Here is a 115,343-nt window from a genome sequence, read left to right on the forward strand (position 1 = left end):
GATGAACTGGAAGCCCGACGCCTGCGCTACGGCCTCGCGACGCTGTGCGTCGGCGGCGGCATGGGCATCGCCACCATCATCGAACGCCTCTGACCCCAAGGAATCCTGTCATGACCCAAGCCATTCGTTACGAAAAAGGCCAGGACGGCATCGTCCTCCTGACCATCGACATGCCGGGCCAGAGCGCCAACACCATGAACGCGGTGTACCGCGAGGCCATGGCCGAAAGCGTCGCCCGATTGCAGGCGGAAAAAGATGAGATCGCCGGGGTGATCATCACGTCGGCCAAGAAGACCTTCTTCGCTGGCGGCGACCTGAATGAACTGATCAAGGTCGGCAAGCCCGAAGCCAAGGCCTTCTATGACATGGTGCTGACCCTCAAGGGCCAGTTGCGCACCCTGGAAACCCTCGGCAAACCGGTGGTCGCGGCGATCAACGGCGCGGCGCTCGGCGGCGGCTGGGAAATCTGCCTGGCCTGCCACCACCGGGTGGCGCTGGACGATGCGTCGGTGCAACTCGGTTTGCCGGAAGTGACCCTCGGCCTGTTGCCGGGCGGCGGTGGCGTGGTGCGGATGGTGCGCATGCTCGGTATCGAGAAGGCTTTGCCGTATCTGCTTGAAGGCAAGAAAGTCCGTCCGCAGCAGGCATTGCAGGCGGGTCTGATCGATGAGCTGGCGGCGCATCGCGATGAGCTGCTGGCCAAGGCCCGGGCCTGGATTCTGGCCAATCCTGCGGCGGTGCAGCGTTGGGATGTGAAGGGCTATCAGATTCCCGGCGGCACGCCCTCCAATCCGAAAGTCGCGCAGATGCTGGCGATTGCGCCGTCGATCCTGCGCACCAAAACCCAGGGCACGTTGCCGGCGCCGGAGAAGATTCTGTGCGCGGCGGTGGAAGGTGCGCAGGTGGATTTCGACACGGCGCACCTGATCGAAACCCGCTACTTCACCGAACTGACCACCGGGCAGATCTCGAAAAACCTGATTGGCACCTTCTGGTTCCAGCTCAATGAAATCAACGCCGGCGGATCGCGGCCTCAGGGTTTTGCACCTTATGTGACGAAGCGCGTGGGCGTACTCGGCGCGGGCATGATGGGCGCCGGGATCGCCCATGTCAGCGCATCGGCCGGGATCGACGTGGTGCTCAAAGACATCAACCTCGCGGCTGCGGAAAAGGGCAAAGCGCATTCGGCGGCATTGCTGGACAAGAAAGTCGCTCGCGGGCAGATGACTGCGCAGCAGCGTGAAGCGGTGCTGGCGCGCATCCATCCGACCGAAAGCGACGCCGATCTGGCAGGTTGCGATCTGATCATTGAGGCGGTATTCGAGGATCGTGATCTCAAGGCCAAGGTCTCGGCAGCAGCACAGCAGGTGGTCGGCGCCGACGCGGTGATTGCTTCCAACACTTCGACCTTGCCAATCACTGGCCTGGCGACCGCAGTGCCGGATCAAGGCAAGTTCATCGGCCTGCACTTCTTCAGCCCGGTGGAAAAGATGCCGCTGGTGGAAATCATCAAAGGCGCGCAAACCAGCGACGAAACCCTCGCACGCGGGTTCGATTTCGTACTGCAAATCAAGAAAACCCCGATTGTGGTCAACGACAGTCGCGGCTTCTTCACGTCGCGAGTATTCGGCACCTTTACCAATGAAGGTATTGCGATGCTGGGTGAGGGCGTGAGTGCGCCGATGATCGAGACCGAAGCCCGCAAGGCCGGGATGCCTGTCGGGCCTCTTGCGATCTCCGACGAAGTTTCCCTCAGCCTGATGAGCCATATCCGTCAGCAAACGGCCAAAGACCTGCAGGCAGAAGGGAAACTGCTGATTGAGCACCCGGCGTTCGCCGTGATTGACTTGCTGCTCAACGAATACAAGCGGCCGGGCAAGGCAGCGGGAGGCGGTTTTTACGAGTACCCCGCAGGTGGGCAAAAACATTTGTGGCCCGAACTGAAGACCCATTTCGAGAAAGCCGATGGGCAGATTTCGCCGAAGGATGTACGTGATCGGTTGCTGTTCGTGCAGGCCATCGAAACCGTGCGCTGTGTGGAGGAGGGCGTGCTGACTTCGACGGCGGACGCCAATGTCGGCTCGATCTTCGGCATCGGTTTTGCGGCATGGACGGGCGGCGCGTTGCAGTTCATCAATCAATATGGCGTGAAGGACTTCGTCGCGCGGGCGCAGTACCTGGCGGAACAGTACGGCGAGCGTTTCGCACCGCCTGCGTTGCTGCTGGAAAAAGCCGCGAAAGGCGAGTTGTTCTAACGGGGCGGGGAGGCATTCCGGGGCTTGCCTTGCCGGGTGGTTTCAAGGCAGGCTCTGGGGTGTGCATTATTCCCATCACGTGTCAGGTATTTTTTATGTCGCTACGCATCTGCATTCTGGAAACCGACATCCTGCGTCCGGAACTGGTCGATGAATATCAGGGTTACGGGCAGATGTTCCAGCGCCTGTTCTCGCAACAGCCGATCGCCGCCGAGTTCACGGTGTACAACGTGATGCAGGGCGACTATCCGAGTGATGACCTGACCTTCGATGCGTATCTGGTTACCGGCAGCAAGGCCGACTCGTTCGGCACCGACCCGTGGATCCAGACCCTCAAGCAATACCTGCTGACCCGCTACGAGCGCGGCGACAAACTGCTCGGCGTGTGCTTCGGCCATCAGCTGCTGGCGCTGTTGCTGGGTGGCAAGAGCGAGCGTGCTACTCAAGGCTGGGGTGTCGGCATTCACAACTACAAACTGGCGGCCAAGGCGCCGTGGATGAGCCCGGTGCGCGAAGAGCTGACGCTGTTGATCAGCCACCAGGATCAGGTGACGGCGTTGCCGGAGAACGCCACGGTGATTGCTTCCAGCGATTTCTGCCCGTTCGCCGCGTACCACATCAACGATCAGGTGCTGTGCTTCCAAGGGCATCCGGAATTCATTCACGACTATTCGCGGGCGCTGCTGGATCTGCGTCAGGAAGCGCTGGGCGAGCAGGTGTACAGCAAGGGTGTGGCCAGCCTGGAACATCAGCACCACGGCACCACCGTGGCGGAATGGATGATGCGCTTCGTGGCGCACAAGCCGACCGCTGCTTGAACCCAGGCGCCCCCGTGTTTTGCACGGGGGCGTTTTTTCTTATAGCCAGCCGGATTTCTTGAAACTCGCCCACAGGCTCACGCAGCCGACCGTGATAAAGCCCAGCACGCCGAAATAGCCGTAGTGCCAGCTCAGCTCCGGCATGTTCTGGAAGTTCATCCCGTAGATCCCCGCCACTGCCGTGGGGAACGCCAGAATCGCCGCCCACGCGGCGAATTTGCGCTGCACCACGCTCTGGCGTGACGCCTCCAGCAGCACGCCGATTTCGATGGTCTGGCTGGCAATGTCGGCCAGGGTGGTCAGGTCTTCCATCTGCCGCGTGACATGGATCTGCACATCACGGAAGTATGGGCGCATGTTCTTGTCGATGAAGGGGAAGCTCAGCTTCTGCAGCTCCTCGCCGATTTCCACCATCGGCGCCGCGTAACGGCGCAAACGCAAGACGTCTCGGCGCAGGCCATGGAGTTTCTGGATGTCGTGTTCATTGAGCGCACTGCACAGCACGTTGCGTTCCAGCTCATCGATCTCGGCGTGGATCGCTTCGCCCACCGGCTGATAGTTCTCGATCACGAAATCCAGCAGCGCATACAGTACGAAATCTTCCCCGTGTTCCAGCAGCAGCGGCCGTGCCTCACAGCGCTGGCGCACTTGGGCGTAGGACGCCGAATGACCGTTGCGGGCGGTGATGATGTAGCCGTTACCGGCGAAGATATGGGTTTCGATGAACTGCAGAATCCCGTGTTCGCGCACCGGCGAGTAGGTGACGATGAACAGCGCGTCGCCAAAGGTTTCCAGCTTCGGCCGGCTGTGTTTTTCGAGAGCGTCTTCGATGGCCAGTTCGTGCAGGTTGAACTGGCGTTGCAGGTTGGACAGTTCCTGGGCGCTCGGCTCTTCGAGGCCGATCCAGACGAAGTGGCCGGTCTTGGCGGCCCAGGCCGCGCCTTCGTCGAGGGAAATATTGGTGACTTTCTTACCAGCGCTGTAAACCGCAGCAGCAACAACTCGACCCATGGTGGTGATTCACTTCTTCTTGGCAGATGGCAGGGGAGACATGGCTTCAGCTTAGCCGTGTCGCTGCTTGAGAGTCAGTGAAATCTGCACAGTTCACCGGGCAAAAGAAAACCCGCACAGGGCGGGCTTCTTTTTCACGCAGCTTGCAGCTGCCGGTCCATCGCATCGATGCATTCGCGCATCTGTTCGCGGCACTGGTTGATGAGCATGGGCATGTCATCCATGGTCAGGCCAGCGGTAGGAATCGCCGGCAACGAGCGTATGAGAACTTTCCCGCTGTGCCAGCGGTTCAGGCGCATGTGCTTGATGTAGCTGCTGACACACACCGGAACGATCGGTACCCCGGCGGCGATGGCCATCTGAAACGCACCTTTCTTGAATGGCAGCAGTTCTTCACCCAGGTTGCGGGTGCCTTCCGGGAAGACCCAGATCGAGGTGTCTTTGTGCTGCAAAGTGTCGGTGGTGGTCAGCATCGACTGACGCGCCTTGTGCGCGTTCCCACGATCGATCAACACGTTGCCCGCCAGCCAGAACAGTTGCCCGAACAGTGGCACCCACTTCAGGCTCTTTTTGCCGATGCACACGGTACGGCGCGGCACCACGTTGCCGAACACGAACAGGTCATAGTTGGACTGATGGTTGGCGATGATCACGCAGCTGTCGGGTTTGTTCATCAACGGCCCGACATCGGCTTTCACCCGCAAACGCAAAATGCACATGGCCGGCAGTGCATAGAGACGGGCGCACAGGCGACTGTTGTCCGGATTGAATGGGCGGCACAGCCCGAGGATCACACCGAGGATTCCCGCCAGAATAAAGTGCAGGCCCATCAACAACATACGAAACACGAACAGCATTTTCAGGCCCATCGGGACAAAAGGTGGCGCAGTGTACGGATGTGCACTGTTTTCGGCAATTGCCGCTATAGAGTCCGGAGATGGGCGATGTTTAAGCGCATGTTTCCGACTTGTTGGTCAGAGGCGTCCTAGAGCTGCCGCAGAGTTTTTAACTGGGCGTGTAAGAAAAAGCCCGACACGACGGTCGGGCTTTTCTGAATCGGTGCAAGCCGGCTATCAGCCCAGATGCTCTTGATCCTGAATGATCGCGTTGTCCAGGGCTTCCAGCAGCGCCTTGCGCACTTTCAACTTGGTGTTCTTGTGCGCGGTCATGTTGATCTTCTTCAACTGACGCGCAGCGGCGAGGGCGGTGCCTTGCAGCTCTTCGGCCGCTACAACCTTGTCGAGGAAACCGGCATCCACTGCGCTTTGCGGATCAAACATCTCACCATTGATCACCGAACGATGGAAGGCCGAGCGACGCAGGCGGTCACGAGCCAGCTCGATACCGGCGTGATGCATGGTCATGCCGATCTGCACTTCGTTCAAACCAATGCTGAACGGGCCGTCGACACCGATCCGGTAGTCGGCGGACAACAGAATGAACGCGCCCTTGGCCACGGCATGGCCCGGGCAAGCAACGATCACCGGGAACGGGTGCGACAGCAGACGACGGGCCAGAGTCGAACCCGCAGTCACCAGAGACACGGCTTCTTTAGGGCCGGCGGTCATTACTTTCAGGTCGTAGCCGCCAGAGAGAATGCCCGGCTGGCCAGTGATGATCACCACGGCACGATCCGCCACCGCCTGATCCAGCGCCGCGTTGAAGGCCGCGATCACGTCCGGGGAAATGGCGTTGACCTTGCCGTTGCTCAGGGTCAGGGTCGCGATACCGTCTTCGAGGTGGTAGGCAATCAGGTCGCTCATGGCGCAATTCCTTATAAGAAAGATGGGCAGACGTTACCCACCGTCGCCGGTCAGGTAAAGCACTGTGACTGACCCGCCAGTCACCGTTTACCGGCCGATACGCTGCAACGCGCCCGGTGCCTGACGCCTGCGCGCCTATATAGAAGGACCGCGTTTACCCGAGATTGGCCGGATCGCCATGGACTCTCGATGGCGGTCGCGGCTTTTTCGCTTAACCGCATGAAAATTCTGAAAAAAAGTTTGCCATCAGAAAAGCTTTCGACTACATTAGCGCGCCTCGACAGACAGAACATGTTTGAAGAGATACGGTGAAGTGTCCGAGTGGCTTAAGGAGCACGCCTGGAAAGTGTGTATACAGGAAACTGTATCGAGAGTTCGAATCTCTCCTTCACCGCCAAATTCGATGTAAACAAAACCCCTGGTTTCGAAAGAAGCCAGGGGTTTTGTGCATTCTGGCGTCTGGTTTTTGGTCACAGAGATTGCTTCGGCTTCCCTTTGCCAGGGCATTACAATCGCGGTTTTATCCGGTATGTAAAAGGACGACCTCCATGATCATTTCCACCACCCACTCCATCGAAGGCCGGCAGATTACGGCGTATCTGGACATCGTCAGTGCCGAGTCGGTGCAGGGCGTGAATGTGATTCGCGATATGTTCGCGGGCATGCGCGACTTTTTCGGTGGGCGTTCGCAGACGCTGGAGCGGGCATTGAAGGAGGCACGTATCCAGGCGACTGACGAGATCAAGGAACGTGCGCGGGCTTTGCAGGCGGATGCGGTGGTCGGGGTGGATTTCGAGATCAGCATGCCGGCAGGGAAGGGTGGCATGGTGGTGGTGTTTGCGACCGGTACGGCGGTCAAGTTGCGCTGAGGCTAGTGAGCCCATTCAACGGAATGGGCTCTGTGCTGATAATCAGCCCTGCGGTTTGAGCAGGATGGTGCCTTTCGAATCGTAGGTCAGCGGCGTGTCGATCGCGACGAGAGGCGGCGTATCGCCGGGTTGAACTGGCTGAACGGGGTCCGGGTGGTAGATCACGCCAGGCTGCAACGGACTCGGTCCGGTCGGCTGCTTGATGACGATTTCACCCGAAGCGATCTTTTCCTTGAGTTTCTCCGCCCCGGCCTTGCCGGCGGCGATCTGTTCATCCGTGAGTTTTACAACAGGCAGTGTCGGGAATCCTTTGATTTCCATGTTCTCTCCTTGAGATTCATTGCGTAGGAAAAAGGGCAGCGGCCGGTCGCCGCAAATCTTTAGCCGCATGGGACCAACGGTTCCCCAATGTGTTTAATTTCCGTAGGCCATTCGTCGGGCTCCGGGTGATCTGAACCACAAGTCCAGGAATGACCGGCTAGTCTCAAAAGCCTTGGAGGTCGATATTTTTTCAGGCAAAAGGGTTTGCCAGTGTCGGCCCGCATTTGAGAAGGGGAGCAAAGATGACTGATCCGTACATCGAAGACGACGGGGCTGAATTTTCATTCAACAATTGCGTGCGCTGCGGCCAGACGGAGTATCAGGCCGGGTTTGGCGAGGATCCGGTGCAGACCGGCAAGATCAAGTCCACGGCACCCAAGGGCCCGAAGGCGAAGTTTCTGCCCAAGGTCACCACCCGCTCCAGAAAGTGAGTTCTATCCCGCAGAGCCCCGTCATTGAACGGGGTTTTTTATGCCTGCCTGGTGGAGAAGCGTCCTACATTGATTGAAGCTTTTGTCCGGTTTTTTCACAAACTTTTCACACCCGCCTGAGTAGGGTGAAGCCATCCGTTAGAAAGCAAGTCTCCAGCCCGTCTCCCCAGCGGGCTTTTTTTTGTCCGTTATAAAACCTTTTCCATATCCGCTGTCCAATCGGCGCCAAGTGCGCTGCAACGCTGGACATTGCCGCGACAACAGCATTCAATCTGCGCCCTTTTTTCTTCCTTCTGTTGAGGTTTTCGTCATGCGTTTAACTCTGCCTGCTCTGGTTCTGGGGCTTCTGGTTGCTCAAGGTGCAATGGCTGGTGACGGTACCGCCGCACTGGGTGGCGGTCTCGGCGGCGCGCTGGGTAACGTGGTTGGCCAGAAAATGGGCGGCAGCACCGGTGCAGCGATTGGTGCTGGTGTAGCGGGTGCGGCCGGCAGTGCACTGGCTGCCAAAAAAGGTGCTCGTACCAAAGCAGCCATCGGCGGCGGCGTCGGTGCGGCGGGCGGTTCGGTCATCGGCAACAGCCTGGGTGGCAGAACGGGCGCCACTATCGGTGCTGGCCTGGGCGGCGCAGCCGGTGGTGCGGTGGGCAGCAACCTGTCCAAGGGTCACAAACGTCACTGATTGCCAACGCATGTCTGAAAAGGCCCGGTTTGATGCCGGGCCTTTTCGTTGCTGAACGTTTTTCCCGAAATCCCCTCCAATGCCACATAGCCCCCTCCGCGGGCGTACCGTCCCGATCCGGGACTTGTGAGGTCTGTATGCGCTTGACATTATCCGCATTGGTTTTGGGATTATTGGTGGCCCAAGGCGCCATGGCCGCTGGTGATGGCACAGCCGCCGTGGGTGGCGGATTGGGTGGCGCGCTGGGCAACGTGGTTGGCGGCCAACTCGGCGGCAGCACCGGTGCTGCGGTGGGCGCTGGTGTTGGTGGTGCAGCCGGCAGTGCCGTCGGAGCGAACAAACGCAACCGCACGGAAGCCGCCATTGGCGGTGGCCTCGGTGCCGCTGGCGGTTCAGTGATCGGCAACAGCCTCGGCGGCTCCACCGGTTCGACCATCGGCGCAGGGCTGGGCGGCGCAGCGGGTGGTGCGGTCGGCAACAACCTGGGTGACGATGGCGGCAAGTCGCACTCCGGCGGTGGTCACAAGCACAAGAACAAACACAAGAACCGTCATCGTTGAGTGATCGGTTCTACGGAAACCCGGCTTTATGCCGGGTTTTTTGCGCCTGCGCGTCATGCGCTGGAACGATTAGCGGCCATACTTTTCGAACGTTTACACATTTGAGATTAATGAGGTGCGCCATGACCCCCGAAACCGAAGGCAAGGAAGAAAAAGGCCCCAGCGGATTGCCGTTTATCAATGATCCGGGGAATGAAGATCCGGGGTCGTTGATGGATGATGCGACGGTTCCGCTTATGGAGGGTGAGGAAGAGCTTGAGTATGAGGATTTTGATGATGATGAGTGAACGGGCACTCCCTTCATTGAGCTTGGTGCACACCTAAATGAGACTTCAATATTTTCTCCACCAATATTCGCGTCCTGTCCGTTTAGATAGCATCTTGAATGGGTGTGAGGGAGGCGAGTTTGGATTGGTTTTAAGGGCCTGAGTCAACAGGCCCTTTTTTGTGGTGTCGCCTAATCTGCATCTCTCGAGTCAGCCAATATATAAAGATTACTTATGGCTGACATTTTTTTGATTTTTTTCAGCTTTACATATTCTATGAATTCTTTTTCAACAATTTTTTCATCGCAATATTTTTTATGCTTGGATGGTCTATCGCAAGCGAAGTTGTATAGGCGCCAAATATCAAATCCATTGATTTCACCGTTAGGGCCATAGTCAAAGTCTACGGTTTCTTTCGGTAAGTGGATAAAGCATCCTATTCCATGTAATTCATACTTAACGCCTCCAGTGACTGTTCCGCATCGCTCTATTGCCTTTGTATGCCAGAGCCTTCGAATATCTCGGGTGCCAAATTCACGCTCAAATACCAAGGTGCCAGACTCCACTGTGGAGATGAAGTCATTTATCAGGATTTCCAAAGCTTCATTTTGATCACTCATCTTCTCCTCCGGTGCTCCAATCTGTCTAAACCTACATTATTTGCTGAGTCTAATACGTCCTCAATGCTTTTTAGAGAGCCGTTGTATGTGTTGAGATCGGTTATGAGTCTAATTGTCACGTTGGTCGCAGTTTGCCGTGCAGCCGCTGCACGATGGTGTCCGTCCAGTATGTATAGGCTGCCGTCATGTTCTATAACGTCAATGGGATATGCTGAGTTGTAACCGTCACGCATTTTATTTTTAAAGTTGTCAACTTTCTTGGTTGAGGTTTTTCCCTCTATTGTATGTACTCGCTTCAAAATTTTTGGATCTATATTTTGAGCAATCTCCGGTAGATTCGGTTCCCCCTGATCAACCTTAACCCCATTACTTTCATCTGGAACCGGACACCCCGGCTTATTCGGCGGCGGACAATTGGACGTCAACCCCAACGGATCCACCCACCCCGTCGGATTCGGCACGTACCGGTACTGATTCAACCCACCCGCCAGCTTCACCGGATCCGGCGTCAGGTACCGTCCCACGTCCGGGTCGTAATACCGGTGCCGGTTGTAATGCAGCCCGCTTTCGTCATCGAAATATTGCCCCTGAAAGCGCAGCGGCTGGTTCAGGTAGTCCTCGGTTGCCAGCTCCAGCGAGGTGACCTTGCCGTAGGCGCTGTATTTGGCGGACCAGACGATCTCGCCGCTGTAGTCGGTCAACTCCTGCGGGGTGCCGAGGTGGTCGAGTTGGTAGTAGAACGGGCAGGCGCGTTTCGGGCCTTTGCCGTCGAGCATCGCCAGCGGGCGGAAGGTGCCGGGTTCGTAGATGAAGCTGCGGTGTTGTTCCTTGCTGCTTTCGGCGATCAGGTGGTCGCCTTGCCAGAAAAACTCGGTGGTCTGGCCGTTGACGGTTTTGCGGATGCGCCGGCCGAAGGCGTCGTACTGGTAGGTGGCGCTGCTGCCGTCGGGACGGGTCAGGCCGATCAGGCGGTGCTGGCTGTCGTAGCGGTATGCAGTGACAAGTTGTTGCGCGCGGCCGCGGCGTTCGCGGATCAGGTTGCCGAAGGCGTCGTAGTCGTAATGACGGTCGCCCTGCATCAGCAGGCGATTGCCCTTGATCTGTGCCGGCCCCGGACGGTCCTGCATCAGCAGGTTGCCGGCCGGGTCGTGGGCGAAGTTTTCCGGCAGGTCGTCGCGGGTGTGGCGCACGCTGGCCAGACGGTCGAGGGCGTCGTAGTAATAGCTACGTTGACCGTGACGGCTGTCGGCGATAGATGCGAGGTTGCCATTGACCGCGTAACTGTAGTGGCGCAGGTACAGCGCTCGGTCATGTTGATGAACAGAATGAACCCGCAACCGGCCCTGTTCGTCGTAGGCATATTCGCTGAGCAGCAGGCCTTGCTGGCGTTGCTGTTCGCGGCCGTTCTGGTAGACGTGGCGGGTCAGCAAGGCGCCGTTGAGGTCGATCGCGGTCAGCGCGCCGCCCTTGGCGTAGTGGTAGTCGAGCTTGCTGTTGTCCGGCAGACGCATGCGAGTGAGTTGGCCGCAGGCGTCGTAGGTGTAACGCAAGGTGCCCCAGCCCTGATGCTCGCGCACCAGCCGGTCCTGCAGGTCGTATTCGAAAGCCAGCGGGTGATCCTGGCCGTCATCCACGCCGACCAGCCGACCGAGGCGGTCATAGCGGTAGGTGACCTCGACCCCGTCCGGCAGGGTCTTGAGCAGCAATCGCCCGGCGCTGTCGCGCTGGTAAGTGGTGACCAACGTCGAGCCGTCGTCGCCGAACTCGGTCTTTTCCAGCAGGTGGCCGTTGCGGTCGTAGGCATACGCCGTACGCCGGCCATCGAAGCCGGTTTCCTGTCGGATCAGTCCGGTGGGCGTGTAGTCCAGCCGGTACTTTTCGCCCGACTCGTTCTCGATTTCCGTCAGCAGCAGCTGCGCATGGTCGTAGCGGTACTGCAGCCGCGTGCCGTCGGGGTTGATCCGGCGGCTGACCAAATGCAGGTCGTCGTCATATTCGTAGCGGGTGATGCGCCCCAGCTCATCGCGTTCGGCGGTGATCTGGCCGTAGGCGCTGTAGGACCAGGCGCGGGTGGCGCCATTCGGCGAGGTGGTCTGGATCAGCCGGCCAACGGCGTCCCACGCGTGGCGAGTGACCGCACCGTGTTCGTCCTGCGCAGTAATCCGCCGCCCCTGAAGATCGTAGGAAAACTTCCGAACCCCACCGTCCGGCAAGCTCTCCTCGACCAACTGGCCCAGGTCATTCCACATGAACACATGCCGACCACTGTCCGGATAACGGACCGACAGCAACCGCCCCTGCGGGTCGTAGTGGTAATGGGTGACGTGGCCATCCGGGTCGACCGCTTCGGTGATATCACCCTGGGCATTGCGCCGGTACGTCCACACCGCATCGCCACGCGAACGGCTGTGCAGGAAACCGTTGCGGTATTCGTAGGACGTCGGCGCATCGTCCGGCGGAATCAGCGCGATCAGCCGCCCGGCGTCGTCATAGCGGTATTCGGTGACCGCGCCCAGCGCATCCTGCTCGGCAATCAGCCGGCCCTGCGCGTCGTAGGCCTTGAGCTGTTCGCCACCATCGGCGGCGACCTGACGCACCAGCCGCGCCGTATCGTCGTGGACGTAGGTTTCTTCAGTGCCGTCGACGTACTGCACCGTGACACTGCCGGCGTCATCCCAGACGTAACGCGTATCCATCTGCGAAAACGACGCCCAGTGCCGCACGCAACGCGCTGCCTTGCCGGCACGCTCCCACGCCCAGTAAAAACTCGCACCGCCGGCCAGTTGCCGTTGCAGGATGACGTGCTGGTCGTCGTAGTCGTAACGCTCAGTCTCGCCGACGGCGTTCGACGCCTCGATCAATCGATGGCGGGCATCAAAGCGGTAGCTGGCCAGCGTTTGCTCGGTGCGCCAGACCGCATCGCGCCAAACCTGATAATCGACCGCAACCAGATGCGCTCGCTCATAGCGCAGCAACAAGGAACGGCCAGCCCCGTTGTCCAGGCGCTGAATCCGGTCGGAAAGATCCCGATGCACGGTCAGACGATTGCCATACGCATCGCTGACAGCCGTCAGACGCCCAACCCGAAAGTGATAAAACCGCGCCGCGTCCCCCGCCAGCGCAACGATCAACTCCTCCGGCTCATCCCCGAGAAAGATCGCCGCCCGCGACAAGCTGTTGTGAATGGCCGGCCGCTCGACATTCGGCAACGGAAACCGCGTGCGCCGGTTCTCATGGTCGACCCAGACCACCGAAGCGCCATCAATCTCCAGCCGATGCGCCAGCGAGTGACTCCAGCCAAACCCCAGCCCGACGTCGATCTCGGCCGCACTGCTGCGATACAAACGGCTGAACTCAAATGGCAACAACCCATCGAGCACACCGTCAGTCAGGGTCAGCAGTTCCTCACCGGTGACCATCGACACCGGGCAGCCATTGGTGCAGGTCCTCGGTGCACAATCGGCACTGTCACCGTTGGGATTTTTCGCCTGATCCGAAACATCATCCCGAGGCTCATGCCGTTCCATTCGTGTCATGCCGTGGGGCTTGTCGCGGGCAATGGCCGCCGGATTGGGCACCGTCAGTACCAGCGAATCGGCCGTACGAATTTCCAGCGGAATGGCCGGTGTCGGCCGCAATGGCGCCTGCCGCGCATTGACCATCAACGGTTTCAAAGCGCTCGCATGGCGGGTCAGGTCAGGCGCCGAGGTCAGCTCTGCCAGCCGCAACGCCGATGCCGCCAGCCATTCCCGCGCACGGGGTGACTTGATCTTGCCCAATACCTGGGTGCTCAACCGCAGCGGCACGCCCATGCCACCCGACACGCACATCAGCAGAAAACTGACCAGCAGCTCAGCGCGAACCTCAGCCACCACCTCGGCCAGATACTGCGGCGGCAACATCTTCAGCCAACTGGTAAAGGCCGCCAGATAAATGAACAGCAACGGCTCATCGCCGAGCATCAGCAGGCCATTGGCGATGGCCTCGCTGGACGCCTCGAGCAAGGCATCCAGTTCAGCGCTGGACAGGTACTGCAGAAGCTTTTCGCTGTTGGCCTGCAAGTCTGCAAGCAGGGCAAACAGCTGCTTCACGTCGTCCCAGACGCCATTCAGGGCGGATTCGAAACCGTGCCAGTCAGCCTGTTGCAGCTGCCCGTAACGCTCGGTGAAGCCGGCGCTGGAAAACTCTGTCCACTGCGGTTGAAACCCTTTCCATTCCTCACGTAACCAGCCTTCCAGACCATCGATGAGGCCTTGATACGAGGCGTATAACGTCCGGATATGCGCAGTGGAAACATCGGGAAAGAAGGTGATGCGATAACGCTGGCCCCGGTCGCAATCGTCGACCTTGAGAATGCCGCTGGGGCCGATGGTGTAATGCAGCGGTTCGCCGAAAACCGGAACACCGTCGACATCGGAAATGATCGGTTCAAGGATCACCGGCGTGTCGCCGATCGGCACAAACCGTGCGGCTTCGAACATGTGCACCAGCGTCAGGGGGCCGGTGGCGGGGCACATGACCACGGAGGAACTGATGGGTCTGCGGCTGCCAACCGGTGCACTGAGCCGGACATCGTTGCCGACCTTGAACACCTGCTCGACACCCAGCGCGGTGCCCGTCCAGAACTGCTCGGCCCAGGCGTCATAGTTGTTGAGACAGAGGCGAAATTCCTGAAACAGCTTTTCGACATCGGGCTGATCAGGGTTCAGCGCAGCGACCACCAGCAAACCGATGCTGTTGTTCAATTTCAGGAGTGGATCAGGTGGAAGCATTGGCAGTCACTCGCGCGCATCGGGGGAATGGCGCGAAACTTTGCGGGGGATCGAACAGGAAAGAAGTCAGCCGAGTAGGCGATGTCTGTAGGGCGATTCTCTAAATGTGCGGGAGGGCGTTCGGCGGACAACCGACATTGCCCGTTGCTCAACCTCGGCTGCGCTCGTTATGCTGCTGAACCCTTTAATCAGATCCGAGCAGCGGCGCTATCCACGCCGCTCGGGATGTCTTTGATAACGGATCCGATGATGAATGCACCGCTGAAGGCGTTTGGCCCGATCAAGGCCGTGATTTTCGACATGGACGGTTTGCTGCTGGACACCGAGGGCATCTACACCGAGGTCACCTCACTGATTGCCGCGCGTTACGGGCGTACCTTCGACTGGAGCATCAAGCAGAACATCATTGGTCGCGGCGCTGGCGATCTGGCGCGCTACGTGGTTGAGGCGCTGGACCTGCCGATCACCGCCGAAGAGTTTCTGGTGATCCGCGAGCCGCTGATGCGCGAGCGCTTTCCCACCGCGCAGGCGATGCCGGGTGCCGAGGAACTGATCCGTCACCTTAAGGCGCACAACATTCCGATTGCGGTCGGTACCAGCTCATCGCGTCAGTCGTTCGGTCAGAAAACCACCTTGCACCGCGACTGGTTCGCGCTGTTCGACTTCATCGTCACCGCTGACGACCCGGAAGTCGGCGCAGCCAAACCGGCACCGGACATCTTCCTTACCGCAGCGCGTCGCCTGGGTGTAGCGCCGGAAGATTGCCTGGTGTTCGAAGATTCGCCATTCGGCGTGACAGCCGCGAAAGCAGCCGGCATGACCGCTATCGCCATTCCCGATGCCGCCATGGCCGATGAAAAATATGCACACGCCGACGGGATTCTTCGCACGTTGAAAGCGTTCACGCCGAGTGCATGCGGATTGCCGGCGCTCGACTGGGCCTGATCAAACCGCCGACATAAAAACGCCGCCCCTCTGTCAAAGGAGGGGCGGCGTTTTTCGTTATCGACTATCTGATCAATCAGGCGCCGAAACCACCGTCGATGGTCAGGCTGGCACCGGTGATGTAACCGGCCTCCGGGCTGGCGAGGTAGGCCACGAAGCTGGCGATTTCCTCGGCTTTACCGTAGCGACCCACCGCCATCAGCGGGATCAGGCTGTCGGCGAACTCGCCATGAGCCGGGTTCATGTCGGTATCGACCGGGCCTGGCTGAACATTGTTGATGGTGATGCCGCGTGGGCCGAGGTCGCGGGCCAGGCCTTTGGTCAGGCCGACCAGTGCGGATTTGCTCATCGCATACACGCCGCCACCGGCGAAGGGCATGCGGTCGGCGTTGGTGCTGCCGATGTTGATGATGCGCGAGCCTTCGCCCATGTGCTTGGCGGCTTCTTGGCTGGCGATGAACACGCTGCGCACGTTGATTGCCAGGGTCTGGTCGAAGTCTTCCAGTTTGAAGTCTTCCAGCGGCGCGACGGCCAGCACACCGGCGTTGTTGACCAGGATGTCGAGGCGGCCAAAGGTTTCGACAGTGGCGTTCACCGCGTTGCGGATGGCACCGGCGTCGGCGCTGTCAGCCTTGATCGCCAGGGCTTTGCCGCCGGTGGCGGTGATGCTGTTTTGCAGTTCTTCAGCCTTGGCGGCCGAGCTGACGTAGGTAAAGGCAACCGCGGCGCCTTCAGCGGCCAGGCGTTTGACGATGGCGGCACCGATGCCGCGAGAGCCGCCTTGAATCAGAGCGACTTTACCGCTGAGGTGTTGAGTGGTCATGTTCGATCTCCAGAAGTTTCAAGGCAGGCTGCCTTGGTGTGGTGTCGAGTATCTGCCCCTCGCCAATAGGCGGGTAGACCGTGGTTGCTATAGTCTGTGTAAACCAAAAGTTTAGAGTGGCGGCCATGGAAACCTTCAGCAGTATCGAATGCTTCGTGCGCAGCGCCGAAGTCGGCAGCTTTGCCGAGGCCGCGCGACGCCTGAGCCTGACACCGGCCGCCGTGGGCAAAAGCGTGGCGAAACTGGAAGCGCGCCTCGGCGTGAGGCTGTTCCAGCGTAGCACCCGTCGGTTGACCCTGACGGAAGCGGGGCAGTTGTTTCTGAGTGAGGTCAGCGGCAGTCTCACCACCATCCAGAACGCCGTGAACAATCTGGCCAGCGCCGGTGGCCAACCGGCGGGCACGCTGAAAGTCAGCATGGGCACGGTGTTCGGCCGCTTGTACATCGTGCCGTTGCTGGGAGAATTTTTGAGAAGGTTTCCGGCGATCAACCCGGACTGGCACTTCGATAACCGCCAGGTCGATCTGATCGGCCAAGGTTTCGACGCAGCGATTGGCGGTGGTTTCGAGCTGCCCCAAGGCGTGGTCGCCCGCAGGCTGACGCCGGCGCATCGGGTGTTGGTGGCCTCGAAGGATTATCTGGATCGGTACGCACCGATCAGCGAACCGGACGACCTCACACTGCACGACGGCATCCTGATCCGCTCACCGCAAACCGGTCGCGTGCGCTCCTGGCAGTTGACTCACCGCACGCAACAACACAGCCCGCTGACGCTCAAGGCACGAATGACCATGAGCGATTCCGAAGCCGCCTGCGCCACGGCGGCGCAGGGGATGGGGATTGCACTGGTGAGCATGCCATTCGCGGTCGGCTACCTTGAGGCGGGGACTTTGCAGCGGGTCCTGCCGGACTGGTACGTCGACGACGGGAACATCTCCATTTATTACGCCGAACACAAACTGTTGCCGGGCAAGACCCGTGCGTTCGTCGATTTTGTTATCGAGCAGTTTTCAACCCTGGGTCTCGCCGAACGCTTCAACGCGCAAAACGTGCTGGCCAGCCGATGATGGTTTTTGGCCGTGGCGTCGCATACGTGCGCACCTTGGAGGTCGACAAACCCAGCCGTACCAGCGATTCAGCGATGGTCACGGCCGCCGTGACGCCATCCACCACCGGCACCCCTGTGCGCTGACGGATCTGCTCGTCGAGCCCGGCCATGCCGCCGCAACCCAGGCAGATCACTTCGGCTTTATCTTGAGTCACCGCCAGTTCCGCCTGATGCACGATCGCTTCCAGCGCCCGTTGCGGCTCGTGTTCCAGCTCCAGAACCGCCAGGCCACTGGCGCGCACCGAGGCGCAGCGATCCCACAGGCCGGAAAGTTTCAGCCGATCCTCAATCAACGGCACGGTGCGATCCAGCGTGGTCACCACCGAATAGGCGTGGCCGAGGTACATCGCGGTGCTGGCGGCCGCGTCGGTGATGTCCACCACCGGCACGTTGAGCAACTCCTGCAAACCTTCACGACCGTGCTCGCCGTAGCCGGCCTGGATCACCGCGTCGAACGGCTGGTCGTAGGACATCACCCGGTCCATCACGGCGATGGCCGCCAGATAACTTTCGAAATTGCCCTCGACTGAATCGGCGCCGAAGTATGGCGTCAGGCCGACAATCTCGGTGCCGGGGGAAGCGACAGCCTGCGCCGAACGAGCGATGGCCTGAGTGATGGATTCGGTGGTGTTGACGTTGACCACGAGAATGCGCATGGGAAGTCCTTATTACGGTTGGTTCTGCGGCCCCGCGAGGGGCCGCCAAAAGATTCAGTGGCTGACGTTGTCGACGGCGATGGCTTCACCGTCGACATCGGCGTAGTGCGGCTGGCGTTTGGCGATGATCAGGTAGAGCATCCCGGCAATGCCGGCGCCGATCAGCCAGGAGAAGGGCGAAACGCTGTGGAAGCCCGGCACCAATGCCAGAACGATGGCGATCAACGCCGCCGGAATAAACGCCGCAACGGCCCGCAGATTGACCCCGCGGCTGTAGTAATACGCGCCGTTCGGGTGTTCGCTGTACAGCTGCGGCACGTGGATCCGGCCTTTGCGGATCAGCCAGTAGTCGACCATGATCACGCCATACAACGGGCCGAGCAGGGCGCCGAGGCCGGACAGGAAGTACACGATCACCAGCGGGCTGTTGTAGAGATTCCACGGCAGGATCAGCACCGCAATCGTCGCGCTGATCAATCCGGCGCGGCGGAAGGTCAGGTATTTCGGCGCCAGGTTGCTGAGCACGAAGGCCGGGGCGACGAAGTTGGCCATGATGTTCACTGCCACGGTGACGATCAGGAACGCCAGGCAACCGAGTACCAGAAAGAACGTGTTGGGAATCGACGCGATGATCTCGGTCGGGCTTTCGATGATCCGGCCGTTGATCTGAAATTGCGCACCGCACAGCAGGACAGTGATCCCGGCGAACACCAGAATATTCACCGGCAGGCCCCAGAAATTTCCGACCTTGATGGTTTTGCGGCACGGTGAAGAGCGAGCGAAATCGCAGAAGTTGAGGATCAGCGTCCCGTAAATCGCCAGCCACAAGGCGCCGCCGGCAAAGATGTTGCGCCACATCTCGGCGCCGGTCAGCGGCTCGCGGATCGACCAGGCGATGGTCGCGTTGGCCTGGGTGTACATCCACGCGGCGAGGCAGGCGACGGTCAGCAGAATCACCGGCCCGGCGAAGGCTTCGTAGCGGCGCACCATTTCCATGCCGTAGGCCAGAATCGCCAGTTGCACGAACCAGATCGCCACGAAACACACCCAGCCCAGGCTCGACAGGCCGAGGATCGAGTTGTGATCGTAGTCGGCGAAACCGGGATGGATCGCCGTGAGCAGCACGCGAAACACCACTGACGCCAGGTACGTCTGAATCCCGAACCAGGCGATGGCGATCACCGCCCGGATCAATGCAGGAATCTGTGCCCCATGAATGCCGAAACTGATCCGGCTGATCACCGGAAACGGCACGCCGGTTTTCTGCCCCATATAGCCGGACAGGTTCATGAAGAAATACACCAGCGCCGCGCCGATCCCCAGCGACAGCAAAATCTGCCAGCCGCCCAGGCCCAGGGCATACAGACCGATGGCAAACGAGTAATTGGCGATGTTGTGCACATCGTTGGTCCACAGGGCAAAGATGCTGTATTTGCCCCAACGCCGTCCTTCGACCTTGGTCGGTGCGAGGTCACTATTGTGCAGGCGTGGACTCAATTGCAGCGGTTCGGCGATCCCGTCACCGGGCACGCTGTGGTCGAGGGATGAAGAGGCGGGCAGATTCAGCGCGATGTTGTTATTGGAGAGACTCGTACGCATTCCGGCAGGCTCCTGATGTTCGGGCCACGATGACTGTGCATGAGCGTTCGGGCTCGGCAGATCTTCGTCGCGGCGGTGAAACATCACTGGTTTCGGGGCATCTGCAGCCTGTACGGGATAGGGCGCTTCAGGCTTGCGGATCGAAAGTGTGGGTTCATGTTCTGCAGTTTTGTATACAAAACATGTATGCACTAAAGCCAGATCTGTGCCAGCCAGCGATCTATGAAAGCGGTCGTTGATTTCGAAAAGTTATTGAGGTTCGCTAAGTTGCTGAAATTCAGGCGATATAAATTGACCGTTCGAACAGGTATTTATTTTTCGGGAGGGTTTTTAGCGGGCGTCGGGAGGGAGTGTTGCTGGAGCTTGATGTAACTTTTCAGGGCGTAGAAACGAAAAGTGCACACATAAATGGCACCGATGGTGACAATCCTGTGTACACATTTTTCAGAACGGGTAGAGAACACTGTCGGAGCTGATTAGCTCCCACAGTGCATCGGGGACCTTATGCCTTGCTGATGATGTTCCCGGCATGCAACCCGCATTCTTTCTGGGTCGCTTCTTCCCACCACCAACGGCCTTCACGTTCGTGCTGGTTCGGCAGGACAGGGCGGGTGCACGGTTCGCAGCCGATGCTGATGAAACCGCGTTCATGCAGGCTGTTGTACGGCAGCTCCAGCATGCGGATGTAGCCCCAGATTTCCTCGCTGGTCATCTGCGCCAGCGGGTTGAACTTGTACAGGGTGCGCTCCGGGGTGGAGAACGCTGTATCGATTTCCATCACCGCCACGGCACTGCGGGTGCCTGGGCTCTGGTCGCGGCGCTGGCCGGTGGCCCAGGCTTTGACGCCGGACAACTTGCGGCGCAGCGGCTCGATCTTGCGGATCCCGCAGCATTCGCCGTGACCGTCCTTGTAGAAGCTGAACAGGCCTTTTTCCTTCACGAACGGTTCAAGTTTCGTGTAGTCCGGTGAGACCAGTTCGATGTCGATCTTGTAGTGCTCGCGCACCTGATCGATGAAACGGTAGGTTTCCGGATGCAGGCGGCCGGTGTCGAGACTGAACACCTTGACGTTCTTGTTCAGCTTCCAGGCCATGTCCACCAGCACCACATCCTCGGCGCCACTGAAAGATATCCACAGGTCATCGCCGAACTCGGCGAACGCGAGTTTGAGGATGTCCTGCGCGGATTTGTTGGCATAGGTCGTGGCGAGTTCCACGACGTCGAACGTTGGGCTCATCAGGGCGGCTTCCTACAGGTCGGTGGCGCTGGGCGCTCTATATGGCGGCGATGGTAACAAAAAGCAACGCGCGCCGGGGCGGCCTCTGCGTTGCGCGCTCCAGGTCGAGCCGCTAGAGTTCGGGCTCGCTCGGCTCAATAAACATTACAAATGGAGTGTCCTGTGGAAATTGCCTGTCTTGATCTTGAAGGGGTGCTGGTACCGGAAATCTGGATCGCCTTCGCCGAAAAAACCGGAATCGAATCGCTCAAGGCCACCACCCGGGACATTCCCGACTACGACGTGCTGATGAAGCAGCGCCTGCGTATCCTCGACGAGCATGGCCTGAAACTTTCGGACATTCAGGAAGTGATCGCCACGCTCAAGCCGCTGGACGGCGCGGTGGAATTCGTTGACTGGCTGCGCGAGCGTTTCCAGGTGGTGATTCTGTCGGACACCTTCTACGAGTTTTCCCAGCCGCTGATGCGTCAGCTGGGCTTTCCGACCTTGCTCTGCCACCGACTTATTACCGATGACAGCGGTCGGGTGACGAGCTACCAGTTGCGTCAGAAAGATCCGAAACGTCAGTCGGTCCTGGCCTTCAAGAGCCTGTATTACCGGGTGATTGCGGCGGGGGATTCCTACAACGACACCAGCATGCTCGGCGAAGCGGATGCGGGGATTCTGTTCCATGCGCCGGACAACGTTATTCGCGAGTTTCCGCAGTTTCCGGCGGTGCATACGTTTGCCGAGTTGAAGCAGGAATTCCTCAAAGCCTCGAACCGCGACTTATCCCTTTAGCCACCTGATGATCGTTCCCACGCGGACGGTTCGACGCCTCGACGTGGGAACGATCAACGGTTAAAGGTTTTGCAGGGTTTCGAGCAGGACTCTGACCTTGGTGATCGATTCCTGATACTCCGCCAGCCAGTCCGAATCGGCGACGATCCCGCCACCGCCCCAGCAGCACACCTGTCCATCCTTCACCAGCAGACTGCGGATCGCGATAGAGCTGTCCATCTCGCCGCGCACGTCCAGGTACAGCAACGAACCGCAATACAAGCCGCGTCGGGTCGGCTCCAGTTCGTCGATGATCTGCATCGCACGAATCTTCGGTGCGCCGGTGATCGAGCCGCCGGGGAAACTGCCGGCAATCAGGTCCAGGGCGTCGCGATCCGCCGCCAGTTCACCGGTTACGCTGCTGACCAGGTGATGCACGTTCGGATAGCTTTCCAGGCTGAACAACTCCGGCACCCGCACCGAGCCGATGCGGCAGGTGCGGCCCAGGTCGTTGCGCAGCAGGTCGACAATCATCAGGTTTTCCGCACGATCCTTGGGGCTGGCCAGCAGTTCGGCGGCGTTCGCCGCGTCCTCGGTCGGGTTCGCGCCACGGGGACGGGTGCCCTTGATCGGGCGGGTTTCCACCTGACGCTGGCTGACTTTGACGAAACGCTCGGGCGACAGGCTCAGCACTGCATTGCCGTCGGGCAGGCTCTGGAACCCGGAAAACGGCGTCGGGCAGGCCTCGCGCAATTTGCAGTAGGCCAGCCATGGATCGCCCTGGCACGGCGCGCGGAAACGCTGGGCGAAATTGACCTGATAGCAGTCGCCGGCCTGGATGTAATGCTGGATGCGTTCGAACGCCTGACGGTATTCATCTGCCGAGAGATCGGCTGCCATCGGGCTGTTCAGCTTGAAAGGCGTCAGTGCGGTGCTCACCGGTTGGCTGAACACATCGATCAGTCGTTGTTTCTCGCTGGCGCTGACCGAGGGGTGAAACACCAGTTGGCTGGTGGCCGATTGGTGGTCGCTGATCAGTGCCCAGTCGTACAGACCAAAACGCGCATCGGGCAATTGCAGATCATCCCGGGCCTGACTCGGCAGGTTTTCCAGATGCCGGCCGAAGTCGTAGCTCAGGTAACCGATCAGGCCACCGGCGAAAGGCAATTCGTACCCATCGGGCAATTGCGCGTCGCCCAACCGGGTCAGATTATCCCGCAGACGTTGCAGGAAATCGTCGCCGCGCTCGTCCGGCAAAACCGCCAGCTGTTCCAGCGGCCAGGCGCTGAGCAGGTCATAACGGCCACGGTCGGCACTCGGGCGGCCACTGTCGAGCAGCACGGCGCCGGGCGCATGGCGGATGGCCGCGAAATAGTCGGCGGGGTTGGCGCGGTAGGGCAGCGGGTGTACGGAACAGGTCAACATGGGCGGGGCAGATCGGCCATCGAGGCGGGGTGGGGATTGTAGTCCCCTCCGGGAATTGCTCCTAGAGGGGATGTCGGGGATTGGCAGATTGGCGGCAGGTAGTGCGACTCATCCCTCGACCGCCGGAATATGCCCAAACAACTCCTGAGCAAACGCCACCCGCTCTTCAACCGATTCAGTCACACCACGCGCCTTGAGTTCTTCCAGATGCGCTTCCACCGCATGGGTGCGCAACGTCAGCCCGCAGTCGTTGGCAATCTGGATATTCAGCCCCGGCCGCGCATTCAGCTCCAGAATCAGCGGGCCTTTCTCCTGGTCCAGCACCATGTCCACGCCGATGTAACCCAGGCCACACAGCTCATAACAACCGGCCGCGAGCTTCATGAAACCGTCCCAGTAGGGCAGTTGCACGCCGTCCACCGCGTTGGTGGTGTCCGGGTGTTTGGTGATGATGTTGTTCAGCCAGGTGCCGCGCAAAGTCAGGCCGGTGGCCAGGTCGACACCGACGCCGATGGCGCCCTGGTGCAGGTTGGCCTTGCCGCCGGACTGGCGGGTCGGCAAACGCAGCATCGCCATCACCGGGTAACCCATCAGCACGATGATGCGGATGTCCGGCACGCCTTCGTAGCTGATGCTCTTGAAGATCTGGTCCGGGGTCACCCGATATTCGATCAGCGCCCGGTCGCGGTGCCCGCCCAGCGAATACAGGCCGGTGAGGATGCTGGAGATATGATGCTCCAGCTCTTCGTGGGCAAGGATCTTGCCCGACACCGTGCGATAGCGGCCCTCGAAACGGTCGGCGATGACGATGATGCCGTCACCGCCGGCGCCCTGGGCCGGCTTGATCACGAAGTCGTTGCGCCCGCCGATGATCTCGCCGAGCTTGTCGATTTCCTTCTCCGTGGAAATCACGCCATACAGTTCCGGCACATGAATGCCGGCCTCGATCGCGCGTTCCTTGGTGATGATCTTGTCATCGACGATCGGGTACAGGCTGCGCTTGTTGTACTTGAGCACGTAGTCCGCGTTACGCCGATTGATGCCCATGATGCCCCGGGCTTCCAGGGCCTTCCAGGTCTTCCAGAAACCGAACATCAGGCGTCAGCCTTCTTCAGGAAAGCCTTGAAACGCACCAGTTCAGTCAGGCGATAACCGCGATAGCGACCCATGGCCAGCATGAAGCCCACCAGAATCAGCAGGATCGCCGGGAAGGTGAACACGAAGTACACCAGCTCCGGAACGGTCATGATCAGGTGCGCCAGGGACGCCGCGAACAGCGTGCCGATCGCCACTTTCATGGCATGGCTGGCACCGCGTTCTTCCCAGGTGATCGACAGGCGTTCGATGGTCATGGTCAGAATCACCATCGGGAACAGCGCCACCGACAGACCGCGCTCCAGACCGAGTTTGTGACTGAACAGGCTGATCGCCGCGATCAGCACCACCACGAACGTCAGCACCACCGACAGGCGCGGCAGCATTTGCAGCTTCAGGTGTTCCAGATACGAGCGCAGCGATAACCCGAGCGCGGTGATCACAGTAAACAGCAGGATGCCGAAACCCAGTTGCGTCTCGCGGAAGGCCAAGGCGATCAGCACCGGCGTGAACGTGCCGAGGGTCTGCAGGCCGATCAGGTTGCGCAGGATCAGGATCACCAGCACGCCGATCGGGATCATCACCATGATCATGAAGGTTTGCTGGGTTTGCAGCGGCAGGCCGTACAGCGAGTATTCGAGGAAGTTGGCGTCGGTGTTTTCGTCGGTCAGCTTGGCCAGACGAATCGCGTTCATCTCGCTGTTGTTCAGGCTGAAGGTCACGTTGGCTTTCTTGCCGCCGTCGACGGTGATCAGGTTCTCATCACCGCTCCACCACAGCAGGCGGTCGGTCGGCAGGCCTTGCTCGCCGGTTTCCGGGTTGAAATACAGCCAGTCGGTGCCGTTGAAGCTGCGCAGCCACAGTTCCGGGGTTTGCGGTTGATCGGCGACGAGGCGGATGGTGTGGACTTTTTCCACCGGTACGTGGGCAATGGACAGCAGCAGCTCGACGATCTTGGCTTTGTGCGGCGTCGACGGATCGCCGGCCAGCAGCAGTTTCACGTTGTCGTCGTTGACGTTGTTGACGCGTTTGATCGCCTCGCCAATGAAGGTCTCGACGTCGGCCGAGTGCTGGCGGATCGGGGCGAGCAGGGCTTCGGCGGCGATCTTTTCCGGGCCTTCGATGGCCATGCTGTCGCGGAAGGTCGGGCCTTTGATCTTGGTTTTCTCGGCGGTGTAACGCTTGGTCAGCACAAGACGGTAATAAAGGGTCTGGTTACCCTTGGCCCGGCGTGCCGACCAGGTGACCTTGCGATTGCCGTCGACGCGGTTGACCGCCACCCCGTAGTTGTTGGAGATAAAGCTTTCATTGAGGCTGACGTAATCGCGGCTCAGGGGCGGCACGAACATCTGGATCTTCACCGGATCCTTGGTGCTGGCGACGAACTCGACCTTGGCGTCGATGTTCCACAGGTCGTCGGTGGCGTCTTCGGTCACCGGGATGCCGAGCACGAAAATCTGATAGGCCGTAACCGAAACGCCCAGCAACACCAGGATGGTGATCAGGACTTTCAGGTGGAAGGTTAGAGAACGCATGGAAATTACTCGGCGGTATGAGCGGCGATGGCGCAGGCGGGTTTGCCGGCAGCGTATTTAAGACTGGGATCGACCAGCGCATCGAAGCGTTTCAGCGCCTCGGAGCCGATCAAAAGCGGGTATTGGAACGCACTACGGTCGGTCAGGTTCACTTCGATGCTGCGCATTGCCGAACCCATGCAGATGTCCAGCTCGATCACCGGGCGGGCGGTGTACTTCTTGCCTTCTTCCGGGTCGTAGTCGCCGGCGCGGCGCTTGATCTTGCTGACCCGGGCCAGAGGCCGTTCGATCGGGTGCGAATGCGCGGCGTCGATGGCCAGGTAGAAACGTACCCAGGACTCGCCGTTGCGTTTGAAGCGTTTGATGTCGCGGGCACTCAGGGAGGCGGTTTTCGCCCCGGTGTCGAGTTTCGCCGCCACTTCCAGGTTGATCCCGTCGAGGGCAGCGTATTCGTTGAGGCCGTACACGGTCTTTTCCCCCGCCGCGGCGAGGCCGGGCAGGCAAAACAGTGCAAAGAATGTGGGGAAGGGCTTGAGTCTCATAAATCCTGGCGAGCAGCGTTCCGTTCTCGGTTCAGGGCCATGGCATCAGGAAATCCTGTCTGGTCATCGCCTTCGTGTGCCTATCAGCTTTTTATGACAAGCCGTGCAAATGACTCGCAAATGCGGGCGGCATTCTAGCACGGTGGTTTTATGGCGCCAGCGCCGGGGCCGGTCTATAACCCTTGGGGCTGACACGCAGGCTTATTAGACGATTGTCGACAATCTCTATTTATCCTTTGACTGATGCGGGCTGATTCGCTAGTTTTTGCCGCATTGGATTTGAAGGTGTCGACAATATGCTGGATCAACTCGATCCCCCGGTGATCAGCGGCGACGATTCCGAGACGCTCTCGGAAAACGTCTTCCGACGCATCCAGGCGGCCATCGTCAAAGGCGAGATCGCCCCGGGCAGCAAGATCTCCGAGCCGGAACTGGCGCGCACCTACGGCATCAGCCGCGGGCCGCTGCGCGAGGCGATCCATCGTCTGGAAGGCCAGCGCCTGCTGGTGCGCGTACCGCACGTCGGTGCCCGGGTGGTGTCGCTGAGCCACGCCGAATTGCTCGAACTCTACGAAATCCGCGAATCCCTCGAAGGCATGGCCTGCCGTCTGGCGGCCGAACGCATGAGCGTCGAAGAAATCGACGAACTGCGCCGGGTGCTGGAAACCCACGAACGCGATGCAGCGTTCCAGGCCGGCGTCGGCTACTACCAGCAGGAAGGCGATTTCGACTTTCACTACCGGATCATCCAGGGCAGCGGCAACCGCACCCTTACGCAAATGCTCTGCGGCGAGCTCTATCAACTGGTGCGCATGTACCGCATCCAGTTTTCCACCACGCCCAATCGCCCGCGCCAGGCCTTTGCCGAACACCACCGGATTCTCGATGCCATCGCCGACCGTGACGGCGAGCTCGCGGAATTGTTGATGCGCCGTCACATCGGCGCCTCGAAACGCAACATCGCCCGTCATTACCAGGACGGCGCCGACCACAAGACAGCCACTGAACGAGGTGAGTCATGAGTTCCAACAAGAGCACTCCAGGCCAGCGTTTCCGCGATGCGGTCGCCAGCGAACATCCGCTGCAAGTGGTCGGGGCGATCAATGCCAACCACGCGCTGCTGGCCAAGCGCGCCGGTTTCAAGGCGATCTACCTGTCGGGTGGCGGGGTGGCTGCCGGCTCCCTCGGCGTGCCGGACCTGGGCATCACCGGCCTGGATGACGTGCTGACCGACGTGCGCCGTATCACCGACGTCTGCGACCTGCCGCTGCTGGTGGACGTGGACACCGGTTTCGGCGCCTCGGCGTTCAACGTGGCCCGCACCGTCAAGTCGATGATCAAGTTCGGCGCAGCAGCGATTCACATCGAAGACCAGGTCGGCGCCAAGCGCTGCGGCCACCGTCCGAACAAAGAGATCGTGACCCAGCAGGAAATGGTCGACCGCATCAAGGCCGCCGTCGATGCCCGCACCGACGACAGCTTCGTGATCATGGCCCGCACCGACGCCCTGGCCGTTGAAGGTCTGGAATCGGCACTGGATCGCGCCGCTGCGTGCATCGAGGCCGGCGCCGACATGATCTTCCCGGAAGCCATCACTGAACTCGATATGTACAAACTGTTCGCCAGCCGTGTGAAGGCGCCGATCCTGGCCAACATCACCGAATTCGGCTCGACGCCGCTGTACACCACCGAACAACTGGCAGGCGCCGACGTGTCGCTGGTGCTGTACCCGCTGTCGGCGTTCCGCGCGATGAACAAGGCGGCGGAAAACGTCTACACCGCGATCCGCCGCGACGGTACTCAGCAGAATGTCATCGACACCATGCAGACTCGCATGGAGCTTTACGATCGCATCGATTACCACACCTTCGAGCAGAAGCTCGACGCGTTGTTTGCGGCGAAGAAGTAAGCCGCAACCGTACTCCCTAATAAATTCAAGATTGGAGACAACAATGGCCGAAGCAAAAGTACTCAGTGGCGCCGGGCTCCGGGGCCAGGTCGCCGGGCAAACCGCACTGTCCACCGTGGGCCAGGCCGGTGCCGGGCTGACCTATCGCGGCTACGACGTGCGCGAACTGGCAGCCGACGCACAATTTGAAGAAGTGGCGTACCTGCTGCTCTACGGAGAGCTGCCGACCAAGGCGCAACTCGCCGACTATCAAGGCAAACTCAGCAAGCTGCGCGACCTGCCGCAAGCGCTGAAAGAAGTGCTGGAACGCATCCCCGCCGACGCCCACCCGATGGACGTGATGCGCACCGGTTGCTCGTTCCTGGGCAATATCGAGCCGGAAAAAGACTTCTCCGAGCAACGCGACAAGACCGACCGTCTGCTGGCCGCCTTTCCGGCGATCATGTGCTACTGGTATCGCTTCAGCCACGACGGCAAACGCATCAATTGCGTGACGGACGAGCAGTCCATCGGCGGCCACTTCCTGCACCTGCTGCACGACAAGAAGCCGAGCGAACTGCACGTCAAGGTGATGAACGTCTCGCTGATCCTCTACGCCGAGCACGAATTCAACGCCTCGACCTTCACCGCTCGGGTGTGCGCTTCGACCCTGTCCGATCTGTATTCCTGCGTCACGGCGGCCATCGGTTCCTTGCGCGGCCCGCTGCACGGTGGCGCCAACGAAGCGGCGATGGAAATGATCGAGCGCTTCTCGTCGCCGGAAGAGGCGATCAAGGGCACCCTCGGCATGCTCGAGCGCAAGGACAAGATCATGGGCTTCGGCCACGCGATCTATAAGGACAGCGATCCGCGCAACGAGGTGATCAAGGGCTGGTCGAAAAAACTCGCCGACGAAGTGGGCGACAAGGTGTTGTTCGCGGTTTCCGAAGCCATCGACAAGACCATGTGGGAACAGAAAAAACTGTTCCCCAACGCCGACTTCTACCATGCCTCGGCGTACCACTTCATGGGCATCCCGACCAAGCTGTTCACCCCGATCTTCGTCTGCTCGCGCCTGACCGGCTGGGCGGCGCACGTATTCGAACAGCGTGCCAACAACCGCATCATCCGTCCAAGCGCCGAGTACACCGGCGTCGAACAGCGCAAGTTCGTGCCAATCGAACAGCGCTGACCGGGGAGGGCGCCGGCACAGGCGCCCCCTCTTTGAAACTACCGTGACCGAGTCCTGACCGATGAACACAGAATTTCGCAAGAACCTGCCCGGCACGCCGCTGGACTTTTTCGACGTCCGCGCGGCTGTCGATGCGATCCAGCCCGGCAGCTACGACACCCTGCCGTACACCTCTCGCGTGCTGGCGGAAAACCTCGTGCGTCGCTGCGACCCGGCCACGCTCACCGATTCCCTGAAACAACTGATCGAGCGCAAACGCGACCTCGACTTCCCGTGGTTCCCGGCCCGCGTGGTGTGCCACGACATTCTTGGCCAGACCGCACTGGTGGATCTGGCCGGCCTGCGCGACGCGATTGCCCAACAGGGCGGCGACCCGGCGCAGGTCAACCCGGTGGTGCCGACACAACTGATCGTCGACCACTCGCTGGCGGTGGAAGCGGGCGGCTTTGACAAGCAGGCCTTTGAGAAGAACCGCGCCATCGAAGACCGGCGAAACGAAGACCGCTTCCACTTCATCAACTGGACCAAGAAGGCCTTCAAGAACGTCGACGTGATCCCGCCGGGCAACGGCATCATGCACCAGATCAACCTGGAGAAAATGTCGCCGGTGATTCAGGTGCGCGACGGCGTGGCGTTCCCGGATACCTGCGTCGGCACCGACAGCCATACCCCGCACGTCGATGCGCTGGGCGTGATTGCCATCGGCGTCGGTGGTCTCGAAGCTGAAAGCGTGATGCTCGGCCGCGCATCGTGGATGCGCCTGCCGGAAAGCGTCGGCGTCGAGCTGACCGGCAATCTGCAACCGGGCATCACCGCCACCGACATGGTGCTGGCGCTGACCGAATACCTGCGCAAACAGAAAGTGGTCGGCGCGTGGCTGGAGTTCTTCGGCGAAGGTGCTTCGGCACTGACCCTCGGCGACCGCGCGACCATTTCCAACATGGCCCCGGAATACGGCGCCACGGCGGCGATGTTCTACATCGACCAGCAGACCATCGACTACCTGAAACTCACTGGTCGCGAAGACCAGCAAGTGCAGCTCGTCGAGCAATACGCCAGGCAGATCGGTCTGTGGGCCGACAGCCTGAAAGGTGCGCAATACGAGCGTGGCCTGACCTTCGATCTGTCTTCGGTGGTGCGCAACATGGCCGGCCCGAGCAACCCGCACGCTCGCGTGGCGGTGTCGGATCTGGCCGCCAAAGGCATCGCCGGCCAGTGGGAGGACGTGCCGGGGCAAATGCCTGACGGCGCGGTGATCATCGCCGCCATCACCAGTTGCACCAACACCAGCAACCCACGCAACGTGATCGCCGCCGGCCTGCTGGCGCGCAACGCCAACAAGCTTGGGCTGACCCGCAAGCCGTGGGTCAAGTCGTCGCTGGCACCGGGTTCGAAAACCGTGGCGCTGTACCTCGATGAAGCAGGGCTGACCACGGAGCTGGAGCAGCTCGGTTTCGGCGTCGTCGCCTTCGCCTGCACCACCTGCAACGGCATGTCCGGCGCGCTGGATCCGGTGATCCAGCAGGAAATCATCGACCGCGACCTGTACGCTACCGCTGTGCTGTCCGGTAACCGTAACTTCGACGGGCGGATTCACCCGTACGCCAAGCAGGCTTTCCTCGCTTCGCCGCCGCTGGTGGTGGCCTACGCGATTGCCGGCACCATCCGCTTCGATATCGAGAAAGATGTGCTGGGCGTGGTCGACGGCAAGGAAATCCGTCTGAAAGACATCTGGCCGAGCGACGAAGAAATCGACGCGGTGGTGAAATCCTCGGTCAAGCCCGAGCAGTTCCGTCAGGTCTACATCCCGATGTTCGCCATCCATGAAGACACCGGCCCCAAAGTTGCGCCGCTGTACGACTGGCGCGAAATGAGCACCTACATCCGCCGTCCGCCTTACTGGGAAGGCGCGCTGGCCGGGGCGCGCCCGCTCAAGGGCATGCGCCCGCTGGCGGTGCTGCCGGACAACATCACCACCGATCACCTGTCGCCGTCGAACGCGATCATGCTCGACAGCGCCGCCGGCGAATACCTGGCGAAAATGGGCCTGCCGGAAGAGGACTTCAACTCTTACGCGACCCACCGTGGCGACCACCTGACCGCACAGCGCGCGACGTTTGCCAACCCGAAACTGTTCAACGAAATGGTCGTGGAAAACGGCAAGGTCAAGCAGGGTTCGCTGGCCCGTGTCGAGCCGGAAGGCCAAGTGATGCGCATGTGGGAAGCCATCGAAACCTACATGGAACGCAAGCAGCCGCTGATCATCATCGCCGGCGCCGACTACGGCCAGGGTTCGTCCCGCGACTGGGCGGCCAAAGGCGTGCGTCTGGCGGGTGTGGAAGCGATTGCCGCCGAAGGTTTCGAGCGCATTCACCGCACCAACCTGGTGGGCATGGGCGTGTTGCCGCTGGAGTTCAAACCGGGCACCGACCGCAAGACCCTGGGTATCGATGGCAGCGAAACCTACGACGTGATCGGCGAGCGCACGCCGCGTGCCGACCTGACGCTGGTGATCCATCGCAAGAACGGCGAACGCGTTGATGTGCCGGTGACCTGCCGTCTGGATACCGCTGAAGAAGTGTCGATCTACGAGGCCGGCGGCGTGTTGCAGCGCTTTGCCCAGGACTTCCTCGAAGAGTCGGCGGTTGCCGTTTAAATCAACTGATGTGGGCATGGGACTTCAAGTCCCATGTCTTCGTTAAGGAGCACCATGGCTCACGCACCGCAAATAAAAATCCCCGCCACCTACATGCGTGGTGGCACCAGCAAAGGCGTGTTTTTCAGCCTCAAGGATCTGCCCGAAGCCGCGCAGATTCCCGGCCCGGCCCGCGATGCGCTGCTGCTGCGGGTCATCGGCAGCCCCGACCCGTACGACAAGCAGATCGACGGCATGGGCGGCGCAACGTCCAGCACCAGCAAAACCGTCATCCTGTCGAAAAGCATCAAGGCCGATCACGACGTCGATTACCTGTTCGGTCAGGTGTCGATCGACAAGCCGTTCGTGGACTGGAGCGGCAACTGCGGCAACCTGTCGGCGGCGGTCGGTTCGTTCGCCATCAGCAACGGCCTGGTGGACGCCAGCCGCATTCCTCACAACGGCGTGGCGGTGGTTCGCGTGTGGCAGGCCAACATCGGCAAGACCATCATTGCCCACGTGCCGATCACCAATGGCGAAGTCCAGGAAACCGGTGATTTCGAGCTCGACGGCGTAACCTTCCCGGCCGCCGAAGTCCAGGTCGAATTCATGGACCCGGCGGCGGAAGAAGAGGGCGGCGGTGGCTCGATGTTCCCCACCGGCAACCTGATCGACGAGCTGGAAGTGCCGGGTGTCGGCACGTTCAAGGCGACCATGATCAACGCGGGTATCCCGACGATCTTCGTCAACGCCGAAGACATCGGCTACACCGGCACCGAACTGCAAAGCGCGATCAACAGCGATCCGAAGGCTTTGCAGATGTTTGAGACGATTCGCGCCTACGGTGCTTTGCGCATGGGGCTGATTTCCAGTTTGGATGAAGCGGCCAAGCGTCAGCACACGCCGAAAGTGGCGTTTGTCGCCAAACCTGCGGATTACGTCGCGTCCAGCGGCAAGGCCATTGGCGCCGGGGATGTGGATCTGCTGGTGCGGGCGTTGTCGATGGGCAAGCTGCACCACGCAATGATGGGGACGGCGGCGGTGGCGATTGGCACTGCAGCAGCTATCTCCGGCACCTTGGTGAATCTGGCGGCGGGTGGTGTTGAGCGCAATGCTGTGCGGTTCGGGCATCCGTCCGGGACGTTGCGTGTTGGCGCAGAAGCTAGCCTGGAAAACGGTGAGTGGGTGGTGAAGAAGGCGATCATGAGCCGTAGTGCGCGCGTCCTGATGGAAGGTTACGTCCGCGTCCCTGGCGACTCTTTCTGACCCAGCGCAGCAGCAAATGTGGGAGCGGGCTTGCTCGCGAAGGCGGTGTATCAGGCAACATCAACGCTGGATATGCCGGCCCATTCGCGGGCAAGTCGAATCGTCGCACCGCCGCTCCCACAGGTTCTGTATTTCAACAATAAGAATGGTTTAAAACCAAGACTCAGCCTGAACCGAGGTCCCATCAACGAACCACTTTCAAGAGTGAATCGAACATGAGCGCCAACGTCGACCTGAACAACCGCCCCGACTACGACCGTGTCCTGCAGGACATCGCCGATTACGTCCTCACCTACAAAATCGAATCCACCGAAGCCCTCGACACCGCCCGTAACTGCCTGATGGACACCTTGGGCTGCGGCCTGCTGGCCCTGCGTTTCCCCGAATGCACCAAGCACCTTGGCCCAATCGTCGAAGGCACCGTCGTCCCATTCGGCGCCCGAGTCCCTGGCACCTCTTATCGCCTCGACCCGGTAAAAGCGGCGTGGGACATCGGCTGCATCGTGCGCTGGCTCGATTACAACGACACCTGGCTCGCCGCTGAATGGGGCCATCCGTCGGACAACCTCGGCGGGATTCTCGCGGTGGCCGATCACTTGTCGCAAAAGCGTCTGGCCAATGGTGAAGCGCCGCTCACCGTGCGCGATGTGCTCGAAGCCATGATCATGGCCCACGAAATCCAGGGCGTGATCGCCCTGGAAAACTCCTTCAATCGTGTAGGCCTCGACCACGTCATTCTGGTGAAAGTCGCCTCGACCGCTGTGACCGCCAAACTGATGGGCGCCAACCGCGAGCAGCTGTTATCGGCGCTGTCCCACGCGTTTGCCGACGGTCAGGCGTTGCGCACTTACCGCCATGCGCCGAACGCCGGTTCGCGAAAATCCTGGGCGGCGGGGGATGCGTCGAGCCGAGGCGTGCGGCTGGCGGATATCGCGATGCGCGGCGAAATGGGCATTCCCGGCGTCTTGAGTGCCAAGCAGTGGGGCTTTTACGACGTTCTGTTCAGCCACACCAACAACGATCTGGCGCTCAAGCCTGAAGACAAACGCGCCTTCAGCTTCTCCCGGCCGTTCGGCAGTTACGTGATGGAAAACGTGCTGTTCAAGATCAGCTTCCCCGCCGAATTCCACGCGCAGACCGCCTGCGAAGCCGCTGTGACCCTGCATCCGCAGGTGCGCAATCGTCTGCATGAGATCGACCGGATTGTCATCACCACGCATGAGTCGGCGATTCGCATCATTTCCAAGGTCGGGCCGCTGGCCAACGCCGCTGATCGCGATCACTGCCTCCAGTACATGACCGCCGTGCCGCTGGCGTTCGGCAATCTGGTGGCTGAGCAGTACGAGGATGATTTCCACAAAGCCCATCCGGTCATCGATGTGCTGCGCGAAAAAATGGTCATCGTCGAAGATCCGCTTTTCACCCGCCAATACCTGGAGGCCGACAAGCGCTCGATCGCCAATGCGGTGCAGGTGTTTTTCAAGGACGGTTCGAGCACGGAAAACGTGGTGGTGGAGTACCCGATCGGCCATCGCCGGCGTCGCGCTGAGGGCATTCCGTTGCTGGAGGACAAATTCCGGACAAATCTGGCGACCCGCTTCACCGGACAGCGCAGCGGGGAGATTCTTGCGCTGTGCAAGGATCAGGCGCGGCTTGAAGCCACGCCGGTGAACCGGTTTGTCGATTTGTTTGTGATCTGAGGGACCGCGTTATCGTTCTTCGCGGGCAAGCCACGCTCCCACAGGGTTTTGTATCGGATGCAATTATTGCAAACGCCACGACACCTGTAGGAGCCGGGCTTGCCCGCGAAGGCGTCAGATCAGACACCGCAGAGCTATTTGAAGCGCCGCTCCACGCCTTTTTCCACGAGAATCTTCGCGGAAATTTCTTCCACCGAAAAATGCGTGGAGTTGATGTTCGGGATGTTCTCGCGGCGGAACAGGTTTTCCACCTCGCGCACTTCGAACTCGCACTGGGCGTAGCTCGAATAACGGCTGTTGGGCTTGCGTTCGTTGCGGATCGCGGTGAGGCGGTCCGGGTCGATGGTCAGGCCGAACAGCTTGTGCTGGTGGGCGCGCAGGGCGGCCGGCAGTTGCAGGCGTTCCATGTCGTCCTCGGTCAGCGGATAGTTGGCCGCACGGATGCCGAACTGCATCGCCATGTACAGACACGTCGGCGTCTTACCACAACGCGACACGCCCACTAGTATCAGGTCGGCCTTGTCGTAATAGTGGGTGCGGGCGCCGTCGTCGTTGTCCAGAGCGAAGTTCACCGCTTCGATGCGCTCCATGTAATTGGAGTTGTGACCGATGGAGTGGGACTTGCCGACGGTGTAGGAAGAATGCTCGGTCAGTTCCTGTTCGAGCGGGGCGAGGAACGTCGAGAAGATGTCGATCATGAAACCATTGGAGGTTGCGAGAATCTCACGGATGTCCTGATTGACGATGGTGTCGAAGATGATCGGCCGGAAACCGTCGGTTTCAGCGGCTTTGTTGATTTGTTGTACCATGGCCCGCGCTTTTTCAACGCTGTCGATGTAGGGGCGCGTGAATTTGCTGAAGGTAATGTTTTCGAACTGCGCCAGAAGGCTTTGACCCAGGGTTTCGGCGGTGATGCCGGTGCCATCGGAGATAAAGAAAGCAGATCGTTTCATTTGCACCTTGGGCCTTAAGCTAATGAGCATTTCTGGATATGATAGGCACGATTTGTCGGCCGCCATTGGCCCGCATTCTCACTTATTTTCCAGGTCCAGGCCATACAGCCGGCCAACGCTCCCCCGAGCCGCCGGTTTCTGAGCTTTTCCAACACAGTTAGTGGAGAGATCACCTTGGTAGAGTACGTAGTTTCCCTCGATAAGCTCGGCAAACACGATGTTGAGCATGTGGGGGGCAAGAACGCATCCCTGGGCGAGATGATCAGTAACCTGGCCGGTGCCGGTGTTTCGGTCCCCGGCGGCTTCGCCACCACGGCGCAAGCCTATCGCGACTTCCTGGAACTGAGCGGTCTGAACGATCAGATCCACAAGGCCCTCGATGCGCTGGACGTCGATGACGTCAATGCCCTGGCCAAGACCGGCGCCCAGATCCGCCAATGGATCATGGAAGCCGAATTCCCTGAAAAACTGAACACCGAGATCCGCACCGCGTTCGCCGCACTGTCGGCCGGTAATCCTGACGTGGCCGTGGCCGTGCGTTCCTCCGCCACCGCCGAAGACCTGCCGGACGCTTCGTTCGCTGGTCAGCAGGAAACCTTCCTGAACATCCGTGGCGTGGAAAACGTCATTCGCGCGGCCAAGGAAGTGTTCGCTTCCCTGTTCAACGACCGTGCCATTTCCTACCGCGTACACCAGGGCTTCGACCACAAGCTGGTCGCCCTGTCGGCTGGCGTGCAGCGCATGGTGCGTTCGGAAACCGGCACCGCCGGCGTGATGTTCACCCTCGATACCGAATCCGGCTTCCGTGACGTGGTGTTCATCACCGGCGCCTACGGTTTGGGCGAAACCGTTGTACAAGGCGCGGTGAACCCGGACGAATTCTATGTCCACAAGGGCACCCTGGAAGCCGGTCGCCCGGCGATCCTGCGGCGCAACCTGGGCAGCAAGGCCATCAAGATGATCTACGGCGACGAGGCCAAGGCCGGTCGTTCCGTGAAAACCGTTGATGTCGACAAGGCCGACCGCGCGCGTTTCTGCCTGACCGACGCTGAAGTCAGCGAGCTGGCCAAGCAGGCGATGATCATCGAGAAGCACTATGGCTGCCCGATGGACATCGAGTGGGCCAAGGACGGTGACGACGGCAAGCTGTACATCGTGCAGGCCCGTCCCGAAACCGTGAAGAGCCGCACCCAGGCCAACGTCATGGAACGTTACCTGCTGAAGGAAACCGGCACCGTGCTGGTGGAAGGTCGTGCCATCGGCCAGCGCATCGGCGCCGGCAAGGTGCGGATCATCAAGGACGTGTCCGAGATGGACAAGGTCCAGCCCGGCGACGTGCTGGTCTCCGACATGACCGACCCGGACTGGGAACCGGTCATGAAGCGCGCCAGCGCCATCGTCACCAACCGTGGCGGCCGTACCTGCCACGCGGCGATCATCGCCCGTGAGCTGGGTATCCCTGCGGTCGTCGGTTGCGGCAACGCCACCCAACTGCTGAAGGACGGCCAGGGCGTGACCGTGTCCTGCGCCGAAGGCGACACCGGTTACATCTTCGAAGGCGAACTGGGTTTCGACATCAAGAAGAACTCCGTCGACGCCATGCCGGAGCTGCCGTTCAAGATCATGATGAACGTCGGCAACCCGGACCGCGCCTTCGACTTCGCGCAGCTGCCGAACGCTGGTGTGGGTCTGGCCCGTCTGGAATTCATCATCAACCGCATGATCGGCGTGCACCCGAAAGCGCTGTTGAACTACGACGGCCTGCCGCAGGACATCAAGGAAAGCGTCGACAAGCGCATCGCCGGTTACGACGATCCGGTCGGCTTCTATGTCGAGAAACTGGTTGAAGGCATCAGCACCCTGGCCGCTGCGTTCGCTCCGAAGAAAGTCATCGTGCGTCTGTCGGACTTCAAGTCCAACGAGTACGCCAACCTGATCGGCGGCAAACTCTACGAGCCGGAAGAAGAAAACCCGATGCTGGGTTTCCGTGGCGCTTCGCGTTACATCAGCGAATCGTTCCGTGACTGCTTCGAACTCGAGTGCCGTGCGCTGAAACGCGTGCGCAACGAGATGGGCCTGACCAACGTCGAAATCATGGTGCCGTTCGTCCGTACCCTCGGCGAAGCCAGCCAGGTGGTTGATCTGCTTGCCGAAAACGGCCTGGCCCGTGGCGACAACGGCCTGCGCGTGATCATGATGTGCGAACTGCCATCCAACGCGATCCTGGCTGAAGAATTCCTCGAATTCTTCGACGGTTTCTCGATCGGCTCCAACGACCTGACCCAGCTGACGCTGGGCCTGGACCGTGACTCCGGGATCATTGCGCACCTGTTCGACGAGCGTAATCCGGCGGTCAAGAAGCTGTTGGCCAACGCGATTGCCGCGTGCAACAAGGCCGGCAAATACATCGGCATCTGCGGTCAGGGTCCTTCGGACCACCCGGACCTGGCCAAGTGGCTGATGGAGCAGGGCATCGAAAGCGTGTCGCTGAACCCGGACACCGTGCTGGAAACCTGGTTCTTCCTTGCCGAAGGCCAGGCGGCGGAATAAGCCGTAAATGAAGCCTCGGCCCGATGAACCGGGTCGGGGCTTTAAGATTGAATCAGGGCGAGCTCTCCGGATGCCGCCCTTTTTTGTGCAAGAGCATTATGCAAAGCAGCAGCAACCTATTTCCTGTCGCCCTGATCAGCGCCGAGCGACGCGGTGATCTGAGCGAAGACGTTTATCGTTTGAAACCGGGCAACAGCCCTGACTGGTCCGTGGAAATCGCGGTGACCCGCCTCGGCATGGCCGATGAGCCGGCGTCGCGCGGCGTGCCAGTGATCTTGCTGCACGGCAGTTTTTCCAATCGGCGCTTCTGGTTCTCGCCGAAGGGCCTGGGCCTGGGCGCGTATCTGACGCGTCTGGGCTTCGATGTGTGGATCCCGGAAATGCGCGGTCACGGTCTGTCCCAGCGCAACGAGGACTACCGCCGCAACCGCGTCGCCGACTATGCCCGTTACGATCTGCCGGCGATTGCCGCGTTCGTCCGTGAGCAGAGCGGGCAGATTCCGCACTGGATCGGCCACTCGCTGGGTGGCATCACGTTGGCGGCCGCGCTGGGCGGCGAATACCTCGGTGAGCCGGCGGTGGCGTCGGCGGCGTTTTTCGGCACGCAGGTCAGCCGCACGTACTGGCCGCTGAAGATTCCGCCGGTGGAGTGGAGCGGGCGCTTCATTCTCAAGCGTTTTGCCCAGTTGTCCGGCTCGCGACTCAAGCGCGGCCCCGAGGACGAGCCGATCGGCCTGGCGCTGGAAAGCATGCGCTGGTACGGACTGTTCGGGCGTTTCGGCGACAAGGACAAGGATTGGTGGGCAGGTCTTGCCGACGTGCAGGTCCCAGTGCTGGCGGTAAGCGCGGCGGGGGATCATCAGGATCCTGCCTGGGCCTGCCGGAAACTGTTCGAACAGATTGGCTCCGAGCACAAGCAGTTCATCAACCTGGGCCGTGAGCAGGGTTTCAACGATCAGTTCGGGCATGTCGAGATGCTGGTCAGCAAAGCGGCACAGGCCGAGGTCTGGCCGCTGGTGGCGCGTTGGTTGGCGGATCAGCACGCGCCATTGCTTGGCGAGAAGCCGGATCTGGCGGCAGCGGTCTGAACGCGGCGCCCTGAAAAGGGCATTTCGTTCGCGTCGGCTTGCGGCTAAGATATGACGCATTGGACGGTTCTGGTCATATTTAGTGACTGTTTCGCTATTACGTTTCAGCCTGTGTTCAGGTTCGTTCAGCGACCATGACATGGGCTAAGGTAAACAGCGACCGTTGGGACTCGTTTCAAAAGAGTGCGACATTCTTGCTCGTCTTCCTTGTTACAGGAGTTATTCGATGAACCATTACCTTACGCCTGACCTGTGCGACGCCTATCCGGAGCTGGTTCAGGTGCTGGAACCGATGTTCAGCAATTTCGGCGGCCGTGATTCGTTCGGCGGCGAAATCGTGACCATCAAATGCTTCGAAGACAACTCGCTGGTCAAGGAGCAAGCCGAGCTCAAGGGCAACGGCAAGGTGCTGGTGGTCGATGGTGGTGGTTCCCTGCGCTGCGCGCTATTGGGCGACATGATCGCCGAGAAAGCCGCGAAAAACGGTTGGGAAGGGCTGGTGATCTACGGCTGCATCCGTGATGTGGACGTCATCGCCCAGACCGATCTCGGCGTTCAGGCCTTGGCCAGCCATCCGAAAAAGACTGAAAAACGCGGTCTCGGCGACCTCAACGTCCCGGTGACGTTTGCGGGTGTCACTTTCCATCCTGGCCAGTACATCTATGCGGACAACAATGGCGTGATCATCTCGCCAAGTCCGCTGAAAATGCCTGAATAAATCGCGGTAACCACAGGGGTGAGGATGTTCGAGGAAGAAAACGCGCAATGGGGGCTGGTGCATGCCCTGGTGCTGGACGGTAAAGGCGGTGCGCGTTCGATAGCCCGGACTGATCTCGACGATCTGCGGCTGCAGGCTCATGAAAGCCTGTGGCTGCACTGGGATCGCAGTCACCCGCAGACCCAGACCTGGCTGCGCAAATCCAGTGGGCTCAACGAGTTCACCTGCGATTTGCTGCTGGAAGAAAACACTCGCCCACGCCTGTTGCCGCTGCCGGACTCCGAGCTGCTGCTGTTTTTGCGCGGGGTCAATCTCAACCCCGGTGCCGAGCCGGAAGACATGGTGTCGGTGCGGATTTTCGCTTCGGCCCAGCGGGTGATTTCCCTGCGCTTGCGCCCATTGCGCGCCACCGACGAGTTGCTGGTGATGCTTGGCGAGGGTAAAGGACCGAAAACCTCGTCAGAACTAATGCTTTATCTGGCGCAATTCCTCACCAACAAGGTGCAGGATCTGGTGACTTGCCTCTCCGAAGTGGTCGATGAAGAGGAAGAAAAACTGGATGCCGACGAACGGTATACCCCCGAGCATGGCGCCATTTTGCACATCCGTCGCAGGGCTGCCGGACTGAAGCGTTTTCTGGCACCGCAGCGGGATATTTTCGGACAGCTGACGCGGATAAAACTGCCGTGGTTCGTCGATGACGATGCCGACTACTGGAACGAATTGAACAACAGCCTGACCCGTTATCTCGAAGAGCTCGAATTGACCCGAGAGCGCGTGGGGCTTGTGCTGGAGGCCGAAGACCGGCGTTTGAGCGTGCACATGAATCGCACGATGTATCGTTTCGGCATCATCACCTGCATCTTCTTGCCGATGAGTTTTATTACCGGTCTGCTGGGCATCAATGTCGGTGGCATTCCGTTCGCGAGCAGCCCTTATGGTTTCCTGATCGCCTGTCTGACGGTGCTCGCCCTGGCGTTCGGACAATGGTGGTTGTTCCGCCGTTTGCGCTGGGTATGAAGATGCGCCATGTGACCCGACCAAATTTGCCCGCGTCTTTCACAGACATCACGAGAGGTGCGTATGCACGATCCGTTTGAACAGTCTTTGCGCGACATGCTCAACGCCTCGCCGTCCAGCCGCGACGACGATGCCTGCCTGGGCCGCGTACTCAAAACCGCCAACCGCCAGGTTGGCGCCGGCGATCTGTTCAGCCTGCTGGGCCGCTGGCTGCCCGCGCTGATGATCGCCCTGAATAACGGCTCGGCCCATGTCGCGCCGGTCTCCCGTCTCCGTAAACCTACCGCTCGCACTGCTGATAAGGCTGATTGAATATGGAACTTGATCTCTGGACTCAGAGCCTCGTCACTGCAATGACTGCGTTGTGGACCAAAGTCGCTAACTTCATTCCTAACCTGTTCGGCGCACTGGTTGTGCTGCTCTTGGGTTTCGTCGTGGCCAAGCTGCTGGACACCTTGCTGTCCAAACTGCTGGCCAAACTGGGCCTCGATCGCCTGATGGGCGGCACCGGTCTGACCAAATTGATGTCCCGCGCGGGGCTGCAAGTGCCGATCTCCACGTTGATCGGCAAAATCGTTTACTGGTTCGTTCTGCTGATTTTTCTGGTTTCGGCAGCAGAATCCCTTGGACTTGAGCGAGTTTCAGCTACGCTTGACATGCTGGCGCTGTATTTGCCGAAAGTATTCGGTGCCGCGCTGGTGTTGCTGGTGGGTGTCCTGCTTGCGCAATTGGCCAATGGCCTGGTTCGCGGGGCGGCAGAAGGCGTAGGCCTGGACTACGCTTCAGGACTTGGGCGAATTGCCCAGGGCCTGGTGATCATCATCAGCATTTCGGTCGCAATCAGTCAGTTGGAGGTCAAGACCGACCTGCTGAACCATGTGATCGTCATCGTATTGATTACCGTTGGTCTGGCGGTTGCGCTGGCCATGGGTTTGGGAAGCCGGGAAATTGCCGGTCAGATTCTTGCGGGAATCTATGTGCGTGAGTTGTATCAGGTTGGGCAACAAGTGCGTATTGGCGAGGTCGAAGGCCAGATCGAAGAGATCGGCACGGTTAAGACCACATTGCTGACCGATGAGGGTGAGCTAGTCTCTCTCTCCAATCGGATCCTGCTGGAACAGCATGTGAGTAGCCGCTAACCCGGCAAACCCTGCTAATGTATGCCGCCGCAAAATGCCAGCTGTCGCTGGCTGCGGTGGACATTGACCTGACTGTCGGCACGACTGTTTTGAATAAAGCCCAAACGCTATCCACGCGCTACGATCCCCGCGAGCTCTCTGATGAGGAGTTGGTCGCGCGCTCGCATACCGAGCTTTTTCACGTGACGCGCGCCTACGAAGAACTGATGCGGCGTTACCAGCGGACATTATTTAACGTGTGCGCACGATATCTTGGGAACGATCGCGATGCAGACGATGTCTGTCAGGAAGTGATGTTGAAGGTGCTGTATGGCCTGAAGAACTTCGAGGGGAAATCGAAGTTCAAGACATGGCTATACAGCATCACCTACAACGAATGCATCACACAGTATCGGAAGGAACGGCGAAAGCGTCGCTTGATGGACGCTTTGAGTCTTGACCCCCTCGAGGAAGCGTCCGAAGAAAAGGCGCCGAAACCCGAGGAGAAGGGCGGACTGGATCGCTGGCTGGTGTATGTGAACCCGATCGACAGGGAAATTCTGGTGCTACGATTTGTCGCAGAGCTGGAGTTTCAGGAGATCGCAGACATCATGCACATGGGTTTGAGTGCGACAAAAATGCGTTACAAACGCGCTCTTGATAAATTGCGTGAGAAATTTGCAGGCATTGCTGAAACTTAGTTCGGCGCAAATATCTCTTACGTGTAGGCAAGTTCTGATAGACTTGCCGCCGAGTTGTCCCCCGGTTTGCGGGACTGCTTCACAATCACCAGATGGGGATTTAACGGATGAAACTGAAAAACACCTTGGGCTTGGCCATTGGTTCTTTGATTGCCGCCACTTCTTTCGGCGCTCTGGCACAAGGCCAAGGCGCAGTTGAAATCGAAGGCTTCGCAAAGAAAGAACAATTCGACAGCGCTCGTAACTTCAAGAACAACGGCAACCTGTTCGGCGGTTCGATCGGTTACTTCCTGACCGACGACGTTGAACTGCGTCTGGGCTACGACGAAGTGCACAACGTGCGTGCCGACGATGGCAAGAACGTCAAGGGCGCCAACACCGCTCTGGACGCTCTGTACCACTTCAACAACCCAGGCGACATGCTGCGTCCATACGTTTCGGCCGGTTTCTCTGACCAGAGCATCGACCAGAACGGTTCGAACGGTCGTAACCGTTCCACCTTCGCCAACCTGGGCGCTGGTGCCAAGCTGTACTTCACCGACAACTTCTACGCCCGTGCTGGCGTTGAAGCTCAGTACAACATCGACCAGGGCGACACCGAGTGGGCTCCTAGCGTCGGTATCGGTGTGAACTTCGGTGGCGGCTCCAAGCCAGCTGCTGCTCCAGTTCCAGCACCAGCTGAAGTCTGCTCCGACAGCGACAACGACGGCGTGTGCGACAACGTTGACAAGTGCCCGGACACCCCAGCCAACGTAACTGTTGACGCTGATGGCTGCCCGGCAGTTGCTGAAGTTGTTCGTGTTGAGCTGGACGTGAAGTTCGACTTCGACAAGTCGGTTGTTAAGCCAAACAGCTACGGCGACATCAAAAACCTGGCTGACTTCATGAAGCAGTACCCATCCACCACCACTACTGTTGAAGGTCACACTGACTCCGTCGGTCCTGACGCTTACAACCAGAAACTGTCCGAGCGTCGTGCAAACGCCGTTAAGCAAGTTCTGACCAACCAGTACGGTGTTGAATCGTCCCGCGTTCAGTCGATCGGCTACGGCGAATCCCGCCCAGTTGCTGACAACAAAACTGAAGCTGGCCGCGCTGTTAACCGTCGCGTAGAAGCGCAGGTTGAAGCTCAAGCTAAGTAATTAGCTGCCGCTACGAGAAAAGCCCGGCTCAGGCCGGGCTTTTCTTTGCCTGCGATTTGGTGAAACCGGGGATTGTCAGGCCAGTCGGTCGGCTGCCCAGCCAATCGAATCCATCTGGGTCGCCGCCGCTGCGACGGCGCCTATGACCAGAATCGCAGGACTCCTGAGCTGGAAACCAAGGGCATCGTCCTCCATCCCTGTCAGATCACTGCGGCATTCGCGTTGTTCTGGCAACGAGGCATTCTCGATCATCGCCACTGGTGTATCCGCCGCCATACCGCCCGCCAGCAGTTGCTCGCGAATCTCGCCGAGCTTCGCCACCCCCATGTAAATCACCAGCGTCGTGCCGCCCTGCGCCAAGGCCCGCCAGTTCAACTGGCTGTCGTCCTGAGTGTGGGCCGTGACCAGCGTCACACCCCGGGCCACGCCGCGCAACGTCAGCGGGATATCACACTGGGTCGCGCCGGCCAGTCCGGCGGTGATGCCATTGACCAGTTCCACTTCGACCCCGCGCTCACGCAACCACTGCGCTTCCTCACCCCCGCGCCCGAAAATGCACGGATCGCCGCCCTTGAGCCGCACCACGCATTTGCCCTGACGGGCGTAACGCAACATCAGCCGATGGATGAACGCCTGAGGCGTCGAACGACAGCCGCCGCGTTTACCGACGGCAATGATCCGCGCAGCAGGGCAGTGTTCAAGTACCGCCTCATTGACCAGATCGTCGATCAGCACCACCTCGGCTTCGCGCAAGGCCCGCACCGCTTTGAGCGTCAGCAATTCAGGATCACCGGGACCCGCGCCCACCAGCCAGACTTTCGCGTTCATGGTGTTTTCCTCTTCAGATGACGGCGACCGGACGCACTTCGGCGGCCAGCAAACGCTTGATTTCCGGGACGCAGGAGCCGCATTGCGTGCCGCACCCCAATGTATTTTTCAAACCCTGCAGATCCAGGCCATCACGGATACCGGCGCAGACCGCGCTGTGGCTGACGTTCTTGCAGTTGCACAGGGTCTTGTCCGCCACAGTCTGCACGCCGGCATTGCCCGGCGGCGCACTCATCGGTGCCAGCAGCCAGCGCCGCAGTTGTTCGTCGGCGCGGCCTTCGAGCCACAGACCTTGCAACCAGTGCTGGGCGAGGGTTTCACCGGCAAGGCGGATCGCGGTGATTCGCCCGTTTTCGATGCGTACCCGTTTGCCAATGGCGCGGCGAGGATCGTCATACGCCAGCACCGGCCCATCGATCAGGGCCAGGCACTGGTCGATTTCACCCAGCAATTGCGGTTCTGGCGCCACGGCGCTGGCTGCGCGTATCAGCAGCGCAGGCCGTTCACGTCCGACAAGGCTGAGACTCGCGTAGGAAAACGCCTCACAGAGTGGTCGAAGCGCCTCGAAATGCCGTTGAACATCGCCCTCGATCAGTGCGAACAATTGCCATGGCAAGTCCACCGTTTCCAGCCGCACACCGCTGTGCTTGAGTTCCGGTTGTTTCGACAAAGGATCGAAGGCGGGCAGGGTCAGGCTGTTCACGCCGCCCTTGAGGAAACGATCGCCCCAGTGCATCGGCAGGAACGCCTGGCCCGGACGCACGCTGTCATCACTGGCGACCGCCACGATCACTGCACCCCGACGACTTTTCAGATTCACCAGATCCCCCGGTTGCAAGCGGTGGCGGCGCAATTCGTCCGGATGCAGACTCAACACTGCTTCGCTGACATGACCGAATAACTGCGCCGCCGTGCCGGTGCGGCTCATACCGTGCCATTGATCACGCAGGCGGCCAGTGATCAGGGTCAGTGGAAAGCGCGCGTCGCGTTGTTCTTTGGCGGCGCGATAGGGATCGGCAACGAACTGTGCGCGCCCGTTCGGCGTAGGAAAGATACCGTCGCCATACAGCCGGGCTGTACCTTGGCGGGCGCCAGCGGGGAAGGGCCATTGCTGTGGCCCCAGCTCATCAATCAACCGATGGCTGATCCCGGACAAATCCAGATCGCGTCCCTGGGTCAGTTGTTTGTACTCGTCAAAAAGCTGCGCCGGTTGCTCGAACGCAAACAGACCTGGCTGTTGCGGGCGCAGACGTTTCTCCAGGCGTTGTGCGAAATCAACGGTAATCGCCCAGTCCGGACGCGCTTCACCCGGTGCGGCAATGGCCTGACGGACGTGGGAAATCCGCCGCTCGGAGTTGGTCACCGAGCCTTCTTTCTCGCCCCAACTGGCCGCCGGCAACAGTAGATCGGCAAACGCCGCGGTTTCGGTGGTGCGAAACGCCTCCTGCAACACCACGAACGGACAAGTCTCCAGCGCCGCGCGGACGGCGTTCTGGTCAGGCATCGATTGTGCGGGGTTGGTGCAGGCAATCCACAACGCCTTGATCTTGCCGCTGCGCACTTGTTCAAACAGTTCGATGGCGCTGAGACCGGTATTTTCCGGCAGCTTATCCACACCCCAATACGCCGCGACTTCTGCGCGGTGCTCTGGATTGGCGACTTCACGATGGCCTGGCAACAGGTTGGAAAGACTGCCGGTTTCGCGCCCGCCCATGGCATTTGGCTGACCGGTCAGGGAGAAAGGTCCTGCACCCGGCCGGCCGATTTGTCCGGTGGCCAAGTGCAGATTGATCAGCGCGCTGTTCTTGGCGCTGCCAGCGGTGGACTGGTTCAGGCCCATGCACCACAGCGACAGAAAACTCGGCGCGGTACCGATCCATTCGGCGCATTGCTGCAGCTGCTCGACACTGATCCCGCACAACTGCGAAACCATCGCCGGCGTGTAGTCGCGCACCAGGCTTTTCAGCTCGGGGAGGCCTTCGGTGTGGGCCTTGATGAAGTCGCGGTCGATCCAGTCTTCCCACAACAGCAGATGCAAAATCCCATGGAACAACGCGACATCGGTGCCCGGCAGAATCGCCAGATGCAGGTCCGCCAGATCGCAAGTGTCGGTGCGCCGTGGATCAATGACGACGACTTTCATCTGCGGGCGGTGGGATTTGGCTTCTTCGAGGCGGCGAAAAAGGACTGGATGGGCGTAGGCCATGTTACTGCCGACGATCACCACGCAATCGCTCAACTCCAGGTCTTCGTAGCTGCACGGTGGTGCGTCGGCGCCGAGGCTGCGCTTGTAGCCGACCACCGCCGAAGACATGCACAGCCGCGAATTGCTGTCGATGTTATTGGTGCCGACCAGCGCCCGCGCCAGTTTGTTGAAGGCGTAGTAGTCCTCGGTCAGCAACTGCCCGGAGATATAGAACGCCACGCTGTCCGGGCCGTGTTCGGCGATGGTGTCGGCGAACACGTTGGTGGCGTGATCCAGCGCGGTGTCCCAGTCGCAACGACTGCGCGCCAGGCCTTTGCCCAAGCGCAATTCCGGATACAACGCCCGGGCCGCCAGATCGCCGGTCAGGTGCAGGGTCGAGCCTTTGCTGCACAGTTTGCCGAAGTTGGCCGGGTGCGCCGGATCGCCGCTGACGCCGAGGATGCGCTCGCCGTCATGCTCGATCAGCACGCCGCAGCCGACCCCGCAATAGCAGCAGGTCGAGGCGGTCGTCTGGCGGTTCATCAGACGGCGTCCCGCAGGGCCAGTTGCACGCGGCCGTTTTCCACTCGGGCCGGGTGATGGTGCGCGCAGCCGACGTCCGGGGCCTGGGCTTCGCCGGACTGCAGGTCGATCTGCCAGTTGTGCAGCGGGCAGGCGACACGTTTGCCGTAGATCAGGCCTTGGGACAACGGGCCGCCCTTGTGCGGGCAGCGGTCATCGAGTGCGAAAACTTCGTCGTCGCTTGTGCGAAAGATCGCGATGTCACCTTTGGGCCCGGCGATGATCCGCGAACCGAGGGCGTTGATCTCTTCCAGGGCACAGATATCGAGCCAGTTCATGCCGGCACCTCCAGGTTTTTCACGGGAATCACGTCGAATTCTTTTTTCAGTTGCGGCTGGGCGAGGCGCTCTTTCCACGGATCCTGTTCGAACGACAGGGAGAATTGCAGGCGCTCGTTCAGGGCCTTGCGGCGCTCGGGATCTTCCAGCACAGCTTTCTTGATGTGCTCCATGCCGACCCGTTGCAGGTAGTGCACGGTGCGTTCGAGGTAGAAGGCTTCTTCGCGGTACAGCTGCAGGAACGCGCCGTTGTACTCGCGCACTTCCTCGGCGGTCTTGAGCTTGACGAAGAACTCGGCGACTTCGGTCTTGATCCCGCCGTTGCCACCGATGTACATCTCCCAGCCGGAATCGACGCCGATGATGCCTACGTCCTTGATCCCCGCTTCCGAACAGTTGCGTGGGCATCCGGAGACCGCCAGCTTCACTTTGTGCGGCGACCACATGTTGAACAGGTCATGTTCGAGGTCGATGCCCAACTGGGTCGAATTCTGCGTGCCGAAGCGGCAGAACTCGCTGCCGACGCAGGTTTTCACGGTGCGGATGGATTTGCCGTAGGCGTGGCCGGACGGCATGTCGAGGTCTTTCCATACACCGGGCAGGTCCTGTTTCTTGATTCCCAAAAGGTCGATGCGCTGGCCGCCGGTGACCTTGACCATCGGCACCTGATATTTGTCCGCCACGTCGGCGATCCGCCGCAGTTCCGACGGGTTGGTCACGCCGCCCCACATCCGTGGCACCACCGAGTAGGTGCCATCCTTCTGGATGTTGGCGTGGGCCCGTTCGTTGATCAGGCGCGACTGCGGATCGTCCTTGGCTTCGCCGGGCCAGGTTGAAATCAGGTAATAGTTGAGGGCCGGACGGCAGGTGGCGCAGCCGTTCGGGGTGCGCCAGTTGAGGTAGCTCATGGTGCCGGCGATGGTCAGCAGGTGCTGCTCGCGAATGGCCTGGCGAATCTGGCCATGGTTGAGATCGCTGCAACCGCAGATGGCTTTTTCGCTTTTCGGTTTGACGTCCGCCGCGCCGCCGACGGTGTTGATCAGGATCTGCTCGACCAGACCGGCGCAGGAGCCGCAGGAGCTGGCGGCCTTGGTGTGTTTCTTCACTTCGTCGACGCTGAACAGGCCATGTTCCTGAATCGCCTTGACGATGCTGCCCTTGCACACGCCGTTGCAGCCGCAGACTTCGGCGTTGTCGGCCATGCTCATGGCTTTGTCCTGGCCTTGATGTCCTACATCGCCGAGTGCGTTTTCTCCGAACATGAGGTGATCGCGGATCTCGCCAATGGCGTGATTCTCACGAATTTGCCGGAAATACCAACCACCATCTGCCGTATCGCCGTACAGACAGGCGCCGACCAGCACGTCATCCTTGATCACCAGTTTTTTGTACACCCCGCCGATCGGGTCGGAGAGGGTGATGGTCTCGGTGCCTTCGCCGCCCATGAAGTCGCCGGCGGAAAACAGGTCGATGCCGGTGACTTTCAGTTTGGTCGACGTCACCGAGCCCTGATAACGGGCGAAACCCAGTTGGGCCAAGTGGTTGGCGCAAACCTTGGCCTGTTCGAACAGCGGCGCCACCAGGCCGTAGGCAATGCCACGATGGCTGGCGCATTCACCGATGGCATAGATGCGCGGGTCGTAGGTTTGCAGGGTGTCGTTGACCAGAATCCCGCGATTGCACGGGATGCCGGCCTTTTCCGCGAGTTCGGTGTTGGGGCGAATGCCGGCAGCCATGACCACCAGATCGGCGGGAATGATGTCGCCGTTCTTGAACTGCACCGAGCCGACCCGACCATTACCGGCGTCGTGCAGGGCCTGGGTCTGTTCGCACAGGCGAAAGTGCAGGCCACGGGCCTCGAGGGCGGTTTGCAGGAGCTGGCCGCTGGTCTTGTCCAGTTGCCGCTCCAGCAGCCATTCACCGAGGTGCACCACGGTGACGTGCATGCCGCGCAGCATCAGGCCGTTGGCCGCTTCGAGGCCGAGCAGGCCGCCGCCGATCACCACGGCGTGCTTGTGGGTTTTTGCGGTGTCGATCATCGCCTGGGTGTCGGCGATGTCGCGGTAACCGATCACGCCCTGCAAGGTGTTGCCGGGGATCGGCAGGATGAACGGGGTCGAGCCGGTGGCGATCAGCAGGCGATCGTATTCGGCCTCGGTGCCGTCTTCGGCGATCACCCGGCGTTTGACCCGGTCGATCTCCACCACTTTGCGGTTGAGCAGCAGTTTGATGCCGTTTTCCAGGTACCAGTCGAGGTCGTTGAGCACGATCTCTTCGAAGGTCTGCTCGCCGGCCAATACCGGCGACAGCAGGATGCGGTTGTAGTTGGTGTGCGGTTCGGCGCCGAAGACCGTGATGTCGTACAGCTCGTTGCTCAGCTTGAGCAGTTCTTCCAGGGTGCGGACCCCGGCCATGCCATTGCCGATCATCACCAGTTTGAGTTTTTTCATCAGGTTCTCCGGGAGCATCGGGCTTGCCTCTTGTGGGCAGTCAGGCCTTGCTCGACAAAAATGGCGCAAACAAAAAAGGCGTCCCGCCAGTTACCTAGCGAGGACGCCTTTGTCCTTGTCCCGTTCTCTCGGGAAGCCTGGCCTTCGTCGTTGAAGGTCGGGCTTTATGTCAGTTGAAAACGTTAATGCAGTGGTTGTGCCAAGTCGCGCTGAGCCGCGAATTCACTGGGGTAATGCTGGAATTGGCCAGGTGTTCATTGTGTTTTTTGCACTGAATGGAAGCGGCACGCCCGTTAATGGAGCGCCGCATTCGCCATGAAACAACAGAAACAGCAGCACCAGATTGCCCAGCAGCGCCAGTAATGCCAGTGTCCGCCAGACCTTCAGCGGCTCGCGTTCCAGCAAGGGGCGAGGGCGTACATTCAGGCTGCGGCGCTCACCTTGCTCCAGCATCAGCAACCATTCCTCGGCGGTTTCATAGCGTTGCAAGGGATCAGCCGCCACAGCGCGTTCCAGACACTGCGCCAGCCACTCCGGCAGATCCGGGCGATAGCGACCGGCACTCACCGGCACCCCGAAACGCGGGCGCTGGAACGCTTCGATCTCACCGTAGGGAAAATGCCCGGTGAGCAAGAAATACAGAGTCACGCCCACCGCATACAGATCCTGTTGTGCGCCGGGTGCGGCGCCCTGAAAGGCTTCCGGTGCGATGTAGCTCGGGGTTCCGGGCAAGGTCGACGGTGTGTCCTGCGACAGACCGGGGCAATACGCCAGACCGAAATCCAGCAGGCGCAACTCGCCGTCGTCCCCCAGGTGCAGGTTTTCCGGTTTGATGTCGCGGTGCAGGATCTGCCGTCGATGCAGCAGGCCGACGGCCCGCAGCAGGCGTTCGGCCAGATCCTGCCACTGGGCCAGTGGCAGCGGGCCGCTTTGTTCGAACAACTGCGCCAGGGTGGTTCCCGAATATTCACGCATCACGTAGTACAAATGCTGACGCTGACCGGCGCTATGGACTTCAGGGAAATGCCGCCCGGCGACGCGTTTGAGAAACCATTCCTCCGCCAGCAAGGCCTGACCGGCCTGAGCATCGTCTGCCAGTGGTGCAGGCAAGGTCTTCAACAGCCACGCCTGACCCTGACCATCGAGCACGCGATACAGCAGCGATTGCTGGCTCTGACTTATAACCTCTTGAACCCGCCAGCCTTCAAAGGCCTGAGCCGGTTTCAGCGGCGGGGGCAGGGGCCATTGCTGCAAATGAATCAACGCATCGCCAAGGCTGGCCTCGCCAACCGCATCCACCCGCACCAACAGCGCACTGGCATTGTCCTGACTGCCGGCCAGATGCGCAGCGTTGACCAGCGTTTGCGCGGCACTGTGCAGGTCCGGTTGATCGCGCAGAATCCCGGCGATGGCGGTATCGCCAAGCGCGGCCCACACGCCGTCACTGAGCAGCACGAAACATTCGCCGTCACGCAGTTCGCCGTCGAGAAAGTCCAGCACCAGATGCTGATCCAGCCCCAGTGCGCGCTTGAGCACATGCTGCATGCCCGGTTGATCCCAGACGTGATCCTCGCTGATTCGCTGCAAGGTTTCGGCGTGCCAGCGATAAACCCGGCAATCGCCGACGTGCGCCAGGGTAAAGCGCCGGCCGCGCATGACCAGCGCACTGACCGTGGTGAGCAGCGGCTGACCGCCACCATTGGCCTGCAACCAGCGGTTTTGTGCGAGCAGCAGACGATCGAGGGCCTGGGCCACGCTCCAGGTTTCCGGGGTGGCGTAGTAGTCCAGCGCCAGCGCCTGCAAGGTCGAACGCGCGGCCAGACCACCGTCGGCGCACTGGCTGACGCCGTCGGCGATGGCGAACAGGAAACCCTTGCTGGCGGCCAGCGCCGGGGCCGGAGTCACCAGGCGCAAGGCGTCCTGGTTTTCCGCGCGGGGACCGGTGGCGCTGGCTTCGGCAAAGCTCAGTTGCAGAGCCATTCGGGCCTCAGACCCGGGCAGCGGTCACGGCCGCCGAACCCCAGGTGGTTCTCCAGCGACGTTTGACCCCATGCAGGCCGAACCACGCCAGCACGCCAAGGCTGGCGAACAACCACAGCGCCAGTTGATAGCTGCCGGTGCTCTGTTTGATCGCGCCCATGCCTGCCGCCAGGGCAAAGCCGCCGATGCCGCCGGCCATGCCGATCAGCCCGGTCATCACGCCGATTTCACGCCGAAAGCGCTGTGGCACCAGTTGGAACACCGCGCCATTACCCGCGCCGAGACCGAGCATGGTGCAGACGAACAGGGCCAGCGCCGCGTAGGAACTCGGCAGGTTGAAGCCGACCGCCGCGATGCAGACTACGGCCACTGTGTACATCGCCAGCAGGGTGCGAATTCCGCCGAACCGGTCCGCCAGCGCGCCACCCAGCGGTCGCATCAGGCTGCCGCCGAACACGCAGGCGGCGGTGTAGTAACCGGCGGTCACCGGGCTGAGGCCGTATTGATCGTTGAAGTAGCCGGGCAGGGCGCTGGCCAGGCCGATGAAGCCGCCGAAGGTGACGCTGTAGAAAAACATGAACCACCAGCTGTCGCGGTCGCCCAGGGCCTTGAAGTAGTCGGCCATGGATTTGGCTTTTGGTCGCTCGGGAGCGTTTTTTGCCAGCCAGGCGAACAGCACCAAAGTCAGGAGCAGTGGAATCAGGGCGAAACCGAACACATTGCTCCAGCCGAACGCCGCCGCCAGTACCGGGGCGATCAGCGCGGCGAACACGGTCCCGGAATTGCCGGCCCCGGCGATGCCCATCGCCTTGCCCTGATGCTCCGGCGGATACCATTGCGACGCCAGCGGCAGGGCCACGGCGAACGACGCTCCGGCCATGCCGAGGAACAGGCCGAGCAGCAGAGCCTGTTCGTAACTGTGGATGCCCAGTTTCCAGGCACCGAACAGTGCACAGATCACGATCACCTGGCCGATCAGCCCGGCAGTCTTGGGTGACAGGCGATCGGCAAGCATGCCCATCGCAAAGCGCAGCACCGCGCCGGCCAGAATCGGCGTCGCCACCACGAGGCCGCGCTGTTGAGTGGTCAGGTGCAGGTCGCCAGCAATCTGCACCGCCAGCGGGCCGAGCAGATACCAGACCATGAAGCTCAGGTCGAAATACAGGAAGGCCGCGAACAGGGTCGGGGTGTGGCCGGATTTCCAGAAGCTTTTATTCATCGCGCACCTCAGCTGTTAAGAATCTCGAGAAGGAGTCACAAGCCAGCAAGTGGAGCGCCGCCACGGCCGCACCACCGGCCCCGGGCTGTGGGGCCAAAACGCAAAAACGCCGCTACCCGGATCGCCGAAAAGGGCGAAAAGGGTGAGCGACGTCTTTGTCGTAGGTGGGGCAACCGCCGTTGGTTACCTGTAGGGATTGCTTAGCGAGATTTGTGCCAATAGTCTGAAATCGCGTTACGGCCAATCGCGGGCAAGCCCGCTCCCACAGGTTCCGCATTAATCACAGAGACTGTGTACGACAACGAAACCTGTGGGAGCTGGCTTGCCAGCGATGGGGCCTTTACAGGCCCCACGAAACTTCAGCCAAGCAACTCGCTCATGGCAATGATTTGCTCCGCCACCTGAATCAGTTTCTGCTGGCGGCTCATGGCCTGGCGGCGCATCAGGGTGTAGGCCTCTTCTTCGTTGCAGTCCTTCATTTTCATCAACAGGCCTTTGGCCAGTTCGATGCGTTTGCGCTCGGCCAGTTGCTGGTCGCGGGCCTGTAGCTGGGCGCGCAAGGCCTGATCGCTTTCGAAGCGGGCCATGGCCACGTCGAGAATCGGCTGCAGGCGCTGTGCGTGAATGCCTTCGACGATGTAGGCACTGACCCCGGACTTGATCGCCTGACGCATCACGCCGGGATCATGCTCGTCGGTGAACATCACGATCGGCCGGGGCTGGTCGCGGCTGACCAGCACCACTTGCTCCATCACATCGCGGCTCGGTGACTCGGTATCGATCAGGATCACGTCCGGACGCACCGTTTCGACGCGCGCCGGCAGGTCGATGGTCAGGCCCGACTCGTCGATCACCTCGAAACCGGCCTCGGTCAGCGCGGCTTTCAGGCGTCCGACTTTTTTCGCGGTGTCGTTGATCAGCAGAATGCGCAGCATGTTCGCGGTCTCCTGTCAGCGCTGGGCGAGAAGGGGTGCGCTGTCGCTCAGCGCGTGGAGCTTGAAGCTTCGGGCGTAGGTGGCCGGATCACTACCATCCCAGATTTTGCCGTCGATCAACTGGCTGCTGCGCATGTCCTTGCCCCAGGCTGCAACGCCCACAGCAGTCGCTGCGTCGCGATAGATCTCCAGTTGCTGCACCTGACGGGCGACGGCGAGGTAGTCCGGGTCATCGCGCAGCAAACCCCAGCGGCGGAACTGGGTCATGAACCACATGCCGTCCGACAGGTACGGCAGGTTCACCGCGCCATCGCCGTGAAAGCGCAGGGCGTGCGGGTCTTGCCAGCGATTGCCGAGGCCATCGTCGTAGTCGCCGAGAAAGCGTGGTTCGATGCAGGAGACCGGGGCGTCGAGGTACTCGGCGGCGCTGAGAAGTTGCGCGGTGCTGCGGCGGTTTTCCGGGCTTTCTTCAATGAATCGGCTGGCTTCCAGGATCGCCATCACCAAGGCCCGCGCGGTGTTGGGGTATTGCTCGACGAAGGCGCGGGTGCAGCCGAGGACTTTTTCCGGATGATCGGGCCAGATGGTCTGGCTGGTGGCCAGGGTGAAACCGAGATTCTGCTGCACGGCGCTGGCCGCCCAGGGCTCGCCGACGCATAAACCATCGATGCGACCGGCCTGAAGGTGCGCGACCATTTGCGGCGGCGGCACCACCACGCTGTCGACATCCTGCAACGGATGAATGCCCTGGCTCGCCAGCCAGTAATACAGCCACATGGCATGGGTGCCGGTCGGGAAGGTCTGGGCGAAGGTCAGTTTTGCGCGGGTTTGGTGCACATGATGGTGCAGCGCTTCAGGACCGGTCACGCCCAGGCCCTGCAAGCCGTGGGACAGGTTGAGGCTCTGGCCGTTCTGATTCAGACCCATCAGCACCGCCATGTCGGTTGACGCGACGCCGCCGATGCCCAGATGCACCGCGTAAATCAGACCGTAAAGGCTGTGGGCGGCATCGAGTTCGCCGCTGACCAGATTGTCCCGCAGGTTGGCCCAGGAACTCTGGCGCTTGAGATTCAGGGTCAGGCCGTAAGGCTGGGCAAAGCCCTGAGTGGCGGCGACCACCAGCGAGGCGCAGTCGCTCAGGGCCATGAAGCCCAGGTTGATCGCGCTTTTTTCCGGGGCATCGCTGCCGTTGACCCAGGCCAGCGGCCCGGCGGAGGTTTGAGTCATGAAAGCCACCCTCAAAAAAAACGTCGTCCCAGGCTTTGCCCGCGCAAAACCGAGAGACGACGCCATTGTCCTTGCCTGCACGCCACCATTGGCCTGCCGGCTGATGCCGTGGAAGGTGCAAGGCATATGCCATGCGCACGGATTTACCCGTGCGCCTCGCGCGGCGGGGGGATGCCCGGCTATAATCGCCGCCTCTTTTCGCCGTCCGAGTCATAGCCGCCCATGTACACCCTGGCCCGTCAGCTGTTGTTCAAACTTTCCCCGGAAACCTCCCACGATCTATCGCTGGATCTGATCGGCGCGGGCGGGCGTTTGGGCCTCAACGGCTTGCTGTGCAAGGCCCCGGCGTCGCTGCCGGTGACTGTCATGGGCCTGGAGTTCCCGAACCCTGTGGGTCTGGCGGCCGGTCTGGACAAGAACGGCGCGGCCATCGACGGCTTCGCCCAGCTGGGTTTCGGGTTTGTCGAAATCGGCACCGTGACCCCGCGTCCGCAGCCGGGCAACCCGAAACCACGGATTTTCCGCCTGCCGGAAGCCGAGGCGATCATCAACCGCATGGGGTTCAACAACCTCGGTGTGGATAACCTGCTGGCGCGGGTGGCGGCGGCCAAATACAAAGGCGTGCTGGGGATCAACATCGGCAAGAACTTCGACACTCCGGTCGAGCGCGCAGTGGACGACTACCTGATCTGCCTGGACAAGGTTTACGCCCACGCCAGTTACGTCACGGTCAACGTCAGCTCGCCGAACACCCCGGGCCTGCGCAGCCTGCAGTTCGGCGATTCGCTCAAGCAATTGCTGGCGGACCTGGCCACGCGCCGCGCCGAACTGGCGCTGCGCCACGGCAAGCATGTACCGCTGGCGATCAAGATCGCGCCGGACATGACCGACGAAGAAACCGCGCAAGTCGCCCAGGCACTGATCGAAACCGGGATGGACGCGGTGATCGCCACCAACACCACCCTCAGCCGCGTGGGCGTCGAAGGCATGGAACACGGGGACGAGGCGGGCGGTCTGTCCGGCGCGCCGGTTCGCGAGAAGAGCACCCATACCGTGAAAGTGCTGGCGTCCGAGCTGGGCGGCAAGCTGCCGATCATCGCGGCGGGCGGCATCACCGAAGGCAAGCATGCGGCCGAGAAGATCGCGGCCGGCGCGAGCCTGGTGCAGATCTACTCCGGCTTCATCTATAAGGGCCCGGCGCTGATCCGCGAGTCCGTGGATGCGATCGCCGCCAAGCGCTGATCCTTTGTGGGAGCGAGCAGGTCGAGTCGTCGCACCGTCGCTCCCACAGGTTTTGTGTATGGCATAAATAATGCGGCGGGCATAAAAAAGGGCTCCTCGAAGGAGCCCCTGGGCCGTAGCCCGCCGTCCGGGAAGGACGTGCATGGTGATCAGGTTGTTACGAAATCAGATTGTCGTGTCGGAATAAGTGCCCTGTGTCAGCCGACGGCGTGAAGTTCGTTGAGTCTGTGGATTCCCGCAGTGCCGGTCATACCGTCCCAGTTGTCGCCGCGTCCTTCTCGCCAGCCGTTGATCCAGGCTTGACGTACCGACGGTAGAGTAAATGGGCAAAGCTCACGGGATTTACCACCAACGCCATATTGATATCCGCGCAAAAATGCTCTTTCCAACGGATCACGCTTAAGTCTTCTCATAGGGTGTTTCCCTCACTTGTTGACTGTTTTTGTCGCGTCGACCTCAATTGAGGTCTGGCAGAAAAACTCTGCCGTTGGCGGCTCGCTGCCGGCGTGGCGAGCCAAGGTGTTGACGCCGTTGCGACGTCAACCTGTGTTCAGTTCTAACCAATGAGTCACATCGATGGAATGACCGTTTTGTCATAAGGACGTAACGAAAAAGATGCTATGGCCATAAGTAACCGCGTATTTATCCAGCGTCCATTGGCCAAACCCCGGTATGATCGGCCCCGCGCTGGATGATGAGGTTAATCCTTTAGTGAGAATGACCCACGTTTACGCTGGGCTACTATTCGACGAAGGGTTGCTTTGAGTCATTTTGTTGCTTCAACTTTTTTATCTGTCCCGGCATCTAAGCTCTTTTAACCCGAGCAGCGGGGATGGAACGGCACACCTTCGTGCCACGCGGGCGCTCTTGTAGAAAAGCGCCTGATTGAAAACCGGATCGGCAATGCGTTGCCGGTTCATCAGCCAAAGGCTCTGGAAAAACCATGTCCGACCGTTTCGAACTCTTCCTCACTTGCCCCAAAGGCCTTGAAGGCCTGCTCATCGAGGAAGCCGTCGGGCTTGGCCTTGAAGAGGCCCGCGAACACACCTCCGCCGTGCGTGGCATGGCGACCATGGAAACCGCTTATCGCCTGTGCCTCTGGTCGCGTCTGGCCAACCGGGTGCTGCTGGTCCTTAAGCGCTTCCCGATGAAAAACGCCGAAGACCTGTACCACGGCGTACTCGACGTCGACTGGCAGGACCACATGCTGGCCGACGGCACCCTGGCCGTGGAATTCAGCGGTCATGGCTCAGGCATCGACAACACCCACTTTGGCGCCCTGAAGGTCAAGGACGCCATCGTCGACAAACTGCGCACCCCGCAGGGCGACCGTCCAAGCATCGACAAGCTCAACCCGGATCTGCGCATTCACCTGCGCCTGGATCGCGGCGAAGCGATTCTGTCTCTCGATCTGTCCGGCCACAGCCTGCACCAGCGCGGCTATCGCTTGCAGCAGGGCGCCGCGCCGCTGAAGGAAAACCTCGCAGCCGCCATCCTGATCCGTTCCGGCTGGCCGCGCATCGCCGCCGAAGGTGGCGCGCTGGCGGACCCGATGTGCGGTGTCGGTACGTTCCTGGTCGAAGCCGGCATGATCGCCGCCGATATGGCGCCGAACCTGCGTCGCGAACAGTGGGGCTTTACCGCCTGGCTCGGTCACGTGCCGGCGCTGTGGAAAAAACTGCATGAAGAAGCCGTCGAGCGTGCTGCTGCCGGTCTGGCCAAGCCGCCGCTGTGGATTCGTGGTTATGAAGCCGACCCACGCCTGATTCAGCCGGGCCGCAACAACGTCGAACGCGCCGGCCTGAGCGAGTGGATCAAGATCTATCAGGGCGAAGTCGCGACCTTCGAACCGCGTCCGGACCAGAACCAGAAAGGTCTGGTCATCTGCAACCCGCCGTACGGCGAGCGTCTGGGTGATGAAGCCAGTCTGTTGTACCTCTACCAGAACCTGGGCGAGCGTCTGCGTCAGGCCTGCCTGAACTGGGAAGCGGCGGTGTTTACCGGCGCGCCGGACCTGGGCAAGCGCATGGGCATCCGCAGCCACAAACAGTATTCGTTCTGGAACGGCGCGCTGCCGTGCAAGCTGCTGTTGATCAAGGTCCTGCCGGATCAGTTCGTCACCGGCGAGCGCCGCACCCCGGAGCAGCGTCAGGCCGAGCGCGAGCAAGCCGCCTACGATCAGACGCCGAACGAGCCGCAAGAGCGCAAGTTCAACAAGAACGGTAACCCGATCAAACCGACGCCGGCCCCGGCGCCAGTGGTCGAGCAGCCGCGCCTGAGCGAAGGCGGGCAGATGTTTGCCAACCGTCTGCAGAAGAATCTCAAGGCGATGGGCAAGTGGGTCAAGCGCGAAGGCATCGACTGCTACCGCGTCTACGATGCGGACATGCCGGAATACGCCATGGCCATCGACCTGTACCACGACTGGGTACACGTTCAGGAATATGCCGCGCCGAAGTCGATCGATCCCGAAAAAGCCTCGATCCGCATGTTCGATGCCCTGGCGGCCATCCCGCAGGCGCTGAACATCGACAAGAGCCGCGTGGTGGTCAAGCGCCGCGAGCGTCAGAGCGGCACCAAGCAGTACGAGCGTCAGGCGGCTCAGGGCAAGTTCAATGAAGTGACCGAGGGCGGCGTGAAGTTGCTGGTCAACCTCACCGATTACCTCGACACCGGGCTGTTCCTCGATCACCGGCCGATGCGCATGCGGATTCAGAAAGAGGCGGCCGGCAAGCGCTTCCTCAACCTGTTCTGCTACACCGCGACCGCCAGCGTGCACGCAGCCAAGGGCGGCGCGCGCAGCACCACCAGCGTCGACCTGTCGAAAACCTACCTCGACTGGGCGCGCCGCAACCTGTCGCTCAACGGTTTCTCCGACAAGAACCGTCTGGAGCAGGGCGATGTGATGGCGTGGCTTGAGAACTGCCGTGAAGAGTACGACCTGATCTTCATCGATCCGCCGACCTTCTCCAACTCCAAGCGCATGGAAGGCATCTTCGACGTGCAGCGTGATCAGGTGCAGTTGATCGACCTGGCCATGGCGCGTCTGGCAGCGGGCGGGGTGTTGTATTTCTCCAACAACTTCCGCAAGTTCCAGCTCGAAGACAACCTGGCCGAGCGTTACGCGGTCGAGGAAATCACCGCCAGCACCATCGACCCGGATTTCGCCCGCAACGGCAAGATCCACCGCGCCTGGAAAATCACGGCTCGTTGACACTCTGCAACATTGGATCCACAGAGCCTTGATTTTTAAAGGCTCTTGGATCCGTTCAGAACTAGCCAAATTAGTGGCTAATAGCTATAACTCACACACGGCCGATGGGGTTTTTCCCGCAGATGCTGACGTAGTGAGTGACTTTTATGTCGTTGCACCCCGTGCGCCCGAAGATATTGGGTTTTATCAGCGAAGAAGTCTCGGCCTGGCTGGTCGCGGTGCTGGTATTGCTCGCCGGCGGGATTCTCACGGGGCTGCTCGCCTGGGGCACCCTCAATCAGTTCCACAGCCAGTTGCGCCAGCGCTTTCAGCTACTGGCCAACGAGCGCTACAGCCGCATCGAAGAACGTTTTCAGGATCAGGAGCAACGCCTCGATGGCCTGCGCCGGTTCTTCGCCAACTCCGAATCGGTGTCCCGCGCCGAATTCGACGGCTACACCCACCCTTTATTACTGCGCACCCAGGCCTATTCGTTCGCCCTGCGGGTGAGCGGTGCCGAGCGTGCAGCGTTTGAACAGCGGGCGCGGGATGAAGGCCTGAGCACCTTCAGCGTGCGCGAACTCAATGCCCGCGGCGAGCTGCAACTGGCCTCGGCCCGCGATGAATACGTAGTGGTGTTGTACAGCCAGACCCAGAGCCGGCTTGGCGCGCCGCTGGGTTACGACTTGCTGGCCCAGCCATTGCGCCGCTCGACCCTTGAACGTGCCGACCAGCTTCGCGGCCTGGCGGTCTCGCAGCCGATGCATCTGGTCGGTATCGAGCCGGCTTACGCACGCGGCGTCTTGTTGGTGGCACCGCTGCTGCGCAAAGGGGAGTCCAGATCATATGGCTATGTGATGGCTGTCATCAGCATGCGTCAGCTGCTGGCAGACGGCTTGCCGGATGCACTTCATGACTATCTTTCGGTGCGCATCCTCGATCTGTCCACCAACGATCAGCATGAAGTGTTGTTCGAGTCGACCAATGAACCGGTGCCGAGCGATCTGTCGGCTACGCGGTTGGTGCGCATGGCCGATCACGACTATCAGGTGGATATTCTGCCCAGCGAAGCGTTCATGCAGGCCAACCATTCGGCGGTGGGCAGCGTGGTGGTGCTGGGCGGGTTGCTCAGCCTGCTGTTGAGCGCGCTGCTTTATGTGCTGGTCAGTCAGCGCCAGCGCGCGTTGCGCATGGTCGAGTTGCGTACTCAAGAACTGCATGAACGCGAACAGGAACTGCGCGGCACCCACGGCCAGTTGCGCGGGGTACTCAACGCGGCGACCCAAGTGGCAATCATCGCCACCGACCTGCGCGGCGTGATCAACACGTTCAACCCCGGTGCCGAGCAGATGCTCGGTTATCACAGCAACGAAGTGGTCGGCCACATGACCCTGGAAAACCTGCACTTTCCCCGGGAACTGGTGGCCCGCGCGGCGGAGCTCAGCGCCCGCTATGGCAAAACCATTCCGACCTGCCAGGCGATGCTGGTGGAGGGTGGCGAAGTCGGCGGGCACGAGGCGCGCGAGTGGACGCTGGTGCGCAAGGACGGCAGCCACATTCCAGTGAACATGCTGGCCACACCGGTGCTGGACGAGCAGGGGCTGTGGGTCGGGCACCTGGCGATCTGCATCGACATCACCGAGCGCAAGCGCGTGCACGAAGCGCTGGCCGCACGGGACGTGCTGTTGAAAAAGCTCAGCGCCCACGTGCCCGGCGGGATCTATCAATTCAAGATGGAGTTCGACGGACGCTTCAGTGTGATCTACGCCAGCGACGGCATCCGCGAAATCTACGAGCTGGAGCCGGATGTGCTGCTGCTCAACGCCGAAGCGATCTTCACCCGCATCCACCCGCAGGATGTCAGCCGCGTGCGCAAGTCGATCCGCGCTTCGGCGGACAACCTCAGCCCGTGGCGCGAGGAATACCGCGTGCAATTACCCGGGCGCGGCCTGCGCTGGGTTCGCGGCGAGGCGACGCCGGAGGAATTGCCGGGCGGCGGCGTGCTGTGGCACGGCTATATTTCGGATATTTCCGACCTGAAACGGGTGGAAGAAGAATTGCGCGCGCTGTCGGTGACCGATTCCCTGACCGGCATTCACAACCGGCGCTATTTCCAGGAGCGCCTGACCACCGAGATGGCCCGGGTCGAGCGTGGCGGTGGCGAGTTGTCAGTGATCATGCTCGACATCGACCACTTCAAACGGATCAACGATCAGTACGGTCACGCGGTGGGCGACCGCGTGTTGCAGGCGGTTTGCGAGCGCATCGGTCACCGGCTGCGGCGTACCGACGTATTCTGCCGGTTGGGCGGCGAAGAGTTCATGGTGCTGTGCCCGGACATCGACGGCGATCACGCCCACATGCTGGCCGAGGAGTTATGGCACAGCCTGCGCAGTGCGCCGATCGACGTGGTGGGGGTGGTGACGGCCAGTTTCGGGATTGCCAGCTGGCGACCGGGGGAGGGCGCGGATGCGCTGTTGCTGCGGGCGGATTCCGGGGTGTATGCGGCGAAGCAGGGCGGACGGGATCGGGTCGAGCGGCAGATGAACTAGGCACTGAACATGTGGGAGCCAGCCTGCTGGCGATGGCGGAGTGTCAGTCACTGGATCATTGACTGAACTGACGCTATCGCCAGCAGGCTGGCTCCCACAGTGTTTTGTGGCGTGCTTACAGAACCGAAGCAGTCTGCGGCGTCCGCGGCTGTTTATAGAGATCCAGCAGCACCTGATCCAGCACCGACGATGCGCCGAACGGGGCCTTGTCGTTGAGGATCGCCACCACCGCCCAGGTGTTGCCGTTGACGTCGCGGCTGAAGCCGGCAATCGCCCTTACGGTGTTCAGGGTGCCGGTCTTGACGTGGGCTTCGCCGCGCATCGCGGTGGTCTTCAGGCGTTTGCGCATGGTGCCGTCGGTGCCGGCAATCGGCAGCGAGCTGATGTACTCGGCGGCGTAAGGGCTGTGCCAGGCCGCTTGCAGCATGTTGGCCATTTCCCGGGCGCTGACCCGCTCGGAGCGCGACAGACCTGAACCGTTTTCCATCACCAGATGCGGCGCGGTGATGCCTTTCTTCGCCAGCCACTGACGGACCACACGTTGCGCGGCTTTGGCGTCATCGCCGTCGGCGTCGTTGCGGAATTTCTGGCCCAGGCTCAGGAACAGTTGCTGAGCCATGGTGTTGTTACTGTATTTGTTGATGTCGCGGATGATTTCCGCCAGATCCGGCGAGAACGCACGGGCCAGTACTTTGGCGCTGCTCGGGGTCGGGGCCAGACGATCCTTGCCCTGGATGCTGCCACCCAGTTCCTTCCAGATCGCCCGCACGGCGCCGGCGGTATAGGTCGCGTGGTCGAGCAGCGACAGATAAGTCTGCGAGCTGCAGCCTTCGCCCAACTGGCCGGCCACGGTCACGGTCACGCTGCCATCGGCCTGCGGCACCGGGTTGTAGCGCACGCCGCCGGTGCATTGTTTGGAGTTGAGCGCTTTGACGGTGTTTTCGATGTTGATGCTGGCAATCGGCGGCTCGACCGAGATCAATACCCGGCCGTTGTCATTGCGAGCCACGAAACGCAGAGCCTTGAGGTTGACCAGCAGCGAATCCGGCTTGACCAGGAACGGCTTGTTCTCGTCGTTGCCGTCATCGTTGAATTCCGGCAGTTGCGGCTGCACGAAGAAGCTGCGATCGAGCACCAGATCACCGGTGACCTGGGTCACGCCGTTGGCACGCAGGTCGCGCATCAGCAGCCAGAGTTTTTCCATGTTCAGCTTCGGATCGCCACCACCTTTGAGGTAGAGGTTGCCGTTGAGGATCCCGCCGTTCAGGTCGCCGTCGGTGTAGAACTCGGTTTTCCACTGATGGTTGGGGCCGAGCATTTCCAGTGCCGCGTAAGTGGTGACCAGCTTCATCGTCGAGGCCGGGTTGACCGACACGTCGGCGTTGTACACGGTCGGCGTGCCCGGACCGTCCAGCGGCACCATCACCAGCGACAGGGCGGTGGGCTGCAGCTTGCTGGCCTTGAGGGCTTTTTCGACGTTGGGGGTCAGGGCGGTGTTGATGGTGGCAGCGGAGACGGGCAAGGCCAGCGGCAGAAGAAGACCGGCCAGGAGCAGAGGACGCAACGATTTGATCATATGAAATAAAACCCTACAGCCGAGGGGAAAAAGACGAGGACATGGATGAAAAGGCCCTCAGTGGTCATGAAAGTGTCGGCATTATGCCCCAAGCTGTTACAGCTTGTGCCTTTCGCAAGGGCGCCAATTCGTTATTTTTTTACAGGCGGTCGCACGCACGTCCCAGAGAGTCGGGCAATCGCCGGCTTAAACTGGTAAAGTGCCGGCCGTTATTACTTAAGAGGATTGTTCCAATGGCGACTAACCGTTCCCAGCGTCTGCGCAAAAAACTGTGCGTCGATGAATTTCAAGAGCTGGGTTTCGAACTGAACCTGGGCTTCAAAGAAGACCTGTCCGAAGAAGCCATTGACGCTTTCCTCGAAGCATTCATCAAAGAAGCCATGGAAGCCAACGGTCTGGGCTATGTCGGCGGCGACGACTTCGGTCTGGTTTGCCTGCAGAAGCGCGGCTCGGTCACCGAAGAGCAGCGCGCTGCTGTTGAAGCCTGGCTGAAAACCCGCTCCGAGCTGACCAGCACTGAAATCAGCCCGCTGCTGGACGTCTGGTATCCGGAAAAGCCGATCAACGCGGCCAAGTGATACTGAAAAAACGGCGACCCGAGGGTCGCCGTTTTTTTATGCCTGCTTTTTACTCAGGCCTCAAGCCTTGCGCCAGTTGAGGATCAGCAAGGTCAGCACCCCCGCGACAATCCCCCAGAACGCCGAACCGATGGAAAACAACGTCAGCCCCGACGCCGTAACCATGAACGTGATCAGCGCCGCTTCCCGTTCCTTCACCTCGGTCATGGCGATGCTCAAGCCGTTGATGATCGAACCGAACAGCGCCAGCGCCGCAATCGACAGCACCAGTTCCTTCGGCAGCGCAGCAAACAGCGCCGCCAGCGTGGCGCCGAACACCCCGGCAATCCCGTAGAAAATCCCGCACCACACCGCAGCGGTGTAGCGTTTGTTGCGATCCTCATGGGCATGGGGGCCGGTGCAGATCGCCGCGCTGATGGCCGCCAGGTTGATGCCGTGGGAACCGAACGGCGCCAGCAGCAACGACGCGATGCCGGTGGCGGTGATCAGCGGCGAGGCCGGGACGTTGTAACCGTCGGCCCGCAGCACGGCGATGCCGGGCATGTTTTGCGAGGTCATCGCTACCACAAACAGCGGAATGCCGATGCTGATGGTCGCCGCGAGGGAAAAGTGCGGCGTGGTCCAGACCGGTGTCGCCACTTCCAGATGAAAGCCGCTGAAGTCCAGCAAACCCATGAAGCCCGACAGCGCGGTGCCGATCAGCAGCGCAGCGAGCACCGCATAACGTGGTGACAGGCGTTTGACGATGAGGTAAGTGAAGAACATCCCTAGCACCAGGCCGGTGCGGTGCTGTGCGGCGACGAAGATTTCACTGCCGATCTTGAACAGGATCCCCGCCAGCAGCGCGGCGGCGAGGGAGGCCGGGATCTTTTTCACCAGCCGTTCGAAGCTGCCGGTCAGGCCGCAAATGGTCACCAGCACTGCGCAGGTGATGTAGGCGCCGATGGCTTCGCCGTAGGTGACGCCGCCGAGGCTGGTGATCAACAGCGCCGCGCCGGGCGTCGACCACGCAATGGTAATCGGCGTGCGATAGCGCAGGGACAGACCGATCGAACACACCGCCATGCCGATGGAGATCGCCCAGATCCACGACGAAATCTGCCCGCTGGTCAGGCCCGCCGCCTGCCCGGCCTGGAACATCAGCACCAGCGAACTGGTGTAGCCGGTCATCATCGCGATGAACCCGGCGACGATTGCGGAGGGCGATGTGTCCGCCAGCGGGCGCAGTCGGGTGTGGGTAATTTCGTTCATGACAGCGGCATTCCTTGTTCAAGCCACGGATTTCGGGTTTAGCCTAAACTCAAACGTAACGGAGCGTTGCAATACAGCCGAAGTCGCAAACAGCCGTACAGTCGTGTTGCCACCCTCCATTGTGTACAATCGCGCTGTTTTTTACGCGATACTTGCCAGCGACCCACTGTGCCGTATTACAGTCACGGTCAATTCGCCGCCGTTCTTCCCGACTCGAGTGCCCATGAACGAACAGTTGCAACCCCTCAAGAAACAACCGCGAGCAGGCAAAGCCGGCCGCAGCGGAACCCAGGACGATATTGTCTATGCGCATATCTTCGAGGCCATCCTCGAACAGCGCCTGGCGCCCGGCACAAAGTTGAGCGAAGAAGCGCTGGGGGAAATTTTCGGGGTCAGCCGCACCATCATTCGCCGCGCGCTCTCGCGTCTGGCCCATGAAGGCGTGGTGCTGCTGCGGCCGAACCGTGGCGCGGTCGTCGCCAGCCCGAGCGTTGAAGAGGCGCGTCAGGTGTTCCTCGCCCGACGTCTGGTGGAGCGCGCGATTACCGAGCTGGCGGTGCAACACGCCACCGCCGAGCAGATCGCCGAACTGCGCCAGATGGTCAACGACGAACGCGACAGCTTCTCCCGTGGCGATCGCGGCGCCGGCATCCGTCTCTCCGGCGAATTCCACCTGAAACTGGCGGAAGCGGCGAAGAACGCGCCATTGATCAGCTTCCAGCGCAGCCTGGTTTCGCAAACGTCGCTGATCATTGCCCAGTATGAAAGCGGCAACCGCTCGCACTGCTCCTACGACGAGCACACCCAGTTGATCGACGCCATCGAAGCGCGCAATGGCGAGCTGGCGGTGGATCTGATGATGCATCACATGGATCACATCGACAGCAAGCTCAACCTCGACGAGGAAAGCGCGTCCGACGATCTGCATGCAGTGTTCTCGCATCTGTTGCAGACCAAGAAGCCGGGGCGGCCGGCGGTCAAGCTCTGAGCTGACACCGTGTCTCGCCTATCGCGAGCAGGCTCGCTCCCACAGGGGAATGCATTGCAAATGTGGGAGCGAGCCTGCTCGCGATAGCTGTCCGATAGGCAACAAAAAATCCCCCGGTGTGAACACCACCGGGGGATTTTTTATGCCTTGGGAAAACTCAGCGCTGGTGTACCAGCGCACCCGCCGCATAGGTCTGGGCCACGGTGCGGTCATCGCCCAGGGTCATCAGTACGAACAGCGTCTCGGCAATATTGTTGGCCTGCTTCAGGCGGTAGCTCAGCAGCGGCGTAGCGTTGTAGTCGAGCACCAGGAAGTCGGCGTCGGAGCCCGGTTGCAGGTTGCCGATCCTGTCTTCCAGACGCAGCGCCCGCGCGCCGCCGAGGGTGGCGAGGTACAGCGACTTGAACGGGCTCAGGCGCGCACCTTGCAGCTGCATCACCTTATAGGCTTCGTTCAGGGTTTGCAGCAGCGAGAAACTGGTGCCACCACCGACGTCAGTGCCGAGGCCGACGTTCAGCTTGTGCTTCTCGGCCATCGGCAGGTTGAACAGGCCGCTGCCGAGGAAGAAGTTCGAGGTCGGGCAGAAGGCGACCGCCGAACCGGTCTGCGCCAGGCGCGCGCATTCGTCGTCGCACAGGTGCACGCCGTGGGCAAACACCGAGCGCTCGCCGAGCAATTGATAGTGGTCGTAGACGTCCAGATAGCCCTTGCGCTCCGGGAACAGCTCCTTGACCCACTCGACTTCCTTGAGGTTTTCGCTGATGTGGGTCTGCATGTACAGATCCGGGTATTCACTGAGCAGCTGCCCAGCGAGGGTCAGCTGTTCCGGGGTGCTGGTCGGGGCGAAGCGCGGGGTTACGGCGTAATGCAAACGACCCTTGCCGTGCCAGCGCTCGATCAGCGCCTTGCTGTCGACGTAGCTCGATTCCGGGGTGTCGGTCAGGTAGTCCGGTGCGTTGCGGTCCATCATCACCTTGCCCGCGATCATCCGCAGATCCAGCTTCTCGGCCGCTTCGAAGAACGAGTTCACCGATTGCGGGTGCACGCTGCCGAACACCAGCGCGGTGGTGGTGCCGTTGCGCAACAGTTCCTTGATGAAAATATCCGCCACTTCATCGGCGTGGGCCTTGTCGGCGAACTGGCTCTCGCACGGGAAGGTGTAGGTGTTCAGCCAGTCCAGCAGTTGCTCGCCATAGGCGCCGACCATGCCGGTCTGCGGCAGGTGGATGTGGGTGTCGATGAAGCCCGGAGTGATCAGCGCATCCTTGTGATGGGTGATCTCGATGTCCGCCGGCAGCGTCGGCAGCAGTTCACTGGCGTGGCCGAGGGCGCTGATCTTGCCGTCATCGACCACCAGCAGTCCGTCCTCGAAATACTCGTAGGAGGCTTCGATGCCGACCTCGGCAGGGTCGGCGATGCTGTGCAGGATGGCGGCGCGGTAGGCTTTGCGAGTCAGAGGCATGAGGGTTCTCTAATCAGTTTGAGGCTTTGAGTGTGGCGGCCTGACTGCGGCGCGAAACCGGCAGCAGTTTGGCAATCGGTTCGGCGCTGGCGGTGTGCTGGCCGAAATTGGCGTTATAGGTGGCGATGATTTCGCCGGCGATGGAGATGGCGATTTCCACAGGCAACTTGCCTTTGACTTCGCCGATGCCCATCGGGCAGCGCATGCGTTGCACGACGCTGGCGTCGAAGCCACGGTCACGCAGGCGGTGTTCGAACTTGGCGCGTTTGGTCTTCGAGCCGATCAGGCCGAACCAGGTGAAGTCGTTGCGCTTGAGGATCGCGGCGGTGAGCTCCAGATCCAGCTGATGATTGTGGGTCATGACGATGCAGTAGCTGCCGGCGGGCAGGTCGTCGATTTCATCCACAGGTTCCTCGGCGACGATCTTGCGCACGCCGTGGGGAATCTGCTCGGGGAATTCCTCTTCCCGGGAATCGATCCAGCGTACCCGGCAGGGCAGGCTGGCGAGCAGCGGCACGAGCGCGCGGCCGACATGGCCGGCGCCGAACACGGCGATCTGCGCCTGCACCTGGCCCATCGGTTCGAACAACAGCACCGTGGCGCCGCCGCAGCACTGGCCAAGGCTGGCGCCGAGGCTGAAGCGCTCAAGATGGGTGTCCTGCTTGCCGCTGGCGAGCATCTCGCGGGCGATCTGCATGGCTTTGTATTCCAGGTGCCCGCCACCGATGGTGTCGAAAGTCTGGCGGGCGCTGACGACCATCTTCGAGCCGGCATTGCGCGGCGTCGAGCCGAGTTCTTCGATGATCGTCACCAGAACGCAGGGTTCGCCCTGGTTCTGCAGGTCGGCGAGGGCGTCGATCCAGTTGTACATGTTCACCTCGACATCTGTCGTTGTCTGTTCGGGCCTCTTCGCGAGCAGGCTCGCTCCCACATGGGAATGCATCCAAATGTGGGAGCGAGCCTGCTCGCGATGGCCGCGCCTCGGTCTAGAGCGGAGCCAGCTCGGTTTCAGCTTCGACGGCTTTCACCGCCTTGAGCTGGCGCATCTGCTCGCAGCCCCACAACACCCGCTCCGGGGTCGCCGGCGCGTCGATCTTCGGCTGATGCTTGTAGTCGCCCAGACTGGCCACCGCATCCTTGATCGCGCACCACGCAGCGATGCCGAGCATGAACGGCGGCTCACCCACAGCCTTGGAGTGGAACACCGTGTCTTCCGGGTTCTTGCGGTTTTCCACCAGCTTCACCCGCAGGTCCAGCGGCATGTCCGCCACGGCCGGGATCTTGTAACTGGCCGGGCCGTTGGTCATCAGCTTGCCCTTGTTGTTCCATACCAGTTCTTCCATGGTCAGCCAGCCCATGCCCTGGACGAAGCCGCCCTCGACCTGGCCGATGTCGATGGCCGGGTTCAGCGAGGCGCCGACGTCGTGGAGGATGTCGGTGCGCAGCATCTTGTACTCGCCGGTCAGGGTGTCGACGATCACCTCGCAGCACGCCGCGCCGAAGGCGAAGTAGTAGAACGGCCGGCCACGGGCCTGGCTGCGGTCGTAGTAGATTTTCGGGGTCTTGTAGAACCCGGTGCTCGACAGCGACACCTGATTGAAATACGCCAGCTGGATCAGTGCTTCGAAGGTCAGGATGTGGTCACGCACCCGTACGTGGCCGTTGTGGAATTCCACGTCTTCTTCGCTGACCTTGTAGTGCCGCGCGGCGAATTCGACCAGACGCCGCTTGATTGTCTCGGCAGCGTTCTGCGCCGCTTTGCCGTTCAGGTCGGCGCCACTGGAGGCCGCAGTCGGCGAGGTGTTCGGCACTTTGTCGGTGTTGGTCGCGGTGATCTGCACGCGGTCCATTTCCACCTGGAACACTTCGGCCACGACCTGCGCGACTTTGGTGTTCAGGCCCTGACCCATTTCTGTGCCGCCGTGGTTCAGGTGGATGCTGCCGTCGGTGTAGACGTGCACCAGCGCACCGGCCTGATTGAGGAAGCTGGCAGTGAAGGAAATGCCGAATTTCACCGGGGTCAGCGCCAGGCCTTTTTTCAGGATCGGGCTGTTGGCGTTGTAGCGACGGATCGCTTCGCGACGCTCGGCGTACTGGCTGCTTTCTTCCAGTTCAGCGGTCATCTCCTCGAGCATGTTGTGCTCGACGGTCTGGTAGTAGTGGGTGACGTTGCGCTCGGTCTTGCCGTAGTAGTTGGCCTTGCGCACGGCCAGCGGATCGAGGTTCAGGTGACGGGCGATGGCGTCCATCACTTCTTCGATCGCGACCATCCCTTGCGGGCCGCCGAAACCACGGTACGCGGTGTTCGACGCGGTGTTGGTCTTGCAGCGGTGACCGTTGATGGTCGCATCGCCGAGGTAGTACGAGTTGTCCGAGTGGAACATCGCCCGGTCAACGATCGAGGCCGACAGGTCAGGCGAGCAGCCGCAGTTACCGGCCAGATCCATCGCGATGCCGTGCAGGCGCCCGGTGCTGTCGAAGCCGACGTCGTACTCGACGTAGAACGGGTGACGCTTGCCGGTCATCAGCATGTCTTCGACCCGTGGCAGGCGCATCTTGGTCGGCTGGCCGGTGAGGTGCGCGATCACCGCACACAGGCACGCCGGGCTCGCGGCCTGGGTTTCCTTGCCGCCGAAACCACCGCCCATACGGCGCATGTCGACCACGATCTTGTTCATCGACACGTCGAGGACTTCGGCCACCAGTTTCTGCACTTCGGTGGGGTTCTGGGTCGAGCAGTAAACGATCATGCCGCCGTCTTCGGTTGGCATCACCGAGGAGATCTGGGTCTCCAGATAGAAGTGTTCCTGGCCGCCGATGTGCAGCGTGCCCTGAAGACGATGTTCAGCCGTGGCCAGGGCGCTGGCCGAATCGCCGCGCTGATGGGTGTGGCTGTCGAGCACGAAATGGCGCTTGCGCAGGGCTTCGACCACGTCCAGCACCGGTTCCAGATCTTCGTATTCGATGATTGCGGCCATGGCGGCCTTGCGTGCGGTTTCCAGATCCTTGGCGGCCACGGCCAGCACCGGCTGACCGACGAACTGCACGTCATCGATGGCCAGCAGCGGATCACCCGGCAGCAGCGGGCCGATGTCTTTCAGGCCCGGCACGTCTTCATGGGTGATGGCGATGCGCACGCCTTCGAAGGCGTAGCAGGGCTGGGTGTCGATGCTGATGATTTTCGCGTGGGCGCGATCCGACAGCCGTGCGTAAACGTGCAACTGGTTGGGGAATTCCAGGCGGTCATCGATGTACTGCGCTTCACCGGACACATGCTTGGCGGCGCTGTCGTGTTTGACGCTGCGGCCGACGCCAGAGGTCAGATCCTTGGCGAACAATTCAGCCAGTTCAGCTTGCGTTTTCTCTACGCCGTGATGGTTAGACATAAGCGGTCACCCGAGTCTCGATGTGCGGTGTTTGCAGTTCGATGAAGTATTTGCGCAGCAGGTTCTGCGCGCTGAGCAGGCGGTATTCCTTGCTGGCGCGGAAGTCCGAGAGCGGGGTGAAATCCTCACCCAGCGCGGTGCAGGCGCGTTCGACCACTGCGTTGTTGAACGGCTGACCGAGCAGCACGGCTTCGCAATGAGCGGCGCGTTTCGGGATCGCGGCCATGCCGCCGAAGGCGACGCGGGCGTCGGTGATCACGCCGTTCTCGACGCGCAGATTGAACGCGGCGCAGACGGCAGAAATGTCGTCGTCCAGACGCTTGGAGACCTTATAGGCGCGGAAGCGCTGCTCGGCCGTGGCGCGAGGCACGATGATTTTTTCGATGAACTCGCTTTCCTGACGCGCGGTGACCCGGTAATCGATGAAGTAATCCTCGAGGGCCAGCGTGCGGCGGGTCTCGCCCTTGCACAGCACGATCTGCGCGCCGAGGGCGATCAGCAGCGGTGGCGAGTCACCGATCGGCGAGGCGTTGCCGATGTTGCCGCCGAGGGTGCCCTGGTTGCGGATCTGCAGGGAGGCGAAGCGGTGCAGCAGTTCGCCGAAGTCCGGGTACTCGGCGGTCAACGCTTCGTAGCAGTCGGAGAGGGCAGTGGCAGCGCCGATTTCGATGCGGTCTTCGAAGGTTTCGATGCGCTTCATTTCAGCGACGTTGCCGACGTAGATCATCACCGGCAGGGTGCGGTGGAACTGAGTGACTTCCAGCGCCAGATCGGTGCCGCCGGCCAGCAGTCGGGCCTGTGGATAAGCGTCGTAGAGATCGGCCAGGTCGGCGACGGTCAGCGGCACCAGGCAGCGTTTGTCGCCGCTGTTGAGTTCACCGATCGACGTCGGGGCAATGGCTTTGAGGCGGGCGATGGTTTCCGCTTCCCGGGCGTCGAACTGGTCCGGTTGCTTGGCGCAGCAGGATTGTTCGGCGGCGGCCAGGATCGGCCGGTAGCCGGTGCAGCGGCAGAGGTTGCCGGCCAGCGCTTCGTGGGCCTTGGCCTGATCCGGTGCATCGCTGTTCTTTTGCAGGGCGAACAGCGACATCACGAAACCGGGGGTGCAGAAACCGCACTGCGAACCGTGGCACTCGACCATGGCTTTCTGCACGCTGTGCAGTTCGCCCTTGTGCTTGAGGTCTTCGACGCTGATCAACTGTTTGCCGTGCAGCGACGAAACGAACGTCAGGCACGAGTTGAGGCTGCGATAGCGAATGTGCTCGCGGCCATCGTCATCCGTCTGCAACTCGCCGACCACCACCGTACACGCGCCGCAGTCACCGCTGGCGCAGCCTTCTTTGGTGCCGGATTTACCCACGTGTTCGCGCAGGTAGTTGAGCACAGTCAGGTTCGGGTCCAGGGCGTGCTCGCTACGGAGTTCCTGGTTAAGTAAAAACTGGATCACGGAAGGCCTCGCAGACTCATTATTGTTGTTGAGCGACTTGAGCCGAATTTAGCAGGTCTGACTTTTCGGTCAATGGTTTTCTGACTTAAAGGTCAGGAAAAACCGTTTTGTCGCTCAACCACGTGTCTCTTCAGTATTGACCCTCATTGGATCAAGCGCTTTTTTGCGGGAATCGTGCCAAAAACCGCTGTGCGGGCACTCCGCCATGACCGCGCATTGCGCTACACTGCGCCGCTTGTGCAGATCGAAGAGTTTGAAGGACAACCATGACGTTCAAGGCGCCGGACAGCCTCGCCGAGCAAATCGCTCACCACCTCGCCGAACGGATCATTCGCGGCGAAATGAAGCCGGGAGAGCGCATCCAGGAACAGAAGGTCACGCTGGCGCTGAACGTCAGCCGCGGTTCGGTCCGCGAAGCCTTGCTGATCCTCGAGCGCCGTCACCTGATCGCCATCCTGCCGCGCCGCGGTGCGCACGTCACCGAGCTTACGGCGCACAAGGTGCAGAGCCTGTGCACGCTGATGAGCGAGCTGTACATCCTGCTCGGCAACGCAGTGGCCAATGGCTGGCAGACCCAGGCCGACATGGCGCCGTTCGTGCAGATCCAGCAGCGTCTGACCGCCAGCTACGAGCGTCAGGACATCCGCACCTTCGTCGACGACAGCTTCAACGTCATGCGCGCCGCGTATCCCTTCGCCAACAACCCGTACCTGCAGGAAACCGTCGAGAACCTGCAACCGGCCATGAGCCGTGCGTACTTCCTCGCGCTGGAGCAGCGCAAGGCCGAGATGAGCGAGTTCCTCGAACTGTTCGAACGCTTGCTCGCCGCCGTCCTCGCCCGTGACCTGCCGCAGATCCGCATCGTGCTGACGGCTTACGCCCAGCGCAGCTGCGATCTGGTGGTGTCCGCCCTGACGGTTGCCTGACCTTGCGGCTCAAGTGCATCAAGCTGGCGGGGTTCAAATCCTTCGTCGACCCGACCACGGTGAACTTCCCCAGCAACATGGCGGCGGTCGTCGGGCCGAACGGTTGCGGCAAGTCGAACATCATCGACGCCGTGCGCTGGGTGATGGGCGAAAGCTCGGCCAAGAACCTGCGCGGCGAGTCGATGACCGACGTCATCTTCAATGGCTCGACCAGCCGCAAACCGGTGAGCCAGGCGAGCATCGAGCTGGTGTTCGACAACTCCGACGGCACGCTGCTGGGCGAGTGGGCGGCCTACGCGGAGATTTCGATCCGCCGCAAGGTGACCCGCGACAGCCAGACGACTTATTACCTCAACGGCGCCAAATGCCGTCGTCGCGACATTACCGACATCTTCCTCGGCACCGGCCTCGGCCCGCGCAGCTACTCGATCATCGAGCAGGGGATGATCTCCAAGCTGATCGAGTCCAAGCCCGAAGACCTGCGTAACTTCATCGAAGAAGCGGCAGGCATCTCGAAGTACAAGGAGCGCCGACGCGAGACCGAAAACCGCATCCGTCGCACCCACGAAAACCTTGCCCGTCTGACTGACCTGCGCGAAGAGCTCGAACGCCAGCTCGAACGCTTGCACCGTCAGGCCGAGGCCGCCAAGAAGTATCAGGAATACAAGGCTGAAGAGCGCCAGCTCAAGGCGCAATTGTCGGCCCTGCGCTGGCAGGATCTGAACGATCAGGTCGGCCAGCGCGAATCGATCATCGGCAACCAGGAAATCAGCTTCGAAGCGCTGGTCGCCGAGCAACGCAACGCCGACGCCGCCATTGAACGCCTGCGCGACGGTCACCATGACCTGTCCGAACGCTTCAATCTGGTGCAGGGGCGCTTCTATTCGGTCGGCGGCGACATCGCCCGGGTCGAGCAGAGCATCCAGCACGGTCAGCAGCGCTTGCGCCAATTGCAGGACGATCTGAAAGAAGCCGAGCGCGCACGCCTCGAAACCGAATCGCACCTGGGCCACGACCGCACCTTGCTGCTGACCCTTGGCGAAGAACTTGATCAACTGACTCCCGAGCAGGAAATCACCAACGCCGCCGCAGAAGAAGCCGCCGCTGCGCTGGAAGATTCCGAAGCCGTCATGCACGGCTGGCAGGAGCAGTGGGACGCCTTCAACCTGACCGCCGCCGAACCCCGTCGTCAGGCCGAAGTGCAGCAGTCGCGCATCCAGCAGCTGGAAACCAGCATGGAGCGTCTGGCCGATCGGCAAAAGCGTCTCGGCGAAGAGCGGGCGTTGCTGTCGGCCGATCCGGAAGACGCGGCGATCATGGAACTCAGCGAACAGCTCGCCGAGTCCGAGGCCACCCTTGAAGATCTGCAGACCAGCGAAGAAGCCCAGGTCGAAAAACTTGAGCAGTTGCGCCAGGAATTGCAGCAGGCACTGACTGCGCAGCAACAGGCGCAGGGCGATTTGCAGCGCCTCAATGGCCGCCTCGCATCGCTGGAAGCCTTGCAGCAGGCCGCGCTCGATCCGGGCACCGGCACTGCCGAATGGCTGAAGGAACACAACCTCGCCGAACGCCCGCGCCTGGCCGAAGGCCTGAAGGTCGAGGCCGGATGGGAGCTGGCGGTGGAAACCGTGCTCGGCGCCGATCTGCAAGCGGTGCTGGTGGATGATTTCGACGGCTTCGATCTGTCCGGTTTTGCCCAGGGCGATCTGCGTTTGCTCAGCCCCGGCAACGACGGCGTGCGCGTGGCTGGCAGTCTGCTGGACAAGGTCGAGGCGCAGGTCGATCTGTCGCCTTGGCTTGCTCAGGTCAAACCGGTCGACAGCCTTGAACAGGCGCTGGCCCTGCGTGGTCAACTGGCTGCCGGGCAGAGCCTGATCAGCCGCGACGGGTACTGGGTCGGCCGGCATTTCCTGCGAGTGCGTCGCGCCAGCGAAGCCGAAAGCGGCATGCTTGCACGCGGCCAGGAAATTGAATCGTTGCATGCGGAGCGCGAAGAGCGCGAAGCCACGGTCGAGGCCATGGAAACCCGTCTGCAAACCCTGCGCGCGCAACAGCGTCAGCAGGAAAACGGCCGCGAACATTTGCGTCGTTTGCTGCAAGACGAAGCCCGTCAACAAGGCGAGTTGAAAGCTCAACTGTCCGCCGGCAAAGCCAAGGCCGAGCAGTTGAATCTGCGTCGCACCCGTCTCGACGAAGAACTGGTCGAGCTCGCCGAGCAGCGCGAACTGGAACACGAAAACATCGGCGAAGCGCGGATCCAGTTGCAGGACGCCCTCGACGCCATGGCCCTCGACACCGAGCAGCGCGAGTTGCTGCTGGCCCAGCGTGACAGTCTGCGCGAACGCCTGGATCGCGTGCGTCAGGAAGCCCGTCAGCACAAGGATCACGCGCATCAATTGGCCGTGCGCCTCGGTTCGCTGCGGGCACAACACGACTCGACCCGTCAGGCCCTTGAGCGTCTGGAAATGCAGGCCGAGCGCCTGACTGAAAAGCGTGAACAGCTCAGCCTGAATCTGGAGGAGGGCGAGGCGCCGCTGGAAGAGCTGCGCCTCAAACTCGAAGAATTGCTCGACAAGCGCATGAGCGTCGACGACGAACTCAAGACCGCCCAGATCGCTCTGGAAGACGCCGACCGCGAACTGCGCGACGCGGAAAAACGCCGGACCCAGGCCGAGCAGCAATCGCAATTGATCCGTGGCCAGCTCGAACAGCAACGCATGGAATGGCAGGCCCTGACCGTGCGCCGCAAGGCCCTGCAGGATCAACTGCTGGAAGACGGCTACGACCTGCACGGCGTGCTCAACACCTTGACTGCCGAGGCCAGCGAGAAGGCTGCCGAAGAAGAACTTGAACGCATCGCCGCGCGCATTCAGCGCCTGGGCGCGATCAACCTCGCGGCGATCGACGAATACCAGCAACAATCCGAGCGTAAACGTTATCTGGACGCCCAGGACGCCGATCTGGTCGAAGCCCTGGAGACCCTGGAAAACGTCATCCGCAAGATCGACAAGGAAACCCGTAACCGTTTCAAAGATACCTTTGATCAGATCAATGGCGGTTTACAGGCACTTTTCCCAAAAGTTTTCGGTGGCGGGCGGGCGTATTTGGAACTGACGGGCGAAGATCTACTCGATACAGGGGTGACGATCATGGCGCAGCCGCCCGGAAAGAAGAACAGCACCATCCATTTGCTCTCCGGTGGTGAAAAAGCGCTGACCGCACTGGCACTGGTTTTTGCGATCTTCAAATTGAATCCGGCGCCGTTTTGCATGCTCGATGAAGTTGACGCACCACTGGATGACGCTAACGTTGGACGCTACGCACGGTTGGTCAAGGAGATGTCGCAGACCGTGCAGTTCATCTATATCACCCACAACAAGATCGCCATGGAAATGGCTGACCAGTTGATGGGTGTGACGATGCACGAGCCGGGTTGTTCGCGACTGGTAGCCGTGGATGTCGAGGAGGCGATGGCGATGGTGGATGCCTGAGTCGGCGCGTGTCGGAAAAGGTATTTGTAGTCTGTAGGACATATTTACCGGCTTCGACTTGCTGGCCAATCGACATAATCGCGCAAGCCAATGAGACAGACGGTGTAAAGTTGTCTTTGGTCGTGCTAGTTTAATGTCAATTTTTCGTATACGTGGGCAAAACGCCTGTCAGAACATAGAGTTGGCGCCACGTTTTAAAGCGGTTTGCACAGTGTAAACCCCTTATTTTTCAGCATTTTTTATAGAGGCACGGGATTACATGGAAATCGGTCTGCGCGAGTGGCTGATCGTCATCGGCATCATTGTGATAGCCGGTATTCTTTTCGATGGCTGGCGCCGTATGCGCGGCGGCAAGGGAAAACTGAAATTCCGTCTTGACCGAAGTCTGTCCAACCTGCCGGACGAGGACACCAGCGCCGAACTGCTGGGCCCGGCCCGCGTGCTGGATACCCATAAAGAGCCACAACTGGACGAACACGATCTGCCATCGGTGAGCATGCCGGCCCGCGAAGCACGCGAGCCTCGCGAATCCGGTTCCAAGCGCGGCAAGCGTGGCAGCAACGGTCCGGCCCAGGGCGACCTGAACCTCGATCTGGATCTGGACGGCGGCCCGAGCTTCAGCAGCCGCGATGATGATTTTGTCGAATCTGCCGCCAAGTCGTCGCCTGCCGTTGCCGATAAAGATCAGCCGCAAGCCGAAGAAGTGCTGGTGATCAGCGTGATCTGCCGCGACCCGGCCGGCTTCAAGGGCCCGGCACTGCTGCAGAACATTCTGGAAAGCGGCCTGCGTTTCGGCGAGATGGATATCTTCCACCGTCACGAAAGCATGGCTGGCAACGGTGAAGTGCTGTTCTCGATGGCCAACGCGGTCAAGCCGGGCATCTTCGATCTGGACGATATCGACCATTTCAGCACCCCGGCGGTGAGCTTCTTCCTCGGCCTGCCAGGCCCGCGTCATCCGAAGCAGGCCTTCGACGTGATGGTGGCGGCAGCCCGCAAGCTGTCCCAGGAACTGAACGGCGAATTGAAAGATGACCAGCGCAGCGTCCTGACCGCGCAGACCATCGAGCACTACCGTCAGCGCATCGTCGAATTCGAACGTCGCGCCCTGACCCAGAAGCGTTGATTGAAAAGGTTGCCTCGTCATAAAGAGGCAATCGGCAAAATAGATTGAGCAGCCTCGGCTGCTCTTTTGCTTTATGAGAGAACACCCATGACTGCCGCCAAAGACCGCATTTTAGAGCTGCGCGCTGAACTCGATCAGCACAACTACCGTTACCACGTCCTCGATGAGCCGAGCATTCCGGATGCCGAGTACGACCGGTTGTTCCACGAGCTCAAGGCGCTGGAAGCGGCCAACCCGGAACTGATCACCAGCGACTCGCCGACCCAGCGTGTGGGCAGCGTCGCGCTGACCGCGTTCACCCAGGTGCGTCACGAAGTGCCGATGCTCAGCCTCGGCAACGCCTTCGAGGAAACCGACATGCGCGAGTTCGACCGTCGGGTGACCGAGGGTCTGGATCTGCCGGCCGGCGATCTGTTTGGCGGTGGCGCGGCGGTGGAATACAGCTGCGAGCCGAAACTCGATGGTCTGGCGGTCAGTCTGCTGTATCAGGACGGCGTGCTGGTGCGCGGCGCCACGCGCGGCGACGGCACCACTGGCGAAGACATCAGCGTCAACGTGCGCACGGTGCGCAACATCCCGCTGAAGCTGCACGGCACGGGCTGGCCGGCGACCCTGGAAGTGCGCGGCGAAGTGTTCATGTCCAAGGCCGGTTTCGAACGCCTCAACGCCTCGCAACTGGAAGTCGGCGGCAAGACATTCGCCAACCCGCGCAACGCCGCCGCCGGCAGCCTGCGTCAGCTGGATTCGAAGATCACCGCCAACCGCCCGCTGGAATTCTGCTGCTACGGCATCGGTCAGGTCTCTCACGACATCGCCGACACCCACATCGGCAACCTCAAGCAACTGCAAGCCTGGGGCATGCCGATCAGCCACGAATTGAAACTGGCCAAGGGCATCGGCGAATGCCTGGATTATTACCGCGATATCGGTGAGCGCCGTAATTCGCTGGCCTATGAAATCGACGGCGTGGTGTTCAAGGTCAACAGCATTGCCGATCAGCGCGAACTGGGCTTCCGCGCCCGCGAACCACGTTGGGCCATCGCCCACAAATTCCCGGCCATGGAAGAACTCACCGAGCTGCTCGACGTGGAATTCCAGGTCGGCCGCACCGGTGCCGTCACACCCGTGGCGCGCTTGAAGCCGGTCAAGGTCGCTGGTGTCACCGTGGCCAATGCCACGCTGCACAACATGGATGAAGTGGCCCGGCTGGGCTTGATGATCGGCGACACGGTGATCATTCGCCGCGCCGGTGACGTGATCCCGCAAGTGGTGCAGGTCGTCACCGAGCGTCGTCCCGAAGACGCGCGGCCGGTGCAGATTCCCGAGAGCTGCCCGGTTTGTGGTTCCCATGTCGAACGCACGCAACTGGTCAAACGCAGCAAGGGCAAGGAAACCATCAGCGAAGGCGCGGTGTATCGCTGCGTCGGCCGACTGGCGTGCGGTGCGCAACTCAAGCAGGCGATCATTCACTTCGTCTCCCGTCGCGCGATGGACATCGAAGGTCTTGGCGACAAGAGCGTCGAGCAGTTGGTGGACGAAGGTCTGGTCAATTCGCCGGCCGATCTTTACGCGCTGAAGTTCGACGACATCGTCGACCTCGAAGGCTTTGCCGAAGTGTCGAGCAACAAGTTGCTGACCGCTATCGAAGACAGCAAGAAGCCGGGGCTGGCGCGCTTCATCTATGCGCTCGGGATCCCGGATGTCGGCGAGGAGACGGCTAAGGTGCTGGCGCGTTCGCTCGGTTCGCTGGAGCGCGTCCAGCAAGCCTTGCCGCAGGTGCTGACGTACCTGCCGGACATCGGTCTGGAAGTGGCGCACGAGATTCACAGCTTCTTCGAAGATGCACACAACCAGCAGGTGATCACCGAGTTGCTGGGCCACGGTTTGCAGATTCAGGATCAGGGCGAGCTGGGTGCCGAGTTTGCCGCCAGCACCACGCTGGGCGGCTTCCTCGACAAGCTGCACATTCCTTCGGTGGGGCCGGGCGGGGCGCAGAAACTGGCTGACAAGTTCGAATCGCTGGAAGGGGTGATGAACGCTGACTGGCTGGACATGCGCCAGGCATTGCCGGAGAAGCAGGCCAATTCGGTACGCGAGTTTTTTGCCTTGCCCGAGCATCGTCAACTGGCTGAAGACGCCGAAAAGCAACTGCGCGATTTCGGCATGCACTGGCAGAGCGAAAAGAAAGTCGTCGAAGGCCTGCCACTGGCCGGGGAAACCTGGGTGCTGACCGGCAAGGTCGAGTTGATGAGCCGCGACATCGCGAAGGAACACCTGGAAAGCCTCGGCGCCAAGGTTGCCGGTTCCGTGTCGGCCAAGACCCACTGCGTGGTGGCCGGACCGGGCGCCGGCTCGAAACTGACCAAGGCCAACGAACTGGGCGTGAGGGTCATGGATGAGGAGGCGTTTATCGCGTTCCTGAAAGGACACGGTATTTCCGCCTGATGCAACGCGCGGGAACGATCAACTCGCGGGAATGATCTAGTCTTGGCAAGCCCAAGGGAGAGATCGCCATGTACCGCTTTTTCGAGCAGCTCAGTTCCCGCATCGTCGCGCCGTTCATGGGCGAATCCTCGCGCAACAGCAAAGTCTGGCCGTGTCGCTGCGGCCAGTCGCTGTTCTTTCGCAACAGCCAGTGCCTGGCCTGCAACGCGGCACTGGGTTATCAACCGGAACACAGTCGACTGACCTCGTTGCAGCCGGGGCCGCAAGAGGGCACCTGGACGCTGGACGTCGATCCCGACGCCGGGCTGTTCCGGCGCTGCGCCAATCTCGACACCCCGGCGGCCTGCAACTGGCTGCTGCCCGCCAATGATCACGACACCCTGTGCGCGGCCTGCGATCTGAATCGCACCATCCCCGACCTGTCCGTCCCGGAAAACCCCGAACGCTGGCGCAAGGTGGAAATCGCCAAGCGGCGGCTGGTCGCGCAACTGATCAGCCTTGGCCTGTCGGTCGTCCCGAAAACCGTCGACGAAGCCACCGGCCTGGCCTTCGATTTCATCGGCGTCGATCTGCAAGGCAATGCACCCATGACCGGCCACGCCAACGGCCTGATCACCCTCGACATCGAAGAAGCCGACGACGCCCACCGCGAGCGCGTCCGGGCGCAGATGCACGAACCTTATCGCACGCTGCTCGGGCACTTTCGCCATGAGGTCGGGCATTACTACTGGGATCGCCTGATCGACAACGGCCCGTGGCTCGGTTCCTTCCGCAACCTGTTCGGCGACGAGCGCGCCAGTTATGCCGAGGCGCTGGAACGGCATTATCAACAGGGCGCGCCGGCGGACTGGTCGCAGCACTACGTCAGCGCCTACGCCACCATGCACCCGTGGGAGGACTGGGCGGAAACCTGGGCGCATTACCTGCACATGATGGACGCGGTGGATACGGCGTTGAGTTTCGGCATGAGCGCCCGGGAGATGGACCTCGACTACCAGCCGTTTCCGTCGAGCACCCTGTACGACCCGGAGCATCCCGGCGGCGCGGCATTCCTGTCGTTCGTCAACGCGTGGATCGAACTGGCCGGCATGCTCAACGAACTGTCGCGCAGCATGGGCCAGCCGGATTTCTATCCGTTTGTCCTGCCGCCGGCGGCGATCGCCAAGCTGCACTTCATTCATCTGGTGATCCAGCAAGAGGGCGGCCGCGCGGACGAGGTGCTTCAGGCGCAATAGCAAGTGCTTGAAGCCCTTCATATTTTTAATCTGCAACGAGCGGTTGTAACTTCGTCTCAGATAGGTACAATGGCGCGGCTCGCCGACAGGTGAGCGTCGTTATGGTGACCCTATCGGTCCCCCCGCAACGATTACCCGTGAACCTGGTCAGAGCCGGAAGGCAGCAGCCACAGCGGGAACATTGTGTGCCGGGGTGTGGCTGGTAGGGTTACCACCTTAACGAACATCGAACGAATCAACACCGAACTGCATGGGTTTCGCCCACTGCGGTTTTTTTATGCCTGCGATTTGGCGGTTTGTACCCAAACCTCCTGCTCGCGAGGGCGCCGACACGGGGTAATCATTTGCTCTTCAATCCCGCATACTCGCAGCCACCGAAATAAATGAAGAGTCTGGCCAGGATCGACCCAGCAAGGTCTGCGCCCTGGCCGCGAGGTTTTATGCTCCCGGAACATTCCGATCTATCCAGCCCTGTGTTCTTGCCCGTCACGGATGAAACCTGCGCGAACCTGTTGCAGGCGGGTGGCGCAAAAGCGCTCGAAAGCCTGACCGATCCCGAATTGGCGGCAGTGCTGGTCATCCAGAATCTGGTGCAGACGAAAGAGCAGGATCTCGGCGCCGTGACGGCAGAGAAAATTCTGGCCAAGCTCTTGTCCTGGGCTGCTGAAAACCGTCAGTCAACGACGGCGGGCCTGCTGTCTGAAGCCCAGCGGCTGTTCGACCCGCGCAAACTGTATTTCGGCCTGAAGGTCCTTAACCCTCTCAACTTGCGTTTTCTGCTGGCCGATGAAATATCGGCACGCGACTACCTATTGCCCGATGGCCAGTGGGACTTCGAATACAAAGTCCGGCGTCACCGCAGCCATGACCCGTTCAGCCAGCCGATAGTGACGCCCCGACAGCGCGAGCGCTGGTTGAGCCCGGCACAGGACAAACTGGTCAGAACCTTCCGCGCCAATCTGGACGAAGACCTGCACGTTCAAGGCTACGCAGGAATCGGCAAAAGCCATCTGCTGGTGGCGTTGCTGGAGCACCTGCGCCCGGAAAAGACTCTGTTGCTGGCGCGCACCCCGGCCAAGCTCGAAGTTCTTCGTCAGCGCATGGTGGGGCCGAGCGAGAAGAAGGCTGGCAAGACCTTCCTGGCGTTTGCACAGTCGCTGATGCTCGGGCGCAGGCCTCAGGCTGAAGGGGCGACTCGGATCCTCAGTCGCCAGGCGCTGGCGCAGGAACTGAATATCTTCGGCTTTCGCCACCACGACGGGCAGGCGACCCTTGAACTCTGCCTCAAGGTGATCGAGCGCTACTGCCGCTTCCGCGATCACACTTTTTCGGCGAAGCATCTTCCACATTTCAACCAGCCGCTCTCCAGCGTGGACGCTCAGGTGTTGCTGGAGTATTCGAGCCGGGTGTGGGGCTATCTCGAACTCAACCCGGCGTGGGGCAGCCAGACCGGGTTCGAAGCGCTGCTGATGATCAAGCGGGCCTGCATTGCTGGTTGCGTGGTGCCGGCGCGCTACACGCACGTGCTGATCGACGAGAGCCAGGATATTCCCGGGTCGCTGTTGCAGATCATCGAACGTGGCCGCCAGGTGTTGATCACCCTCGGCGACGAGTACCAGCAGGCCAGCGGTGTGCCGGTCAAACGGCACCGTGAGGTTCGCCAGAGCGATATCAGCTATTCCGTGCGTTCGGGTCGCAACGTCGAGCGGCTGGTCAATCCGCTGATCGCCCGGCACTCGCAGAAGGGCAAGATACCGTTCGAAGGCGCCAGTGATGCTGACGTCCTGATCAAGGAATATCCGGAAGGTTTTGTGCCGCCCGAAGGCTGCGTGGTGCTGACGGCATCGCCGTGGGACACGATGATCTGGGCCATCCACCTGCACGATGCCAACTGCAAGTTCAGATTCCCGGACAAGCGCACCCAGGATGAACTCAAGCATTTCATGGCCACCGCCATCGAACTGTTCAAGCCGGACTTCTACCGTTCCGAATTCAGCGAAAACGGCGTGCATCCGTACTTCAGCGATCTGCCCGACTGGCAGGCTGTGTGCGACGCCAACCGGTTCGACGAGTCGTTTCTGCGGGTCAAGGCCAAGCTGGAAAACGGCTTCATGATTGCCGACCTGACACGCCTGAACCGAATGATCGACAACGCCGGCAACGGCTGCCTGCTGATGCTCGCGGAAGAGGCGGGTGGCATGGAGTTCGACAAGGTGCTACTGACACCGGGGCTGCTGACCAACGAGAGGTTCAAGGACGCCTACGCGTTCGATCAGCGGATCTGCGCCGTGTACATCGCTATTTCCCGGGCCAGGCTGAAGCTTTACGTGCCGTACGATGTCGTAGCGTGGGTCGAGTATCACGAGTACCAGCGGTTTCGTGATACGGCGGGGCATTGAGGGTCGGGCTCACGGTTCTCTGCCCGAGCTGCCGGTGTACAGCCGGATAATGTCATCAATCTCCCCCGACATTTTCATCCGCAGCAACGTCCTCAATATCTGCTGCACCGGCACGTTCGGATCGTTGCGTACATAGCAGCCGACCTTCTGCTCCTGCAACACCGCCACCGCTTGCAGTTGTTGCCCCGGCAGCAGGCGCTGGTTGAACCAGTCCAGGGTCCATTGATTGCTCACGGCGTAGCGGTAGCGGCCGGCCAGCAGTTTGTCGAGCACCTGCTCCTGATTGCGCGCGTCTTCGCGCCAGAGTCGGTCGGCGTCGAATATCGGTTGTAGCGTGGGGTAGCTGTAGCCGAGGACGGTGCCGATCGACTGGCGGGGCAGGTGGGCCGGGTCGGACTGGACCGGCGACCCCTGACGGCTGATCAGCAGGTCGCGCTGGAAGAACAGCGGCAGACTCCAGATGTAGTCCCCGGACAGGTTCGGCAGCCAGGATTGTGCGGCATAGCAGCGCACGTCGACTTCGCCGTGTTCCATGGCGTTCTGCACCCGGGCGCGGGGCAGGACGTGAAATTGCGCCGGCACGCCGACCTGGGTCGCGAGGCTGAGCATCATGTCGTAGAGGATGCCCTGGGTCGGGCGGCCGCGTTCGATCTGCACCATCGGCATCGCCCAGCTGTCGGCAACGGCGAAGCGCAGCGGCGGTTGCGACGCCATCGCGCTCAGGCTGATTCCCAGTATTGCCCCCACGGCCCACCGCATAAACGCTCCGGTAATTCCCGATCCCGAACCGATAAAAGCCCCTGCCCATGCAGCTTAGCCAGAATAGACGAGCACACCGGATGCAATTTTGCCCTTGCTCCGCTAGCATTAGCCGCTTCTGCTTCCTTTGCCGCGACGGTTTTCGATGAGTTATCAGGTTCTTGCACGTAAATGGCGTCCGCGCTCGTTCCGCGAAATGGTCGGCCAGACCCATGTGCTCAAGGCTCTGATCAATGCCTTGGACAGCCAGCGCCTGCACCACGCCTACCTCTTCACGGGTACGCGGGGCGTCGGCAAGACCACGATTGCGCGGATCATCGCCAAATGCCTGAACTGTGAAACAGGTATCACTTCCAGCCCGTGTGGCGAGTGTTCGGTGTGCCGCGAGATCGATGAAGGCCGTTTCGTCGACCTGATCGAGATCGACGCCGCGAGCCGGACCAAGGTCGAGGATACCCGCGAACTGCTCGACAACGTGCAGTACGCCCCGAGCCGCGGGCGCTTCAAGGTCTACCTGATCGACGAAGTGCACATGCTCTCCAGCCATTCCTTCAATGCGCTGCTGAAAACCCTCGAAGAGCCGCCGCCCTACGTCAAGTTCATCCTGGCGACCACCGACCCGCAGAAACTTCCGGCAACGATTTTGTCGCGATGCCTGCAGTTCTCCCTGAAGAACATGACGCCTGAGCGGGTGGTCGAGCATCTGACCCACGTTCTGGGCGCCGAAAACGTCCCGTTCGAAGACGACGCCCTGTGGCTGCTCGGCCGCGCGGCGGACGGTTCGATGCGTGACGCCATGAGCCTGACCGACCAGGCCATCGCCTTCGGTGAAGGCAAGGTATTGGCCGCCGATGTGCGGGCGATGCTCGGTACGCTGGATCACGGTCAGGTCTACGACGTGTTGCACGCGCTGATTGAAGGCGACGCCAAGGCGTTGCTCGAAGCCGTGCGCCATCTGGCCGAACAGGGGCCGGACTGGAACGGCGTGCTCTCGGAAATTCTCAATGTGCTGCACCGTGTCGCCATCGCCCAGGCCTTGCCGGAAGGTGTCGACAACGGTCATGGCGACCGTGACCGGGTGTTGGCCCTGGCGCAGGCGTTGCCGGCCGAAGACGTGCAGTTCTATTACCAGATGGGCCTGATCGGCCGCCGCGACTTGCCGCTGGCGCCGGACCCGCGAGGCGGCTTCGAAATGGTCCTGCTGCGGATGCTGGCCTTCCGGCCGGCGGACACGGCAGACGCCCCGAGGCAACCGCTAAAGCCAGTGGGGATCAGCCAGGCCACAGTTGATTCCGCAAACTCAGTGGCTGCCGCGCCGAAACCTGCGCCGGTAGTTGCTGCGGCTGTTGCACCCACACCCGCGCCAGCACCGGTGGTTACGCCTGCGCCTGCTCCCGAGCCTGCACCGGTTGCCCAGGTGATTGTGCCGGAACCCGTTCCTGAGCCAGAGCCAGAGCCGGTTGCCGTTGAGGAAGTTGTCGATCTGCCGTGGAATGACCCGGTAGAACCGGCGCCTGTGCAGCAGCCAGCGGTGGAGCCCGTTCTGGAAAACACCGCCGAACAACCCGATTTGCCGCCAATGCCACTGCCGACTCCGGACAGCGTCGTGCCGGACGCCCCGGAGTGGGCCGCCGCGCCAATCCCCGAACCGTCAGTGGCCGAAGTCGATGCTGCCACGCCGGGCATGGACATGGACGACGAGCCGCCGCTGGACGAGGACTACATCGAGCCGGACATGGATTCGGCCTACAGTTACCTCGACGATCTGGCCAGCGAACACGCTGCAGAACCGGCCCCCGAGCCCGAGCCGGAACCCGCCGCCGCGCCGGCCACCGGTCTGGCCCTGCAATGGCTGGAGCTGTTCCCGCAACTGCCGATCTCCGGCATGACCGGCAGCATCGCCGCCAACTGCACGCTGATCGCGGTCGATGGCGATCACTGGCTGATGCACCTGGACCCGGCCCACAGCGCCTTGTTCAACGCCACCCAGCAGCGTCGCCTGAACGATGCGCTGAACCAGTTCCACGGGCGCACGCTGACCCTGACCATCGAGCTGATCAAGCCCGAACAGGAAACCCCGGCCCAGGCCGCGTCCCGGCGCCGTGCCAACCGTCAGCGCGAGGCGGAGGAATCGATCCACGGCGATCCGTTCATCCAGCAGATGGTCCAGCAGTTCGGTGCGGTCGTGCGACACGATACTATTGAACCTGTCGACGCCCTGATCAGTCAGGGCTAATAACTGAGGGCGTCCGGCCTGTATGGCCGGGCGCTGTTTTGATCCAAGTACTTTTGAGGTGATTCCCATGATGAAAGGTGGCATGGCCGGCCTGATGAAGCAGGCGCAGCAGATGCAGGAAAAAATGGCCAAGATGCAGGAAGAACTGGCCAACGCCGAAGTCACCGGCAAAGCCGGTGGTGATCTGGTCACCGTGGTGATGACCGGTCGTCATGACGTGAAAAAAGTCAGCATCGACCCGAGCGTACTGCCGGGCCTGGACGAAGACGACCGTGAAGTGGTCGAGGATCTGGTGGCCGCAGCCGTCAACGCCGCTGTGCGTCAGATCGAAGCCAACAGCCAGGCGAAAATGGGCAGCATGACCGCTGGCATGAACCTGCCGGCCGGTATGAAACTGCCGTTCTGATTCGCCTTTGCGGGTTGGATGAGCTACACAAAATGCCAGGCAGTGCGCCTGGCATTTTTGTTTCTGGCCGGTAGAGATGTGTTGGCTGTAATGACGCCTTCGCGAGCAAGCCCGCTCCCATATGGGATTGCATTTCAAATGTGGGAGCGGGCTTGCTCGCGAAAGCGTCAACACGATTTGCCGGAATAAACATCGAACACCCCACCGCCCCAAGGGTCTGCTTCCTATACCCCCGAATTCATCATTCAAAGGAGACGCTGACATGTCCGACCCTCTGACCCTCAATCAACGCTTCGTGCTGGCCTCGCGTCCGGTGGGCGCGCCGACGCCCGAGAATTTCCGTCTGGAGCGCGAGGCGCTGCCGGACCTTGAGGACGGCCAGGTGTTGCTCAAGACCCTGTATCTGTCGCTCGATCCCTACATGCGCGGACGCATGAGTGACGCGCCGTCCTACGCGGCGCCGGTACAAATCGGCGAAGTGATGACCGGTGGCGCTGTCAGCCGGGTCGAGCAGTCGCGTCATCCGAAATTCCACCCTGGCGATCTGGTCGTCGGTGCCACCGGTTGGCAAAGCCACAGCATCAGCGATGGCCGCAACATCATCCCGATTCCGTCGGGCCTGCCGAGCCCGTCGATGGCGCTCGGCGTGCTGGGCATGCCGGGCATGACCGCTTACATGGGTTTGATGGACATCGGTCAGCCGAAAGAAGGGGAGACCCTGGTGGTCGCCGCCGCTTCCGGCGCAGTGGGCTCGGTGGTCGGCCAGGTGGCGAAGATCAAAGGTCTGCGCGCCGTCGGCGTGGCTGGTGGTGCCGAGAAGTGCAAATACGTGGTCGAGGAACTGGGCTTCGACGCCTGTATCGATCACAAGGCGCCGGACTTTGCCGAGCAACTGGCCAAGGCCTGCCCCAATGGCATCGACATCTATTATGAAAACGTCGGCGGCCATGTCTTCGATGCCGTCGTGCCGCTCCTCAATCCCAAGGCGCGGGTCCCGTTGTGTGGCCTGATTGCCGGCTACAACGCTTCGGAAGCGCCGAAAGGCCCGGATCGCCTGCCCATGTTGCAACGCACCTTGCTGACCAAACGCGTACGGATTCAGGGTTTCATCGTGTTCGACGACTACGGTGACCGTCAGCCGGAATTCATCAGTGCCATGGTGCCGTGGGTGCGCGACGGCAAGGTTAAATTCCGCGAGGACGTGGTCGAGGGCCTGGAGCAGGCGCCTGAGGCGTTTATCGGGCTGCTGGAGGGGCGCAACTTCGGCAAACTGGTGGTGAAGGTCGCCCAGGACTGAGGATTTGACGCTGGCCGGAGGCGCGGGTATAAACCGCGTCTCGTTGTTTTGTCGGACTTTTTCCCCATGAGCTTCAGCCCTTTGATTCGCCAACTGATCGACGCCCTGCGAACCTTGCCGGGCGTGGGTCAGAAAACTGCCCAGCGTATGGCGTTGCAGTTGCTCGAACGTGACCGCAGCGGCGGTACGCGCCTGGCCCAGGCCTTGAGCCAGGCCATGGAAGGGGTCGGACACTGCCGCCAGTGCCGCACGCTGACCGAAGACGATCTGTGCCCGCAATGCGCCGACACCCGCCGCGACGACACGCTGCTGTGCGTGGTGGAAGGGCCGATGGACGTCTACGCGGTCGAGCAGACCGGCTTCCGTGGTCGCTACTTCGTGCTCAAGGGGCACCTGTCGCCGCTGGACGGCCTGGGCCCGGAAGCCATCGGCATTCCGCAACTGATGGCGCGGATCGAAGAGGCGGGCACCTTCACCGAAGTCATCCTCGCCACCAACCCGACCGTGGAAGGTGAAGCGACGGCACACTACATCGCCCAGTTGCTGCAGAACAAAGGCTTGATCGCCTCGCGCATCGCTCACGGCGTGCCGCTGGGTGGCGAACTGGAACTGGTGGACGGCGGCACGCTGGCTCACTCGTTTGCCGGGCGCAAGCCGATTTCCCTCTGAGCCACACAATCCTGTTGAAAACCAAGCAAGCGCTCGGTTAAGTTCGGCGAACCCTTCCATGGAGTTCGCCGATGCCCGCCTTCCAGGAATACTTCGACCCCAGCCACCAAATGGTCCGCGACAGCGTCAGACGTTTCGTCGAGCGCGAGATCCTGCCGGACGTCGATGCGTGGGAAGAAGCCGAGAGCTTTCCCCGTGAGTTGTACCTGAAGGCCGGTGCGGCCGGCATTCTCGGCATCGGTTACCCCGAAGCGCTGGGCGGCAGTCACGAAGGTGATCTGTTCGCCAAAATTGCCGCCAGCGAAGAACTGATGCGTTGCGGCTCCGGCGGGCTGGTCGCCGGGCTCGGCTCGCTCGACATCGGATTGCCGCCGATCATCAAATGGGCCCGGCCTGAAGTTCGTGACCGCGTCGTCCCCCTAGTGCTCAGCGGCGAGAAAATCAGCGCCTTGGCCGTCACCGAACCGGGCGGCGGTTCCGACGTCGCCAATCTGCAGACCCGCGCCGTACGCGATGGCGACCACTATCGAGTCAGCGGCAGCAAAACTTTCATTACCAGTGGTGTGCGCGCCGATTACTACACCGTCGCGGTGCGTACCGGTGCGCCCGGTTTTGGCGGCATCAGCCTGTTGTTGATCGAGAAGGGCACGCCGGGTTTCACCGTCGGCCGGCCGCTGAAGAAAATGGGCTGGTGGGCGTCGGACACGGCTGAATTGTTCTTCGATGATTGCCGGGTGCCCGTAGGAAACCTGATTGGCGCGGAGAACATGGGGTTCGCCTGCATCATGGGCAACTTCCAGAGCGAACGTCTGGCGCTGGCGCTGATGGCCAACATGACCGCACAACTGGCGCTGGAAGAGAGCCTGAAGTGGGCGAAGGAACGCGAAGCGTTCGGCAAACCCATCGGCAAGTTCCAGGTGATCAAGCATCGCCTCGCGGAAATGGCCACGGCGCTGGAAGTCTCGCGGGAGTTCACCTACCGGCAGGCGGCGAAGATGGCGGCGGGGCAGAGCGTGATCAAGGAGATTTCCATGGCCAAGAACTTTGCCACGGACACTTCGGACCGCATCACCAACGAAGCGGTGCAGATTCTTGGTGGGTTGGGTTATATGCGCGAAAGTCTGGTGGAGCGGCTGTATCGGGATAACCGGATTCTGTCGATTGGCGGCGGGACGCGGGAAGTGATGAACGAGATCATCAGCAAACAGATGGGACTTTAGATTTTGCAGTGAGGCTGCCGGCCCATTCGCGAGCAAGCCCGCTCCCACATTCGACCATGTTCCATCAGGGGAATGCGGTCGAATGTGGGGGCGGGCTTGCTCGCGAAGGCGTAATGGCAGGCGCCGCTTATTTATCAGTCAACGCAAACTGCGTCAGGCAGAACGTCGGAATCCCCATGTCCTCAAGACGCTGCGAACCACCCAGTTCCGGCAGATCGATGATCGCCGCGGCTTCGTGAACGCGGGCGCCCATGCGGCGGATCAGGTTGGCCGCTGCGATCAGCGTGCCGCCGGTGGCGATCAGGTCATCGAACATCACCACCGAGTCGCCTTCGCACAGGCTGTCGGCGTGCACTTCGAGGAACGCTTCGCCGTACTCGGTCGCGTAACCTTCGGCCAGCACGTCCGCCGGCAGCTTGCCCTGCTTGCGGAACAACACCAGCGGCTTGTTCAACTGATAGGCCAGTACCGAACCGATCAGGAAACCACGCGCATCCATCGCACCGATGTGGGTGAAGTCGGCTTCGACATAGCGGTGGGCGAAGCTGTCCATCACCAGGCGCAGAGCCTTGGGCGACTGGAACAGCGGGGTGATGTCGCGAAAGATCACACCCGGTTTCGGGAAGTCGATCACGGGGCGGATCAGGGATTTGATGTCGAAGGAGTCGAAGACCATCGTCGAGGTGTCCTGGCAGGGCTGCAAACGGCGCAGTATACCCGCGGCTGAAACGATTCGCTCGGCCGCGGGTCGAGATCAGACTTCGAGCGAGCCGCCAGCCAGGGCGCAGAGCTGGATCGGGTCGAGGATGTGGATTTCCTTGCCCTCGGCGGCGATCAGTTCGTTCTGCTGGAAGCGGGTGAAGACCCGGGACACGGTTTCCACCGCCAGCCCCAGGTAGTTGCCGATTTCATTGCGCGACATGCTCAGGCGGAACTGGTTGGCCGAGAAGCCGCGAGCGCGGAAACGCGCCGACAGGTTGACCAGGAACGTGGCGATGCGCTCGTCGGCGGTTTTCTTCGACAGCAGCAACATCATCTGTTGGTCGTCGCGGATTTCCCGGCTCATCACGCGCATCAGCTGACGGCGTAGCTGCGGCAGTTGCAGGGCCAGTTCATCGAGGCGTTCGAACGGAATCTCGCAGACCGAAGTGGTTTCCAGGGCCTGGGCGGACACCGGGTGTTTCTCGGTGTCCATGCCGGACAGCCCGACCAGCTCGCTCGGCAGGTGGAAACCGGTCAGTTGCTCTTCGCCGGTATCGCTCAGGCTGAAGGTCTTCAGAGCGCCGGAGCGTACTGCATAAACGGAATCGAAGGTGTCGCCCTGGCGGAACAGGAACTCACCCTTTTTCAACGGGCGACCCCGTTTAACGATTTCGTCCAGCGCTTCCATGTCTTCCAGATTCAGCGAAAGTGGCAGGCAGAGAGGGGCCAGGCTGCAATCCTTGCAATTAGCCTGGTTGTGAGCGCGCAGTTTAACTGGCTCGGACATTTCTTAAATCCTTGTGGGAAAACACACATAAGGCGTAAGGGTAACCCACTGGAAGACATTCAGGCCAGCCTGTGGCGAGATTGCCCCACCGGCAAAACGCCGCAGGGATGACGGCCGATAAACGTGTCTCGGACGGCGTGCAAGGCGCCGTTTCGATGACCGCTATGGATACGCAGCCCCCTGCGTTGTTGATGAAAAGTCAGATCACCCGGGAAAAGCGCTGGCGATTCTGCTGTTCCAGATACGCATCGAACACCATGCACACCGAACGCACCAGCAGTCGCCCGGCCGGCAGCACGGTGATGCGTTCGCGATCCAGTTCGATCAACCCGTCCTGCGCCATGCCCTGCAATTGTGGCCAGAGCGCGCCGAAGTAACCCTGAAAATCGATGTTGAAGCTGCGCTCGATCTCGGCGAAGTCCAGGCTGAAATTGCAGATCAGTTGCTGGATCACCGCGCGGCGCAGGCGATCGTCAGCGTTGCACACCAGGCCTCGGCTGGTAGCCAGTTGCGCGCCGGCCAAGGTGTTCTGGTAGTGATTGAGGTCGCTGCTGTTCTGGCAGTACAGATCGCCGATCTGGCTGATGGCCGACACGCCCAGGCCGATCAGGTCGCAATGGCCGTGGGTGGTGTAGCCCTGGAAATTGCGTTGCAGGGTCGATTCTTCCTGAGCAATCGCCAGTTCATCGTCGGGCAGGGCGAAGTGGTCCATGCCGATGTAGCGATAGCCGGCGGCGGTCAGTTGTTCGATGGTGCGTTGCAGCATTTCCAGTTTCTGCGCCGGGCTCGGCAGTTCGTTGCCGTTGATCCGCCGCTGCGGCATGAAGCGTTCCGGCAGGTGTGCGTAGTTGAATACCGAGAGCCGGTCCGGTTGCAGGCTGATGACTTCCTCGACGGTGCGGGCGAAGTTGTCCGGGGTCTGTTTGGGCAGGCCATAGATCAGGTCGATGTTGATCGAGCGAAATTGCAGGGTGCGCGCCGCGTCGATCACCGCGCGGGTTTCCTCCAGGCTTTGCAGGCGATTGACCGCCCGTTGCACCGCCGGATCGAGATCCTGCAGGCCGATGCTGACCCGATTGAAACCCAGCTCGCGCAGCAGGCCCATGGTCGACCAGTCGGCTTCGCGCGGGTCGATTTCGATGCCGTAGTCGCCGGAATCGTCATCCAGCAGATTGAAATGCTTGCGCAGGTGCGCCATCAACTGGCGCAATTCATCGTGGCTGAGAAAGGTCGGCGTGCCGCCGCCGAAGTGCAGTTGCTCGACTTTCTGCGCCGGGTCGAGGTGACAGGCGATCAGCTGGATTTCCTGCTCGAGCCGTTGCAGATAGGGCAGCGCGCGGCCGCGATCCTTGGTGATGACCTTGTTGCAGGCGCAGTAATAGCAAATGTTCGCGCAGAACGGCACGTGCACGTACAGCGACAACGGGCGCAGGGCCTTGCGGCTATCGCGCAGGGCGTGGAACAGGTCGAAGGTGCCGACCTGACTGTGAAATTGCACGGCCGTCGGGTACGAGGTGTAACGCGGCCCCGCCAGGTCGTAGCGGCGGATCAAATCGGTGTCCCAACGAATGGCGTCGAGCATGCGGGCATTCCCCCGGATAGGCTGGCAGTGTGCCGAGTCTAGGGGAGGGCACAAAAAGGCATCTTGATTTGCATCAACGGGATCAGTGGCCCATCAGCCAGTGCTGGTGCGGCCCCGGCAGGGTCCAGATACCGAACAGGATCACCAGCAGACCGCCGGCCATGCGCACGCTGCGTTTGCGCAACAGCGCCGTGACCCGCTCGGCCGCGAGGCCGGTGGCCAGCAATACCGGCCAGGTGCCGAGCCCGAAGGCGAGCATCAGCAACGCGCTGTCGAGTGCATTGCCCTGACTGGCCGACCACAGCAACGTGCTGTAAACCAGCCCGCACGGCAGCCAGCCCCACAGCGCGCCGAGCAGCAAGGCCCGGGGCAGGCTCGACACTGGCAGCAAGCGGTTGGCGACGGGTTGAATGTAACGCCACAGTCCGCGCCCAAGGCTTTCGATACGGGTCAGGCCGCTCCACCAGCCCGCCAGATACAGACCCATGGCGATCAGCAGCAAACCGGCGAGCACGCGCATGAACAGCGCGGCAGGACTGTTGGCCACGGCCCATCCGGCCAGTCCGATCAGTAATCCCGCCGTGGCATAACTGAAAATCCGCCCGAGGTTATAGGCCAGCAGCAATCGAAAACGTCGGCTGCGTTGTTCCTTGGGAATCGCCAGGGTCAGTGCGCCCATCAAGCCTCCGCACATGCCCAGGCAATGGCCGCCGCCGAGCAGGCCGAGGATCAACGCAGACACCAGCAGCGGCGCCAGTTCAAGCATGGGGTGGCGCCTTGTCGTCCGCTTTTGTAGGGTTGGCTTCGTCCACCGCAGCGGTGTGGTTCGGGTCCTGGTCGTCGAACAGGATGCTGTGGGCCGGGCCGTCGAGGTCGTCGTATTGGCCGCTGTCCACCGCCCAGAAGAAGATGTAGACGGCGATGGCCACGATCAGCAGCGCGGCCGGAATCATCACGTAGAGAGCTGGCATCTGTACTCCATGCCCGCGCGGCTCAGGCCGGCAGCGGGCGGGTTTCTGACGTGGCGCTGACGGCCGGCGCGCTCGGCAGGCGAGTCAGGCGCAGGGCGTTGAGCACCACGGTCAGCGAACTGATCGACATGCCGACGGCGGCCCACACCGGAGTGATCCAGCCGAGGGCGGCGAACGGCAACATGAGGCCATTGTACAGCGCGGCCCACAACAGGTTCTCGATGATCACCCGGCGTGTGCGGCGCGCCAGCGTGAAGGCTTGTACCAAGGCGTCAAGTCGGTTGGACAGCAGCACCGCATCGGCACTGGTTTTCGCCAGATCGGTGGCCGAGCCCATGGCCACGCTGATGTCCGCAGCAGCCAGCACCGGCACGTCGTTGACCCCGTCGCCGAGCATCAACACCTTGCGGCCGTCCTTGTGCAGTTGTTGCAGCACTTGCAGCTTGTCGTCCGGGCGCAGACCGCCCCGGGCCTCGTCGATGCCCAGTTCGGCGGCGACGCTGGCGACCATCGGCGAACTGTCGCCCGACAGCAGCAGCGTGCGCCAGCCGCGCGCCTTGCACGCGGCGAGCAGGGCGGGGGCGTCGTCGCGCAGACGGTCGTCGAGGGCGAGCCAGGCCAGGGGGCCCTGATTGTCACCGAGCAGCAGCCATTGCCCCGGCTCTTTCGGCATCGATGGTACCGGCGCGCCGCTGAGATCACAGACAAAATCCGCCTGACCGATGCGCAAGCGCTGTTCGCCGACCAAGCCTTCAAGCCCCAGGCCCGGCGTACTGTGGACGTCTTCGGCAGCCAGTGGCGCGCGACCAAAGGCGCGGGCAATCGGGTGTTCGGAACGGTTTTCCAGGGCGGCGGCGAGGCTCAGGCATTGATCGCTGTCGAGGGCGCCGAGCGGGCGGATCGAGCGCAGTACCAGTCGGCCTTCGGTGAGAGTGCCGGTCTTGTCGAAGATCACCGTGTCGATCTGGTTCAGACCTTCCAGCACATGGCCGCGCGTCAGCAGCAGGCCAAGTTTGTGCAGAGTGCCGGTGGCGGCGGTGAGGGCGGTCGGTGTCGCCAGTGACAGCGCGCACGGGCAGGTCGCCACCAGCATGGCGAGGACGATCCAGAACGCCCGCGACGAATCCAGTTCCCACCACAACAGGCCGATGGCGGCCGCCGCGATCAGCGACAGCAACAGGAACCATTGCGCGGCGCGGTCGGCGATTTCCGCCAGCCGTGGTTTTTCCGCCTGGGCGCGATCCAGCAGGCGGACGATTGCCGACAGCCGCGTGTCCTGGCCGAGCGCCTGCACCTCGACGGTCAGCGCGCCTTCCACGTTCAGCGTGCCGGCGGTGACCGCATCGCCCTTGGTACGCGGTTGCGGCAGGTATTCGCCGGTCAGCACCGACTCGTCGATGCTCGACTGGCCATCGAGGATCTTGCCGTCCGCCGGCAGCACCGAACCGGGCTGCACCAGCACCCGGTCACCGAGGCGCAGTTCGCTGAGCAGGATGCGTTCGCTCTGGCCGGCGTTGTCGAGGCGCAGGCACGAAGCGGGCAACAGATTGACCAGTTGCGCAGTGGCAGCGGCGGTACGCTCTCGGGCGCGGCGTTCGAGGTAACGTCCGGCAAGCAGGAACAGCGCGAACATGCCCACCGCGTCGAAATACAGCTCGCCGACCCCGGTGATCGAGGTCCAGATCCCGGCGATATAAGCCGCGCCGATCGCCAGTGAGACCGAAACGTCCATGGTCAGATGACGGGTGCGCAGGTCGCGCATGGCCCCTTTGAAAAACGGCGCGCAGCTGTAGAACACGATCGGCGTGGTGAGGAACAGCGCGACCCAGCGCAGGATGGTGTGCAACTCGGGACTGAGGTCGATGTTGAATTCCGGCCAGGTGGCCATGGTCGCCATCATGGCCTGAAACCACAGCAGCCCGGCCACACCAAGCTGACGCAGGGCGAGGCGGTTTTCGCTGGCCAGTTGCTCGCTGGCGCGGTCGGCCTGATACGGGTGCGCGGCATAGCCGATGTGGCGCAGTTCGCCGAGGATCTGGCTCAGCGGCAATTGTCCGTCGGCCCAACGTACGTAGAGGCGATGGTTGGACAGGTTCAGCCGCGCTTCGGCCACGGCGGGCAGGGTGCGCAGGTGTTTCTCGATCAGCCAGCCGCACGCGGCGCAACTGATGCCTTCCATCAACAGCGTGGTTTCGGCCAGTTCACCTTCGTGGCGCACGAAGGGTTGCTGCACGTCGGCGCGGTCGTACAGCTCAAGCTCGTCCACCAGTTGCACCGGCAGCGCTTCGGGGTTGGCCGAAGCTTCGCTGCGATGCTGGTAATAGCTTTCCAGCCCGCCGGCGACGATGGCTTCGGCCACCGCCTGGCAGCCGGGGCAGCAGAACTCGCGGGACTCCCCGAGCACGACGGCGGTGAAGCGGCTGCCGGACGGGACGGGCAGGGCGCAGTGGTAACAGGGGAGTGGGGTGTTCATCAGCTAAATCGTCGTCCGGGAGGGCCTCATCGCGAGCAGGCTCGCTCCCACATTGGGTTTGCGGCGTTCACAAAACCTGTGGGAGCGAGCCTGCTCGCGATGCGCGAAGCGCGGCTTTATTTCTTCAGGTCTTCTGCACCCTGCAACGGCTCATCACCCAGCAACAGATCCTTGTCATGGTTGACCAGCTCTTCCTCGAACATCCGCCACACGTGGTCGTCCTGAGTGCCCAGCAACTCAACAAAGCGCCGGCCTTCGATCTTGTCGCTCAACTGGCCGATGTAGCGGCCCTGTTCAGTCTCGCTGCGGGCCAGGACGATCTTGCGATCCTTTTCCGGCTGGGTCGGCGAGATCAGGTTCAGTTCCAGGGTTTTCGGCTGGCTGTCGCCGCTCAGGCGCAGGTCGACTTCTCCGGTGACGTCATCAAGGTGCACGGCGGCGCGCATCTTCAGGGTCTGCGCCAGCAATTCACGGTCCAGCGAACGGTTGATGCCTTTGCCGGCCTCGTAGTAGTTGTCGTTGACCAGGTTATCCGGGTTGTTCACCGCGATGGTCACCATGGACAGCGTCAGGGTCACCGAACAGGCCAGAATCCCGATGATGATCCATGGCCAAAGGTGCTTGTACCAGGGACTTGCGGCGTTTGCTGCGGGCATGTTCAGTTCTCTCAACGATTTTGTGGGCCGATGAACCGGCTCTTGGCTTCTACGTGGACGCTGTCGTCATCGGCATCCCTGAGGATGAATTTCACCTCGTTGGTGCTCGATGGCAATTGTTCAGGCGCGCTCGACAGCTCGACCGGCATGCTGAAGATTTCCCCGGCCGGCACCTTGATCTCGCGTTTGCCTTGCAGGCGCAGATCCGGCAAACCGGCGGCTTCCAGCACGTAGGTGTGGTCGCGCTGATCCTTGTTCATGATCTTCAGGCTGTAGACGTTTTCGATCCGGCCTTCGGCGTTTTCGCGATACAGCACGCGGTCCTTGCTGACGTCGAAACCCACCAGCGAACGCATGAAGAAGGCCGTCACCAACAGGCTGATCATCGCCAGAAGCACCACGGCATAACCGATCAGGCGTGGCCGCAGTTTATGGGTTTTCTGCCCGGACAAGTTGTGTTCGGTGGTGTAGCTGATCAGCCCGCGCGGGTAATCCATCTTGTCCATGATGCTGTCGCAGGCGTCGATGCACGCGGCGCAACCGATACATTCGATCTGCAGGCCGTCGCGGATGTCGATACCGGTCGGGCAGACCTGGACGCACATGGTGCAGTCGATGCAGTCGCCCAGGCCCTGAGCCTTGTAGTCGATGCCTTTCTTGCGCGGACCACGGCTTTCACCGCGACGCGGGTCGTAGGAAACGATCAGCGTGTCCTTGTCGAACATCACGCTCTGGAAGCGTGCATACGGACACATGTAGATGCACACCTGCTCACGCAGCCAGCCGGCATTGCCGTAGGTGGCGAGGGTGAAGAAACCGACCCAGAAATACGACCAGCCATCGGCTTGCCCTGTGAAGAATTCGATTACCAGTTCGCGGATCGGCGAGAAGTAACCGACGAAGGTCATGCCGGTGACGAAACCGATCAGCAGCCACAGCGCGTGCTTGGCGAATTTACGCAGGAACTTGTTGGCGCTCATCGGCGTCTTGTCGAGCTTGATGCGCTGGTTGCGGTCGCCTTCGGTGACCTTCTCGCACCACATGAAAATCCATGTCCAGACGCTTTGCGGACAGGTGTAACCACACCAGACCCGGCCGGCATACACGGTGATGAAAAACAGGCCGAACGCAGCGATGATCAACAGGCCCGAAAGCAGAATGAAGTCCTGGGGCCAGAACGTGGCGCCGAAAATGAAGAATTTGCGCTCCGGCAGGTTCCACCATACGGCCTGATGGCCGCCCCAGTTCAGCCATACCGTACCGAAATACAGCAGGAACAGGGCGGCGCCGCCTGCCATCCGCAGATTGCGGAACAGGCCAGTGAAAGCACGGGTGTAGATTTTTTCTCGAGAGGCGTAAAGGTCGACGCTGTTGTTTGCGTTCTTGCTGGGTGGCGTGACGTCGTGTACCGGAATCTGGTTGCTCATCATTGCATCCCACGGCAGTGGAAAAATGCCTCGGTCGATACGTGCCGGCCGGGGTCAAAAAGGGGTGTTGCGGTGGCGCAATGATACGCCTGTACTACCGACGAACGGGTGCGACCTTTGGTCGCGTTGGGGAAAAATCATGAATGGTGTAGCGAATGTAACAAAGCATGATGCAGATCAATTGACTATAGACGATCCTTGGTCCCGTTCTCGCGAACGAGCCTCCGGAATACGCTGACATGCCTGTCTGGAGCGGCATCAAACCAGTTTTCCACCTCCGAGACTGTCCAGCCCGTTGCCGTTACTCTTCTCGGCGCGTTCGACTGTTTTTGTTTTGTCGCTGGCAGGGGCTTCGGTAGGTGTGGTTTGAATTTCCGAATAGGCGTAAAGGAAATCGTCATGGGGTTGAACGCAGTCGTGATCAGATTCTCGCATTGGTTTTCTTCCTTGAGGTCAATGTGTCGAACGACAAGCTACAGGGCACCTCATTAAGCGTCCATCGAGCATTCGTCTCAAATCATGAAGGTGCCGGAATGCAAAGCGGCCCCGCCAATTCTCATTGGCGGGGCCGCTTTGTTTGCTTCAGGCGTCGGCCTTACTGGGCCTCGGCTTCCGCAGGTTTTTCACCGTGGGACAGGCTGTAAACGTAAGCCGCCAGCAGGTGAACCTTGTCGTTGCCCTGCAGTTGTTCCTGGGCAGGCATCTGGCCCTGACGGCCGTAACGGATGGTCTGCTGTAGTTGTGCAAAGCTCGAACCGTAGATGAACGCGGCCGGGTGAGTCAGGTCGGGTGCGCCCATGGCTGGCGTACCCTTGCCCGCCGGGCCGTGGCAGGCCACGCAGTTGGCAGCGAACAGTTTCTGGCCGTTGGCCGGGTCTGCCTTGGTGCCTTCCGGCAGCTTGCGGCCATCCAGATTGGTCAGCACGAACGCGGCCACGTCGGCCACGCCTTGCTCGCCGATCACTTCTGCCCAGGCCGGCATCACCGCGTGACGACCGCCCATGATGGTGGTCTTGATGGTTTCCGGCTCGCCGCCCCAGCGCCAGTCGGCGTCGGTCAGGTTGGGGAAACCATAAGCGCCCTTGGCGTCGGAGCCGTGGCAGACCGAGCAGTTGGAGGCGAACAGACGGCCACCCATCTTCAGGGCTTGTGGATCCTTGGCGACTTCTTCGATCGGCATGGCGGCGAACTTGGCGAAGATCGGACCGAACTTGGCGTCCGAACGGGCCATTTCCTTTTCCCACTCGTGAACGCCGGTCCAGCCGGTCTGGCCGTTGGCGAACGCGGTCTGCTTCTCGGTATCGAGGTAGTTGTAGCCCGGCAGCAGACCTTTCCAGTTGCCCAGGCCCGGATACAGCACCAGGTAACCCAGAGCAAACACGATAGTGCCCACGAACAGCATGAACCACCATTTCGGCAGCGGGTTGTCGTACTCCTCGATCCCGTCGAAGGAGTGGCCGACCGTCTCGTCCGTCTGTTCGCTGCGCTGGCCCTTGCGGGTCGACAGCAACAGCCAGGTCAGGGAAAAGATCGTACCGAGACTGAGGACTGTGACGTACAGACTCCAGAATGTAGTCATTCTTTGTTACTCCTAGAAGCTTGCTCGACGTGCTTGATGGCTTCGGGATCATCCGCGAAGGGCAGCAAGGTCGCGTCTTCAAACTCCGACTTGCGCTTGGGGCTGAACACCCACAACGCCAGGCCGATGAAGGCAACCATCACGACAACGGTACCCAGGCCTCGAATCATCCCGATATCCATCAGAATCACCGTTTGCTTTTGATGATGGTGCCCAGGCCTTGCAGATAGGCCACCAGCGCGTCCATTTCGGTTTTGCCCTTCACGGCATCTCTTGCACCGGCGATGTCTTCGTCGGTGTAAGGGACGCCAAGCGTGCGCAACACTTCCATTTTCTTGGCCGTGTCTTTGCCATCGAGCTTGTTTTCTACGAGGAACGGGTAGGCCGGCATTTTCGACTCGGGGACGACGTTGCGCGGGTTGTACAAATGCGCACGCTGCCAGTCATCGGAGTAGCGACCGCCGACGCGGGCCAGGTCCGGGCCGGTACGTTTGGAACCCCACAGGAACGGGTGATCCCAGACGCTTTCACCGGCGACCGAGTAGTGGCCATAGCGTTCGGTTTCGGCACGGAACGGTCGGATCATCTGCGAGTGGCAGCCGACACAGCCGTTGGCGATGTAAACGTCGCGGCCTTCCAGTTCAAGGGCGGTGCGCGGCTTCATGCCTTCGACCGGCTTGTTGGTGACGTCCTGGAAAAACAGCGGAACGATTTGGGTCAGGCCACCGACGCTGACGGCGATGACCATGAAGAAGGCCAGCAGACCAATATTCTTCTCGACAGCTTCATGCTTCATCAGTGAGCTCCAACTACGGCGATCTTGGCGGCGGCTTCGGCTTCAGCCGGGTTCGAGGCGCGAACGGTGCGCCATACGTTGTAAGCCATCAGCAGCATGCCGCTGGCGAAGAACGCACCGCCCAGAGCTCGGACGATGAAGCCAGGGTGGCTGGCCTGCAGCGCTTCGACGAACGAGTAGGTGAGGGTGCCGTCGTCGTTGATTGCACGCCACATCAGGCCTTGAGTGATGCCGTTGACCCACATCGAAGCGATGTACAGCACGGTACCGATGGTCGCGAGCCAGAAGTGCGCATTGATCAGGCCGGTGCTGTGCATCTGCGCGCGGCCGAACAGTTTCGGGATCATGTGGTAGATCGCGCCGATCGAGATCATCGCTACCCAGCCGAGAGCGCCGGCGTGTACGTGGCCGATGGTCCAGTCGGTGTAGTGCGAGAGCGAGTTGACGGTCTTGATCGCCATCATCGGACCTTCGAAGGTCGACATGCCGTAGAACGCCAGCGATACCACGAGGAAACGCAGGATCGGGTCGGTGCGCAGCTTATGCCAGGCGCCCGACAGGGTCATCATGCCGTTGATCATGCCGCCCCAGCTCGGTGCCAGCAGGATGATCGACATCGCCATGCCCAGCGATTGTGCCCAGTCCGGCAGCGCGGTGTAGTGCAGGTGGTGCGGACCGGCCCAGATGTACAGGGTGATCAGCGCCCAGAAGTGCACGATCGACAGACGATAGGAATAAATCGGACGTTCGGCCTGTTTCGGCACGAAGTAGTACATCATCCCCAGGAAACCGGTGGTCAGGAAGAAGCCTACGGCGTTGTGGCCGTACCACCACTGGATCATCGCGTCGGTGGCGCCCGAGTAGGCCGAGTAGGACTTGAACAGGCTGACCGGCAGCGACATGTGGTTGACGATGTGCAGCATCGCGGTCACCACGATGAACGCACCGTAGAACCAGTTACCGACATAGATGTGCTTGGTCTTGCGCTTGGTGATGGTGCCGAAGAACACCAGTCCGTAGGAAATCCAGACAATGGCCAGCAAAATGGCGATCGGCCATTCCAGTTCCGCGTATTCCTTGGTGGTGGTGTAACCCAGCGGCAAGGTAATGATCGCGCCGACGATCACCGCTTGCCATCCCCAGAAGGTGAAGGCCGCGAGGCTGTCGGAAATCAGTCGCGTCTGGCAGGTTCGCTGCACGACATAGTAGGAAGTGGCAAACAGTGCACAACCACCGAAGGCGAAAATCACCAGGTTTGTGTGCAACGGGCGCAGGCGTCCAAAGCTCGTCCACGGCAGACCGAAGTTCAACTCCGGCCAGACCAGTTGCGAGGCGATGAAGACACCGAGCCCCATGCCAAGGATCCCCCAGACCACCGTCATGATGGCGAACTGGCGGACTACCTTATAGTTATAAGCAGTCGGACTGATTGCTGTGCTCATTCTAAGGTTCCACGGTTTGGGTGTTTTATTAGGATTAAAATCGGCCGCAAGTATGTAGAAAGCAGGGGGTCAATGCAACGCGCCATGACCTGGGTCAATGCTTTCCAACGCTGATTCTGCGGCCTTTCCATGCGCCGCGTAAGGACAAAATTACCCTCGGGCAAAATGTCGCAGCGGACGAAAAAAGCGAGGGGTCCCGGTCGGATGTAACGGGGTGTGTTCGAACGCTCGGTTCGGGTGACGGACGGTAATGGGCACGACAGCCGGTATCTACCGGCCTTTGCGGCCATGTCAGTCAGCCGATTCGTTCAACGCCTCGCTCGGGGTCGACCTGGAACCGGCACGGGCCAGTCCGCATCGAGCAAGCGTAGACCCGAATCCGGGTAACCGAAAGGAGAGGGGGTGAAGGGGTGCGACAATGCGTCGCAAAGGGGCTGGAAACTGCCGCACTGGAAACGTGCGGCAGTCTTGTGCGCAATGATTACTTTTTATTGTCCTCGGTAATCAGTTTTTCTGTATTCAATCCATTGCTCAGGCTGTACACATAAGCGGCCAGCAATTGCACTTTATCGTTGCCCAACAGCTCGTTCTGAGCTGGCATGTGGCCCTGACGACCATGGCGAATGGTCTGCTCCAGTTGCGTCAGGCTGGTGCCGTAGATGAAACCGGCCGGGTGCGTCAGGTTCGGCGCGCCCATGGCTTCGGTGCCCTGGCCGTTTGCCCCGTGACAGGCGGTGCAGGTTGTGCTGAACGCCTGCTGACCCGCTTGGAGATCAGCCTTGTTATCCGCCGGCAGTGGCAGCCCCGCCAGTTCATGACGCACATAGGCGGCGACGTTTTTCACGCCAGTCTCGCCCAGCACTTCACCCCACGCCGGCATCGCCGCCATCCGGCCACCCATGATGGTCGTCTTGATGGTTTCGGCGCTGCCGCCCCAACGCCAGTCCTTGTCGGCGAGGTTAGGGAAACCGAACGCACCCTTGGCGTCCGAGCCGTGGCACACCGAGCAGTTGGAGGCGAACAGACGGCCGCCCATTTTCAGTGCCTGTGGGTCCTTTGCCACTTCTTCCACCGGCATCGCGGCGAACTTGGCGAAGATCGGCCCGAACCTGGCGTCAGCCTTGCTCATCTCCTTTTCCCACTCGTGGACGCCGGTCCAGCCATCCTCGTAGCCAGGCAGGATGCCTTTCCAGTTGCCCAGGCCCGGATAAAGAATCAGATAGCCCACGGAAAACACCAGCGTGCCGGCGAACAGCATGAACCACCACTGCGGCAGCGGGTTGTCGTACTCCTCGATGCCGTCGAAGCTGTGGCCCATGGTCTGGTCGACGCTGCCCTTGGTTTCGCCCCGACGGGTGCCGACCAGCAGCCAGGTCAGGCCGATCAGGCTGCCGATGGTCAGTACGCAGATCCACGTACTCCAGAAGGTGGTCATGGCCGGGTACTCCTTGTTTCATTAACTTGGGTAGTGTCGGGTTGCGGCTCGTCGGCGAACGGCAGCAGGCGTGCTTCGGCGAATTCCGGCGTGCGCTTGCGGTTGAACACCCACAGGGTCAGGCCGACGAAGGCCACGAACACCACGACCGTGCCGAGGCCGCGAATCAGGCCTGCACTCATTTCAATGACCATCGTGCTCACCTCTTGCTCTTGATCGCAGTGCCGAGCACTTGCAGGTAGGAGACGAGGGCGTCCATTTCGGTCTTGCCCTTGAGGCTGGTCACCGCGCCGCTGATGTCGTCGTCGGTGTACGGCACGCCGAGGGTGCGCATGGTCTTGAGCTTGGTTTCGGTGTGGCTGCTGTCGACCGGTTGGGTCACCAGCCATGGGTAGGCCGGCATCTTCGATTCCGGTACAACGTTGCGCGGGTTGTACAAGTGCGCACGGTGCCAGTCATCCGAGTAACGCGCGCCAACCCGGGCCAGGTCCGGACCGGTACGTTTCGAGCCCCACAGGAACGGGTGATCCCACACGCTTTCCCCGGCCACCGAGTAGTGCCCGTAGCGTTCGGTTTCGGCGCGGAACGGCCGGATCATCTGCGAGTGGCAACCGACGCAGCCTTCGCGGATATAGATGTCGCGGCCTTCCAGTTGCAGCGCGGTGTAGGGCTTCATGCCTTCCACCGGTTTGTTGGTCACGTCCTGGAAGAACAGCGGGACGATCTGGGTCAGGCCGCCGATGCTCACGGCGAACACCATCAGCAACATCAGCAGGCCGACGTTCTTTTCAATCGTTTCGTGTTTCATGGCGGACTCCTCAGGCCATCTGCGCGGCAGCAACGACGTCAGCAGGCTGCGAGGCCCGCACGGTGCGCCAGGTGTTGTAAGCCATCAGGAACATGCCGCTGAGGAAGATCGCCCCGCCAATCAGCCGTACGACGAAGCCCGGGTGGCTGGCCACCAGGGTTTCGACGAAGGAGTAGGTCAGCGTGCCGTCCTCGTTCACCGCACGCCACATCAGGCCTTGTGCAATGCCGTTGACCCACATCGAAGCGATGTAGAGCACGGTGCCGATGGTTGCGAGCCAGAAGTGCGCGTTGATCAGGCCGACGCTGTGCATCTGCTCTTTGCCGAAGACTTTCGGGATCATGTGGTACAGCGCGCCGATGGAAATCATCGCCACCCAGCCGAGTGCGCCGGCGTGTACGTGGCCGATGGTCCAGTCGGTGTAGTGGGAGAGGGCGTTGACGGTTTTGATCGCCATCATCGGACCTTCGAAGGTCGACATGCCGTAGAACGCCAGCGACACCACCAGGAAGCGCAGAATCGGGTCGCTGCGCAACTTATGCCAGGCGCCCGAGAGGGTCATCATGCCGTTGATCATGCCGCCCCAGCTCGGTGCCAGCAGAATCAGCGACATCACCATGCCCAGCGACTGCGCCCAGTCCGGCAGCGCGGTGTAGTGCAAGTGGTGCGGACCGGCCCAGATGTACAGAGTGATCAGCGCCCAGAAGTGCACGATCGACAGGCGATACGAATACACCGGACGTTCGGCCTGTTTCGGCACGAAGTAGTACATCATCCCGAGGAAACCGGCGGTGAGGAAAAAGCCTACGGCGTTGTGGCCGTACCACCATTGCACCATCGCGTCGGTTGCACCGGCGTACACCGAGTAGGACTTGGTGAAACTCACCGGCAACTCAAGGTTGTTGACGATGTGCAGGATCGCCACGGTGATGATGAACGCGCCGAAGAACCAGTTGCCCACATAAATGTGCTTGGTCTTGCGCTGCATGATCGTGCCGAAGAATACGATGGCGTAGGCGACCCAGACGATGGTGATCAGGATGTCGATCGGCCATTCCAGCTCGGCGTATTCCTTGGAACTGGTGTAACCCAGCGGCAGGCTGATGGCCGCCAATAGAATCACAAGCTGCCAGCCCCAGAAGCAGAACGCGGCGATTTTCGGCGCAAACAATTGCGTCTGGCAGGTGCGCTGTACCGAGTAGAACGAACTGGCGAACAAGGCACAGCCGCCGAACGCGAAGATCACCGCGTTGGTGTGCAGCGGGCGCAGGCGTCCGAAGCTGGTCCACGGCAGGTTGAAGTTGAGTTCGGGCCAGACCAATTGAGCCGCGAGAAAAACCCCGAGCCCCATGCCGACGATGCCCCACACCACCGTCATAATGGCGAATTGGCGGACCACCTTGTAGTTGTAGGCGGTACTGATAGAAGTGTTCATGGTTCCCCATCCACGGTTCAGCCGAAGTGAGCGCGCGCAGGAACGCCGCGAATCCTTCGTCTGGAGTTATAGGCAGACTAAAAGCGAGGCAAGCATGGACAAACAGCACAAGGCCAGTATTGACGGGGATCAATGGGCGCAGTGCGTGCTCGATCATGGATGGCTCTGGAACGCCGCCAGTGGTGAGGCTTCGGCGACGTTGATCCTGGCCCACGGTGCTGGTGCGCCGATGGATAGCGAGTGGATGACTGATATGGCTGGGCGCCTTGCCGGGCTTGGTATCAACGTGTTGCGGTTTGAGTTTCCTTATATGGCGCAGCGGCGTATCGACGGCAGCAAGCGTCCGCCGAATCCGGCGCCGAAGTTGCTGGAATGTTGGCGTGAGGTTTATGGCCTGGTGCGACTTCATGTCGCTGGGACACTCGCGATTGGCGGCAAGTCCATGGGGGGGCGGATGGCGAGTTTGCTGGCTGATGAGCTTGGCGCTGATGCTTTGGTTTGTCTGGGTTATCCGTTTTATGCGGTTGGGAAACCTGAGAAACCGCGGGTCGAACATCTGGCTGGGTTGAAGACACTGACGTTGATTGTTCAGGGGGAGCGGGATGCGCTTGGCAATCGGGACGCTGTTGAAGGGTATTCCTTATCGCCGAGTATTGAAGTGTTTTGGCTGGCTGCGGGGGATCATGATTTGAAGCCGCTCAAGGTTTCCGGGTTTACGCATGAGCAGCATTTGGCTTCGGCTGCGGAGAAGGTGGCTGGGTTTCTTCAGATGTAGCCCAGACCGGTAAAGTCCGGGCACATCCTTTATGTCGGAAACCGTGGACGCTATTCACTGATCACCAGGTTAAAGCGTCCGATGGGCTGTGTCCGATAGCCATGACTTTTGAACTTTGCTTCAAAAGTACCTACTGCGATTCCCTTGGCAGGATCGAGGTCTATGGTCAGGGTGGCTTCATCGGCATCGACCACACTCCATCCATCAAAGCCATCCGGCGCGGGAATTGAATGACTGTGTCTGAAGCTCAATTTGTCCTTAAGCGTGTAGGTGGCTTTGAGAGGGGCGTCATTGATGTACGGGAAACTCATGCTGTAGGCGAAGTAGTCTCCGCCAGAAATTGATCCGGTCGATCCTGAGATTGACCAAGACAACTCCCCCGTTGGCGGATACTCATGTAGATAAAACAGGGATCTTTCAGCTGCCACTTCGGGATTGCTTCCAAATTTCCAGTGGAACTGATTTGCAAGGATCGTAGGGCTATGGGATCGAGGGACAAAAACAGTAAGGCTGCTCATCTGGAGTTCCTTTTTCATGAAGGGTGATTGGCGTTCTTTTAATAGATCGCCAAACACTTGATATGCCTTCCTCAAGATGAACGTCTACTGTCAAACCTGACAGCTAGGCGGATGGCTTCATATGTGCTTGTAGTGGTCAGCTAATAAAATTGCCTTGATGGGGTGTATATCCGTTGCTGCGGTGATGGCTGCTTAGGGTTCCGCCCTTACGGCGGGTCACTTTTGGCAAACGCCCTCTGTGTCAGGCTACCTGTCGCCCTTGTTGATTGACTCGTTCATTCAAGAGGGTGAAGGTGCATAACAATGTCCAATTTAGGCAAGCGCTACGACAGCGACTTCAAAGACTGGGTCGTTTTGCAAATGATGCCGCCCTTTAATCGGTCAGTGGCAGAACTTGCCGTTGCACTCAATCTCACGCCACAGTCGCTGCGAAACTGGAGACAAATGGCCAGAGACAAAGGCTTGATCGTTCCAGGAAACGGCAAAACCAGTGACCAATGGTCTAGCGCCGATAAATTCAATGCTGTTATGGAAACCGCGCCGTTGAGCGAGGTGGAAATTTCTCAGTATTGCCGAATAAAGGGCATTTACCCTGAGCAAATTCAGCAGTGGAGACTGGCCTGTCAAAACGCCAATCCGGTCGTTGATCTCAACTCTCGAACCTCTAAAACGGCCGAGCAACGGCGTATCAAAATACTCGAGCGTCAATTGATCCAGTCAGATGCCGGACGTGCGGAGGCGGTGGCCTTGCTGGAGCTCAGAAAAAAAGCCAATGCGATCTGGGGCAAGGACAAGGAAGACTGATTAACGCCGCTGATCGTACGCAAGCCATGAAGTTGATTGCAGACGCAGTGCAGAGCGGCGCTCGTCGATATCGAGCCTGCAATGAGTTGGGGTTGAGCCTGCGTACAGTCCAGCGCTGGCGATATGCTGACTGTGATGGGCGACTGCTGGCTAAACGGGCAGCTCCGGCTAACAAGCTCAGTGAGTCGGAATGCCAAGCGGTACTTGATGCTGCCAATCAGGCTGGCTACGCCAGCCTTACTCCGCACCAGATCGTCCCCAAACTGGCCGATGAAGGCATCTATCTGGCTTCGGAATCGACGTTTTACCGAGTGTTAAAAGCGGCTCATCAAAACGTGCGTCGCGGCCGAACCAAAGCCCCGAAACGTAGGGTGCTGACGACGCATTGTGCCGATGGCCCCAACCAGGTGTGGTGCTGGGATATCACTTGGTTGCCAAGCACCGTCAGAGGTCGATTTTTCTACTGGTACATGGTCAAGGATGTCTACAGCCGCAAACTGGTCGCCAATGAAGTGCACGAAGTGGAATGCGCCGAACACGCATGCGAGCTGCTTAGAAAGGGATGCTTACGTGAACATACAGCGGGTCGCCCGCTGGTGCTGCACTCGGATAACGGACACGTGATGAGAGGTTCTTTGCTGCGTGAAAGCATGGTTGCACTTGGCGTCGAGCCTTCTTTTAGCCGGCCAAGGGTAAGTAACGATAACGCATATGCAGAGGCACTTTTCCGCACTGCAAAGTACTGCCCGCTCTGGCCGGATCAACCATTTGATACGGTCATTGATGCGAGGCTTTGGGTGCAGAAATTCATCGAGTGGTACAACGAAGATCATCGCCATAGCGCTTTGAAATACGTGACGCCAAACGAGAGGCACGAAGGCAAAGCGACGATGCTATTACAAGCAAGAGCAGCGCTTTATGAGGATGCCAGGAAAGCTAATCCGAGCCGTTGGAGCACTCGGACACGCAACTGGAAACTAGCTGATGCGGTGTATTTAAACCCAGAGCGCCCTGACTTTAAGGGCTCAACTGGCTAACAACGATTGGAACAAGGCGACAGGTGCCTTGACACGCACCGAACGCCCCAAAAGTAATCAAAAGGTCTTGCTCCTACGTTCGGCCCGCTCGCTGAGGCTTGGGGTTCCTTCGTTCCGGGATTCATCCGGGGGGGCATCGCCTACGGTTTGCTTCGCTGCACCTCCTCTCGATGTGTTTGGCTTCGCCAAACGGTCGCTGCGCTCCCACCCCCGGATAAATCCCTCCACTCAGCCTTCCGACGTCGCCCGAAGATCAGAAGCGGTACTCGAGCTAACGCTCATCGTTTTGAGTGGTGAGAAGCGGATACGAACTGCTTTCGTTTTCTGTGGGAGCCAGCCTGCTGGCGATGGCGGCCTACGAGCCGACCAGTTTCCTGCAGACTGCATGCGATCCCTGTGGGAGCGAGCTTGGTCCGGGCGGCGATCCGACGAAAGCGGTCTGCCAGAGCACAGCAAAGGAACAGTCAAACATCCGGCTTTTTGGCGCATAAACGTAATTCTGCAAGCGCGTTTAAAGTACACGAACCGTTACGCCATAAGGGCTACGACTCCTTGCGTCGTTGCCTACGCGTACGCCAGAATCCGCCGGCTTACGCAGCTTGGAGAGGGCTATATCGTTTCCCTGTCACTCAAAAGTGACTGGGTTTGGTAGCCCGATTCGAGTTGTGGTTATTGCGACACCTTCAATGCTGTCTCTTTTCTGAGGTGCAGCTTTGTATGGTGGGCATGCGTGGGGCTCATTCGTGAGCGCCGGGTTTCCCAATTCGACCGGTCTACCAACCCGCGCATGGCCGCCACCCGCCGTTTGGTAGCGAGGGTGATGGCTCCCATTTTTTCGAATTGGAGTTTTATCCATGTTCAAAGCCACACCAAATCCACCAGTAACCGATCCAACCTCCAACGACCCCGAGCTCGAGTCCAAAAAGACAAAAGAAGCCGCCGATCGCGCACTCGACTATTACCTCGGCCCCGAAATCCCGAAGTACTTCCCGCCCAAGTCCCGCCCCATCTACATGGTCGATCCCACGCTCGATGACGAAACACTGCTTGTCGAAGCCAGTGAATCACTGTCGTCAGCCAACGCCATGGCCGGGAATATCGCCAACTCGGTAAAAGGCCCGGAACGCAAACCGCTGCTGGCGCTGCAACAGCTGATCATGTTGAACGAGCTGTTGGTGAATCGACTGCTGGATAGGCTGAAATTGCCTCAGTAATTCGCTCGCTGTTATGGCCTCTTCGCGGGCAAGCCCGCTCCCACAATGATGGTGGTGTTGCGAAATTTTGTGGCCAATGCGAAACCCTGTGGGAGTGGGCTTGCCCACGAAGAGGGCGGTGCTGGCGACATCCATTTCAGACAGGCAATAAAAAACCCGGAAGCTCTCGCTATCCGGGTTTTTCGTATCACCCATCCAATCAGCGGTTAAACCGCTCCACCAACGAGTATTGCGTGTTGGCAGTCTTGGTCAGCTCTTCACTCAACAACGCCGAGTTATGCGCCTGTTCCGAGGTCTGGTCCGCCAGTTCCGAGATGTTGCTGATGTTGCGGCTGATTTCTTCAGCCACTGCACTTTGCTCCTCGGTCGCGGCGGCGATCTGGGTGGTCATGTCGGTGATGTTGGCCACCGCTTCGCTGATGCCCACCAGGGCCTGGTCCGCTTCCAGAACCCGTGCCACACCTTCTTCCGCCTGGCGATGGCCGGCTTCCATGGTTTGTACGGCGCTGGACGCAGTCTGTTGCAACTTGGCGATCAGGGCGTGGATCTGGCCGGTGGATTCGCTGGTGCGTTGCGCCAGTTGGCGGACTTCGTCGGCGACTACGGCAAAACCACGGCCCATTTCACCGGCACGCGCGGCTTCAATCGCAGCGTTGAGCGCGAGCAGGTTGGTCTGGTCGGCGATGCCTTTGATCACGTCGACCACGCCGCCGATTTCGTCGCTGTCCTTGGCCAGTTGGGTGACGGTCAGGCCGGTTTCGCCGACGACGACCGACAGACGCTGGATGGCTTCGCGGGTTTCCCCGGCAATGTCGCGGCCGCGACCGGTCAGGCGATTGGCTTCCTGGGTGGCGTCGGCGGTGCGTTGGACGTGGCTCGCCACTTCTTGCGTGGTGGCGGCCATCTGGTTGACGGCGGTGGCGACCTGTTCGGTTTCCACGCGCTGACGTTCCAGACCGCTGGAGCTGTTGTGCGCCAGGGCGTCGGATTGCTTGGCCTGATCGGTCAGGTGTTCGGCGGTGTCCTGCAGACGGGTCAGGCAGGTTTTCAGGCGCGCTTCCTGGCTGAGGATCGACATTTCCAGACGCGCTTGGGCGCCACGGCTGTCGGTGTACATCTGTGCGATCAACGGGTCGGAGGTAGTCTGCTCGGCCAGACGCAGCAGGCGCTTGAGCCCGCGCTGTTGCCATTGCAGGCCCAGCAGGCCCAGCGGCACCGACAGACCGGCGGCGAGGGCGAAGCCCCACTGCGAGTTCAGGGTGGCGCCGATCATGAAGCTCAGCTGGCTGACCAGAATGAACGGCAGCCAGTCCTGCACAATCGGCAGCCATTTGTCGCTCGATGGAATCGCCGACTTGCCCTGGTTGATGCGTTGGTAGAGCGCTTCGGCACGGCGAATCTGTTCGGCGGTGGGTTTGACCCGCACCGACTCGTAACCGACCACCTGATTGCCATCGAACACCGGCGTTACATAGGCGTTCACCCAGTAATGATCACCGGTCTTGCAGCGATTCTTGACAATGCCCATCCATGGCAAGCCTTGTTTCAGTGTGCCCCACATGTGCGAAAACACCGCCGCCGGGACGTCGGGGTGACGGACCAGGTTGTGCGGCGCACGGATCAGTTCCTCACGCGAGAACCCGCTGATTTCGACGAAAGCGTCGTTGCAGTAAGTGATCACGCCTTTGGCGTCGGTTGTGGAAATCAACCGTTGCTGAGCCGGGAAAGTCCGTTCGCGTTGTGTAATGGGCTGGTTGTTACGCATGGTTTTTCAATCCGCAAGGCTTTGAAAGGTTGTCGGCGGTATCGGTCATTTATTGAAATTTTTTTTCATTTATAAGTACGGCGTCGCAAAACGGCTCTTGCTTCAACCCGCGAGCATCGGATAGGTGAACAGGCCGAAATGCAGCAGGTTCAGGCCAAAGTGCGTGGCGATCGCTGCACCGAGCCCGCCAGAACGGTAGGCCAGACCATAGCCGACACCCGCCAGACTCGCCAGCAACACCCATTGCCAGCCGGCGCCCACATGCACCAGGCCGAACAGCAGGGACGCCAGCAGCAGCGCGAGGTTTTCGCCGTAGGGCAGGTGTTGGAAACGCCGGCTCAGGCCGCCCTGGATATAACCGCGAAACAGAGCCTCTTCGACCAGCGTCACCAGCAGCAGATTGTTCAGCACCCAAAGCCACGCCTGATCCGGCCATTTCGGTGCCCAGGTGATCATGCCCAGCAATACCGCACCGCCCAGCGCCAGAATCACGCTCAACGTCAGTGCCAGCGCTGTCGCATACACCGTCAAGCGCAACGAGCGCCGCGCGACGATCCACGGGCAGACCAGCAGCAGCCAGAAACCAATCAGCGGTTTGTCGAGATTCAGGTACATCGAGAACGGCACAGCGTTGTCGGTGAAGCGCTGGGGCTCGATGGCCCGGCCGTTGTAGAAGCCCGGCAGCCAGTGCAGGGCCAGCGCCAGGGCCAGCACGATAAACAGGCCATGGCCGAGATAACGCCCGACCGGCACGGTTTGCTGGCGCACGGCGTAACCGGCGAAAACCAGCAGTGCAATGGAGATCAGCGCCAGCCAGCCGAGCTGGCCGAAACTCAGCGCCAATCCGTAACCAAGGCTGAGAAGCCCGAGATAGAGCCATGGCAGAGCGGTCATGGAAAGTCCTTGTGCACGATTTGTGGACAGGCTTTCTACACGGGTGGGGGCTACGGGACAAGTGAAGGTGTGACGGGATGTGGGGACAACGCGTGAATCCGAATTCATACACAAACCCAATGTGGGAGCAAGCCCGCTCCCACAGGGTTTTGTTTTTGGCTGGAGATCAGCGCAGATTGAGCTTCGCCGCGGCGCGCTCGGTGATTTCCCGGCGCAGTTTCAGCGACGGTGCTGCACGGTTGCGCGCCTCATCGACAACCGCACTCGGCGCCGTGTCCGGGCTGCCCGAATCAAACGGCGGCGCCGGCGCATATTCCAGCTGCAACTGCACCAGTTGCGCCGTATCGACACCGACCAGCTCTTGCGCCAGGGTCAGGGCAAAATCGATCCCCGCGGTGATGCCGCCCCCGGTAAACAGATTGCCGTCGCGCACCACCCGATCCTTCACCGGGATTGCGCCCAGTGTCGGCAGCAGATCGTGATAAGCCCAGTGCGTGGTCGCCCGTTTGCCCTGCAACAGGCCCGCCGCCCCGAGCACCAGCGAACCCGTACACACCGACGTCACGTACCGCGCCTGCGCCGCTTGCGCCTTGATAAAGGCCAGCGTCTGCTCAT

Annotated in this window: 95 protein-coding genes, 1 tRNA gene, 1 other RNA gene and 1 pseudogene (2 of these 98 only partly in view); 46 read left to right on the forward strand and 52 right to left on the reverse strand. The window is 60.9% G+C overall.

All coding sequences use genetic code 11. The features are described from left to right. From K3819_RS09235 to K3819_RS09245, 3 genes are all read left to right on the forward strand, one after another. On the forward strand, positions 1-93 hold the final stretch of the coding sequence (locus K3819_RS09235) for an acetyl-CoA C-acetyltransferase (protein WP_221399093.1). Its footprint begins 1,113 nt before the window's first position; 93 of the gene's 1,206 nt are visible here — the last part of the coding sequence; its start codon lies beyond the left edge, outside the window; the stop codon is at positions 91-93. Between the two features lie 17 nt (positions 94-110). Next, entirely contained in the window at positions 111-2,255 is a 2,145-nt protein-coding gene (locus K3819_RS09240; RefSeq protein ID WP_221399094.1) for a 3-hydroxyacyl-CoA dehydrogenase NAD-binding domain-containing protein, read from the forward strand. A 95-nt stretch (positions 2,256-2,350) separates the two neighbouring features. Then, positions 2,351-3,073 (forward strand): amidotransferase, encoded by a 723-nt coding sequence (locus tag K3819_RS09245; protein WP_007959955.1) that lies wholly within the window; start codon positions 2,351-2,353, stop codon positions 3,071-3,073. A 39-nt stretch (positions 3,074-3,112) separates the two neighbouring features. Here the strand turns inward: K3819_RS09245 and K3819_RS09250 are convergent, their stop codons facing one another. From K3819_RS09250 to K3819_RS09260, 3 genes are all read right to left on the reverse strand, one after another. Beyond that, positions 3,113-4,084: a magnesium and cobalt transport protein CorA gene (locus tag K3819_RS09250; RefSeq protein ID WP_064594647.1), complete on the reverse strand. Its 972-nt coding sequence runs from the start codon at positions 4,082-4,084 to the stop codon at positions 3,113-3,115. A 134-nt stretch (positions 4,085-4,218) separates the two neighbouring features. After that, positions 4,219-4,941, reverse strand: coding sequence for a 1-acylglycerol-3-phosphate O-acyltransferase (locus K3819_RS09255; RefSeq protein ID WP_085613517.1), 723 nt, complete (start codon positions 4,939-4,941; stop codon positions 4,219-4,221). A gap of 216 nt (positions 4,942-5,157) precedes the next feature. Further along, positions 5,158-5,847, reverse strand: a complete 690-nt coding sequence (locus K3819_RS09260; protein ID WP_085613478.1) for a crotonase/enoyl-CoA hydratase family protein — start codon at positions 5,845-5,847, stop codon at positions 5,158-5,160. 307 nt (positions 5,848-6,154) lie between these two features. Between K3819_RS09260 and K3819_RS09265 the strand changes: the two genes are divergently transcribed. Continuing rightward, positions 6,155-6,244 (forward strand) — tRNA-Ser (locus tag K3819_RS09265). A gap of 151 nt (positions 6,245-6,395) precedes the next feature. Then, positions 6,396-6,716 carry a YbjQ family protein gene (locus tag K3819_RS09270; protein WP_039769949.1) on the forward strand — a complete coding sequence of 107 codons (321 nt, stop codon included), beginning with the start codon at positions 6,396-6,398 and terminating at the stop codon, positions 6,714-6,716. A gap of 42 nt (positions 6,717-6,758) precedes the next feature. Here the strand turns inward: K3819_RS09270 and K3819_RS09275 are convergent, their stop codons facing one another. Continuing rightward, a complete protein-coding gene (locus tag K3819_RS09275; RefSeq protein ID WP_064594653.1) occupies positions 6,759-7,037 on the reverse strand; it encodes a hypothetical protein in 279 nt (92 codons plus the stop codon). 242 nt (positions 7,038-7,279) lie between these two features. Here K3819_RS09275 and K3819_RS09280 point away from each other — a divergent pair, with 242 nt between their 5' ends. The 4 genes from K3819_RS09280 to K3819_RS09295 all read left to right on the forward strand — a co-directional run bounded on the left by K3819_RS09280 (position 7,280) and on the right by K3819_RS09295 (position 8,994). Further along, positions 7,280-7,468, forward strand: coding sequence for a hypothetical protein (locus tag K3819_RS09280; RefSeq protein WP_039769953.1), 189 nt, complete (start codon positions 7,280-7,282; stop codon positions 7,466-7,468). 310 nt (positions 7,469-7,778) lie between these two features. Continuing rightward, on the forward strand, positions 7,779-8,147 hold the full coding sequence (locus K3819_RS09285) for a glycine zipper domain-containing protein (protein ID WP_007952176.1): 369 nt from the start codon (positions 7,779-7,781) through the stop codon (positions 8,145-8,147). A gap of 137 nt (positions 8,148-8,284) precedes the next feature. Then, the gene (locus K3819_RS09290; RefSeq protein WP_085649385.1) at positions 8,285-8,707 is read left to right on the forward strand and encodes a YMGG-like glycine zipper-containing protein; all 423 of its coding nucleotides are present in this window, start codon (positions 8,285-8,287) and stop codon (positions 8,705-8,707) included. 122 nt (positions 8,708-8,829) lie between these two features. Continuing rightward, positions 8,830-8,994, forward strand: a complete 165-nt coding sequence (locus K3819_RS09295; RefSeq protein ID WP_169429543.1) for a hypothetical protein — start codon at positions 8,830-8,832, stop codon at positions 8,992-8,994. A 170-nt stretch (positions 8,995-9,164) separates the two neighbouring features. On the opposite strand, the gene K3819_RS09300 is transcribed toward K3819_RS09295, so the two are convergent. After that, complete coding sequence (locus tag K3819_RS09300) at positions 9,165-9,593, reverse strand: DUF6896 domain-containing protein (RefSeq protein ID WP_221399095.1); 429 nt, start codon at positions 9,591-9,593, stop codon at positions 9,165-9,167. Continuing rightward, positions 9,590-14,365 carry an RHS repeat-associated core domain-containing protein gene (locus K3819_RS29670; protein ID WP_221399096.1) on the reverse strand — a complete coding sequence of 1,592 codons (4,776 nt, stop codon included), beginning with the start codon at positions 14,363-14,365 and terminating at the stop codon, positions 9,590-9,592. The genes K3819_RS09300 and K3819_RS29670 overlap by 4 nt, the downstream gene beginning before the upstream one ends. A 249-nt stretch (positions 14,366-14,614) precedes the next feature. Here K3819_RS29670 and K3819_RS09310 point away from each other — a divergent pair, with 249 nt between their 5' ends. Next, entirely contained in the window at positions 14,615-15,310 is a 696-nt protein-coding gene (locus K3819_RS09310; protein WP_039769963.1) for an HAD-IA family hydrolase, read from the forward strand. A gap of 76 nt (positions 15,311-15,386) precedes the next feature. Here K3819_RS09310 and K3819_RS09315 read toward each other — a convergent pair whose 3' ends face one another. Beyond that, positions 15,387-16,133 (reverse strand): 3-oxoacyl-ACP reductase family protein, encoded by a 747-nt coding sequence (locus K3819_RS09315; RefSeq protein ID WP_085613269.1) that lies wholly within the window; start codon positions 16,131-16,133, stop codon positions 15,387-15,389. Between the two features lie 125 nt (positions 16,134-16,258). On the opposite strand from K3819_RS09315, the gene K3819_RS09320 reads away from it, so the two are divergent. Beyond that, complete coding sequence (locus K3819_RS09320) at positions 16,259-17,200, forward strand: LysR family transcriptional regulator (RefSeq protein ID WP_085613270.1); 942 nt, start codon at positions 16,259-16,261, stop codon at positions 17,198-17,200. On the opposite strand, the gene K3819_RS09325 is transcribed toward K3819_RS09320, so the two are convergent. The 3 genes from K3819_RS09325 to K3819_RS09335 form a co-directional block, all read right to left on the reverse strand. After that, a complete protein-coding gene (locus K3819_RS09325; RefSeq protein WP_064594658.1) occupies positions 17,169-17,897 on the reverse strand; it encodes an aspartate/glutamate racemase family protein in 729 nt (242 codons plus the stop codon). The two genes, K3819_RS09320 and K3819_RS09325, sit on opposite strands and share 32 nt — an antisense overlap. A gap of 54 nt (positions 17,898-17,951) precedes the next feature. Continuing rightward, the gene (locus tag K3819_RS09330) at positions 17,952-19,496 is read right to left on the reverse strand and encodes an NCS1 family nucleobase:cation symporter-1 (RefSeq protein ID WP_221399097.1); all 1,545 of its coding nucleotides are present in this window, start codon (positions 19,494-19,496) and stop codon (positions 17,952-17,954) included. 502 nt (positions 19,497-19,998) lie between these two features. Beyond that, entirely contained in the window at positions 19,999-20,733 is a 735-nt protein-coding gene (locus tag K3819_RS09335) for a phosphoadenylyl-sulfate reductase (RefSeq protein WP_007960132.1), read from the reverse strand. A 162-nt stretch (positions 20,734-20,895) separates the two neighbouring features. Between K3819_RS09335 and thrH the strand changes: the two genes are divergently transcribed. After that, positions 20,896-21,513, forward strand: a complete 618-nt coding sequence (gene thrH / locus K3819_RS09340) for a bifunctional phosphoserine phosphatase/homoserine phosphotransferase ThrH (protein ID WP_041067615.1) — start codon at positions 20,896-20,898, stop codon at positions 21,511-21,513. A 60-nt stretch (positions 21,514-21,573) separates the two neighbouring features. Here the strand turns inward: thrH and pabB are convergent, their stop codons facing one another. The 4 genes from pabB to K3819_RS09360 all read right to left on the reverse strand — a co-directional run bounded on the left by pabB (position 21,574) and on the right by K3819_RS09360 (position 26,089). After that, positions 21,574-22,917 carry an aminodeoxychorismate synthase component I gene (gene pabB, locus K3819_RS09345; RefSeq protein ID WP_085613272.1) on the reverse strand — a complete coding sequence of 448 codons (1,344 nt, stop codon included), beginning with the start codon at positions 22,915-22,917 and terminating at the stop codon, positions 21,574-21,576. Between the two features lie 108 nt (positions 22,918-23,025). Next, positions 23,026-24,012, reverse strand: coding sequence for an alpha-L-glutamate ligase-like protein (locus K3819_RS09350; protein WP_039769976.1), 987 nt, complete (start codon positions 24,010-24,012; stop codon positions 23,026-23,028). Further along, a complete protein-coding gene (locus tag K3819_RS09355; RefSeq protein WP_007951967.1) occupies positions 24,012-25,547 on the reverse strand; it encodes an inactive transglutaminase family protein in 1,536 nt (511 codons plus the stop codon). Before K3819_RS09355 ends, K3819_RS09350 begins: the two co-directional genes overlap by 1 nt. Before the next feature lie 5 nt (positions 25,548-25,552). Further along, positions 25,553-26,089, reverse strand: coding sequence for an ATP-dependent zinc protease (locus tag K3819_RS09360; protein ID WP_011333239.1), 537 nt, complete (start codon positions 26,087-26,089; stop codon positions 25,553-25,555). Between the two features lie 299 nt (positions 26,090-26,388). Here K3819_RS09360 and K3819_RS09365 point away from each other — a divergent pair, with 299 nt between their 5' ends. From K3819_RS09365 to prpD, 6 genes are all read left to right on the forward strand, one after another. Then, complete coding sequence (locus K3819_RS09365) at positions 26,389-27,111, forward strand: GntR family transcriptional regulator (protein ID WP_178076500.1); 723 nt, start codon at positions 26,389-26,391, stop codon at positions 27,109-27,111. Beyond that, on the forward strand, positions 27,108-27,998 hold the full coding sequence (gene prpB / locus K3819_RS09370; protein ID WP_221399098.1) for a methylisocitrate lyase: 891 nt from the start codon (positions 27,108-27,110) through the stop codon (positions 27,996-27,998). Before K3819_RS09365 ends, prpB begins: the two co-directional genes overlap by 4 nt. Positions 27,999-28,041: 43 nt before the next feature. After that, a complete protein-coding gene (gene prpC / locus K3819_RS09375; protein WP_074687616.1) occupies positions 28,042-29,169 on the forward strand; it encodes a 2-methylcitrate synthase in 1,128 nt (375 codons plus the stop codon). A gap of 61 nt (positions 29,170-29,230) precedes the next feature. Continuing rightward, positions 29,231-31,825 carry a Fe/S-dependent 2-methylisocitrate dehydratase AcnD gene (acnD, locus tag K3819_RS09380; RefSeq protein ID WP_221399099.1) on the forward strand — a complete coding sequence of 865 codons (2,595 nt, stop codon included), beginning with the start codon at positions 29,231-29,233 and terminating at the stop codon, positions 31,823-31,825. Positions 31,826-31,879: 54 nt separating this feature from the next. Next, positions 31,880-33,070 (forward strand): 2-methylaconitate cis-trans isomerase PrpF, encoded by a 1,191-nt coding sequence (gene prpF / locus K3819_RS09385; RefSeq protein ID WP_221399101.1) that lies wholly within the window; start codon positions 31,880-31,882, stop codon positions 33,068-33,070. A gap of 215 nt (positions 33,071-33,285) precedes the next feature. Further along, positions 33,286-34,770, forward strand: coding sequence for a 2-methylcitrate dehydratase (gene prpD, locus K3819_RS09390; RefSeq protein WP_221399102.1), 1,485 nt, complete (start codon positions 33,286-33,288; stop codon positions 34,768-34,770). Positions 34,771-34,904: 134 nt separating this feature from the next. Here prpD and K3819_RS09395 read toward each other — a convergent pair whose 3' ends face one another. Continuing rightward, the gene (locus K3819_RS09395) at positions 34,905-35,723 is read right to left on the reverse strand and encodes a pyruvate, water dikinase regulatory protein (protein ID WP_007951980.1); all 819 of its coding nucleotides are present in this window, start codon (positions 35,721-35,723) and stop codon (positions 34,905-34,907) included. 174 nt (positions 35,724-35,897) lie between these two features. Here K3819_RS09395 and ppsA point away from each other — a divergent pair, with 174 nt between their 5' ends. The 8 genes from ppsA to K3819_RS09435 all read left to right on the forward strand — a co-directional run bounded on the left by ppsA (position 35,898) and on the right by K3819_RS09435 (position 44,060). Beyond that, entirely contained in the window at positions 35,898-38,273 is a 2,376-nt protein-coding gene (gene ppsA / locus K3819_RS09400) for a phosphoenolpyruvate synthase (RefSeq protein WP_085613278.1), read from the forward strand. 98 nt (positions 38,274-38,371) lie between these two features. Further along, on the forward strand, positions 38,372-39,361 hold the full coding sequence (locus tag K3819_RS09405) for an alpha/beta fold hydrolase (RefSeq protein ID WP_064594675.1): 990 nt from the start codon (positions 38,372-38,374) through the stop codon (positions 39,359-39,361). Between the two features lie 226 nt (positions 39,362-39,587). Continuing rightward, complete coding sequence (gene rraA, locus K3819_RS09410) at positions 39,588-40,079, forward strand: ribonuclease E activity regulator RraA (RefSeq protein WP_011333248.1); 492 nt, start codon at positions 39,588-39,590, stop codon at positions 40,077-40,079. A 24-nt stretch (positions 40,080-40,103) separates the two neighbouring features. Beyond that, positions 40,104-41,099, forward strand: coding sequence for a zinc transporter ZntB (locus K3819_RS09415; RefSeq protein ID WP_221399103.1), 996 nt, complete (start codon positions 40,104-40,106; stop codon positions 41,097-41,099). Between the two features lie 63 nt (positions 41,100-41,162). Further along, complete coding sequence (locus K3819_RS09420) at positions 41,163-41,411, forward strand: hypothetical protein (RefSeq protein ID WP_007951986.1); 249 nt, start codon at positions 41,163-41,165, stop codon at positions 41,409-41,411. Between the two features lie 2 nt (positions 41,412-41,413). Then, entirely contained in the window at positions 41,414-42,238 is an 825-nt protein-coding gene (locus K3819_RS09425; protein WP_007951987.1) for a mechanosensitive ion channel family protein, read from the forward strand. 89 nt (positions 42,239-42,327) lie between these two features. Then, positions 42,328-42,918: an RNA polymerase sigma factor SigX gene (gene sigX / locus K3819_RS09430; protein ID WP_011333251.1), complete on the forward strand. Its 591-nt coding sequence runs from the start codon at positions 42,328-42,330 to the stop codon at positions 42,916-42,918. Between the two features lie 107 nt (positions 42,919-43,025). After that, positions 43,026-44,060: an OmpA family protein gene (locus K3819_RS09435; RefSeq protein WP_011333252.1), complete on the forward strand. Its 1,035-nt coding sequence runs from the start codon at positions 43,026-43,028 to the stop codon at positions 44,058-44,060. 75 nt (positions 44,061-44,135) lie between these two features. On the opposite strand, the gene cobA is transcribed toward K3819_RS09435, so the two are convergent. The 8 genes and pseudogenes from cobA to K3819_RS09475 all read right to left on the reverse strand — a co-directional run bounded on the left by cobA (position 44,136) and on the right by K3819_RS09475 (position 55,744). Further along, positions 44,136-44,888, reverse strand: coding sequence for a uroporphyrinogen-III C-methyltransferase (gene cobA / locus K3819_RS09440; protein ID WP_085649400.1), 753 nt, complete (start codon positions 44,886-44,888; stop codon positions 44,136-44,138). Positions 44,889-44,901: 13 nt separating this feature from the next. Next, entirely contained in the window at positions 44,902-47,616 is a 2,715-nt protein-coding gene (locus K3819_RS09445) for a nitrate reductase (RefSeq protein ID WP_221399104.1), read from the reverse strand. Further along, positions 47,616-47,933, reverse strand: a complete 318-nt coding sequence (gene nirD, locus K3819_RS09450) for a nitrite reductase small subunit NirD (RefSeq protein ID WP_007951992.1) — start codon at positions 47,931-47,933, stop codon at positions 47,616-47,618. The genes K3819_RS09445 and nirD overlap by 1 nt, the downstream gene beginning before the upstream one ends. Then, complete coding sequence (gene nirB / locus K3819_RS09455) at positions 47,930-50,383, reverse strand: nitrite reductase large subunit NirB (protein WP_221399105.1); 2,454 nt, start codon at positions 50,381-50,383, stop codon at positions 47,930-47,932. Before nirB ends, nirD begins: the two co-directional genes overlap by 4 nt. 312 nt (positions 50,384-50,695) lie before the next feature. After that, a pseudogene (locus K3819_RS09460) lies at positions 50,696-52,363 on the reverse strand (protein kinase domain-containing protein); the annotation flags it as partial. 7 nt (positions 52,364-52,370) lie between these two features. After that, entirely contained in the window at positions 52,371-53,582 is a 1,212-nt protein-coding gene (locus tag K3819_RS09465; protein WP_064594690.1) for a NarK/NasA family nitrate transporter, read from the reverse strand. A 359-nt stretch (positions 53,583-53,941) separates the two neighbouring features. Further along, positions 53,942-54,517 (reverse strand): ANTAR domain-containing response regulator, encoded by a 576-nt coding sequence (locus K3819_RS09470; RefSeq protein ID WP_007916390.1) that lies wholly within the window; start codon positions 54,515-54,517, stop codon positions 53,942-53,944. A 15-nt stretch (positions 54,518-54,532) separates the two neighbouring features. Continuing rightward, entirely contained in the window at positions 54,533-55,744 is a 1,212-nt protein-coding gene (locus K3819_RS09475; protein WP_221399106.1) for a CmpA/NrtA family ABC transporter substrate-binding protein, read from the reverse strand. A gap of 222 nt (positions 55,745-55,966) precedes the next feature. Between K3819_RS09475 and K3819_RS09480 the strand changes: the two genes are divergently transcribed. Beyond that, on the forward strand, positions 55,967-56,986 hold the full coding sequence (locus K3819_RS09480) for a quinone-dependent dihydroorotate dehydrogenase (RefSeq protein ID WP_085609036.1): 1,020 nt from the start codon (positions 55,967-55,969) through the stop codon (positions 56,984-56,986). Between the two features lie 197 nt (positions 56,987-57,183). Here K3819_RS09480 and rmf read toward each other — a convergent pair whose 3' ends face one another. Then, complete coding sequence (gene rmf / locus K3819_RS09485; RefSeq protein WP_003223300.1) at positions 57,184-57,399, reverse strand: ribosome modulation factor; 216 nt, start codon at positions 57,397-57,399, stop codon at positions 57,184-57,186. Between the two features lie 530 nt (positions 57,400-57,929). On the opposite strand from rmf, the gene rlmKL reads away from it, so the two are divergent. Next, on the forward strand, positions 57,930-60,200 hold the full coding sequence (rlmKL, locus tag K3819_RS09490; RefSeq protein WP_064594693.1) for a bifunctional 23S rRNA (guanine(2069)-N(7))-methyltransferase RlmK/23S rRNA (guanine(2445)-N(2))-methyltransferase RlmL: 2,271 nt from the start codon (positions 57,930-57,932) through the stop codon (positions 60,198-60,200). 146 nt (positions 60,201-60,346) lie between these two features. Continuing rightward, the gene (locus K3819_RS09495; protein WP_221399107.1) at positions 60,347-62,731 is read left to right on the forward strand and encodes a diguanylate cyclase; all 2,385 of its coding nucleotides are present in this window, start codon (positions 60,347-60,349) and stop codon (positions 62,729-62,731) included. A 115-nt stretch (positions 62,732-62,846) separates the two neighbouring features. On the opposite strand, the gene dacB is transcribed toward K3819_RS09495, so the two are convergent. Further along, complete coding sequence (gene dacB / locus K3819_RS09500; protein ID WP_039770010.1) at positions 62,847-64,307, reverse strand: D-alanyl-D-alanine carboxypeptidase/D-alanyl-D-alanine-endopeptidase; 1,461 nt, start codon at positions 64,305-64,307, stop codon at positions 62,847-62,849. 233 nt (positions 64,308-64,540) lie between these two features. Between dacB and K3819_RS09505 the strand changes: the two genes are divergently transcribed. Further along, positions 64,541-64,885, forward strand: coding sequence for a YggL family protein (locus K3819_RS09505; protein WP_039770011.1), 345 nt, complete (start codon positions 64,541-64,543; stop codon positions 64,883-64,885). A 60-nt stretch (positions 64,886-64,945) separates the two neighbouring features. On the opposite strand, the gene K3819_RS09510 is transcribed toward K3819_RS09505, so the two are convergent. Beyond that, positions 64,946-66,136, reverse strand: a complete 1,191-nt coding sequence (locus K3819_RS09510) for a benzoate/H(+) symporter BenE family transporter (protein ID WP_039770013.1) — start codon at positions 66,134-66,136, stop codon at positions 64,946-64,948. A 223-nt stretch (positions 66,137-66,359) separates the two neighbouring features. On the opposite strand from K3819_RS09510, the gene K3819_RS09515 reads away from it, so the two are divergent. Continuing rightward, positions 66,360-67,124: a GntR family transcriptional regulator gene (locus tag K3819_RS09515; RefSeq protein ID WP_007952027.1), complete on the forward strand. Its 765-nt coding sequence runs from the start codon at positions 66,360-66,362 to the stop codon at positions 67,122-67,124. 157 nt (positions 67,125-67,281) lie between these two features. Here the strand turns inward: K3819_RS09515 and guaD are convergent, their stop codons facing one another. The 4 genes from guaD to xdhA all read right to left on the reverse strand — a co-directional run bounded on the left by guaD (position 67,282) and on the right by xdhA (position 73,419). Next, positions 67,282-68,586: a guanine deaminase gene (gene guaD / locus K3819_RS09520; RefSeq protein WP_127797412.1), complete on the reverse strand. Its 1,305-nt coding sequence runs from the start codon at positions 68,584-68,586 to the stop codon at positions 67,282-67,284. A gap of 13 nt (positions 68,587-68,599) precedes the next feature. Beyond that, entirely contained in the window at positions 68,600-69,457 is an 858-nt protein-coding gene (gene xdhC, locus K3819_RS09525) for a xanthine dehydrogenase accessory protein XdhC (protein WP_007952025.1), read from the reverse strand. Positions 69,458-69,572: 115 nt separating this feature from the next. Then, on the reverse strand, positions 69,573-71,972 hold the full coding sequence (xdhB, locus tag K3819_RS09530) for a xanthine dehydrogenase molybdopterin binding subunit (protein ID WP_221399108.1): 2,400 nt from the start codon (positions 71,970-71,972) through the stop codon (positions 69,573-69,575). After that, positions 71,965-73,419: a xanthine dehydrogenase small subunit gene (xdhA, locus tag K3819_RS09535; protein ID WP_221399109.1), complete on the reverse strand. Its 1,455-nt coding sequence runs from the start codon at positions 73,417-73,419 to the stop codon at positions 71,965-71,967. Before xdhA ends, xdhB begins: the two co-directional genes overlap by 8 nt. 266 nt (positions 73,420-73,685) lie before the next feature. Between xdhA and K3819_RS09540 the strand changes: the two genes are divergently transcribed. The 7 genes from K3819_RS09540 to K3819_RS09570 all read left to right on the forward strand — a co-directional run bounded on the left by K3819_RS09540 (position 73,686) and on the right by K3819_RS09570 (position 85,041). Next, a complete protein-coding gene (locus K3819_RS09540; protein WP_011333269.1) occupies positions 73,686-74,345 on the forward strand; it encodes a GntR family transcriptional regulator in 660 nt (219 codons plus the stop codon). Between the two features lie 2 nt (positions 74,346-74,347). After that, the gene (gene smc, locus K3819_RS09545) at positions 74,348-77,836 is read left to right on the forward strand and encodes a chromosome segregation protein SMC (protein WP_221399110.1); all 3,489 of its coding nucleotides are present in this window, start codon (positions 74,348-74,350) and stop codon (positions 77,834-77,836) included. Between the two features lie 259 nt (positions 77,837-78,095). Beyond that, positions 78,096-78,962 (forward strand): cell division protein ZipA, encoded by an 867-nt coding sequence (gene zipA, locus K3819_RS09550; RefSeq protein WP_085613290.1) that lies wholly within the window; start codon positions 78,096-78,098, stop codon positions 78,960-78,962. An 87-nt stretch (positions 78,963-79,049) separates the two neighbouring features. Beyond that, the gene (ligA, locus tag K3819_RS09555) at positions 79,050-81,407 is read left to right on the forward strand and encodes an NAD-dependent DNA ligase LigA (protein ID WP_221399111.1); all 2,358 of its coding nucleotides are present in this window, start codon (positions 79,050-79,052) and stop codon (positions 81,405-81,407) included. A 68-nt stretch (positions 81,408-81,475) separates the two neighbouring features. Continuing rightward, entirely contained in the window at positions 81,476-82,642 is a 1,167-nt protein-coding gene (locus K3819_RS09560; RefSeq protein ID WP_085613292.1) for a putative zinc-binding metallopeptidase, read from the forward strand. A gap of 111 nt (positions 82,643-82,753) precedes the next feature. Beyond that, positions 82,754-82,850, forward strand: an RNA gene (ffs, locus tag K3819_RS09565) — signal recognition particle sRNA small type. Positions 82,851-83,082: 232 nt separating this feature from the next. After that, a complete protein-coding gene (locus K3819_RS09570) occupies positions 83,083-85,041 on the forward strand; it encodes a hypothetical protein (RefSeq protein WP_221399112.1) in 1,959 nt (652 codons plus the stop codon). Between the two features lie 9 nt (positions 85,042-85,050). Here K3819_RS09570 and K3819_RS09575 read toward each other — a convergent pair whose 3' ends face one another. Next, entirely contained in the window at positions 85,051-85,800 is a 750-nt protein-coding gene (locus K3819_RS09575; RefSeq protein WP_221399113.1) for an ABC transporter substrate-binding protein, read from the reverse strand. Between the two features lie 145 nt (positions 85,801-85,945). On the opposite strand from K3819_RS09575, the gene dnaX reads away from it, so the two are divergent. The 5 genes from dnaX to K3819_RS09600 all read left to right on the forward strand — a co-directional run bounded on the left by dnaX (position 85,946) and on the right by K3819_RS09600 (position 91,628). Next, complete coding sequence (dnaX, locus tag K3819_RS09580) at positions 85,946-88,036, forward strand: DNA polymerase III subunit gamma/tau (RefSeq protein WP_221399114.1); 2,091 nt, start codon at positions 85,946-85,948, stop codon at positions 88,034-88,036. Between the two features lie 67 nt (positions 88,037-88,103). Then, a complete protein-coding gene (locus K3819_RS09585) occupies positions 88,104-88,442 on the forward strand; it encodes a YbaB/EbfC family nucleoid-associated protein (RefSeq protein WP_007951650.1) in 339 nt (112 codons plus the stop codon). 262 nt (positions 88,443-88,704) lie between these two features. Next, complete coding sequence (locus tag K3819_RS09590) at positions 88,705-89,739, forward strand: NADP-dependent oxidoreductase (RefSeq protein WP_074687639.1); 1,035 nt, start codon at positions 88,705-88,707, stop codon at positions 89,737-89,739. Positions 89,740-89,805: 66 nt separating this feature from the next. Further along, positions 89,806-90,408 carry a recombination mediator RecR gene (recR, locus tag K3819_RS09595; protein ID WP_007951652.1) on the forward strand — a complete coding sequence of 201 codons (603 nt, stop codon included), beginning with the start codon at positions 89,806-89,808 and terminating at the stop codon, positions 90,406-90,408. A 71-nt stretch (positions 90,409-90,479) separates the two neighbouring features. Next, on the forward strand, positions 90,480-91,628 hold the full coding sequence (locus tag K3819_RS09600) for an acyl-CoA dehydrogenase family protein (RefSeq protein WP_221399115.1): 1,149 nt from the start codon (positions 90,480-90,482) through the stop codon (positions 91,626-91,628). A gap of 127 nt (positions 91,629-91,755) precedes the next feature. Here K3819_RS09600 and K3819_RS09605 read toward each other — a convergent pair whose 3' ends face one another. The 17 genes from K3819_RS09605 to ccoN (K3819_RS09685) all read right to left on the reverse strand — a co-directional run bounded on the left by K3819_RS09605 (position 91,756) and on the right by ccoN (K3819_RS09685) (position 107,721). After that, complete coding sequence (locus tag K3819_RS09605; protein ID WP_003223345.1) at positions 91,756-92,304, reverse strand: adenine phosphoribosyltransferase; 549 nt, start codon at positions 92,302-92,304, stop codon at positions 91,756-91,758. A gap of 78 nt (positions 92,305-92,382) precedes the next feature. After that, positions 92,383-93,117, reverse strand: a complete 735-nt coding sequence (fnr, locus tag K3819_RS09610; protein WP_039770035.1) for a fumarate/nitrate reduction transcriptional regulator Fnr — start codon at positions 93,115-93,117, stop codon at positions 92,383-92,385. Positions 93,118-93,316: 199 nt separating this feature from the next. Next, positions 93,317-94,699, reverse strand: coding sequence for an oxygen-independent coproporphyrinogen III oxidase (gene hemN / locus K3819_RS09615; protein ID WP_011333280.1), 1,383 nt, complete (start codon positions 94,697-94,699; stop codon positions 93,317-93,319). Between the two features lie 82 nt (positions 94,700-94,781). Further along, positions 94,782-95,465 (reverse strand): sulfite exporter TauE/SafE family protein, encoded by a 684-nt coding sequence (locus K3819_RS09620; protein WP_085613298.1) that lies wholly within the window; start codon positions 95,463-95,465, stop codon positions 94,782-94,784. Then, a complete protein-coding gene (gene ccoS, locus K3819_RS09625; protein WP_064594725.1) occupies positions 95,458-95,670 on the reverse strand; it encodes a cbb3-type cytochrome oxidase assembly protein CcoS in 213 nt (70 codons plus the stop codon). The genes K3819_RS09620 and ccoS overlap by 8 nt, the downstream gene beginning before the upstream one ends. Positions 95,671-95,692: 22 nt before the next feature. Beyond that, entirely contained in the window at positions 95,693-98,143 is a 2,451-nt protein-coding gene (locus K3819_RS09630) for a heavy metal translocating P-type ATPase (protein WP_085613299.1), read from the reverse strand. 116 nt (positions 98,144-98,259) lie between these two features. Beyond that, the gene (locus K3819_RS09635) at positions 98,260-98,799 is read right to left on the reverse strand and encodes a FixH family protein (RefSeq protein ID WP_221399116.1); all 540 of its coding nucleotides are present in this window, start codon (positions 98,797-98,799) and stop codon (positions 98,260-98,262) included. An 11-nt stretch (positions 98,800-98,810) separates the two neighbouring features. Further along, a complete protein-coding gene (gene ccoG / locus K3819_RS09640) occupies positions 98,811-100,226 on the reverse strand; it encodes a cytochrome c oxidase accessory protein CcoG (RefSeq protein WP_085613301.1) in 1,416 nt (471 codons plus the stop codon). Positions 100,227-100,484: 258 nt separating this feature from the next. Then, complete coding sequence (locus K3819_RS09645) at positions 100,485-100,661, reverse strand: hypothetical protein (protein ID WP_158090095.1); 177 nt, start codon at positions 100,659-100,661, stop codon at positions 100,485-100,487. A 160-nt stretch (positions 100,662-100,821) separates the two neighbouring features. Next, a complete protein-coding gene (gene ccoP / locus K3819_RS09650) occupies positions 100,822-101,805 on the reverse strand; it encodes a cytochrome-c oxidase, cbb3-type subunit III (RefSeq protein ID WP_039770046.1) in 984 nt (327 codons plus the stop codon). Beyond that, the gene (locus K3819_RS09655) at positions 101,802-101,987 is read right to left on the reverse strand and encodes a CcoQ/FixQ family Cbb3-type cytochrome c oxidase assembly chaperone (protein ID WP_003175465.1); all 186 of its coding nucleotides are present in this window, start codon (positions 101,985-101,987) and stop codon (positions 101,802-101,804) included. Before K3819_RS09655 ends, ccoP (K3819_RS09650) begins: the two co-directional genes overlap by 4 nt. Before the next feature lie 5 nt (positions 101,988-101,992). Next, entirely contained in the window at positions 101,993-102,601 is a 609-nt protein-coding gene (gene ccoO, locus K3819_RS09660; RefSeq protein WP_011333287.1) for a cytochrome-c oxidase, cbb3-type subunit II, read from the reverse strand. Continuing rightward, positions 102,601-104,043, reverse strand: coding sequence for a cytochrome-c oxidase, cbb3-type subunit I (ccoN, locus tag K3819_RS09665; protein ID WP_039770049.1), 1,443 nt, complete (start codon positions 104,041-104,043; stop codon positions 102,601-102,603). Before ccoN (K3819_RS09665) ends, ccoO (K3819_RS09660) begins: the two co-directional genes overlap by 1 nt. Positions 104,044-104,524: 481 nt before the next feature. Continuing rightward, entirely contained in the window at positions 104,525-105,478 is a 954-nt protein-coding gene (gene ccoP / locus K3819_RS09670) for a cytochrome-c oxidase, cbb3-type subunit III (RefSeq protein WP_064594734.1), read from the reverse strand. Further along, positions 105,475-105,672 (reverse strand): cbb3-type cytochrome c oxidase subunit 3, encoded by a 198-nt coding sequence (locus K3819_RS09675; RefSeq protein ID WP_085613303.1) that lies wholly within the window; start codon positions 105,670-105,672, stop codon positions 105,475-105,477. Before K3819_RS09675 ends, ccoP (K3819_RS09670) begins: the two co-directional genes overlap by 4 nt. Before the next feature lie 5 nt (positions 105,673-105,677). After that, entirely contained in the window at positions 105,678-106,286 is a 609-nt protein-coding gene (ccoO, locus tag K3819_RS09680; protein WP_085613304.1) for a cytochrome-c oxidase, cbb3-type subunit II, read from the reverse strand. 10 nt (positions 106,287-106,296) lie between these two features. Beyond that, the gene (gene ccoN, locus K3819_RS09685) at positions 106,297-107,721 is read right to left on the reverse strand and encodes a cytochrome-c oxidase, cbb3-type subunit I (RefSeq protein ID WP_221399117.1); all 1,425 of its coding nucleotides are present in this window, start codon (positions 107,719-107,721) and stop codon (positions 106,297-106,299) included. A 94-nt stretch (positions 107,722-107,815) separates the two neighbouring features. Here ccoN (K3819_RS09685) and K3819_RS09690 point away from each other — a divergent pair, with 94 nt between their 5' ends. After that, positions 107,816-108,496 carry an alpha/beta family hydrolase gene (locus K3819_RS09690; protein WP_085613307.1) on the forward strand — a complete coding sequence of 227 codons (681 nt, stop codon included), beginning with the start codon at positions 107,816-107,818 and terminating at the stop codon, positions 108,494-108,496. A gap of 50 nt (positions 108,497-108,546) precedes the next feature. On the opposite strand, the gene K3819_RS09695 is transcribed toward K3819_RS09690, so the two are convergent. Then, positions 108,547-109,014: a hypothetical protein gene (locus tag K3819_RS09695; protein ID WP_064594741.1), complete on the reverse strand. Its 468-nt coding sequence runs from the start codon at positions 109,012-109,014 to the stop codon at positions 108,547-108,549. A 303-nt stretch (positions 109,015-109,317) separates the two neighbouring features. Here K3819_RS09695 and K3819_RS09700 point away from each other — a divergent pair. Together K3819_RS09700 and K3819_RS09705 are read left to right on the forward strand one after the other, a co-directional pair. Beyond that, positions 109,318-110,855 (forward strand): IS3 family transposase gene (locus K3819_RS09700; protein WP_139834536.1). Its coding sequence is split into 2 segments (ribosomal slippage): positions 109,318-109,768 and positions 109,768-110,855, totalling 1,539 coding nucleotides; the frame shifts between segments, so codons are not numbered across the junction. Positions 110,856-111,709: 854 nt separating this feature from the next. Then, positions 111,710-112,069 (forward strand): DUF6124 family protein, encoded by a 360-nt coding sequence (locus K3819_RS09705; RefSeq protein WP_085649026.1) that lies wholly within the window; start codon positions 111,710-111,712, stop codon positions 112,067-112,069. Between the two features lie 199 nt (positions 112,070-112,268). On the opposite strand, the gene K3819_RS09710 is transcribed toward K3819_RS09705, so the two are convergent. The 3 genes from K3819_RS09710 to inhA all read right to left on the reverse strand — a co-directional run. Further along, positions 112,269-113,834 carry a PAS domain-containing methyl-accepting chemotaxis protein gene (locus K3819_RS09710; protein WP_064594745.1) on the reverse strand — a complete coding sequence of 522 codons (1,566 nt, stop codon included), beginning with the start codon at positions 113,832-113,834 and terminating at the stop codon, positions 112,269-112,271. Between the two features lie 102 nt (positions 113,835-113,936). Continuing rightward, positions 113,937-114,728: a CPBP family intramembrane glutamic endopeptidase gene (locus K3819_RS09715; RefSeq protein WP_221399118.1), complete on the reverse strand. Its 792-nt coding sequence runs from the start codon at positions 114,726-114,728 to the stop codon at positions 113,937-113,939. A 166-nt stretch (positions 114,729-114,894) separates the two neighbouring features. Continuing rightward, positions 114,895-115,343 carry the 3' portion of an isonitrile hydratase gene (gene inhA / locus K3819_RS09720; RefSeq protein ID WP_085612892.1) on the reverse strand. Its footprint extends 238 nt past the window's final position, so only the last 449 of its 687 coding nucleotides appear in the window; its start codon lies off the right edge, out of view; it ends in the stop codon at positions 114,895-114,897.

Origin of the sequence: Pseudomonas sp. 3-2 (genome assembly GCF_019710535.1) — a bacterium.
In the GTDB taxonomy this organism is placed as follows: Bacteria; Pseudomonadota; Gammaproteobacteria; order Pseudomonadales; family Pseudomonadaceae; genus Aquipseudomonas; species Aquipseudomonas pharyngis.

Excerpts from the sequence above, each read along its gene's own strand:
- K3819_RS09240 (WP_221399094.1), top strand. The coding sequence starts at position 111 with ATGACCCAAGCCATTCGTTACGAAAAAGGCCAGGACGGCATCGTCCTC.
- K3819_RS09245 (WP_007959955.1), top strand. The coding sequence starts at position 2,351 with ATGTCGCTACGCATCTGCATTCTGGAAACCGACATCCTGCGTCCGGAA.
- K3819_RS09250 (WP_064594647.1), bottom strand. The coding sequence starts at position 4,084 with ATGGGTCGAGTTGTTGCTGCTGCGGTTTACAGCGCTGGTAAGAAAGTC.
- K3819_RS09255 (WP_085613517.1), bottom strand. The coding sequence starts at position 4,941 with ATGCTGTTCGTGTTTCGTATGTTGTTGATGGGCCTGCACTTTATTCTG.
- K3819_RS09260 (WP_085613478.1), bottom strand. The coding sequence starts at position 5,847 with ATGAGCGACCTGATTGCCTACCACCTCGAAGACGGTATCGCGACCCTG.
- K3819_RS09270 (WP_039769949.1), top strand. The coding sequence starts at position 6,396 with ATGATCATTTCCACCACCCACTCCATCGAAGGCCGGCAGATTACGGCG.
- K3819_RS09275 (WP_064594653.1), bottom strand. The coding sequence starts at position 7,037 with ATGGAAATCAAAGGATTCCCGACACTGCCTGTTGTAAAACTCACGGAT.
- K3819_RS09280 (WP_039769953.1), top strand. The coding sequence starts at position 7,280 with ATGACTGATCCGTACATCGAAGACGACGGGGCTGAATTTTCATTCAAC.
- K3819_RS09285 (WP_007952176.1), top strand. The coding sequence starts at position 7,779 with ATGCGTTTAACTCTGCCTGCTCTGGTTCTGGGGCTTCTGGTTGCTCAA.
- K3819_RS09290 (WP_085649385.1), top strand. The coding sequence starts at position 8,285 with ATGCGCTTGACATTATCCGCATTGGTTTTGGGATTATTGGTGGCCCAA.
- K3819_RS09295 (WP_169429543.1), top strand. The coding sequence starts at position 8,830 with ATGACCCCCGAAACCGAAGGCAAGGAAGAAAAAGGCCCCAGCGGATTG.
- K3819_RS09300 (WP_221399095.1), bottom strand. The coding sequence starts at position 9,593 with ATGAGTGATCAAAATGAAGCTTTGGAAATCCTGATAAATGACTTCATC.
- K3819_RS29670 (WP_221399096.1), bottom strand. The coding sequence starts at position 14,365 with ATGCTTCCACCTGATCCACTCCTGAAATTGAACAACAGCATCGGTTTG.
- K3819_RS09310 (WP_039769963.1), top strand. The coding sequence starts at position 14,615 with ATGAATGCACCGCTGAAGGCGTTTGGCCCGATCAAGGCCGTGATTTTC.
- K3819_RS09315 (WP_085613269.1), bottom strand. The coding sequence starts at position 16,133 with ATGACCACTCAACACCTCAGCGGTAAAGTCGCTCTGATTCAAGGCGGC.
- K3819_RS09320 (WP_085613270.1), top strand. The coding sequence starts at position 16,259 with ATGGAAACCTTCAGCAGTATCGAATGCTTCGTGCGCAGCGCCGAAGTC.
- K3819_RS09325 (WP_064594658.1), bottom strand. The coding sequence starts at position 17,897 with ATGCGCATTCTCGTGGTCAACGTCAACACCACCGAATCCATCACTCAG.
- K3819_RS09330 (WP_221399097.1), bottom strand. The coding sequence starts at position 19,496 with ATGCGTACGAGTCTCTCCAATAACAACATCGCGCTGAATCTGCCCGCC.
- K3819_RS09335 (WP_007960132.1), bottom strand. The coding sequence starts at position 20,733 with ATGAGCCCAACGTTCGACGTCGTGGAACTCGCCACGACCTATGCCAAC.
- pabB (WP_085613272.1), bottom strand. The coding sequence starts at position 22,917 with ATGTTGACCTGTTCCGTACACCCGCTGCCCTACCGCGCCAACCCCGCC.
- K3819_RS09350 (WP_039769976.1), bottom strand. The coding sequence starts at position 24,012 with ATGTTCGGTTTCTGGAAGACCTGGAAGGCCCTGGAAGCCCGGGGCATC.
- K3819_RS09355 (WP_007951967.1), bottom strand. The coding sequence starts at position 25,547 with ATGCGTTCTCTAACCTTCCACCTGAAAGTCCTGATCACCATCCTGGTG.
- K3819_RS09360 (WP_011333239.1), bottom strand. The coding sequence starts at position 26,089 with ATGAGACTCAAGCCCTTCCCCACATTCTTTGCACTGTTTTGCCTGCCC.
- prpB (WP_221399098.1), top strand. The coding sequence starts at position 27,108 with ATGAGTTCCAACAAGAGCACTCCAGGCCAGCGTTTCCGCGATGCGGTC.
- prpC (WP_074687616.1), top strand. The coding sequence starts at position 28,042 with ATGGCCGAAGCAAAAGTACTCAGTGGCGCCGGGCTCCGGGGCCAGGTC.
- acnD (WP_221399099.1), top strand. The coding sequence starts at position 29,231 with ATGAACACAGAATTTCGCAAGAACCTGCCCGGCACGCCGCTGGACTTT.
- prpF (WP_221399101.1), top strand. The coding sequence starts at position 31,880 with ATGGCTCACGCACCGCAAATAAAAATCCCCGCCACCTACATGCGTGGT.
- prpD (WP_221399102.1), top strand. The coding sequence starts at position 33,286 with ATGAGCGCCAACGTCGACCTGAACAACCGCCCCGACTACGACCGTGTC.
- K3819_RS09395 (WP_007951980.1), bottom strand. The coding sequence starts at position 35,723 with ATGAAACGATCTGCTTTCTTTATCTCCGATGGCACCGGCATCACCGCC.
- K3819_RS09405 (WP_064594675.1), top strand. The coding sequence starts at position 38,372 with ATGCAAAGCAGCAGCAACCTATTTCCTGTCGCCCTGATCAGCGCCGAG.
- rraA (WP_011333248.1), top strand. The coding sequence starts at position 39,588 with ATGAACCATTACCTTACGCCTGACCTGTGCGACGCCTATCCGGAGCTG.
- K3819_RS09415 (WP_221399103.1), top strand. The coding sequence starts at position 40,104 with ATGTTCGAGGAAGAAAACGCGCAATGGGGGCTGGTGCATGCCCTGGTG.
- K3819_RS09420 (WP_007951986.1), top strand. The coding sequence starts at position 41,163 with ATGCACGATCCGTTTGAACAGTCTTTGCGCGACATGCTCAACGCCTCG.
- K3819_RS09425 (WP_007951987.1), top strand. The coding sequence starts at position 41,414 with ATGGAACTTGATCTCTGGACTCAGAGCCTCGTCACTGCAATGACTGCG.
- K3819_RS09435 (WP_011333252.1), top strand. The coding sequence starts at position 43,026 with ATGAAACTGAAAAACACCTTGGGCTTGGCCATTGGTTCTTTGATTGCC.
- cobA (WP_085649400.1), bottom strand. The coding sequence starts at position 44,888 with ATGAACGCGAAAGTCTGGCTGGTGGGCGCGGGTCCCGGTGATCCTGAA.
- K3819_RS09445 (WP_221399104.1), bottom strand. The coding sequence starts at position 47,616 with ATGAACCGCCAGACGACCGCCTCGACCTGCTGCTATTGCGGGGTCGGC.
- nirD (WP_007951992.1), bottom strand. The coding sequence starts at position 47,933 with ATGAACTGGCTCGATATCTGTGCCCTGGAAGAGATCAACGCCCTCGGT.
- nirB (WP_221399105.1), bottom strand. The coding sequence starts at position 50,383 with ATGAAAAAACTCAAACTGGTGATGATCGGCAATGGCATGGCCGGGGTC.
- K3819_RS09465 (WP_064594690.1), bottom strand. The coding sequence starts at position 53,582 with ATGAATAAAAGCTTCTGGAAATCCGGCCACACCCCGACCCTGTTCGCG.
- K3819_RS09470 (WP_007916390.1), bottom strand. The coding sequence starts at position 54,517 with ATGCTGCGCATTCTGCTGATCAACGACACCGCGAAAAAAGTCGGACGC.
- K3819_RS09475 (WP_221399106.1), bottom strand. The coding sequence starts at position 55,744 with ATGACTCAAACCTCCGCCGGGCCGCTGGCCTGGGTCAACGGCAGCGAT.
- K3819_RS09480 (WP_085609036.1), top strand. The coding sequence starts at position 55,967 with ATGTACACCCTGGCCCGTCAGCTGTTGTTCAAACTTTCCCCGGAAACC.
- rmf (WP_003223300.1), bottom strand. The coding sequence starts at position 57,399 with ATGAGAAGACTTAAGCGTGATCCGTTGGAAAGAGCATTTTTGCGCGGA.
- rlmKL (WP_064594693.1), top strand. The coding sequence starts at position 57,930 with ATGTCCGACCGTTTCGAACTCTTCCTCACTTGCCCCAAAGGCCTTGAA.
- K3819_RS09495 (WP_221399107.1), top strand. The coding sequence starts at position 60,347 with ATGTCGTTGCACCCCGTGCGCCCGAAGATATTGGGTTTTATCAGCGAA.
- dacB (WP_039770010.1), bottom strand. The coding sequence starts at position 64,307 with ATGATCAAATCGTTGCGTCCTCTGCTCCTGGCCGGTCTTCTTCTGCCG.
- K3819_RS09505 (WP_039770011.1), top strand. The coding sequence starts at position 64,541 with ATGGCGACTAACCGTTCCCAGCGTCTGCGCAAAAAACTGTGCGTCGAT.
- K3819_RS09510 (WP_039770013.1), bottom strand. The coding sequence starts at position 66,136 with ATGAACGAAATTACCCACACCCGACTGCGCCCGCTGGCGGACACATCG.
- K3819_RS09515 (WP_007952027.1), top strand. The coding sequence starts at position 66,360 with ATGAACGAACAGTTGCAACCCCTCAAGAAACAACCGCGAGCAGGCAAA.
- guaD (WP_127797412.1), bottom strand. The coding sequence starts at position 68,586 with ATGCCTCTGACTCGCAAAGCCTACCGCGCCGCCATCCTGCACAGCATC.
- xdhC (WP_007952025.1), bottom strand. The coding sequence starts at position 69,457 with ATGTACAACTGGATCGACGCCCTCGCCGACCTGCAGAACCAGGGCGAA.
- xdhB (WP_221399108.1), bottom strand. The coding sequence starts at position 71,972 with ATGTCTAACCATCACGGCGTAGAGAAAACGCAAGCTGAACTGGCTGAA.
- K3819_RS09540 (WP_011333269.1), top strand. The coding sequence starts at position 73,686 with ATGACGTTCAAGGCGCCGGACAGCCTCGCCGAGCAAATCGCTCACCAC.
- zipA (WP_085613290.1), top strand. The coding sequence starts at position 78,096 with ATGGAAATCGGTCTGCGCGAGTGGCTGATCGTCATCGGCATCATTGTG.
- ligA (WP_221399111.1), top strand. The coding sequence starts at position 79,050 with ATGACTGCCGCCAAAGACCGCATTTTAGAGCTGCGCGCTGAACTCGAT.
- K3819_RS09560 (WP_085613292.1), top strand. The coding sequence starts at position 81,476 with ATGTACCGCTTTTTCGAGCAGCTCAGTTCCCGCATCGTCGCGCCGTTC.
- K3819_RS09570 (WP_221399112.1), top strand. The coding sequence starts at position 83,083 with ATGCTCCCGGAACATTCCGATCTATCCAGCCCTGTGTTCTTGCCCGTC.
- K3819_RS09575 (WP_221399113.1), bottom strand. The coding sequence starts at position 85,800 with ATGCGGTGGGCCGTGGGGGCAATACTGGGAATCAGCCTGAGCGCGATG.
- dnaX (WP_221399114.1), top strand. The coding sequence starts at position 85,946 with ATGAGTTATCAGGTTCTTGCACGTAAATGGCGTCCGCGCTCGTTCCGC.
- K3819_RS09585 (WP_007951650.1), top strand. The coding sequence starts at position 88,104 with ATGATGAAAGGTGGCATGGCCGGCCTGATGAAGCAGGCGCAGCAGATG.
- K3819_RS09590 (WP_074687639.1), top strand. The coding sequence starts at position 88,705 with ATGTCCGACCCTCTGACCCTCAATCAACGCTTCGTGCTGGCCTCGCGT.
- recR (WP_007951652.1), top strand. The coding sequence starts at position 89,806 with ATGAGCTTCAGCCCTTTGATTCGCCAACTGATCGACGCCCTGCGAACC.
- K3819_RS09600 (WP_221399115.1), top strand. The coding sequence starts at position 90,480 with ATGCCCGCCTTCCAGGAATACTTCGACCCCAGCCACCAAATGGTCCGC.
- K3819_RS09605 (WP_003223345.1), bottom strand. The coding sequence starts at position 92,304 with ATGGTCTTCGACTCCTTCGACATCAAATCCCTGATCCGCCCCGTGATC.
- fnr (WP_039770035.1), bottom strand. The coding sequence starts at position 93,117 with ATGTCCGAGCCAGTTAAACTGCGCGCTCACAACCAGGCTAATTGCAAG.
- hemN (WP_011333280.1), bottom strand. The coding sequence starts at position 94,699 with ATGCTCGACGCCATTCGTTGGGACACCGATTTGATCCGCCGCTACGAC.
- K3819_RS09620 (WP_085613298.1), bottom strand. The coding sequence starts at position 95,465 with ATGCTTGAACTGGCGCCGCTGCTGGTGTCTGCGTTGATCCTCGGCCTG.
- ccoS (WP_064594725.1), bottom strand. The coding sequence starts at position 95,670 with ATGCCAGCTCTCTACGTGATGATTCCGGCCGCGCTGCTGATCGTGGCC.
- K3819_RS09630 (WP_085613299.1), bottom strand. The coding sequence starts at position 98,143 with ATGAACACCCCACTCCCCTGTTACCACTGCGCCCTGCCCGTCCCGTCC.
- K3819_RS09635 (WP_221399116.1), bottom strand. The coding sequence starts at position 98,799 with ATGCCCGCAGCAAACGCCGCAAGTCCCTGGTACAAGCACCTTTGGCCA.
- ccoG (WP_085613301.1), bottom strand. The coding sequence starts at position 100,226 with ATGAGCAACCAGATTCCGGTACACGACGTCACGCCACCCAGCAAGAAC.
- K3819_RS09645 (WP_158090095.1), bottom strand. The coding sequence starts at position 100,661 with ATGCGAGAATCTGATCACGACTGCGTTCAACCCCATGACGATTTCCTT.
- ccoP (WP_039770046.1), bottom strand. The coding sequence starts at position 101,805 with ATGACTACATTCTGGAGTCTGTACGTCACAGTCCTCAGTCTCGGTACG.
- K3819_RS09655 (WP_003175465.1), bottom strand. The coding sequence starts at position 101,987 with ATGGATATCGGGATGATTCGAGGCCTGGGTACCGTTGTCGTGATGGTT.
- ccoO (WP_011333287.1), bottom strand. The coding sequence starts at position 102,601 with ATGAAGCATGAAGCTGTCGAGAAGAATATTGGTCTGCTGGCCTTCTTC.
- ccoN (WP_039770049.1), bottom strand. The coding sequence starts at position 104,043 with ATGAGCACAGCAATCAGTCCGACTGCTTATAACTATAAGGTAGTCCGC.
- ccoP (WP_064594734.1), bottom strand. The coding sequence starts at position 105,478 with ATGACCACCTTCTGGAGTACGTGGATCTGCGTACTGACCATCGGCAGC.
- K3819_RS09675 (WP_085613303.1), bottom strand. The coding sequence starts at position 105,672 with ATGGTCATTGAAATGAGTGCAGGCCTGATTCGCGGCCTCGGCACGGTC.
- ccoO (WP_085613304.1), bottom strand. The coding sequence starts at position 106,286 with ATGAAACACGAAACGATTGAAAAGAACGTCGGCCTGCTGATGTTGCTG.
- ccoN (WP_221399117.1), bottom strand. The coding sequence starts at position 107,721 with ATGAACACTTCTATCAGTACCGCCTACAACTACAAGGTGGTCCGCCAA.
- K3819_RS09690 (WP_085613307.1), top strand. The coding sequence starts at position 107,816 with ATGGACAAACAGCACAAGGCCAGTATTGACGGGGATCAATGGGCGCAG.
- K3819_RS09695 (WP_064594741.1), bottom strand. The coding sequence starts at position 109,014 with ATGAGCAGCCTTACTGTTTTTGTCCCTCGATCCCATAGCCCTACGATC.
- K3819_RS09705 (WP_085649026.1), top strand. The coding sequence starts at position 111,710 with ATGTTCAAAGCCACACCAAATCCACCAGTAACCGATCCAACCTCCAAC.
- K3819_RS09710 (WP_064594745.1), bottom strand. The coding sequence starts at position 113,834 with ATGCGTAACAACCAGCCCATTACACAACGCGAACGGACTTTCCCGGCT.
- K3819_RS09715 (WP_221399118.1), bottom strand. The coding sequence starts at position 114,728 with ATGACCGCTCTGCCATGGCTCTATCTCGGGCTTCTCAGCCTTGGTTAC.